General features: G+C 64.7%; 104 protein-coding genes and 2 pseudogenes (2 of these 106 running past the window's edge). 55 read left to right on the top strand and 51 right to left on the bottom strand.

Going from position 1 to position 113,364, the window contains the following annotated elements; translation table 11 throughout:
* Together RAD15_RS26755 and RAD15_RS26750 are read left to right on the top strand one after the other, a co-directional pair.
* A protein-coding gene (locus tag RAD15_RS26755) for a DUF952 domain-containing protein (protein ID WP_458181191.1) crosses the window boundary here: on the top strand, window positions 1-249 show its 3' portion. It extends 96 nt beyond the left edge of the window; 249 of the gene's 345 nt are visible here — the last part of the coding sequence; the start codon falls outside the window, past its left edge; its stop codon occupies window positions 247-249.
* Window positions 246-1,343, top strand: coding sequence for a quinone-dependent dihydroorotate dehydrogenase (locus tag RAD15_RS26750; protein WP_458181190.1), 1,098 nt, complete (start codon window positions 246-248; stop codon window positions 1,341-1,343). Before RAD15_RS26755 ends, RAD15_RS26750 begins: the two co-directional genes overlap by 4 nt.
* 74 nt (window positions 1,344-1,417) lie before the next feature.
* On the opposite strand, the gene RAD15_RS26745 is transcribed toward RAD15_RS26750, so the two are convergent.
* The 5 genes from RAD15_RS26745 to RAD15_RS26725 all read right to left on the bottom strand — a co-directional run bounded on the left by RAD15_RS26745 (window position 1,418) and on the right by RAD15_RS26725 (window position 7,028).
* Complete coding sequence (locus RAD15_RS26745; protein WP_458181189.1) at window positions 1,418-2,743, bottom strand: MATE family efflux transporter; 1,326 nt, start codon at window positions 2,741-2,743, stop codon at window positions 1,418-1,420.
* A 1-nt stretch (window position 2,744) separates the two neighbouring features.
* A complete protein-coding gene (locus tag RAD15_RS26740) occupies window positions 2,745-3,479 on the bottom strand; it encodes an MBL fold metallo-hydrolase (protein WP_458181188.1) in 735 nt (244 codons plus the stop codon).
* Between the two features lie 22 nt (window positions 3,480-3,501).
* Window positions 3,502-3,807 carry a DUF6460 domain-containing protein gene (locus RAD15_RS26735; protein ID WP_211402625.1) on the bottom strand — a complete coding sequence of 102 codons (306 nt, stop codon included), beginning with the start codon at window positions 3,805-3,807 and terminating at the stop codon, window positions 3,502-3,504.
* A 309-nt stretch (window positions 3,808-4,116) separates the two neighbouring features.
* On the bottom strand, window positions 4,117-5,994 hold the full coding sequence (locus tag RAD15_RS26730; protein WP_458181187.1) for a cisplatin damage response ATP-dependent DNA ligase: 1,878 nt from the start codon (window positions 5,992-5,994) through the stop codon (window positions 4,117-4,119).
* Window positions 5,991-7,028 carry a ligase-associated DNA damage response exonuclease gene (locus RAD15_RS26725; RefSeq protein ID WP_458181236.1) on the bottom strand — a complete coding sequence of 346 codons (1,038 nt, stop codon included), beginning with the start codon at window positions 7,026-7,028 and terminating at the stop codon, window positions 5,991-5,993. Before RAD15_RS26725 ends, RAD15_RS26730 begins: the two co-directional genes overlap by 4 nt.
* A gap of 131 nt (window positions 7,029-7,159) precedes the next feature.
* Here RAD15_RS26725 and RAD15_RS26720 point away from each other — a divergent pair, with 131 nt between their 5' ends.
* The 4 genes from RAD15_RS26720 to pdeM all read left to right on the top strand — a co-directional run bounded on the left by RAD15_RS26720 (window position 7,160) and on the right by pdeM (window position 12,902).
* Window positions 7,160-8,086: a methyltransferase domain-containing protein gene (locus RAD15_RS26720; RefSeq protein ID WP_458181186.1), complete on the top strand. Its 927-nt coding sequence runs from the start codon at window positions 7,160-7,162 to the stop codon at window positions 8,084-8,086.
* A gap of 114 nt (window positions 8,087-8,200) precedes the next feature.
* Window positions 8,201-9,430, top strand: coding sequence for an ABC transporter substrate-binding protein (locus tag RAD15_RS26715; RefSeq protein WP_458181185.1), 1,230 nt, complete (start codon window positions 8,201-8,203; stop codon window positions 9,428-9,430).
* A gap of 170 nt (window positions 9,431-9,600) precedes the next feature.
* Window positions 9,601-12,177, top strand: coding sequence for a ligase-associated DNA damage response DEXH box helicase (locus tag RAD15_RS26710; protein WP_458181184.1), 2,577 nt, complete (start codon window positions 9,601-9,603; stop codon window positions 12,175-12,177).
* A gap of 53 nt (window positions 12,178-12,230) precedes the next feature.
* Complete coding sequence (gene pdeM, locus RAD15_RS26705; RefSeq protein WP_458181183.1) at window positions 12,231-12,902, top strand: ligase-associated DNA damage response endonuclease PdeM; 672 nt, start codon at window positions 12,231-12,233, stop codon at window positions 12,900-12,902.
* Between the two features lie 214 nt (window positions 12,903-13,116).
* Here the strand turns inward: pdeM and RAD15_RS26700 are convergent, their stop codons facing one another.
* Complete coding sequence (locus RAD15_RS26700) at window positions 13,117-13,980, bottom strand: LysR family transcriptional regulator (RefSeq protein ID WP_458181182.1); 864 nt, start codon at window positions 13,978-13,980, stop codon at window positions 13,117-13,119.
* A gap of 111 nt (window positions 13,981-14,091) precedes the next feature.
* On the opposite strand from RAD15_RS26700, the gene RAD15_RS26695 reads away from it, so the two are divergent.
* Entirely contained in the window at window positions 14,092-15,000 is a 909-nt protein-coding gene (locus RAD15_RS26695) for a DMT family transporter (RefSeq protein WP_458181181.1), read from the top strand.
* Window positions 15,001-15,049: 49 nt separating this feature from the next.
* On the opposite strand, the gene RAD15_RS26690 is transcribed toward RAD15_RS26695, so the two are convergent.
* The 4 genes from RAD15_RS26690 to RAD15_RS26675 all read right to left on the bottom strand — a co-directional run bounded on the left by RAD15_RS26690 (window position 15,050) and on the right by RAD15_RS26675 (window position 21,486).
* Entirely contained in the window at window positions 15,050-15,820 is a 771-nt protein-coding gene (locus RAD15_RS26690) for a TIGR02186 family protein (protein ID WP_458181180.1), read from the bottom strand.
* Complete coding sequence (locus tag RAD15_RS26685) at window positions 15,817-16,734, bottom strand: sulfite exporter TauE/SafE family protein (protein ID WP_458181179.1); 918 nt, start codon at window positions 16,732-16,734, stop codon at window positions 15,817-15,819. Before RAD15_RS26685 ends, RAD15_RS26690 begins: the two co-directional genes overlap by 4 nt.
* A 320-nt stretch (window positions 16,735-17,054) precedes the next feature.
* Window positions 17,055-20,531 carry a hypothetical protein gene (locus RAD15_RS26680; protein WP_458181178.1) on the bottom strand — a complete coding sequence of 1,159 codons (3,477 nt, stop codon included), beginning with the start codon at window positions 20,529-20,531 and terminating at the stop codon, window positions 17,055-17,057.
* Window positions 20,532-20,898: 367 nt separating this feature from the next.
* Complete coding sequence (locus RAD15_RS26675; protein ID WP_458181177.1) at window positions 20,899-21,486, bottom strand: PadR family transcriptional regulator; 588 nt, start codon at window positions 21,484-21,486, stop codon at window positions 20,899-20,901.
* 197 nt (window positions 21,487-21,683) lie between these two features.
* Here RAD15_RS26675 and RAD15_RS26670 point away from each other — a divergent pair, with 197 nt between their 5' ends.
* Genes RAD15_RS26670 through RAD15_RS26655 form a run of 4 tightly spaced genes read left to right on the top strand, consistent with a single transcriptional unit; the run spans window position 21,684 to window position 27,400 of the window.
* Window positions 21,684-22,070 (top strand): nuclear transport factor 2 family protein, encoded by a 387-nt coding sequence (locus RAD15_RS26670; RefSeq protein ID WP_458181176.1) that lies wholly within the window; start codon window positions 21,684-21,686, stop codon window positions 22,068-22,070.
* A gap of 41 nt (window positions 22,071-22,111) precedes the next feature.
* A complete protein-coding gene (locus RAD15_RS26665; protein WP_458181175.1) occupies window positions 22,112-23,902 on the top strand; it encodes an acyl-CoA dehydrogenase C-terminal domain-containing protein in 1,791 nt (596 codons plus the stop codon).
* A gap of 56 nt (window positions 23,903-23,958) precedes the next feature.
* On the top strand, window positions 23,959-25,167 hold the full coding sequence (locus tag RAD15_RS26660) for an acetyl-CoA C-acetyltransferase (protein ID WP_458181174.1): 1,209 nt from the start codon (window positions 23,959-23,961) through the stop codon (window positions 25,165-25,167).
* Window positions 25,168-25,186: 19 nt separating this feature from the next.
* Window positions 25,187-27,400, top strand: coding sequence for an FAD-dependent oxidoreductase (locus RAD15_RS26655; protein ID WP_458181173.1), 2,214 nt, complete (start codon window positions 25,187-25,189; stop codon window positions 27,398-27,400).
* Between the two features lie 487 nt (window positions 27,401-27,887).
* On the opposite strand, the gene RAD15_RS26650 is transcribed toward RAD15_RS26655, so the two are convergent.
* Together RAD15_RS26650 and gstA are read right to left on the bottom strand one after the other, a co-directional pair.
* Window positions 27,888-28,196: a hypothetical protein gene (locus RAD15_RS26650; RefSeq protein WP_458181172.1), complete on the bottom strand. Its 309-nt coding sequence runs from the start codon at window positions 28,194-28,196 to the stop codon at window positions 27,888-27,890.
* Window positions 28,197-28,437: 241 nt separating this feature from the next.
* Window positions 28,438-29,052, bottom strand: coding sequence for a glutathione transferase GstA (gene gstA / locus RAD15_RS26645; RefSeq protein ID WP_458181170.1), 615 nt, complete (start codon window positions 29,050-29,052; stop codon window positions 28,438-28,440).
* A 125-nt stretch (window positions 29,053-29,177) separates the two neighbouring features.
* Here gstA and RAD15_RS26640 point away from each other — a divergent pair, with 125 nt between their 5' ends.
* The 3 genes from RAD15_RS26640 to RAD15_RS26630 all read left to right on the top strand — a co-directional run bounded on the left by RAD15_RS26640 (window position 29,178) and on the right by RAD15_RS26630 (window position 31,896).
* Window positions 29,178-29,672 (top strand): MarR family winged helix-turn-helix transcriptional regulator, encoded by a 495-nt coding sequence (locus RAD15_RS26640; RefSeq protein WP_458181169.1) that lies wholly within the window; start codon window positions 29,178-29,180, stop codon window positions 29,670-29,672.
* Between the two features lie 100 nt (window positions 29,673-29,772).
* Window positions 29,773-31,143 carry a glutamate--cysteine ligase gene (locus tag RAD15_RS26635; RefSeq protein ID WP_458181168.1) on the top strand — a complete coding sequence of 457 codons (1,371 nt, stop codon included), beginning with the start codon at window positions 29,773-29,775 and terminating at the stop codon, window positions 31,141-31,143.
* Between the two features lie 186 nt (window positions 31,144-31,329).
* Window positions 31,330-31,896 (top strand): PAN domain-containing protein, encoded by a 567-nt coding sequence (locus RAD15_RS26630; protein WP_458181167.1) that lies wholly within the window; start codon window positions 31,330-31,332, stop codon window positions 31,894-31,896.
* 115 nt (window positions 31,897-32,011) lie between these two features.
* Here the strand turns inward: RAD15_RS26630 and RAD15_RS26625 are convergent, their stop codons facing one another.
* From RAD15_RS26625 to RAD15_RS26610, 4 genes are all read right to left on the bottom strand, one after another.
* Window positions 32,012-32,578, bottom strand: coding sequence for a nucleotidyltransferase family protein (locus RAD15_RS26625; RefSeq protein ID WP_458181166.1), 567 nt, complete (start codon window positions 32,576-32,578; stop codon window positions 32,012-32,014).
* A gap of 12 nt (window positions 32,579-32,590) precedes the next feature.
* On the bottom strand, window positions 32,591-33,367 hold the full coding sequence (lepB, locus tag RAD15_RS26620; protein WP_458181165.1) for a signal peptidase I: 777 nt from the start codon (window positions 33,365-33,367) through the stop codon (window positions 32,591-32,593).
* A complete protein-coding gene (gene tldD, locus RAD15_RS26615) occupies window positions 33,364-34,791 on the bottom strand; it encodes a metalloprotease TldD (protein WP_458181164.1) in 1,428 nt (475 codons plus the stop codon). Before tldD ends, lepB begins: the two co-directional genes overlap by 4 nt.
* A 234-nt stretch (window positions 34,792-35,025) precedes the next feature.
* Complete coding sequence (locus RAD15_RS26610; protein WP_458181163.1) at window positions 35,026-35,574, bottom strand: invasion associated locus B family protein; 549 nt, start codon at window positions 35,572-35,574, stop codon at window positions 35,026-35,028.
* Between the two features lie 460 nt (window positions 35,575-36,034).
* Between RAD15_RS26610 and coxB the strand changes: the two genes are divergently transcribed.
* The 9 genes from coxB to RAD15_RS26565 all read left to right on the top strand — a co-directional run bounded on the left by coxB (window position 36,035) and on the right by RAD15_RS26565 (window position 43,131).
* Window positions 36,035-36,877, top strand: coding sequence for a cytochrome c oxidase subunit II (gene coxB / locus RAD15_RS26605; RefSeq protein WP_458181162.1), 843 nt, complete (start codon window positions 36,035-36,037; stop codon window positions 36,875-36,877).
* A gap of 88 nt (window positions 36,878-36,965) precedes the next feature.
* Complete coding sequence (gene ctaD / locus RAD15_RS26600) at window positions 36,966-38,594, top strand: cytochrome c oxidase subunit I (RefSeq protein ID WP_458181161.1); 1,629 nt, start codon at window positions 36,966-36,968, stop codon at window positions 38,592-38,594.
* 61 nt (window positions 38,595-38,655) lie between these two features.
* The gene (locus RAD15_RS26595; RefSeq protein ID WP_458181160.1) at window positions 38,656-39,600 is read left to right on the top strand and encodes a heme o synthase; all 945 of its coding nucleotides are present in this window, start codon (window positions 38,656-38,658) and stop codon (window positions 39,598-39,600) included.
* Window positions 39,597-39,773 (top strand): CoxF protein, encoded by a 177-nt coding sequence (locus RAD15_RS26590; protein ID WP_458181159.1) that lies wholly within the window; start codon window positions 39,597-39,599, stop codon window positions 39,771-39,773. The genes RAD15_RS26595 and RAD15_RS26590 overlap by 4 nt, the downstream gene beginning before the upstream one ends.
* A gap of 5 nt (window positions 39,774-39,778) precedes the next feature.
* Window positions 39,779-40,423 (top strand): cytochrome c oxidase assembly protein, encoded by a 645-nt coding sequence (locus tag RAD15_RS26585; protein WP_458181158.1) that lies wholly within the window; start codon window positions 39,779-39,781, stop codon window positions 40,421-40,423.
* 78 nt (window positions 40,424-40,501) lie between these two features.
* Window positions 40,502-41,398: a cytochrome c oxidase subunit 3 gene (locus RAD15_RS26580; protein WP_458181157.1), complete on the top strand. Its 897-nt coding sequence runs from the start codon at window positions 40,502-40,504 to the stop codon at window positions 41,396-41,398.
* A 99-nt stretch (window positions 41,399-41,497) separates the two neighbouring features.
* Window positions 41,498-41,899, top strand: a complete 402-nt coding sequence (locus RAD15_RS26575; protein ID WP_458181156.1) for a DUF983 domain-containing protein — start codon at window positions 41,498-41,500, stop codon at window positions 41,897-41,899.
* Window positions 41,896-42,648 carry an SURF1 family protein gene (locus RAD15_RS26570; protein ID WP_458181155.1) on the top strand — a complete coding sequence of 251 codons (753 nt, stop codon included), beginning with the start codon at window positions 41,896-41,898 and terminating at the stop codon, window positions 42,646-42,648. The genes RAD15_RS26575 and RAD15_RS26570 overlap by 4 nt, the downstream gene beginning before the upstream one ends.
* A 117-nt stretch (window positions 42,649-42,765) precedes the next feature.
* Entirely contained in the window at window positions 42,766-43,131 is a 366-nt protein-coding gene (locus tag RAD15_RS26565; RefSeq protein ID WP_458181154.1) for a nuclear transport factor 2 family protein, read from the top strand.
* A 2-nt stretch (window positions 43,132-43,133) separates the two neighbouring features.
* Here the strand turns inward: RAD15_RS26565 and RAD15_RS26560 are convergent, their stop codons facing one another.
* Window positions 43,134-44,468, bottom strand: a complete 1,335-nt coding sequence (locus tag RAD15_RS26560; RefSeq protein WP_458181153.1) for an ATP-binding protein — start codon at window positions 44,466-44,468, stop codon at window positions 43,134-43,136.
* 87 nt (window positions 44,469-44,555) lie between these two features.
* Here RAD15_RS26560 and RAD15_RS26555 point away from each other — a divergent pair, with 87 nt between their 5' ends.
* From RAD15_RS26555 to RAD15_RS26535, 5 genes are all read left to right on the top strand, one after another.
* Window positions 44,556-45,200, top strand: a complete 645-nt coding sequence (locus tag RAD15_RS26555; protein ID WP_458181152.1) for a response regulator transcription factor — start codon at window positions 44,556-44,558, stop codon at window positions 45,198-45,200.
* A gap of 576 nt (window positions 45,201-45,776) precedes the next feature.
* On the top strand, window positions 45,777-47,195 hold the full coding sequence (gene thrC, locus RAD15_RS26550; protein WP_458181151.1) for a threonine synthase: 1,419 nt from the start codon (window positions 45,777-45,779) through the stop codon (window positions 47,193-47,195).
* The gene (locus RAD15_RS26545) at window positions 47,192-48,481 is read left to right on the top strand and encodes a M16 family metallopeptidase (protein ID WP_458181150.1); all 1,290 of its coding nucleotides are present in this window, start codon (window positions 47,192-47,194) and stop codon (window positions 48,479-48,481) included. Before thrC ends, RAD15_RS26545 begins: the two co-directional genes overlap by 4 nt.
* A 32-nt stretch (window positions 48,482-48,513) precedes the next feature.
* On the top strand, window positions 48,514-49,101 hold the full coding sequence (locus RAD15_RS26540) for a GNAT family N-acetyltransferase (RefSeq protein WP_018316343.1): 588 nt from the start codon (window positions 48,514-48,516) through the stop codon (window positions 49,099-49,101).
* A 121-nt stretch (window positions 49,102-49,222) separates the two neighbouring features.
* Window positions 49,223-49,876 carry a hypothetical protein gene (locus RAD15_RS26535; protein ID WP_458181149.1) on the top strand — a complete coding sequence of 218 codons (654 nt, stop codon included), beginning with the start codon at window positions 49,223-49,225 and terminating at the stop codon, window positions 49,874-49,876.
* Between the two features lie 202 nt (window positions 49,877-50,078).
* Here the strand turns inward: RAD15_RS26535 and RAD15_RS26530 are convergent, their stop codons facing one another.
* From RAD15_RS26530 to RAD15_RS26510, 5 genes are all read right to left on the bottom strand, one after another.
* Entirely contained in the window at window positions 50,079-50,564 is a 486-nt protein-coding gene (locus RAD15_RS26530) for a F0F1 ATP synthase subunit B family protein (RefSeq protein WP_458181148.1), read from the bottom strand.
* A 5-nt stretch (window positions 50,565-50,569) separates the two neighbouring features.
* Window positions 50,570-51,136: a F0F1 ATP synthase subunit B gene (locus RAD15_RS26525; RefSeq protein ID WP_458181147.1), complete on the bottom strand. Its 567-nt coding sequence runs from the start codon at window positions 51,134-51,136 to the stop codon at window positions 50,570-50,572.
* Between the two features lie 65 nt (window positions 51,137-51,201).
* Complete coding sequence (locus tag RAD15_RS26520; RefSeq protein WP_007599451.1) at window positions 51,202-51,432, bottom strand: F0F1 ATP synthase subunit C; 231 nt, start codon at window positions 51,430-51,432, stop codon at window positions 51,202-51,204.
* Between the two features lie 53 nt (window positions 51,433-51,485).
* The gene (locus tag RAD15_RS26515) at window positions 51,486-52,235 is read right to left on the bottom strand and encodes a F0F1 ATP synthase subunit A (RefSeq protein WP_458181235.1); all 750 of its coding nucleotides are present in this window, start codon (window positions 52,233-52,235) and stop codon (window positions 51,486-51,488) included.
* A 110-nt stretch (window positions 52,236-52,345) separates the two neighbouring features.
* Window positions 52,346-52,720, bottom strand: a complete 375-nt coding sequence (locus RAD15_RS26510; RefSeq protein WP_211395574.1) for an AtpZ/AtpI family protein — start codon at window positions 52,718-52,720, stop codon at window positions 52,346-52,348.
* Window positions 52,721-52,795: 75 nt separating this feature from the next.
* On the opposite strand from RAD15_RS26510, the gene RAD15_RS26505 reads away from it, so the two are divergent.
* From RAD15_RS26505 to RAD15_RS26495, 3 genes are all read left to right on the top strand, one after another.
* Window positions 52,796-53,038, top strand: coding sequence for a hypothetical protein (locus tag RAD15_RS26505; protein ID WP_458181146.1), 243 nt, complete (start codon window positions 52,796-52,798; stop codon window positions 53,036-53,038).
* Window positions 53,039-53,079: 41 nt separating this feature from the next.
* Window positions 53,080-53,601, top strand: coding sequence for a hypothetical protein (locus RAD15_RS26500; protein ID WP_458181145.1), 522 nt, complete (start codon window positions 53,080-53,082; stop codon window positions 53,599-53,601).
* 159 nt (window positions 53,602-53,760) lie between these two features.
* Window positions 53,761-54,234 carry a secondary thiamine-phosphate synthase enzyme YjbQ gene (locus tag RAD15_RS26495; RefSeq protein WP_458181144.1) on the top strand — a complete coding sequence of 158 codons (474 nt, stop codon included), beginning with the start codon at window positions 53,761-53,763 and terminating at the stop codon, window positions 54,232-54,234.
* Window positions 54,235-54,323: 89 nt separating this feature from the next.
* Here RAD15_RS26495 and RAD15_RS26490 read toward each other — a convergent pair whose 3' ends face one another.
* Window positions 54,324-55,949, bottom strand: a complete 1,626-nt coding sequence (locus RAD15_RS26490) for an MFS transporter (RefSeq protein ID WP_458181143.1) — start codon at window positions 55,947-55,949, stop codon at window positions 54,324-54,326.
* A 342-nt stretch (window positions 55,950-56,291) separates the two neighbouring features.
* Here RAD15_RS26490 and RAD15_RS26485 point away from each other — a divergent pair, with 342 nt between their 5' ends.
* Window positions 56,292-56,963, top strand: a complete 672-nt coding sequence (locus RAD15_RS26485; protein WP_018316334.1) for a response regulator — start codon at window positions 56,292-56,294, stop codon at window positions 56,961-56,963.
* 380 nt (window positions 56,964-57,343) lie between these two features.
* Here RAD15_RS26485 and RAD15_RS26480 read toward each other — a convergent pair whose 3' ends face one another.
* From RAD15_RS26480 to RAD15_RS26455, 6 genes are all read right to left on the bottom strand, one after another.
* Window positions 57,344-57,625, bottom strand: a complete 282-nt coding sequence (locus RAD15_RS26480; protein ID WP_458181142.1) for a hypothetical protein — start codon at window positions 57,623-57,625, stop codon at window positions 57,344-57,346.
* Between the two features lie 289 nt (window positions 57,626-57,914).
* A complete protein-coding gene (locus tag RAD15_RS26475) occupies window positions 57,915-59,369 on the bottom strand; it encodes an IS1182 family transposase (RefSeq protein WP_458181141.1) in 1,455 nt (484 codons plus the stop codon).
* Window positions 59,370-60,156: 787 nt separating this feature from the next.
* Window positions 60,157-61,146 (bottom strand): MBL fold metallo-hydrolase, encoded by a 990-nt coding sequence (locus RAD15_RS26470; protein WP_458181140.1) that lies wholly within the window; start codon window positions 61,144-61,146, stop codon window positions 60,157-60,159.
* Between the two features lie 1,140 nt (window positions 61,147-62,286).
* Window positions 62,287-65,796, bottom strand: a complete 3,510-nt coding sequence (locus RAD15_RS26465; RefSeq protein WP_458181234.1) for a PAS domain-containing hybrid sensor histidine kinase/response regulator — start codon at window positions 65,794-65,796, stop codon at window positions 62,287-62,289.
* Between the two features lie 287 nt (window positions 65,797-66,083).
* Window positions 66,084-67,313, bottom strand: coding sequence for a 5-aminolevulinate synthase (hemA, locus tag RAD15_RS26460; RefSeq protein ID WP_458181139.1), 1,230 nt, complete (start codon window positions 67,311-67,313; stop codon window positions 66,084-66,086).
* Between the two features lie 197 nt (window positions 67,314-67,510).
* A complete protein-coding gene (locus RAD15_RS26455) occupies window positions 67,511-68,242 on the bottom strand; it encodes a GntR family transcriptional regulator (protein WP_458181137.1) in 732 nt (243 codons plus the stop codon).
* A gap of 217 nt (window positions 68,243-68,459) precedes the next feature.
* On the opposite strand from RAD15_RS26455, the gene RAD15_RS26450 reads away from it, so the two are divergent.
* The 4 genes and pseudogenes from RAD15_RS26450 (at window position 68,460) to aroQ (ending at window position 71,721) form a co-directional block, all read left to right on the top strand.
* A complete protein-coding gene (locus RAD15_RS26450; RefSeq protein WP_458181136.1) occupies window positions 68,460-69,425 on the top strand; it encodes a TRAP transporter substrate-binding protein in 966 nt (321 codons plus the stop codon).
* Between the two features lie 27 nt (window positions 69,426-69,452).
* Window positions 69,453-70,000: pseudogene (locus RAD15_RS26445) on the top strand (TRAP transporter small permease).
* A pseudogene (locus RAD15_RS26440) lies at window positions 69,997-71,270 on the top strand (TRAP transporter large permease). The pseudogenes RAD15_RS26445 and RAD15_RS26440 overlap by 4 nt, the downstream one beginning before the upstream one ends.
* Before the next feature lie 19 nt (window positions 71,271-71,289).
* A complete protein-coding gene (gene aroQ, locus RAD15_RS26435) occupies window positions 71,290-71,721 on the top strand; it encodes a type II 3-dehydroquinate dehydratase (protein ID WP_458181135.1) in 432 nt (143 codons plus the stop codon).
* Between the two features lie 185 nt (window positions 71,722-71,906).
* Here the strand turns inward: aroQ and RAD15_RS26430 are convergent, their stop codons facing one another.
* The 4 genes from RAD15_RS26430 to RAD15_RS26415 all read right to left on the bottom strand — a co-directional run bounded on the left by RAD15_RS26430 (window position 71,907) and on the right by RAD15_RS26415 (window position 76,776).
* On the bottom strand, window positions 71,907-72,968 hold the full coding sequence (locus tag RAD15_RS26430) for an MBL fold metallo-hydrolase (RefSeq protein WP_458181134.1): 1,062 nt from the start codon (window positions 72,966-72,968) through the stop codon (window positions 71,907-71,909).
* A 218-nt stretch (window positions 72,969-73,186) separates the two neighbouring features.
* Complete coding sequence (locus RAD15_RS26425; protein ID WP_458181133.1) at window positions 73,187-75,340, bottom strand: methyl-accepting chemotaxis protein; 2,154 nt, start codon at window positions 75,338-75,340, stop codon at window positions 73,187-73,189.
* A gap of 165 nt (window positions 75,341-75,505) precedes the next feature.
* Window positions 75,506-76,231 (bottom strand): outer membrane protein, encoded by a 726-nt coding sequence (locus RAD15_RS26420; RefSeq protein ID WP_458181131.1) that lies wholly within the window; start codon window positions 76,229-76,231, stop codon window positions 75,506-75,508.
* 224 nt (window positions 76,232-76,455) lie between these two features.
* Complete coding sequence (locus RAD15_RS26415) at window positions 76,456-76,776, bottom strand: hypothetical protein (RefSeq protein WP_458181130.1); 321 nt, start codon at window positions 76,774-76,776, stop codon at window positions 76,456-76,458.
* 121 nt (window positions 76,777-76,897) lie between these two features.
* Between RAD15_RS26415 and RAD15_RS26410 the strand changes: the two genes are divergently transcribed.
* The gene (locus RAD15_RS26410) at window positions 76,898-77,239 is read left to right on the top strand and encodes a hypothetical protein (protein ID WP_458181129.1); all 342 of its coding nucleotides are present in this window, start codon (window positions 76,898-76,900) and stop codon (window positions 77,237-77,239) included.
* Window positions 77,240-77,362: 123 nt separating this feature from the next.
* A complete protein-coding gene (locus RAD15_RS26405; RefSeq protein ID WP_458181128.1) occupies window positions 77,363-77,647 on the top strand; it encodes a hypothetical protein in 285 nt (94 codons plus the stop codon).
* Between the two features lie 31 nt (window positions 77,648-77,678).
* Here the strand turns inward: RAD15_RS26405 and RAD15_RS26400 are convergent, their stop codons facing one another.
* From RAD15_RS26400 to RAD15_RS26370, 7 genes are all read right to left on the bottom strand, one after another.
* Window positions 77,679-78,614, bottom strand: a complete 936-nt coding sequence (locus RAD15_RS26400; RefSeq protein WP_458181127.1) for an AEC family transporter — start codon at window positions 78,612-78,614, stop codon at window positions 77,679-77,681.
* 97 nt (window positions 78,615-78,711) lie between these two features.
* Window positions 78,712-78,921, bottom strand: coding sequence for a hypothetical protein (locus RAD15_RS26395; protein WP_458181125.1), 210 nt, complete (start codon window positions 78,919-78,921; stop codon window positions 78,712-78,714).
* Entirely contained in the window at window positions 78,918-79,091 is a 174-nt protein-coding gene (locus tag RAD15_RS26390; protein ID WP_458181124.1) for a hypothetical protein, read from the bottom strand. The genes RAD15_RS26395 and RAD15_RS26390 overlap by 4 nt, the downstream gene beginning before the upstream one ends.
* Window positions 79,092-79,258: 167 nt before the next feature.
* Window positions 79,259-80,878, bottom strand: a complete 1,620-nt coding sequence (locus tag RAD15_RS26385; protein WP_458181233.1) for an ABC transporter ATP-binding protein — start codon at window positions 80,876-80,878, stop codon at window positions 79,259-79,261.
* Between the two features lie 3 nt (window positions 80,879-80,881).
* Entirely contained in the window at window positions 80,882-81,721 is an 840-nt protein-coding gene (locus RAD15_RS26380) for an ABC transporter permease (protein WP_458181122.1), read from the bottom strand.
* Window positions 81,718-82,689 carry an ABC transporter permease gene (locus tag RAD15_RS26375; RefSeq protein WP_458181120.1) on the bottom strand — a complete coding sequence of 324 codons (972 nt, stop codon included), beginning with the start codon at window positions 82,687-82,689 and terminating at the stop codon, window positions 81,718-81,720. Before RAD15_RS26375 ends, RAD15_RS26380 begins: the two co-directional genes overlap by 4 nt.
* A gap of 189 nt (window positions 82,690-82,878) precedes the next feature.
* Window positions 82,879-84,429: an ABC transporter substrate-binding protein gene (locus RAD15_RS26370; protein WP_458181119.1), complete on the bottom strand. Its 1,551-nt coding sequence runs from the start codon at window positions 84,427-84,429 to the stop codon at window positions 82,879-82,881.
* A gap of 214 nt (window positions 84,430-84,643) precedes the next feature.
* Here RAD15_RS26370 and RAD15_RS26365 point away from each other — a divergent pair, with 214 nt between their 5' ends.
* The 3 genes from RAD15_RS26365 (at window position 84,644) to RAD15_RS26355 (ending at window position 86,825) form a co-directional block, all read left to right on the top strand.
* Entirely contained in the window at window positions 84,644-85,276 is a 633-nt protein-coding gene (locus RAD15_RS26365; RefSeq protein WP_458181118.1) for a TetR/AcrR family transcriptional regulator, read from the top strand.
* A 285-nt stretch (window positions 85,277-85,561) separates the two neighbouring features.
* Window positions 85,562-86,224: a DUF3313 domain-containing protein gene (locus RAD15_RS26360; protein ID WP_458181117.1), complete on the top strand. Its 663-nt coding sequence runs from the start codon at window positions 85,562-85,564 to the stop codon at window positions 86,222-86,224.
* A 31-nt stretch (window positions 86,225-86,255) separates the two neighbouring features.
* Complete coding sequence (locus RAD15_RS26355) at window positions 86,256-86,825, top strand: DUF2147 domain-containing protein (protein WP_458181116.1); 570 nt, start codon at window positions 86,256-86,258, stop codon at window positions 86,823-86,825.
* Window positions 86,826-86,835: 10 nt separating this feature from the next.
* Here RAD15_RS26355 and RAD15_RS26350 read toward each other — a convergent pair whose 3' ends face one another.
* Complete coding sequence (locus RAD15_RS26350; RefSeq protein ID WP_458181115.1) at window positions 86,836-87,147, bottom strand: hypothetical protein; 312 nt, start codon at window positions 87,145-87,147, stop codon at window positions 86,836-86,838.
* A 182-nt stretch (window positions 87,148-87,329) separates the two neighbouring features.
* Between RAD15_RS26350 and irr the strand changes: the two genes are divergently transcribed.
* Both irr and RAD15_RS26340 read left to right on the top strand, forming a co-directional pair.
* The gene (irr, locus tag RAD15_RS26345; RefSeq protein WP_458181114.1) at window positions 87,330-87,818 is read left to right on the top strand and encodes a Fur family transcriptional regulator Irr; all 489 of its coding nucleotides are present in this window, start codon (window positions 87,330-87,332) and stop codon (window positions 87,816-87,818) included.
* A gap of 56 nt (window positions 87,819-87,874) precedes the next feature.
* Window positions 87,875-88,714: an alpha/beta fold hydrolase gene (locus RAD15_RS26340; protein ID WP_458181113.1), complete on the top strand. Its 840-nt coding sequence runs from the start codon at window positions 87,875-87,877 to the stop codon at window positions 88,712-88,714.
* Between the two features lie 10 nt (window positions 88,715-88,724).
* Here RAD15_RS26340 and RAD15_RS26335 read toward each other — a convergent pair whose 3' ends face one another.
* Entirely contained in the window at window positions 88,725-90,275 is a 1,551-nt protein-coding gene (locus RAD15_RS26335) for a winged helix-turn-helix domain-containing protein (RefSeq protein WP_458181112.1), read from the bottom strand.
* Window positions 90,276-90,408: 133 nt separating this feature from the next.
* Between RAD15_RS26335 and mddA the strand changes: the two genes are divergently transcribed.
* Complete coding sequence (gene mddA / locus RAD15_RS26330; RefSeq protein ID WP_458181111.1) at window positions 90,409-91,197, top strand: methanethiol S-methyltransferase; 789 nt, start codon at window positions 90,409-90,411, stop codon at window positions 91,195-91,197.
* A 205-nt stretch (window positions 91,198-91,402) separates the two neighbouring features.
* Window positions 91,403-91,825 carry a GFA family protein gene (locus RAD15_RS26325; RefSeq protein WP_458181110.1) on the top strand — a complete coding sequence of 141 codons (423 nt, stop codon included), beginning with the start codon at window positions 91,403-91,405 and terminating at the stop codon, window positions 91,823-91,825.
* Window positions 91,826-91,875: 50 nt separating this feature from the next.
* Here RAD15_RS26325 and RAD15_RS26320 read toward each other — a convergent pair whose 3' ends face one another.
* On the bottom strand, window positions 91,876-93,435 hold the full coding sequence (locus RAD15_RS26320) for a winged helix-turn-helix domain-containing tetratricopeptide repeat protein (protein ID WP_458181109.1): 1,560 nt from the start codon (window positions 93,433-93,435) through the stop codon (window positions 91,876-91,878).
* Between the two features lie 502 nt (window positions 93,436-93,937).
* Between RAD15_RS26320 and pcaB the strand changes: the two genes are divergently transcribed.
* On the top strand, window positions 93,938-95,299 hold the full coding sequence (gene pcaB / locus RAD15_RS26315) for a 3-carboxy-cis,cis-muconate cycloisomerase (RefSeq protein ID WP_458181108.1): 1,362 nt from the start codon (window positions 93,938-93,940) through the stop codon (window positions 95,297-95,299).
* 113 nt (window positions 95,300-95,412) lie between these two features.
* Entirely contained in the window at window positions 95,413-96,669 is a 1,257-nt protein-coding gene (locus RAD15_RS26310) for an aminopeptidase (RefSeq protein WP_458181107.1), read from the top strand.
* Between the two features lie 132 nt (window positions 96,670-96,801).
* Here RAD15_RS26310 and RAD15_RS26305 read toward each other — a convergent pair whose 3' ends face one another.
* Window positions 96,802-97,365, bottom strand: a complete 564-nt coding sequence (locus RAD15_RS26305; protein WP_458181106.1) for a hypothetical protein — start codon at window positions 97,363-97,365, stop codon at window positions 96,802-96,804.
* A 236-nt stretch (window positions 97,366-97,601) separates the two neighbouring features.
* Here RAD15_RS26305 and RAD15_RS26300 point away from each other — a divergent pair, with 236 nt between their 5' ends.
* A complete protein-coding gene (locus RAD15_RS26300) occupies window positions 97,602-98,057 on the top strand; it encodes a cupin domain-containing protein (protein ID WP_458181105.1) in 456 nt (151 codons plus the stop codon).
* Between the two features lie 71 nt (window positions 98,058-98,128).
* Here RAD15_RS26300 and RAD15_RS26295 read toward each other — a convergent pair whose 3' ends face one another.
* From RAD15_RS26295 to RAD15_RS26275, 5 genes are all read right to left on the bottom strand, one after another.
* The gene (locus RAD15_RS26295; RefSeq protein WP_458181104.1) at window positions 98,129-99,181 is read right to left on the bottom strand and encodes an amidohydrolase family protein; all 1,053 of its coding nucleotides are present in this window, start codon (window positions 99,179-99,181) and stop codon (window positions 98,129-98,131) included.
* A gap of 182 nt (window positions 99,182-99,363) precedes the next feature.
* Window positions 99,364-99,885 carry a hypothetical protein gene (locus RAD15_RS26290; protein WP_458181103.1) on the bottom strand — a complete coding sequence of 174 codons (522 nt, stop codon included), beginning with the start codon at window positions 99,883-99,885 and terminating at the stop codon, window positions 99,364-99,366.
* Window positions 99,886-99,950: 65 nt separating this feature from the next.
* Complete coding sequence (locus tag RAD15_RS26285; protein WP_458181102.1) at window positions 99,951-100,766, bottom strand: MBL fold metallo-hydrolase; 816 nt, start codon at window positions 100,764-100,766, stop codon at window positions 99,951-99,953.
* Between the two features lie 94 nt (window positions 100,767-100,860).
* Entirely contained in the window at window positions 100,861-102,387 is a 1,527-nt protein-coding gene (locus RAD15_RS26280) for a permease (protein ID WP_458181101.1), read from the bottom strand.
* The gene (locus tag RAD15_RS26275) at window positions 102,384-103,133 is read right to left on the bottom strand and encodes an ABC transporter ATP-binding protein (protein ID WP_458181100.1); all 750 of its coding nucleotides are present in this window, start codon (window positions 103,131-103,133) and stop codon (window positions 102,384-102,386) included. The genes RAD15_RS26280 and RAD15_RS26275 overlap by 4 nt, the downstream gene beginning before the upstream one ends.
* Window positions 103,134-103,396: 263 nt before the next feature.
* Here RAD15_RS26275 and RAD15_RS26270 point away from each other — a divergent pair, with 263 nt between their 5' ends.
* The 6 genes from RAD15_RS26270 to RAD15_RS26245 all read left to right on the top strand — a co-directional run bounded on the left by RAD15_RS26270 (window position 103,397) and on the right by RAD15_RS26245 (window position 110,170).
* Window positions 103,397-104,272 carry a branched-chain amino acid ABC transporter permease gene (locus RAD15_RS26270; RefSeq protein ID WP_458181099.1) on the top strand — a complete coding sequence of 292 codons (876 nt, stop codon included), beginning with the start codon at window positions 103,397-103,399 and terminating at the stop codon, window positions 104,270-104,272.
* Window positions 104,273-104,277: 5 nt separating this feature from the next.
* Entirely contained in the window at window positions 104,278-105,429 is a 1,152-nt protein-coding gene (locus RAD15_RS26265) for a branched-chain amino acid ABC transporter permease (RefSeq protein ID WP_458181098.1), read from the top strand.
* Entirely contained in the window at window positions 105,426-106,184 is a 759-nt protein-coding gene (locus RAD15_RS26260) for an ABC transporter ATP-binding protein (protein ID WP_197953824.1), read from the top strand. The genes RAD15_RS26265 and RAD15_RS26260 overlap by 4 nt, the downstream gene beginning before the upstream one ends.
* A gap of 4 nt (window positions 106,185-106,188) precedes the next feature.
* A complete protein-coding gene (locus RAD15_RS26255; protein ID WP_458181097.1) occupies window positions 106,189-106,977 on the top strand; it encodes an ABC transporter ATP-binding protein in 789 nt (262 codons plus the stop codon).
* A 76-nt stretch (window positions 106,978-107,053) separates the two neighbouring features.
* Window positions 107,054-108,892 (top strand): AMP-dependent synthetase/ligase, encoded by a 1,839-nt coding sequence (locus tag RAD15_RS26250; protein WP_458181096.1) that lies wholly within the window; start codon window positions 107,054-107,056, stop codon window positions 108,890-108,892.
* 78 nt (window positions 108,893-108,970) lie between these two features.
* A complete protein-coding gene (locus tag RAD15_RS26245; RefSeq protein WP_458181095.1) occupies window positions 108,971-110,170 on the top strand; it encodes an ABC transporter substrate-binding protein in 1,200 nt (399 codons plus the stop codon).
* Window positions 110,171-110,211: 41 nt separating this feature from the next.
* Here RAD15_RS26245 and RAD15_RS26240 read toward each other — a convergent pair whose 3' ends face one another.
* Together RAD15_RS26240 and RAD15_RS26235 are read right to left on the bottom strand one after the other, a co-directional pair.
* Window positions 110,212-111,336 carry a lysozyme inhibitor LprI family protein gene (locus RAD15_RS26240; RefSeq protein WP_458181094.1) on the bottom strand — a complete coding sequence of 375 codons (1,125 nt, stop codon included), beginning with the start codon at window positions 111,334-111,336 and terminating at the stop codon, window positions 110,212-110,214.
* Between the two features lie 175 nt (window positions 111,337-111,511).
* Window positions 111,512-112,243, bottom strand: a complete 732-nt coding sequence (locus RAD15_RS26235; RefSeq protein ID WP_458181093.1) for a transglutaminase-like cysteine peptidase — start codon at window positions 112,241-112,243, stop codon at window positions 111,512-111,514.
* A gap of 674 nt (window positions 112,244-112,917) precedes the next feature.
* Here RAD15_RS26235 and RAD15_RS26230 point away from each other — a divergent pair.
* Window positions 112,918-113,364 carry the 5' end (the start) of a FecR domain-containing protein gene (locus tag RAD15_RS26230; protein WP_458181092.1) on the top strand. Its footprint extends 7,218 nt past the window's final position, so the window shows 447 of its 7,665 coding nt (coding positions 1-447); the start codon lies at window positions 112,918-112,920; its stop codon lies off the right edge, out of view.

Raw genomic sequence — 113,364 nt, 5'->3', positions numbered from 1 at the left:
TTCATCCATTTCTCGACCGCGACCCAGGTTCCCGAGACCTTGCGCAAGCACTATGTCGGGCAACGCGCGCTGTTCCTGGTCGAGGTCGACGGCGACGCGCTCGGCACCGAGCTGCGCTGGGAGCGCTCGCGCAATGACGAGCTGTTTCCGCATCTCTATGGCGAGCTCGATCTCGGTGCTGTGATCGCGGTGATGAACCTCAACATTCGCGCCGACGGCAGTCACGACGTTCCGGAGCTGTTGCCGTGATCCGCGCTTTCGACGCCTTCTCGCTGCCGGTGCTGCGCTGGCTCGACCCGGAGGACGCGCATCGCCTGGCGATCCAGGGCTTGCGCTTCCTGCCGCCGATCAAGCCGCGCGCCGACGATCCCAAGCTTGCGGTACGCGCCTTCGGTCTCAACTTTCCCAATCCGGTCGGCATGGCCGCGGGTTTCGACAAGAGCGCGGAGGTGCCGGATGCGCTGCTGCGGCTCGGCTTCGGATTCGTCGAGATTGGTTCGGTGACGCCCAAGCCGCAGGCCGGCAATCCGCGGCCGCGGCTGTTTCGTCTGGAACGCGACGAGGCCGTCATCAACCGCATGGGTTTCAACAATGACGGCGCGGACGTCGCGCTGCGCCGGCTTGCCGCGCGCGCGCAGCATGGCGGCATCGTCGGCGTCAATGTCGGCGCCAACAAGGACTCGCCGGACCGCGTCGCCGACTACGTCAAGCTGATCGAGACCTTTGCGCCGGTTGCGAGCTATTTCACCGTCAACGTCTCCTCGCCGAACACGCCGGGCTTGCGCAATTTGCAGGAAGGCGCGCTGCTCGACGACCTCCTCGCGCACGTGATCGACGCGCGCGAGCGGGTGCGGCAGAAGGCCGGCGACACGCCGGTGCTGCTCAAGATCGCGCCGGATCTGAGCCTCGCCCAGCTCGACGACGTCGTGCAGGTCGCGCGCTCGCGCCGGGTCGACGGCATGATCGTGTCGAACACGACCATCGCGCGGCCGAGCACGCTACGCGAGGAGATGCGCGCCAAGGAGCAGGGCGGGCTGTCCGGCCGGCCGCTGTTCCGCCTGTCGACGCGCATGGTCGCGGAGACCTATGTGCGCGTCGAGGGCGCATTCCCCCTGATCGGCGTCGGAGGCGTGGATTCCGGCGGTGCCGCGCTGACGAAGATCCGTGCCGGCGCGAGCCTGATCCAGCTCTATTCGTCGCTGATCTACAAGGGCCTCGGCCTCGTCGACGAGATCAAGCGCGACCTCACCTCGACGCTGCTGCGCACGGGTCGGGACTCGCTCGCCGACATCGTCGGCGCGGATGCCGCGACGCTGACCGCGGAAGACTGGCCGGGGATGTAAGGCGGTCTCGTGCCTCGGACGCAACGCAGCGCGCCGAATTCGGCGTGGTGCGCTGCAGAGCCGGGACACGAGAGCTACGGCTTGGCGAACGTCGCCCGATACAGCGCCGGATAGCGCGCGCCCTGCAAGCCGCCGCGGGCGACGTAGAACGCGATCAGCGCGCACCACAACCCGGCATTGCCGAACGATTGCAGCGCCCACCAGATGCCGAGGAAGATCGCGAGCGAGGCCAGCATCAGATTGCGCATCTCGCGCGCCCAGGTGGCGCCGACATAGATGCCGTCGAAGCCGAAGGCGAACACGCCGGGCATCGGTGCGAGCACGATGAACGGCAGGAAGTCGCGCGCGGCGCGGCGGACGTCCTCACTCGCCGTCATGACATTGATCAGCGACGTCCCGAACAATGCGAACAGCACCGCGACGACCATCGCGAAACCGAGTCCCCACGCGAGCACCAGCCGCGTCGAATCGGCGAAACCCTTTGCATCGCGCGCGCCAAAAGTGCGGCCGCAGAGTTGCTGGGCCGCATTGGCGAGACCGTCGAGGAAGAAGGCGCTGACCAGGAGGAAGTTGTTCAGCACGGAATTCGCCGCCAGCGTGACGTCGCCGGCGCGCGCGCCCTTGGCGGTGAAGAACATGAACACGGCGATCAGCGCCGCGGTGCGGATCATGATGTCGGAGTTCACCGCGAGCAGCCGCATCAGTTTTGTGCGATCGAACAGCTGCGCGCGGGGAACGGCGAAGCCGCCATCCGCATAGCGGCGGCAGACGATCACGCCGAGCACGAAACCTGTTGTCTCCGACAACAGCGCGGCGATCGCTGCGCCCGCGATCCCGGTATCGTAGACCAGTACCAGCAGGATCGTCGCGATCATGTTGATGAGGTTGATGACGACCTGGAGCAGCAGTGCCGGATTGGCGCGGGCCTGACCGACCAGCCAGCCGAGAATCACATAGTTGGCGAAGGCGAACGGCGAGGACCAGATCCGGATCATGAAATAGGTCTTGGCGGCGCGCGTCACGCCCTCGCTGCCGCCCATCAGGTCGAACACCACCGTGGTCAGCGGCAATTGCAGCGCAATCAGCGCGACCCCGATCAGGCCTGCGAGGATGAAGCCGCGCATCAGGATCGCAGTCGACTCGCGCCCCTCGCCCGCACCCATCGCCTGGGCGGTGAAGGCGAGAGTGCTCATGCGCAGGAAGCCGAACAGCCAGAACAGGCAATCGAAGATCACGGAGGCCATCGCGACGCCGCCGAGCAGCGCGGCATCGTCGAGCCGTCCGATCGCTGTGGTCGAGACCACGCCGATCAGCGGTGTGGTGAGGTTCGCGACCATCGCGGGACCCGCGATGGCGAACACCTGTCGGGAGCCGATCTTGAGGGGGACGGGCGCGTGCATGTCAGAACACGAGCACCATGCCGTCTTCGGCGGCGAGGTGCGCGATGTCTTCCAAACGCGACAGCACGTCCTCGCTCATATGGGTGAGGACGAGCCGTTTTGCGCCGATGGCTGCCAAGTGCGGTTCCAAGGTCTTCAGGCTGAGGTGGTTCTTGACCACCTTCTCGTACATATAGGCTTCCGCAATGAAAAGGTCCGCGCCATGCGCCAGCGGAATGAGCGCCTCCGTCCATTCGGTATCGGCGCTGTAGGCGAGCGTGCGGCCCTCGGTCTCGACGCGGTAGGCGAGGAAAGGACCGCCGGATTCGCCGTGCACGACCGGGTAGGGCGTCACATTTACCGAACCGAACGTTTGGCTTTGCCCGGGTGCGAGTTCGATAACGTTCAGCTCGAAGCGCTGCCTGGTTTTGGAGGAGTGCTCGAACAGAGCCTCCATCACCTCACGCAGCCGCGTCTCGATGCCTTGCGGGCCGGCGATCGTCAGCGGCCGCGTTCGCCGCGAGAACTGGGCGTCGAGCAGGAGGAACGGCAGTCCGGCAAAATGGTCGCCGTGGAAATGCGTGATCAGGATCAGATCGATGTCGTCGCACGCGATCTCGAGCCGCTTCAGCGCCGGCAGGGCCGACGCGCCGCAATCGATCAGGAAGTTTGCCGTGCGTCCCGAGATATGGAAGCAGGTGTTGAGCCTGCCGCCCGAGCCGAAGGCGTCGCCGCAGCCGACAAAGCGTAATTGCATCGGCTGCGCAACTCCTTGGCGTTCAGCGGCCGCGCGGCGCGCCGAACACGCGCGAGAGCAGCCAGATCGGGATCACGATGACCGCGCCGAGCAGGAAGTAGCGCCACAGCCAGTTCACGGCATCGAAGCCGAGATCCCACAGACGCTGGAACAAGAGGCGAATGCTGTGGATGATGTTCCAGGGATCGAAGCCGATTGCGGCCAGCACCACGCCGACCAGGATCGAGAGCAGGACCAGGCGAAACGCGACCGCCAGCGGCGAGCCGCCGAGAAAGCGGTTCAGCCCGTCGCTGCGGCCGGCCGGCAAATCTCTGACGTCTTGGACCATCTCAAACTCCTTGGCGGATTCGACCCCATTATAGGGCACGGCGTGGCACATGGGGAACCCGCAACCGGGCGTCAATCGGGTTACGGGAGTTTAATTCGGGCAAAGCGGGCAGAGCTTCGATTGTGGCGCGCTGCTGACCGCGGGCTTCCAACCTCTCCCGCTTGCGGGGAGGTCGGCGCGTAGCACCGGGTGGGGCTCTCTCCTCGGGGGAATCCCAATGCGGAGGCACCCTCTCCCCAACCCTCTCCCGCAAGCGGGAGAGGGGGCGCACCTCCGCTCAGGCGTCATCGCGGCTCATTGCAGCACACTTCACGCCTCAATCTCCGCCGCCTCCACCTTCAGCATCTTCTCCAGCGTTTCCAGCCGGTCGGCCTCCCGCGGCGGCTTGTCCCAGCGCAGGCGGCTGATGCGGGGGAAGCGCATGGCGACGCCTGATTTGTGCCGCGGCGAGCGCTGCAGGCCTTCGAAGGCGACCTCCAGCACCAGGCCCTTGTCGCCCTCGTGCACGACATGGCGGACCGGGCCAAATTTTTCGGTCGTATTGCGGCGAACGAAGCGGTCGATCTGCAGCAGCTCCTCGTCGGTGAAGCCGAAATAGGCTTTCCCGACCGGCACCAGTTCCTCGCCGGCCTCGCCTTCGGTCCAGACGCCAAAGGTGTAGTCGGAATAATAGGACGAGCGCTTGCCGTGACCGCGCTGCGCATACATCAGCACGGCGTCGATGATGTGCGGATCGCGCTTCCACTTCCACCACTGGCCCTTCGGCCGCCCCGGCAGATAGGGCGCATCGCGCCGCTTCAACATCACGCCTTCGACGGCGTCGGCATCGTCGCCCGCGCCGGCACTCGCGGGATCGGCGCGTGCGGCCGTCAGCGCCTCCCAAGTTGCGAAGGGAATGGTGGGCGACAGATCGATACGGGAATCGTCGAGCTTCCCGATGAATGTCTCCAGCCGCTCGCGCCGTTCGGCGAACGGCAATTCGCGCAGATCATTCTCGTCGTCGCCGAGCAGATCGTAGGCGCGCAGGTGAATCGGAAATTCCTTGATCAGCTTCGGCGAGACGACCTTGCGATTGAGCCGCTGTTGCAGGACGTTGAAGCTCTGCACGCGGCTCTCGCGCAGGATCAGAAGCTCGCCGTCGATCGCGCCGGGCAGCCGCAGCGACGGCACGAGGTCCGGAAAGCTCCCCGTGATGTCCTCGCCGGTGCGCGAATAGAGCCGCGCGGTGATGTGGCCACGGTCGTCGCGGCCGGCGACCGCCTGCACGCGGATGCCGTCCCATTTCCACTCGGCGACGTAGTCGGCGGGGTCGAGCGCGGCGAAATCGGTGTCGTCGATCGCGTGCGCCAGCATCACCGGGCGAAACGGCGCGGGATCGCGGTTGACCGGCTTTTCGCCGCGACCTTCCAGCCAGGCGAACAGGTCGAGGTAGGGTGGCGCAAGACCCGGCCAGATCAGCTCGACCTCGTGCGGGTCCTTGTCCCCGAGCGCGGCAGCGGCGGTCTTCGCCAGCCGCGCGGAGATGCCGATCCGCAGTGCACCGGTGACGAGTTTCAGCAGCGCCCAGCGGCCGGTCTCATCTAACTCGTCGAGCCAGCGCTCAAGCTGTTTCGGTAGCTCGGTCTTGCCGAGCGTGCGCAGGGTTGTGACGACCTCGGTGAGGGACGGTGGAGGTGGGTTGTTGTGGTTGCGGGGGTGGAGCGCATCATTGGCATCTCGCCCGGAGTACCCCTCTCCCTGTCCCTCCCCCACAAGGGGGGAGGGAACGGTGAGAGCTGTGCGTCCATCACGCGCTGAATCAGCCTCAATCGTCGAGCCCGTCTGTCGCGCCGCATGCAACTGCGCTCCCTCCCCCCTTGTGGGGGAGGGCGGGGGAGAGGGGTGGCTCGGAAAAGACTCGCTATTGTTGACGATTCTCCGCGGCCACATCAGCGCGACCGTCTCCGAGAGGTCGCCGACGTAATCGTAACTCAACCCGAACAGCACCGGATCGGTGCGCGATGCGATGAGATCGCGGATCAGTGCGGGCTTGGCGTGTTTGAAGCTCAGCGCGCCCGTGAGTGCGGCCAGCGCATAACCGCGGTCGGGGTCGCCGACCTCGCGGAAATAGCCGGTGATCAGCCGCAGCTTGTTGTTGCGGCCGGGCTCGTAGGCGAGACGGTCCAGGAGTTCGGCGAAGCGATTCATGCTTCGGCCTCATCCGCGAGCGGCGTCTCGGTCTCCTCCTCGTCGCCATAGCCGACGAGATCGAGCGGCTGCGCGCGCAGGCCATGCGACTTGCACCAATGCACCAGCGCATCTTCCTGGCCGTGGGTGACCCAGATCTCGCCGGCGCCGGTCGCCGCGATGGTCGCGGTGAGACCGTCCCAGTCAGCATGGTCGGAGATCACGAGCGGCAATTCGACGCCGCGCTGCCGTGCCCGGGCGCGCACCCGCATCCATCCTGACGCGAACGCGGTGACGGGATCGGGAAAGCGGCGCGTCCAGAGATCGGAGGTGGCCGAGGGCGGTGCCAGCGTGATGGTGCCGGCAAGCGCCGCCTTCTTCACGCCCTTCACCGGCCGGAGCTCGCCGAGCGCGATGCCGCGGCTCTGATAGTACGCGGTGATCGTCTCCATCGCGCCGTGGAGATAGATCGGCGCGTCGTAGCCGGCCTGCCGTAGTAGCGCGATCACGCGCTGGGCCTTGCCGAGCGAATAGGCGCCGACGAGATGCGCGCGCTCGGGAAACAGCGCGACCGAGGCCAGCAGCTTCTTCACCTCGTCGCTCGCATCGCCATGCCGGAACACCGGCAGGCCGAACGTCGCTTCGGTGATGAAGACGTCGCAGGGCACCAGCTCGAACGGGGTGCAGGTCGGGTCGGGCGCGTCCTTGTAGTCGCCGGAGGCGACGATGCAGGTGTCCTTGCAGGTCACGGCGATCTGCGCCGAGCCCAGGACATGACCGGCCGGATGGAATTTGACGCTGACGTCGCCGAGCTTGATCTCCTCGCCGTAGCGGATCACTTGCGTCGAACCGGCGAAATTCTCGCCGTAGCGCAGCCGCATCATGTCCAGCGTTTCCTGCGTCGCCAGCACGGCGCCGTGGCCGGCGCGGGCGTGGTCGGAATGGCCGTGGGTGATCACGGCCCGCTCGACGGGGCGGACGGGGTCGATATGGAAGCCGCCGGGCTTGCAGCACAGGCCGGCAGCAGCTGGCAGCAGGATGTCTTGCGGGCGCATGGTGGTGATATAGGCAGCGGTGCCCCGATATTCACCCGTCATGCGCGGGCTTGACCCGCGCATCCATCCCCTTAAACAGTCGCTTTTTTGATGGGTTGCCGGATGCCCGGCAGTGACGAGCCAAGTTCCCGATGCCCCTGCGCCTGTTCCTGACCTCCGGCGATCTCATGGCCGACCGCCGTTTCGAGTTTGCGCGCGACCTCCAGCTCAAGGGCGATCTGCCCGCCGCCGCCGACCTGATCGAGCAGGCGCTCGAGCTCGCGCCGAACTTCACCTCGGCCTGGTTCACGCTCGGCGAGATCCGCCAGCAGCTCGGCGAGCGCGACAAGGCGATCGCGGCCTTCCGGGAAGCGCGGCGATCCGACCCCGGGGATCAGCACGGCGCCGGCCTGCATCTGATGCGGCTGGGCGACGCCGAGATGGCGGAGATGCCAAAAGCCTATGTGCAGGCGCTGTTCGACCAATACGCGCCGCGCTTCGAGCACACGCTGATCAACGATCTCGACTATCGCGCCCCGGCACTGATCTTCAAGGCGGTGGTGGCCGCGCGCGTCGCCGCGAAGAAGCCGGCCTTCTTCAAGCGCACCATCGATCTCGGCTGCGGCACCGGGCTTGCGGCCGCCGCCTTCGCCAAGCAGGTTGATCATTTCATCGGCATTGATCTCTCACCCGGCATGATCAAGGAGGCGCGCGCCACCAACCTCTATGCCGAGCTCGAGGTCGCCGACATGATCGAGGGCCTGCGCACCAAGGCCGATGGATGCGCGAATCTTGTCGTTGCCGCAGATGCCTTCGTCTATCTTTCCGACCTCGCGCCGGTGCTGACCGAAGCCAGGCGCGTGCTCGTATCAGGCGGCACGCTCGCCTTCACGCTGGAGACGCATGACGGCAGCGGTATCGTGCTCGGCGACGGCCTGCGCTATGCCCATTCGGCGGAATATGTGCGGGGCGCGATCGCTAAGGCGGGGCTCAAGCTGCTGACACTGGAGCCGGCCTCGCCGCGCATCGAGAACAACGAGCCGGTGCGCGGCCTCGTCGTCGTCGCCGAGAAAAGTTGAGTCTAGGCGCTAGGCGCCCGGCAATTTGAGCGTCATTGCGTCGCAAAGCTGCGACTTCCCACTTGCGACCTGCTGCGATGCCAGCACAATGCGCGCATTAGGGAGAAACAACCAATGACCAAGAATCCATCGCGGCGCGATGTCACCGCCGCCGCGCTTGCCACCATCGCCGCATCCGCTCTGCCTGCGCCGTATGTCTGGGCCGCGGAGAAGAAATACGACGCCGGCGCCAGCGATACCGAGATCAAGATCGGGCAGACCGTGCCGCATTCCGGCCCCGGCTCGCTCTATGGCGTGCTCGGCCGCATCGGCGAGGCCTATTTCCAGATGCTGAACGAGAAGGGCGGCATCAACGGACGCAAGGTCAAGTTCCTGACCATGGACGACGCCTACAGCGCGCCGAAATGCGTCGAGGCCACGCGGCGCCTCGTGGAGCAGGAGGAGGTGCTGGCGCTCTACGGCTCGCTCGGCACCGCGCCGCAGACCGCCGTGCACAAATACCTGAACTCCAAGGGCGTGCCGCAGCTGCTGCTCAACACCGGCGCATCGAAGTGGAATAACCCGAAAGAGTTCAAATGGACGATGGCGGGCCTGCCGCTCTATCCGACCGAAGCGCGCATCCTGGCCCGCCACGTCGTCGCGGTGAAGCCGAATGCGAAGATCGGCATCCTCTACCAGAACGACGATTTCGGCCGCGACTTCCTCGGTCCCTTCAAGAAGGTGCTGGCTGACGCCGGCGGCACCGCGCAGGTGATCATGGAGCAGACCTACGATCTGACCGAGCCGACCGTCGATTCCCAGCTCATCAATCTCTCCAAGTCGGGCGCGGACGTCTTCTACAACATCTCGACCGGCAAGGCATCGTCGCAGTCGATCCGCAAAGTGGCCGAGCTCGGCTGGAAGCCGCTGCAGCTGTTGTCGGCGGGCTCCACCGGCCGCTCGATTCTCAATGCCGCGGGCCTCGAGAACGCCACCGGCATCGTCGCCATCCGCTACAACAAGGAGGTCGGCCTGCCGAAATGGGAGAAGGACCCCGACGTGATGGCGTTCGAGGAGCTGCGCAAGAAGTACACGCCCGCGATCGATCAAGACAACACCATCGCCTTTGCCGGCTACGGCCAGGCGGTGACCATGGGCGAGATCCTGCGCCGCTGCGGCGACGACCTCACCCGCGCCAACGTGCTGAAGCAGGCCTCGACGCTCGCGGGTTTCCACTCGCCCTATTTCCTCGACGGCGTCACCTACAGCTACACGCCCGAGGACTACACGCCGATGAAGACGCTGTTCATCTCGACCTTCACCGGCAAGGACTGGGACATCTCCGACAAGCCGATGTCGGAGTAAGTCTCTCCGCAATCGAGGTGCCGTAGGGTGGGCAGAGCGAAGCGTGCCCACCTCTTTCTCCGTTTTGGAGAGATGGTGGGCACGGCGCTTTGCGCCTTTGCCACCCTACCGGAGCTCGTCGTGGCGCCCACCCCTCGACGAACCCGCCGTCACGGCTTACCTGTGATGCCGTGCCGCCCCGCAACCTCAAAATCCCGGCCGAGCCGGCCGCGCTGCTGCCCGACCGCTTCAACGCGTGGTTCGCGGCCCGCGGCTGGTCGCCGCGTGAGCATCAGCTCGCGCTGCTGGAGAAGGCGCGCGAGGACGCCAGCGCGCTGCTGATCGCGCCGACCGGTGCCGGCAAGACGCTGGCGGGATTTCTGCCGACGCTGGTGGAGCTGTCGACGCCGGCGGTCGAACGCAACCCCGGTGCGAAGCAAAACCTCGTCTCCACCGGCCGCAGCCTGCAGCGCACCGGCGGCCTCCACACCCTCTACATCTCGCCGCTGAAAGCACTTGCCGTCGACATCGCTCGCAATCTGGAGCGGCCGGTCGCCGAGATGGCGCTGCCGATCAAGGTCGAGACCCGCACCGGCGACACGCCGGTGTCGCGGCGTCAGCGGCAGCGGCGCTATCCGCCGGATATTCTGCTGACGACGCCGGAGCAGCTCGCATTGCTGCTGTCCTCCGACGACGCGCCGTTCCTGTTCTCCTCGCTCAAGCGCATCGTGCTCGACGAGCTGCATGCGCTGGTGACATCCAAGCGCGGCGATCTGCTGTCGCTGGGCCTTGCGCGACTGTGGCGTCTCGCGCCGCAGATGCGCGCGATCGGATTGTCTGCGACCGTGGCCGAACCGGAGCAACTCGCGCGCTTCCTGGTGCCGCAGCCCGGCGGCAAGGAAGCTGCCGCCGACATCGTCATCGCCGGCGGCGCGGCGCCACCGCTGGTCGAGATGCTCGACACAAGCGAGCGGTTGCCCTGGGCCGGCCACAGCGCGCGCCACGCGCTTGCCGAAGTCTATGAGCTCATCAAGCAAAACAAGACCACGCTCGTCTTCGTCAACACCCGCAGTCAGGCCGAGATGCTGTTCCAGGATCTCTGGCGCATGAACGACGACAACCTCGCCATCGCGCTGCATCACGGGTCGCTCGACGTCGCGCAGCGCCGCAAGGTCGAGGACGCCATGTCGGCCGGTAAACTGCGCGGCGTGGTCTGCACCTCCTCGCTCGACCTCGGCGTCGACTGGGGTGACGTCGATCTCGTCGTCAATATCGGCGCGCCCAAGGGCTCCTCGCGCCTGATGCAGCGCATCGGCCGCGCCAACCACCGTCTCGACGAAGCCTCGCGCGCGGTGTTGGTGCCCGCCAATCGCTTCGAGGTGCTGGAGTGCCGCGTCGCGATCGACGCCATCGCCGAGAACGCGCAGGACACGCCGCCGCTTCGCAACGGCGCGCTCGACGTACTGGCCCAGCACGTGCTCGGCTGCGCCTGCGGCGAGCCGTTCTTCAGCGACGAGCTGTACAACGAGGTTCGCACCGCTGCGCCCTACGCAGGTCTCGCCCGCAACGATTTCGACGATGTCGTCGATTTCGTCGCCACCGGCGGCTACGCGCTGAAAACCTATGAACGCTTTGCCCGCATCAAGCAGGACAAGCAGGGCCGCTGGCGCGTCACCAACCCCAAAGTGCGGCAAAGCTATCGGCTCAATGTCGGCACCATCGTCGAGGAGCCGATGCTGAAGGTGCGGCTGGTGCGTTCGCGCTCCACCGGCAGCGGTTCGACCGGCGCGATCGCGCGCGGCGGCCGCGTGCTCGGCGAGATCGAGGAATACTTTATCGAGGGCCTGAGCCCCGGCGATACCTTTGTGTTCGGCGGCGAGGTGGTGCGTTACGAGGCGCTGGCCGAAGACCAGGTCTATGTCTCCCGCGCCGCGGACAAGGACCCGAAAGTGCCGTCCTATATGGGTGGCAAGTTTCCGCTCTCCACTTATCTTGCCGAGCGCGTGCGCCGCCTGCTCGACGACAAGCGCGCATGGAGTGGCCTGCCCGAGCAGGTGCGCGACTGGCTGTCGTTGCAGAAGGACGTCTCGCGCGTGCCCGGCGTGCGTGAGCTCCTGGTCGAGACCTTTCCACGCGGCAGCAAGCATTACCTGATCTGCTATCCCTTCGAGGGCCGGCTCGCGCACCAGACGCTGGGGATGCTGCTGACGCGGCGGCTGGAGCGGGCCCGCGCCCGTCCGCTCGGCTTCGTCGCCAATGAATATGCGGTGGCGATCTGGGGGCTTGGCGATGCCTCCTTCATGATCCGCAACGGTGAGCTCAATCTCGACGCTCTGTTCAATCCCGACATGCTGGGGGACGATCTCGAAGCCTGGCTCGCCGAATCCGCGCTGATGAAGCGTACCTTCCGCAACTGCGCGCTGATCTCCGGCCTGATCGCGCGCCGTTTCACCGACGAGGATAAGAGCCGCCGCCAGGTGCTGTTCTCGACCGATCTCGTCTACGACGTGCTGCGCAAGCATCAGGCCGATCACGTGCTCCTTCGTGCTGCCCGCGCCGATGCCGCCACCGGCCTGCTCGATCTGCGCCGCCTCGGCGGCATGCTCGCCCGCATCCAGGGCCGCATCACCCACCGGGAACTCGATCACGTCTCCCCGCTCGCGGTGCCCGTGATGCTGGAAATCGGCCGCGAGTCAGTCTATGGCGAAGCGGGAGACGAGCTGCTGGCGGAGGCCGCCGACGAGCTTGTCAAAGAGGCGATGGGATAAGAGCAGGTTTTGACGTGACGACAAGCGCGCTGGTTTCAGGAGATGTCGAGGACATGCGCGTTTCCACAGTCACCATCAGCGATGTGACGTTCGCGGCCGATCTCTCCGGCGCGCTGTTCTGGGAAGAGCAACGCCTGCTCGTCGTCTCCGACCTGCATCTGGAAAAAGGGTCCAGCTTCGCCACGCGCGGCGTGCTGCTGCCGCCTTACGACACGGTGGCAACGCTGAGCCGACTCGCTGCTGTCATCTCCCGCCATAACCCGCGAATGGTCATCGCGCTCGGCGACAGCTTTCACGACCGCACCGCGCATGAGCGCCTGTCGGCCGAGGACCGCGATGCCGTCGCCGCGCTTCAAAATGGCCGCGACTGGATCTGGATCTCCGGCAATCACGATCCCATGCTGCCGCGCGATCTCGGCGGCACCGTCGCCGATGAAGTGGCGATCGGCCCGATCACCTTCCGTCACGAGCCGACCGGCGCGCAGGGCGAGATCGCCGGCCATCTGCACCCCAAGGCGCGCGTCTCCGCACGTGGCCGCTCGATGGAGCGGCGCTGCTTCGCGTCCGACGGGATGCGCGCCGTGATGCCCGCCTTCGGCGCCTATGCCGGTGGCCTCAGCATCCGCGATGCAGCGTTCGCAAAGATCTTCCCGAAGGACGGTTTCGTCGCCCATCTCCTCGGCGACCGCCGCGTCCACGCCATCGCCGCGTCACGCTGCTACTGAAGCCGGCGCTGCGGGCCACGTGCACAACTGCGCTCCCTCCCCGTTGTGGGGGAGGGCGGGGGAGAGGGGTAGCCCAGGAAAAGGTCCATCTGTGAGTCGTCGCGCGCAAATCGCGATAGTCCCCGTGTGGTACCCCTCTCCCTAGCCCTCCCCCACAAGGGGGGAGGGAACACACCGGTGTCGCAGGGATACATCGCGATCACATCCCGCAAGATCACGCCGCCTTCGCTTGCACATTATCGCAGAACTCGGCGAGCCGATCCGCGAGCCGCAGCGTCGCGGGGCTGGCGCCGGGCGAGGCCATCAGCGCCACTTCCGTCTTGTTGATCGGGGCGAAGCCGTCCTTCGCGGTCAGCACGCGGTGGTCGGACTGGATCGACATCTCGGACAGGATGCTCAGCCCCATGCCGGCGGCGACCGCGGCCTGGATGCCGGAGAGACTAGATGATGTGTAGGCGGTGTGCCAGGCGCGGCCCGTGCTTTCCAGCGCGTGGATGGCGCCGGCGCGATAGACGCAGCCGAGCGGAAAGCCGATCAGCGGCACTGATGGCACGTCGACGTCGACCGGATGGCTCTTGCTGGTGACCCAGTGCACCCGCTCCGGCCACACCGCGATCGCGTCCTTCGCGCCGGCCTCGCGCTTGTAGAGCGCAAGGTCGAGCTCGCCGCGTTCGAGATCGCGGGCGAGGTGCTTGCTCTGGTCGGCGCGCACGTCGAGGCGTAGCCGCGGATGCGAGCGCGAGAACGCGCCCAGCAGCTTCGTCAGCCGGTAGGCCGCGAAATCCTCGGGGATGCCGAGCCGGATGGCGCCTTCGCCGTCGGGCTGGCGCAGCACGTCGCGCGCCTCCTCGGCGAGCGAGAGCAGCCGCCGCGCATAGGACAACAGCCGCTCGCCGGCCTCGGTCGGGCGCACGTCCTTGCCGTCGCGATGAAGCAACTGCTGGCCGACATCCTCCTCCAGCCGCTTGATCTGCTGGCTGACGGTCGACTGCGTGCGGTGGACGCGCGCGCCGGCGCGGGTGAAGCCGCCGGCCTCGACCACCGAGACGAAGCTGCGCAGGAGCTCCAGATCGAGCACGGCCGCCTCCATTCATAAATCAACTGATGGCAAGTTAATCATTTAATTTCCAAATGACAAGCGGCGTCCCTAGATCGAGGGCCAGAAGAAAAAACATCCGAGAATGCCCTCATGTCGCTCGCCACCTCGCTTCCCGTTCCCCGCACCCGCTTCAACACGCTGCCGCTCGCCATCGGCCTGTTCTGCCTGCTCTGGAGCTATGCCTTCGTCGCCGGCAAGATCGGCGTCACCCATTGCCCGCCGCTGATCCTGCTCGCCGCCCGTTTCTCGCTCGCCGGCATCCTGATCCTCGGCGCGACGCTCGCCCGCGGCGACGGCTGGTCGTTGTCCTGGCGTGACGTGGCGATCTTTGCCGTGCTCGGCCTCGCCAACAACGCGCTCTATCTCGGGCTCGGCTATACCGGGCTGCAATCGGTCTCCGCCGGCCTCGGTGGCCTGATCGTGTCGGCCAATCCGGTATTCACCGCCGCGCTTGCGGCGCTGCTGCTCGGCGAAGGCATGACCTGGCGCAAGGCAGGCGGCCTGTTGCTCGGCATCATCGGCGTGACGTTGATCGTCTGGCATCGCCTGTCGGTCGGCACAGACTCTGCGCACGGCATCATCTTCACGCTGGCTTCGCTCGCCTCGATCGTCGCCGGCACCATCATGTTCAAGCTGCTCGCGCCGAAGGGAAGCTTGTGGATCGGCAACGGCGTGCAGAATCTCGCTGCCGGCATCGTGCTGACGCCGGTCGCGCTCACCTTCGCCGATGTCCACGCGATCGACTTCACCCCGAGCCTGATCGGCGCCTTCGCCTTCCTCGTGCTCGGCGGCTCGATTCTCGCCTCCTGGCTCTGGTTCCATCTGCTGAAAGTGTGCGGCGCCACCGCCGCCAGCGCCTATCACTTCCTGATGCCGCCGCTCGGCATGCTGTTCGCCTACATCGTGCTCGGCGAGCACGTCGAGGCGCGCGACCTGCTCGGGATTATTCCGGTCGCGCTCGGGATCTATCTGGTGACGCGGCGGGCGAAGGCGGTGTAGTCGCGCCTGTTTCCCCAATGTCGTCCCGGCCTTCGCCGGGACGACATGCTCAATCCTTCCGAAACACGATCGACGCCATCCACCCCGTCATCAGCGCCATCGCGGCGGTGACGAGGCCGTAGATCAGCCCGTTCTGCCGCGCGGTGGTGGCGACGAACTGCTCGAAGCCGACCTTGACGATCTCGAACGCCGTCTCGGTCTTGGTGACCAGCGCGCCGTTCGCGAACAGCTTGATCTCGACCTCATAGGTCCCGATCGGCACTTCCGCCGGCAGTGGAATGCCGGTGCGGAACAGCGTCGGCGTCAGGAACGTCACGGCGCTCGGGTCTTCGCGATAGAGGCCGCGCTGGGTGCGCAGGCGGATGAAGGCCGTGCGGAACGCGTCGTTCGGCACCACGTCGGCATAGTCGCCGCTGACGCGTTGGGTCAGCAGCACGTTGTTCAGCCCGATCTGCTGCCGCCGCGCGATCTCGGGCGAGGTGATCGCCTCGAACGGGCGGTTGGCGAACAGCGCGAGATAGCTCGGCACCTGCAGGAACTGCCGGTAGTCGGTGTTGATCCAGATCCCGAAGGTGCGCTCCTTGCGCCGCGTCACCATGTCGGCGCGCGGGCCCATCACGGTGACCACGAGATCATAGGAAGTGCGGTCGGCCGGCGTCGTGGCGTCCTTCTCGACCGAGCCGAACAGCACCAGCTCCTCGCCGGAATAGTTCGGCGTCACCGTGACGCGATGGTTGGAGACCGACACGATCAGCCGTTCGGCGCGGGCGGCCGAGCCGAGCAGCACAACGAGAAGAACTGCGAGAAGCGCGCGCATCATCCGCTCACCCCCAGTTCGCGGATGGTGAAGAGATCCTCGGGCCGGATCACCAGCTCGATCGCGAAGCGGACGCCGACCGAGAGGATCAGAAGGCCGAGCAACAGCCGCAGCTGCTCGCCGCGGATCTTCTGGCCGGCACGCGCGCCGAACTGCGCGCCGGTGACGCCGCCGACCATCAGGATCAGCGCCAGCACGGCGTCGACGAGGTGGTTGGTCACCGCGTGCAGCAGGGTCGCGAACAGCATGGTAACCAGCGTGAGCACCATCGAGGTCCCGATCACCGTGGAGGTCGGCACCCGCAAGAGATAGATCATGATCGGCACCAGGATGAAGCCGCCGCCGATGCCCATGATGGCGCCGATGAAGCCGATCACGATGCCGACGACCACCACGGGGATCACCGAGAGGTAGATCTTGGAGCGCTTGAACCGCATCTTCAGCGGCAGGCCGTGGATCCAGTTGTGCGCGCGTCGTGGCGGCACCGCGCCGCGCCGGGTCCGCATCAGCGCGCGCAGGCCTTCCGAGAACATCAGACTGCCGACGGTGCCGAGCAGCACGACGTAGGACAGCGCGATCATCAGATCGAGCTGGCCGAGCGCGCGGAGCTGCGTGAAGGTCCACACGCCGAACGCCGTCCCGGTCACGCCGCCGCAAAGCAGGACGCTCGCCAGCGCCGGATCGATCGCACGCCGTCGCCAATAGGTCAGCGCGCCGGAAAAGGAAGAGGCCGCGATGTGGCTCGCGACGGAGGCGACCGCGACCGCCGGCGTGATGCCGATGAAGATCAGGAGCGGCGTCATCAGGAAGCCGCCGCCGATGCCGAACATGCCGGAGACGAAGCCGACCGCGGCGCCCATGGCGAGCACCAGGAAGACGTTGACGGGAAGATCGGCGATCGGAAGGTAGAGCTGCATTGAAGGACCGCGCTCCGGCGAGACGGATCGATTGCGCGGGAATGCTCGCCGGATGGTCGGAACGATTGCCGCGTCCCTCAATAGCGGAATTCGCTGGAGGACGGGTTAGGAATTTTGGGCGTGGCGGATGGGTGAGGCGAGGGTCCGTATCTCTCCACGTCGTCCTGGCGAAAGCCAGGACCCATTACCCCGACTGGTTGCTATCGCGGCAAGCTGTGGCCGCAGCGTCCTTCAACAACGGCTGCTTGTGGTAATGGGTCCTGGCTTTCGCCATGACGACTCGGAGAGATTTGTCGTCAGAGGCGGCTAAGTCGCCGCCTTTAATGCGCGGCCGACGCCGACTTCTTGGCTGCGACCGGCTTCGGCGCCGGCTTCGCGTTCGCCTGCGGCGCGCTGTCCCAGCCGCCGTTCGGCGTCGCGACGTTGACGGCATCGTCGGGCTGCGGCTCGGCGCTGAAGGTCTGGATCGCGAGCTTGGCGGCGGCGAGCGATTGCGGGTCGAGGCGCTTGGCGACGTCGTCGCGCTTGCCGGACGCATCCGCATCGCCCTGCGCCGCAGCCAGGCTGAACCATTTGTAGGATTCGGCGAGGTTCTGCTCCACGCCGATGCCGCGGGCATAGAGAATGCCGAGGTTGAACTGGCTGTCGGCGACGCCGCGATCGGCGGCTTTGCGGAACCACTGCGCCGCGCTCTTGTAGTTGGCGCCGCGTCCGCCGCCGTCGGCATCGAGCACCGCGAGATTGTGCATCGCCTTGGCGTTGCCGCGCTCGGCGGCCTGGGTGTAGTAGCGGCGGGCGATGTCGGCGTCCTTCTTCACGCCAAGGCCCTTCTCATAGAGCGTGCCGAGGCGGAAGGTCGCGGGCACCACGCCGGCCTGCGCCGCGCGGTCGTACCATTTGGCGGCTTCGTCGTAATTGGTCGCCACGCCCTTGCCTTCGGCAAAGCGCAGGCCGATCTCGTAGGCCGCGGTGGCATCGCCCTTCATCGCAGCGCTGCGCAAGCCGGGGCCGCCGATGCCGTCAGGCAGCTTTTCGCTCGGCGGCACCTGGATGAGACCGAGCTTCGCGCGACTCGTGCCCGACAATGCGCCGGTGATGTCGCTGCTCGCAGCAGGCGGAGCCGGCGTTGCCGGGGCGGGCGGGATTTCGACCGAAGCCGAGCTGCCCGAATTGGCCACCGGCGCCGGCGCGGCGTTGTTCTGCGATTGCCGTCCGATTGGCGTCGGCGACGTCATCGACGGCGTCACCTGCTCGGGCGTGGCGGGCTTGGTCTCGACCGGCGGCGGCGGGGCCTGCGGTGTGGGCTGGCTGGACGTATTCTCCATGGCCTGCGGCGCCGGCGGCGCGCTGCCGCCGTCGAGCAGGTTCATCGCCATCTTGAAGGTGCCGAGCACGATGACGACCACGCTCGCGCCGACCAGCAGCGAGCGGATCTTCGAGGTGATGGTCGAGCCACCTTCTTGGGTCTGGCCCTTGTCCTTGGTGCGGGCTGCGATCGCGGCCTTGACGCCGCGGGCGGGCTTTTCGGGTGGTTGCGCGGCGGCAGCTTGCGCTGCGCGGCGCGCGGCCGCGATGAAGCTCGACGACGACACCGGCTCTTTCGGCGCGGCAGGAATTTCGCTGATCGCGCTCTCGGACGCGGCAATGCGCTCCGACGGCGTGGCGACGCGGCCGCCCGGCCGTGTGCCCGGCTCGAGCGGATGATCCGGTGGCAATTCCGGCGCGAGCGCGGCGCGCGCGGGCGCCGTGTGCGGCTCCAGGATTTCGCTGATGGCGCGCGGCGGCAGGGGTGGTGCGGCTTGCGGCGCCACCGGCATCGGCGGCGGCGCTGCGGGCGCGGCGGCATGGAATTCGCGCGGCGCGGCGACGAAGGCGGGCTGCGCCGCTTGCGCGGCGGCCGGGTTCGGCAACTCGGGTTTCGGATCGTATTTCGGCTGCTGTGCTTGCTGCCGCGGCTCGCGCGGCATCGGCGCCGGCTCCATGGCAGCGGCCATCGGCATCGGCATGGGCTGCGGCCCGGGGACCGGCGGCGCGGTGCGCACCGCGCGCAGATCGCCCTCGATCATCGACAGGCGGTCGACGACATGACCGAGCGCGCTGTGGACCGCGTCGAGCGAGTCCTGGGTGCTGCGGTTGGTCTCGGCCTGGCTGAAGCGGATGTCGGAGAGCTCGCGCTTGACGAGATCGACCACGCCGGAATCGGCCGGGGCTGCGGAGCTGCGGCTCTCGGCCAGCGCGGAATAGGTTGCCTGCTGCCGTTCCAGGTGTCGCAGGATGTCGTGCAGCCCGTCCTCGACGCGGCTCAAATTGCCGTTGCGCGGATCGGCGGCGGTCTCGATCCGCTCCAGCAGATACGAGACCCGCTGCTCGAGATGTGCAAACGTCGACGCGGAATCGTTGCCGACCTGCATGCGGTCGAAACGGTCGGACAGCGCGCGGATCGCGGATTCGAGATGCTCGGTGCTCTCGGACGGCTGAGGCCGCTCGCGCGTTTCCAGGGCGGCCGTGAGCGCCGCGATGCGCTGCTCCAGCACCGCAAAGCCGTCGCCTTGGCCGGACGAGCGGGTGATCTGGTCGACCTTGGACGACAACAGCTGCACGTCTTCGGACAGCCGTGCCAGGGCTTCGTTGGACGCGACGTTGGAGACGATGCCGCGCAGCGCCGAGATCGCGCCTTCGAGCTGACGCACCGTCGAGGGATCGTCATTGGCGCGCAGGATCAGGTCGAGCTTGGCGCCGAGGTTGCGAATCGCCTCGTCGTAGCCGGTGAGCTGCTCGGCCGGCGTCAGCGTGCGCAGCACCTGCTTGATGTCGGACAGCGCGTGCTCGATGCCCGACAGGACCTGGCCATCGGTGCCGTTGGAGCGGGTCTCGTCGATGCGACGGTGCAGCGAGCGAATCTCGTTCTCGATCGATTCGATCGCGCGCCGCGGCATCGCCTCGGTGATGGCATTGCGGATCTCGGCAAGCTCGCTGCGGAAGGTGTTGATCGCCTGCTCGGTATTGTCAGGACGCTGGAGCGCCTCGATCTGGCTCGTGATCTTGAGCAGATGGCGCTCGAGCGAGGAGAAATCCGGCCCCGGCTGCGGTGGCGGCGGAGCATAGGCAGGCGCGGGCGGCGCCATCGGGGGCGCGTAATGCGCGGTGGGCGCGATCGACGGCGCGGCGCGCGGCGGCATCTGCCTGGGCGCAAAGCCGTCGAGCTCGCTCTGCCGCGCGGTGATCTCGGCGACCGCGACGTCGAACGAAGCCGGACTCAGGGGAGGTGAGTTGCGATAGACCTGCGCGGCGGCGCGCTCGACCGCCTCGGCCTGGCGCTGACGTGTCTCGACCGGAGCGGGGCGCGGAGCCTGGGGCTGCTGCGGCTGGGCCTGCTGCGGCCGCGAGATCTGCGACAGCCGCGCATCGAGCCGCGAGATCGCATCGTTCAGCTGGCGCGCGACGCCCTGCTCGCGCGAGACGTCCTGACGCGCAGCGTCGAGGCGCTGCGCGGGCTTCGAAATCCGTTCGATCTGCTGGGTGATCGCGTCGAGCCGCTGGTGGATGTCGGCGACTTCGCGGCTTTCCGCGCTCGGCATTTGCTGCGGACGCTGATCAACACGTTGATCCTGACGTTGATCCTGACGTTGATCTTGGCGCTGTTCGTAAGGTCCGCGAAAGTTTGGCGGGGCAGTTTCGCCGAGCGTGGAGTTCAGCCAATCGTTGAGTGACATGCCGGCGCGGCGCGCAGCAGCTTCGGCCCGCTCCCGCACGGATGGATCGATGCCGTCAACACTCCACGATACGCGCGAATTCATGACTCTGTCCGGTTCCGACTTCGGCGCCCCACCCGGCACCTCCAGCCTCCCCACGCGTGCCGGTTGTAAAGACAATCGAATTTGGCGCGGGTCGTCTGCCTCGTAAACCGACTTTTGTCTGTTACGGTAAATAACGGGTTAAGGAACGCGTCGCCGGTGTCTTAAAGTTGGGCGGCGGGAACCGGGGACGTGTGTGTGGTGCAGGCCCGGTCGCCAAACAACCGGTGTCATGCCCCGCGCAGGCGGGGCATCCAGTACACCGCGGCGTCTCGATTCTATCGCTGCTGTCCCGGAGTACTGGATCGTCCGCTTTCGCGGACGATGACAACGGAGCAAGACGCGGCGTCGCGCCTAGAGCCTCAGACCCTCAGCCCTTCTCCCGCTTGCCATCCTCCAGCGGCACCACCGTGGCCTTGCCGCTCATCGCCGACAGTGCCTCGAGCGTCTCCTCGCAGAAGTCGGCCACCATCTGCTCGTGCCGGGCGCCGAGGCGGAGCAGCAGCAGATTGCCGAGATCGAGCCGGCCTTCCGCGGTGCCGTCCGGAAAACGCTTCTTCAGGATGCGCTCGTAATTGGCATGGCGGTCGCGGTGGTGCTCCAGGCGGGCCATCAGGTCGGTGCGCAGCGGCTCGATGTCGATGCTGTCGAGCGCGTGGAGGCGGACCAGCAGGTCGTCCTTGGTCGAGGCTGGCGTGCTTGGCCGCGCGGCCCAGTGCCGCAGCGCTGTTCGACCCTCCGGGGTGAGCGTATAAACCAGCTTGTTGGGCTTGCCTGACTGGACGACCTCGCGGCCCTGGATGTGGCCGCGGTCGCGCAGCTTGGAGAGTTCGCGGTAGATTTGCTGGTGGTCGGCCTTCCAGAAGAAGCCGATCGAGGAATCGAACGTCTTGGCGAGCTCGTAGCCCGTCATCGGACGTTCCGTCAGGCATGCGAGGATTGCGTCGCCCAGTGCCATGGCCGCCTCCTTCTTTGACCTTAACCAATCGGCTTGACTTTATGCGCATCGGCGCATATGCGTCAATGTGCATATGAGGCGGCTCAAGGTCGGGCCTAAAGACCCGATCCGAAAACCCAGCAGAATCAACCTTCGCGCTACTGTGCATGGGGTTGTTTTCGCGTCTTTTTGCCAAGGCCTTTAGGGAGGCAACCGAAATGACCGGCCTCGACTCCTGGTACGCCTACATGAAGTCTCATGACCGCGCAGCGCTCTGGGACCTGCTGCATCCCGACGCCGTGTTCGAAAGCCCCGTGGTGCATTCGCCCCAGCGCGGCCGCGACATCACCTTCCAATATCTCTCCAGCGCCGAGAAGGTGCTTGGCGGTCCCGGCTTCACCTATGTCGGTGAGTGGAAGAGCGCCGACGGCGCAGTCCTCGAGTTCAAAAACGTGATCGACGGCATCGAGATCAACGGCGTCGACATCATCACCTTCGACAGCGAGGGGCGCATCACGCATTTCAAGGTGATGGTGCGTCCGCTCAAGGCGATCAACATGCTGCACCGCCTGATGGCGGAGCAGCTTGCCGCCGCCCAATCATAAGCCCAACATCATCCCTTCAAGGCCCATGCCGGGAGAACGCCATGCCGATCTATAAAGCCCCCGTCGAAGACGTGAACTTCCTGCTCAACGACGTCTTCCAGATCGATCGCTACGACAATCTGGCCGGCTTCTCCGATGCCTCGAGCGACGTGCGCGAAGCCATTCTTGGCGAAGCTGCCAAGCTCGCCGAAGAGGTGCTCCAGCCGCTGAATCGTGTGGGCGATCTCGAAGGCTGCAAGCGCACTGAGGACGGCAGCGTCACCACGCCGAAGGGTTTCAAGGACGCGTTCAAGCAGGTCGCAGAGGGCGGCTGGCTCGGTCTGTCGGCGCCGACCGAGTTCGGCGGCCAGGGCCTGCCGGTGACGCTCTCCCAGGCGGTCAACGAGTTCCAGATCTCCGCCAACATGGCGTTCTCGATGTATGGCGGCCTCACCATGGGCGCGACTGCCGCGCTGATCGTTCATGGCTCGCCCGAGCAGAAGCAGACCTACGTGCCGAAGATGGTGGCGGGCGAGTGGACCGGCACCATGAACCTGACCGAGCCGCATTGCGGCACCGATCTCGGCATGCTCCGCACCAAGGCGGTGCGCCAGCCCGACGGCAGCTTCAAGATCACGGGCACCAAGATCTTCATCTCGGCCGGCGAGCATGACCTCGCCCCCAACATCATCCACCTCGTGCTCGCCCGCATCGAGGGCGCACCGGCGGGCATCAAGGGCGTGTCGCTGTTCGTGGTACCGAAATTCCTGGTGAACGCCGATGGTTCGGTGGGCGCCCGCAACGGTGTCGTGTGCGGCTCGATCGAGCACAAGATGGGCATCCACGGCAATTCCACCTGCGTGATGAACTACGACAGCGCCACCGGCTGGCTGATCGGCGAAGAGAACAAGGGCATGCAGGGCATGTTCGTGATGATGAACGAGGCCCGCCTCGGCGTCGCCGTGCAGGGCCTCGCGCAGTCCGAGGTCGCCTATCAGAACGCCGTCGCCTATGCCCGCGAGCGCATCCAGGGCCGCGCGCTCACCGGCGCCAAGGCGCCGGACAAGCAGGCCGACCCGATCATCGTGCATCCCGACGTGCGCCGCACGCTGCTCTCGATCCGCGCCTTCAACGAGGCCGCGCGCGCCTTCGTGATGTGGACCGCACTGAAGAGCGACGTCGCCCACCGCTCCGAGGACCCGAAGGACCGCCAGGCCGCCGACGATCACATGGGCCTGATGACGCCGGTGCTGAAGGGCTTCCTCACCGATTACGGCTTCGCCAATGCGGTGCAGGCGCAGCAGATGTATGGCGGCCACGGCTACATCGCCGAGCAGGGCATGGAGCAGTTCGTGCGCGATGCACGCATCGCCATGATCTATGAAGGCGCCAACGGCATCCAGGCGCTCGACCTCGTCGGCCGCAAGCTGCCGCGCGACGGCGGCCGCGCCATCATGGGCTTCTTCGGCGAGGTCATGGCCTTCGCCAAGGAGAACGGCGGCGACGAGGCGATGAAGCCGTTCATCACCCCGCTCTCGGCCTCGCTCGGCCATCTCCAGCAGGCCACGACATGGCTGATGCAGAACGCGATGGCCAAGCCGGACAATGCCGGCGCTGCCGCAACCGATTACCTGCATCTCTTCGGCTTCGTTGCGCTCGGCTACATGTGGGCGAAGATGGCCAAGGTGACGAATGCCAAGATTGCCGAGAGCGGGGCGACGCCCTATCTCTCGACCAAGCTCGTCACCGGCCGCTTCTTCATGGAGCGGATGCTGCCGGAGACCGCCGCCAATCTCGCGCGCATCCAGGCCGGCTGCGCCACCATCATGGAATTGCCGGCGGAAGCGTTCTGAGCCTGCTTCCGCTGCCTGCTCCCAATCGCGTTTGAACATCACATCAGGAGGGCGTCATGCCTGAGGCATTCATCTACGACCACGTTCGCACCCCGCGCGGCCGCGGCAAGGCTGACGGCGCACTGCACGAAGTGACCGCGCTCGCGCTCGCCACCGTGCCGCTGAAGGCGCTCAAGGATCGCAACAATCTGCCGGAAGATTCCGTCGACGACGTCGTGCTCGGCGTGGTCGATCCGGTCGGTGAAGCCGGCAGCGACATCGCGCGCTTCGCGGCGCTGAAGGCGGGCCTCGGCGAAGCCGTCCCTGGCGTGCAGATCAGCCGTTTCTGCGCCTCGGGCCTCGATGCCGTGAACTTCGCCGCTGCGCAGGTGATGAGCGGGCAGCATGAGCTGGTGATCGGCGGCGGCGCCGAATCGATGAGCCGTGTCGGCATCGGCGCTTCAGGCGGTGCCTGGCCGATGGATCCCTCGATGGCGGTGCCGGCCTATTTCATGCCGCAGGGCGTCTCGGCCGACCTGATCGCGACCAAGTACGGCTTCTCGCGTGACGACGTCGACGCCTATGCGGTGCAGAGCCAGCAGCGTGCGGCGAAGTCCTGGGATGAAGGCCGCTTCAACAGATCGATCGTTCCGGTGAAGGACATCAACGGCCTCACCATCCTCGCCAAGGACGAGCATATGCGTCCCTCGACGACGATGCAGTCGCTGGCGCAGCTGCAGCCGTCGTTCACGATGATGGCGCAGATGGGCGGTTTCGACGGCGTCGCGCTGCAGTCGCATCCGGAGATCGAGCGCGTCAATTACGTGCACCACGCCGGCAACTCGTCGGGCATCGTCGACGGCGCCGGCGCCGTGCTGCTCGGCAGCAAGGAGGCGGGTGCGAAGTACGGCCTGAAGCCGCGTGCCAAGATCCGCGCGTTCGCCAATGTCGGCTCGGAGCCGGCGATGATGCTGACCGGTCCGGTCGACGTCACTGAAAAGCTGTTCGCGCGTTCGGGCATGAAGAAGTCGGACATCGATCTGTTCGAGCTCAACGAGGCCTTCGCCTCCGTCGTGTTGCGCTACATCCAGGCCTTCGACATCGACAACGCCAGGATCAACGTCAATGGCGGCGCGATCGCGCTCGGCCATCCGCTCGGCGCGACCGGTGCGATGATCCTCGGCACCGTGCTCGACGAACTCGAGCGCACCAACAAGTCGACCGCCCTGGTGACGCTGTGCATCGGCGGCGGCATGGGCACCGCGACCATCATCGAGCGCGTGTAAGGGTAGGGGAGCAACCAACATGACTTACAAGAATTTCAAGGTTGAGACCGATTCCGACGGCATCGCGCTCGTCACCTGGGACATCCCGGGCCGTTCGATGAACGTGCTCGACGAGACCTCGACCAGCGAGCTCGACGCGATCGTCAAGGCGACCACGGCGGATGCCGCGGTGAAGGGCGTGGTCATCACGTCGGCCAAGGAAGCGTTCTGCGCCGGCGCCGACCTGTCGATGCTCGAGGGCATGAACCAGGCCTACGCGAAGGTGTTCAAGGACCAGGGCGAGACCGCCGCGAACCAGATGCTGTTCGACCAGAGCCGCCGCTTCTCGCTGGTGCTGCGCTCGATCGAAACATCAGGCAAGCCGTGGGCGGCCGCGATCAACGGCCTCGCGCTCGGCGGTGGCTTCGAGATCACGCTGTGCTGCCACTATCGCGTCGCCGCGGAGAATCCCAAGACCCGCCTCGGCCTGCCCGAGGTCAAGGTCGGCCTGTTCCCGGGCGCCGGCGGCACGCAGCGCGTGCCGCGTCTGGTTCCACCGCAGGATGCGATGACGATCCTGCTCAAGGGCGATCCTGTCACGATCGAGAAGGCGAAGGCTCTGAACCTGATCCACGCCATCGTTCCGGCCGCCGATCTCGTCAAGGCCGCGAAGGACTGGATCAAGGGCGGCGGCAAGGCGGTTGCGCCCTGGGACGAGAAGGGCTTCAAGCTGCCCGGCGGCCCGGTGTTCTCCAAGGCCGGCATGATGATGTTCCCGGCCGGCAACGCGATCTATCGCCGCGAGACCTACGACAACTACCCGGCCGCACGCGCGATCATGAGCTGCGTCTATGAAGGCCTGCAGTTGCCGATCGACGCGGCGCTTCGTGTCGAGTCGCGCTACTTCACCTCGGTGCTGCGCTCGAAGGAAGCGGCGGCGATGATCCGCAGCCTGTTCCTGTCGATGCAGGAGCTCAACAAGGGCGCACGTCGTCCGAAGGACGTGCCCGCAACCAAGGTGAAGAAGATCGCCGTGATCGGCGCCGGCTTCATGGGCGCGAGCGTCGGCTACGTCTCGGCCCGCGCCGGCCTCGACGTCGTCCTGATCGACCGCGACCAGGAGAGCGCCGACAAGGGCAAGGCGCATGCGCAGAAGGTGATCGAGGAGCAGATCAAGAAGGGCCGCGCCAAGCCCACCGATGCCGAAGCGCTGCTCGCGCGCATCACGCCGACCGCGGACTACGCCGCGCTGAAGGACGTCGATCTCGTCATCGAGGCCGTGTTCGAGGACCGCAAGGTCAAGGCTGATACCTTCGCCAAGGCGCAGGAGCATATGAAGCCGGGCGTGATTTTCGCGTCGAACACCTCGACGCTGCCGATCACCTCGCTGGCGGAGAGCTTCAAGGACCAGGGCAAGTTCGTCGGCATCCACTTCTTCTCGCCGGTCGAGAAGATGATGCTGGTCGAGATCATCAAGGGCAAGAACACCGGCGACGTCGCGCTCGCGACCGCGCTCGACTACGTCCGGCAGATCGGCAAGACGCCGATCGTCGTCAACGACAGCCGCGGCTTCTTTGCCAATCGCTGCGTCGGCCGCTACGTCGCCGAGGGCAACGAGATGTTCCTCGAAGGCGTGCCGCCGGCGATGATCGAGAACTGCGCCAAGATGGCCGGCATGCCGGTCGGCCCGCTCTCGCTCTCCGACGAAGTCGCGCTCGATCTCGGTCTCAAGATCATGAAGGCGACGGAAGCCGATCTCGGCCCCAACGCCATCAATCCCGACCAGAAGAAGCTGATGGTGGAGATGGTCGAGAAGCAGGGCCGGCTCGGCCGCAAGAACAGCAAGGGCTTCTACGACTACCCTGAAAAGGGCAAGGGCCAGAAGAGCCTGTGGCCTGGGCTGTCGGCGCTGCAGCCGAAGCAGCTCGATCCTGACACGCTCGACATCGAAGAGCTGAAGCAGCGCTTCCTGGTGGTGCAGGCGGTGGAAGCCGCGCGCACGGTCGAGGATCACGTCATCACCGATCCGCGCGAAGCGGATGTCGGTTCGATCCTCGGCTTCGGCTTCGCGCCGTTCACCGGCGGCACGCTGTCCTATATCGACTTCATGGGCACGAAGAAGTTCGTCGAGCTCTGCCACAAGCTCGAGGCGAAGTACGGCTCGCGCTTCACCCCGCCGAAGCTGCTCGAGGAGATGGCCGCGAAGGGAGAAACCTTCTACGGCCGCTTCGCGCCGAAGAAGGCGGCGGCCTGAGTCGCGCTCGTAGCCCGGGCGCAATCCGGAGATATTGAAACGAAGAAAGGCCGGATCATCGATCCGGCCTTTCTTGTTTTCCACACGGTCTCATCACGGTTACGTCAGGATCTTTTCCCGGTTGTGGAACCAACCGCAGAATCCGAGTAGGAACCGTGCGAGAATCCCGGTGTTGCTGTGTCGCGCAATTGTCATAGGCGCGTCAAAGCGGCGCCGTTCTTTTGCTCGGTCCTGATACTAGCGTTGTCTTCGGGTCAGGGTCACGAATCCAATTGGCGCAATCCAACTGGGACACTTGCCGATCCATCGGCAAGTTGAAGACGAAATAAGAAAGTGTCCTTGAATGAACTCTTTGGTGCTGCGGAAGACCGCGCTCGGTCGCGATCTCGCCGCGAATCATGCTGTCGCGTCCGCGACTGGCCTCTCGTCCCAACAGCAGCCGGCACGCCTGCGCCGCAAGGGGCCGGTGCTTTGGACCGCTTTGGCGTTACTTGTGCTGGCGGGGGATTTTCTGCTCGCCTATCTCGCCTGGCTCGCCGTCGACTTCGTCATGGGATGAAACGCCGCGCGCGTGCAGCACATAGGCTGCCGCGAAGTAGGCGAGCTGACAGACGGCGAGACAGATCGCAATGACGGTGACGCCCGCCATCATTCCGAAGTCATAAGCACGAAGAATTATCGCGGCGAAAATCGCGATCAATGGCGAAATCACGACCAGCGCCCAGATCCTGAAAACGTAACCTGTCGCTATTCCCACCAACGCGCTTACAACGGTCAGGACGAAGGCAATCGCCAAGTTCAACTCCGATGAGAGCCCAAATATTCTTCGATCAATTCCGCCAAGCTCGCTCGCTTTGCGAGCAGTGACAAGACAGCACTACTTACGTTTGGCGAACAGTAGTTCATAAGTCTAATGTCCGGTACGATGATCCGGCGGACGCAGTTCCGCGCCGAGTCGTTCTGCGGCAGCAAAAACGGGCCGGATCGTCGACCCGGCCCTTTTGCGATTGTTCTGTGCGATTGTTCGCTGTCGCTTCTCAGGCGGCCTGGATCAGTCCTTCCTTCTTCAGCGCTTCCTGCACCTGCGGCCGGGCCGCGACGCGGGCCTTGTAGGCGGCGAGATGAGGCATCGCCGACAGGTCGAACTTCATGCGATCGCCCCAGGTGAGCATCGTGAAGAGATAGCCGTCGGCCACCGTGAACTGCTTGCCCATGAGGTAGTCGCGGTCGGCGAGCTGGCTGTCGATGTACTTCAGCTTGCCCATGACGCGATCCCTGAAGAAGGCCTTGGCTTCGTCGTTCAGCGCCGGCGCGAACAGCGGGCCAAAGCTCTTGTGCACCTCCGAGGTCAGGAAGTTCAGCCACTCGAGCAGCTTGTAGCGTTCGGAACTGTCGCGGGCCGGCGCCAGCGCCTTGGCCGAGGCCTGATCGGCGATCATCTGGACAATGACCGGGCCTTCGGTCACGATCTCACCGCTGTCGAGGCCCAGCGCAGGGACCTGGCCCTTGGGGTTCAGCTTCAGATAATCCTCACCATTTTCGAGCTTCTTGGCCCGGATATCGACCTTGACCAGCTCGTAGGGCAGGCCGGCTTCCAGGAGCGCGATGTGGGGGGACAGCGAGCAGGCGCCGGGCGTGTAATAGAGTTTCATGGAATTTCATCCTCTTGACGCTTGGTTAGTGCGAAAGAACGACTACATGCGCTTGCATGAAATAGCAAGATTGATGCACCTGCATCGAATGAGGTAAGAGACGGGCGACGAGTTTGAGCGGGACCATGAAACGCAAACCTTCGACCGAGGCGACCTCCGCCTGGATCCGCCTGATGCGGGTCCAGAGCCGCGTGCTCGACTGCGTCGAGCAGGAGCTGAAGAAGGCGGGCTTTCCGCCGCTGGCATGGTACGACGCGCTGCTCGAATTGTCGCGGGCGCCCTCGGGCGAGCTGCGGCCGGTGGAACTCGAACGGCAGATGCTGATCCCGCAATACTCCACCTCGCGGCTGATCGACCGCCTGGTCGACGAGGGCCTCGCCTCGCGGCGCGAATGCAAGATCGACAAGCGCGGCCAGTTCGTGGAGATCACGGAGGCCGGCCGCGAGCTGCAGAAGCGGATGTGGGGCGCCTATTCGGCTGCGATCGAGAAATATGTCGGTTCGAAACTGTCCGATGCGGATGCCGTCAAGCTCAGCGGTCTGCTCGACCGCCTGGGCTGCTCGTGCGGCGAGATGAAGCTGCCGCCCGTCAACGTCAACGAAGCCACGCCGTCGCGATGATTGCGCGGCAAACCAGCTCGTCCGTGCACCCGGTGGGTTCGCGGACCATCCCTGTCACCCGCGCGCGTTCGGTCGAAGCGCCTTTTGATTAGAGTTTGATATGGCGCGAGACCAGATCGATATGACGCCGCTGCAATCGCGCGACGAGCTCGTCGCGTGGTTCGAGGCCGGCTGCAAGCCGCCGTCCGAATGGCGGATGGGCACCGAGCACGAGAAGACGCCGTTCACGCTCGAAGGCCATCGCCCTGTGCCTTACGAAGGCGCGCGCGGCATCGGTGCGCTGCTCGAAGGCATGAAGCTCCTGCTCGGCTGGGAGCCGATCATGGAGAAGGGCAACATCATCGGCCTCTACGACGTCACCGGCGGCGGTGCCATCTCGCTCGAGCCCGGCGGACAGTTCGAGCTCTCCGGCGCGCCGGTCGAGAACGTGCACCAGACCCAGAGTGAGCTGATGGCGCATCTGGCACAGGTGCGCGAGATCGCAACGCCGCTCGGCATCGGCTTCCTTGGTCTCGGCATGACGCCGTCCTGGTCGCGCGCCGACATCCCGGTGATGCCCAAGGGCCGCTACAAGATCATGACCAACTACATGCCGAAGGTCGGCCAGTACGGCCTCGACATGATGTACCGGACCTGCACGGTGCAGACCAATCTCGACTTCTCCTCCGAAGCCGACATGGTCAAGAAGCTGCGCGTCTCGCTGGCGCTGCAGCCGGTCGCGACCGCCCTGTTCGCCAATTCGCCGTTCACCGAAGGCAAGCCGAACGGCTTCCTGTCGTTCCGCTCCGAGATCTGGCGCGACACCGACAACGCCCGCGCAGGCATGATGCCGTGGGCGTTCGAGGACGGCATGGGCTTTGAGCGTTATGTCGACTACGCGCTCGACGTGCCCATGTATTTCGTCAAGCGCGACGAGGATTACATCGACGTGTCGGGCTCCTCGTTCCGCGCGTTCTTCGACGGCCGCAACAACAACCTTCCCGGTGAGCGTCCGACTCTGTCGGATTGGGCCAACCATCTCTCGACGATCTTCCCGGAAGTGCGGCTGAAGCGTTATCTGGAGATGCGCGGCTCCGATGGTGGCCCGTGGGGCCGTCTGCCGGCGCTGTCGGCGTTCTGGGTCGGGCTGCTCTATGACGACGTCTCGCTCGATGCCGCCTGGGAGATCGTTAAGCACTGGAGCGCGCATGAGCGCCAGGCTCTCCGCGACGACGTGCCGCGCTTCGGCTTCAAGTCGCGGATCAAGGACCGCTATCTGTTCGAGATCGCCAAGGAATGCCTCGTTCTGGCACATGCCGGCCTGCGCCGGCGCGGCCGGATCGACCAGCTCGGCCGCGACGAGACCCGGCATCTGGAGCCGCTCGATCGCATCATCGATTCCGGGCGGACGCCGGCCGAGGAGATGCTGGACAAGTTCAACGGTCCCTGGAAGGGCTCGGTGGAACCGGCCTACGCGGAATACGCGTTCTAGGCTTGTTTGAGCATGATCTTCTCGGAAAACCGCGTCACACTTTGCGCTGACGCGGCCCTTCGGGTCCGGATCATGCTTTAGGCCAACGACCAGGATTTGAGCCGTTCATCGCCCATACAGGTTTGCGGCGATCAAATGTCCGGCTGAAAAACCTGAACGTCGTCAATAACTCGAAAGCTGTTTCCGATGGGGAAGGGCCGCCTGTCCGGGGCCGTCAGGACAAGCGTCGTGGCCTGCGCCACGCTGCTCTCGCTCGTGTTCGCGAGCATGCCCGCGCGCGCCCAGACGGCGTTCGACCGGCCCGGCGGCGACTATTTCAGCTCGCCCGTCACGTCAGGTGATCCCGAGGATTGCGCGCTGCTCTGCGAGCGTGATCGCCGCTGCCGCTCCTGGAGCTTCAGCTATCCCGACGTCGAAGGCGGTTCGGCGGTGTGCTGGCTCAAGAACACCGTGCCGCCGCGCGTGCCGGGAAGTTGTTGTATCTCCGGCGTGCGCGGCGCCGGCGTGATCGAGCCGCGCGTCGAAGGCGTGGAAACGTCGATCGACCGTCCCGGTGGCGATCTGCGCAATTTCGAGCTCAAGGAAGGCGAAGGCGAAGAGGCCTGCAAGGCCGCCTGCACCGCCGACAATAAATGCCGTGCCTTCACTTACGCCCGCCCCGGCTACACCGGGCGCGAAGCGCGCTGCTTCCTGAAAAAGGAAATCAAGCCGCCGCGAAGGAAGGCCGGATTCACGTCGGGCGTGGTGCGATAGCGCGTCGCTCCCACCGTCGTCATTGCGAGCGTAGCGAAGCAATCCAGACTTGTTGCGGAGGGATTCTGGATTGCTTCGCTTCGCTCGCAATGACAAGGAGGATGAAGCGGGCATCTCACTCCGCCGCAATCACGGTCAACTCCGGCCACAGTGCCTTCCATCGCGCGGCTTTCACCGCGTAGCTCGTCGCTGAAAAATTCGGGCCTGGATTTGGCCGCGCGATCAGTCCTGCGACATCGTCAAACCCGTGCGGCACGTAGACGTCGTAGCCATCGCCCGCGCGTCTCACTCCGATTTGCGTGTTCTGCGTCAGGAAGCGGTCGATGCCGTCAGCCGAGCAGCTCAGCGGCGGATAGGGCAGGCCATGCTTGCCAGGGTACCACAGGTGCACGCGCGCCTGATTGCGGATCTCGATCTTGACGCCGAGATGCCCGAGCCGCGCGTGCAGCGTGCGGATCACCGTATCCTCCGCCTCCCACGAGGTATCAGGGTCGAAATAGAACACGTCGTAATCGGCGATGCCGTGATCGACCGGGCGGCCCGTGAGCACGTTCCACACCGTCTGCACCAGGCAGCCTGCGACCAGCCACGCATCGGGCAGCGCGAGGCGATGGAGTTCATCGACGATTGCGGCGTTGACGGGATTTTGCAGGGCGAGGGTAAGAAACTCGTCTTTGCCCACCCTGCGATCAGCTCAATGCACGGCGGTGAAGAACCGCGCGAGCCTGAAGCCGGAGAGCCAGGTCCACACCGGCTGGCCGCGCATGCCGAGATCCCAGGAGCCGAGCACGGCATCGGCGCGGCCGACCAGATTGTCGATCGGCAGCAGGCCGACACCGCCGGAGCGCAGCGGCACGCGGCTGTCAGAAGAATTGTCGCGGTTGTCGCCGAGCACGAACAGATGGCCGGCCGGCACTTTCACCTCGGGCGTGTTGTCGAGCGGGCCGTTGTCGCGCATCTTGAAGATCAGATGGGAGACGCCGTTCGGCAGCGTCTCGACGTAACGGTAGGCGGGCTCGCTGCCGCCATTGTCGTCCTCGGCAGCTCCGACGCCATCCGGCTTCAACTCGGCGGGACGGTCGTTGATGAAGAGCTGGCCCTGCCGCATCTGGATGCGGTCGCCGGGCAGACCGACGACGCGCTTGACCCAGGCCTGCGAGCGATCGCCGGGCCAGCGGAACACCACGACGTCGCCCTGCTTCGGGGTCTCCGCGAACACGCGGCCGCTCTCGGGCAGGTTGATCTGGATCGGCAGCGAGGAGGTGCCGTAGCCGTAGGGGAATTTCGAGGCGAGCAGCGCATCGCCAATCAGCAGCGTCGGCTCCATCGAGCCCGACGGCACGTAGAACGGCTCGGCGAGCGCGCCCTTGGCGATGAACACGGCGGCGACGATGCCGGCGAGCTGCACCAGCTGGCCGCCCCAGCCGCTGCTCTTCCGTTTGGCGGGGACAGTGACTTTCTCAACGCTCATGCGCCCGTTCCACCCACCGTAATGCGTTCCATCAGAAGCGACGGCTGGCCGACGCCGACCGGTACGCCCTGGCCGTTCTTGCCGCAGGTGCCGATGCCGGTATCGAGCGCGAGATCGTTGCCGATCATGCGGATGCGATGCAGGTCGGTCGGCCCGTTGCCGATTAACATGGCGCCCTTCAGCGGCGCGCCGATCTTGCCGTTCTCGATCTTGTAGGCCTCGGTGCACTGGAACACGTATTTGCCCGAGGTGATGTCGACCTGACCGCCGCCGAAATTCGCGGCGAAGACGCCGTTCTTCACCGAGGCGAGAATCTCGGCCGGATCGCGGTCGCCGGCGAGCATGTAGGTGTTGGTCATGCGCGGCATCGGCACGTGGGCATAGCCCTGGCGGCGGCCGTTGCCGGTCGGCTTCATGTTCATCAGCCGCGCGTTCTGGCGGTCCTGCATGTAGCCGACCAGGATGCCGTCCTCGATCAGCACGGTGCGGTTGGTCGGTGTGCCCTCGTCGTCGATCGACAGCGAGCCGCGGCGCGAGGCCATGGTGCCGTCGTCGACGACCGTGACGCCCTTGGCCGCGACCTGCTGGCCCATCAGGCCGGCGAACGCCGAGGTCTTCTTGCGGTTGAAGTCGCCCTCGAGGCCGTGGCCGACCGCTTCATGCAACATCACGCCGGGCCAGCCGGCACCAAGCACGACGTCCATTTCGCCGGCGGGGGCGGGAATCGATTCCAGATTGACGAGGGCCTCGCGCAGCGCACCGTCGGCGGCGTCGCGCCAGTTCTTGCTCTCGATGAATTCGGCATAGCCGGCGCGGCCGCCATAGCCCTTGCTGCCGCTCTCCTGGCGGTCGCCCTGGCCGGCCACGACGGAAATGTTGACGCGCACGAGCGGGCGGATGTCGCGATAGCTCTCGCCATCGGGCCGCAGGATCTCGACGACCTGCCAGGTCGCGCCGAGGCTGACGCTGACCTGCCGCACCCGTGGATCCTTGTCGCGCAGGTAAGCGTCGATCTCGGCGAGCAGTTTTACTTTTGTCTCGAAGCCGGGGGCGTCGAGCGGATTGTCGTCGCCATAGAGCCGGACATTGGTATGCGCTGGCGGGGCGGCAAAGCTGCCGGAGTAGCCGCCGCGCACGGCGGCAACCGCGTCGGCGGCGCGAATCAGCGCCGGCAGCGACACGTCGGAGGAATGGGCGTAGCCGACCGCGTCATCCTTGACGGCGCGCAGGCCGAAGCCTTGCGAGGTGTCGTAGGTCGCCTGCTTCAGCCGCCCATTGTCGAACATCAGCGCTTCGGTCTGGCTGTATTCTAGGAACAGCTCACCGTCATCGGCGCCGGAAAGCCCGCGCGCGAGCTCGTTGCGAACCTGGTCGCGATCGAGATTGGCACGGTCGAGCAGGGAGGTCGTGGCAGGGTTGGTCATGCGTCCGTCCATTATCGGGGGATGTGAGGCAAGATAATGGTTTCGGAACGGTTCCGCGAGGGCTGGGCCGTCACATTACGGAAACGATAGGTGCGGGTCGGACGCCGTCGAACACGTGGCCGCAAGTGTCAATCCGTCACCCCCGCGCAACGGCGAAGCCGTTGTCGCTGGAGGCGGCCGCTTCTTTGGCCCTCGAAGGATGACGGGATTGAGAACCTGCGACCGGATACCGCCCTACGGCAGCTTGTCATAGCCCTCGCCGAGCCCGTTCAGGCTGAGCGGGAAGCCGATGCCCTCTTCCGGGGTCTCGAAGATGATGAAGGTGGCGGTCTTGGCGGTGCGGAGCTGGCCGAGCAGCTTGTCGTCCATGACGACCTCGGCGACGCAGCCATTGGGCAGGCAGCGGACGAAGCCGGCGCGGCCGACGTCCTGGTTGTCGAGCTTCAGCCCGAGGCCGGAGGGCAAGAGGACGCCGAGCGGGGCGACCACGCGCATCAGGCGGCTCTTTTGGTCGGCGGTCTTCAGCACGATCACGGTCAGGCCGGCATTGGAGCGGTCTTCGGCGACCACGCTCTGGATCAGGGCGCATTGCTCGGTCTGGGCGCCCGGCGGGGTGTCGCATCGGATCTGCCAGTCGCCATGGACGGAGCGCACCGCGCCCTGCGCATGGGCAAGGCCAGGGAGCGCCAGGAGGACGGAAGCAGCCAGCAGCAAGGCCACCAGCGCCGGGAGGCCGTCAGCCCGCCTTGTCGCCTGCCTTGCCATCCATCTCGAAAGCCCCATCGGGTCGGTCCCTCTGCTCGCCTGGGTCGCTCGCACCTGGCGGACTAATCTGGCGGACTGATACGGGAATGACGGCGTCTTGAAGGCGATTCCCAAGCAAATTCCGCGCCGCCTCGCGTCGCCATCGCCCGCACGAATCAGGTTCCTGCGCGGCTGCCCGCCAGTGCGTACCGCGGGCAATTCCGCTGTCAAGCCGCAGCATCCCGGGAAACGGTATTTTTGGCTGATGTTACTAGGAAATATCTTGCGGGTGATCGCTGACAGACCGGCCTCAAGACTGCATTGCGATAGATCAAGAATTATGGTTTGAGAGGCTTGATTTCGGCGTTCTCACGATCTGGCCCCAATCCCTCTTAGAGGTATTCTTGCGCGGCGGCTTGTCAGACGGGCGGATCGAATAAGCGTTTCCCAAAAATAGGGGAACGCACTTGGGGTGATTTCGTAAGGGGAGCGCGACGGCATGAGGATGTCGATGGGCCGGGTCGGCCGAGACTTGCTGGGATTGGCCGTGGCGGGTCTGACGCTGGCGACGGGCGGTGCGGCATTCGCCGCCGAGCTCGGGCAACCGGCGCCGTGGGAGTGGACGCTTCAGCAATCCGCCTCCCCGGTGATGGATAACATCGTCTGGTTCCACAACTTCCTGTTCGTGCTGATCACGCTGATTACGCTGTTCGTGCTGGCGTTGCTGGTGATCGTGGTCATCAAGTTCAACGCGAAGGCCAATCCGGTGCCGTCGCGGACCACGCACAACACGCTGATCGAGGTGGCCTGGACACTGGTTCCGGTGCTGATCCTGGTCGGCATCTCAGTGCCGTCGTTCCGCCTGCTGTTCCTGGAACTCGACGTGCCGAAGGCGGATATCACCATCAAGGCGACCGGCAAGCAGTGGTACTGGTCCTACGCTTACCCCGACAACGGCAAGTTCGAGTTCGACTCGCTGATGGCCCAGGACAAGCAGCCCCGGCTGCTCGGCGTCGACAACGAGATGGTGGTGCCCGTCAACAAGGTGATTCGGGTCCAGGTCACCGGCGCCGACGTCATCCACGCCTTCGCGCTGCCGGCTTTCGGCGTCAAGATCGACGCCATTCCGGGCCGGCTGAACGAAACCTGGTTCAAGGCGACCAAGACCGGCATGTTCTACGGCCAGTGCTCGGAGCTCTGCGGCAAGGACCACGCCTTCATGCCGATCGCGATTCGCGTCGTGAATGACCAGGAGTTCGCCTCCTGGGTCGAGACGGCAAAGAAGAAATTTGCGAGCGGCGGCACCAGCACCTACGCCTCCGCGGCCGGCCCGACGCAGTAAGCGCCGGGCGAAGGCTCGAGGGGACTGAAAGCGACATGAAGGGCGGGACCGCACAAGGTCCAAACGGGACGCAAGGCAGGATTTGAAAATGGCAACGAGCGCAGCGGCACACGGCGATCACGCGCAAGACCACGGACATGACCACGAGCACGCCCATCCGACCGGGTGGCGGCGCTACGTCTATTCGACCAACCACAAGGACATCGGCACGATGTACCTGATCTTCGCGGTCATCGCCGGCGTGATCGGTGCCGCGATGTCGATCGCGATCCGGGCCGAGCTGATGTATCCGGGCGTGCAGATTTTCCACGAGACGCACACCTACAACGTCTTCGTGACCTCGCACGGCCTGATCATGATCTTCTTCATGGTCATGCCCGCGATGATCGGCGGCTTCGGCAACTGGTTCGTGCCGCTGATGATCGGTGCGCCCGACATGGCGTTCCCGCGCATGAACAACATCTCGTTCTGGCTGCTGCCGGCTTCCTTCGGCCTGCTGCTGATGTCGACCTTCGTCGAGGGCGAGCCGGGTGCCAACGGCGTCGGCGCCGGCTGGACCATGTATGTGCCGCTGTCGAGCTCGGGACATCCGGGCCCGGCCGTCGACTTCGCGATCCTGTCGCTGCATCTGGCGGGCGCCTCGTCGATCCTCGGCGCCATCAATTTCATCACCACCATCTTCAACATGCGCGCGCCGGGCATGACCCTGCACAAGATGCCGCTGTTCGTGTGGTCGATCCTGGTGACGGTGTTCCTGCTGCTGCTGTCGCTGCCGGTGCTCGCCGGTGCGATCACCATGCTGCTCACCGACCGCAATTTCCACACGACGTTCTTCGCGCCCGACGGCGGCGGCGACCCCGTGCTGTTCCAGCACCTGTTCTGGTTCTTCGGCCACCCCGAAGTGTACATCCTGATCCTGCCCGCATTCGGCATGATCAGCCAGATCGTCTCCACCTTCTCGCGCAAGCCCGTGTTCGGCTATCTCGGTATGGCCTACGCCATGGTCGCGATCGGCGGCATCGGCTTCGTGGTGTGGGCGCACCACATGTACACGGTCGGCATGTCCTCTGCGACGCAGGCCTATTTCGTCGCCGCCACGATGGTCATCGCCGTTCCGACCGGCGTGAAGATCTTCTCGTGGATCGCCACGATGTGGGGCGGCTCGATCGAATTCCGCGCTCCCATGATCTGGGCGGTGGGCTTCATCTTCCTGTTCACGGTCGGCGGCGTCACCGGCGTCGTGCTGGCGAACGCGGGCGTCGACCGCGTGCTGCAGGAGACCTACTACGTCGTCGCGCACTTCCACTACGTGCTCTCGCTCGGCGCGGTGTTCGGGATCTTTGCCGGCTGGTACTACTGGTTCCCGAAGATGTCGGGCTACATGTACAATGAGACGCTGGCGAAGGCGCACTTCTGGGTCACCTTCATCGGCGTCAACCTGGTGTTCTTCCCGCAGCACTTCCTCGGCCTGTCGGGCATGCCGCGCCGCTACGTCGACTATCCCGACGCGTTCGCGGGCTGGAACCTGGTGTCGTCGGTCGGCTCCTACATCTCCGGCTTCGGCGTCCTGATCTTCCTCTATTGCGTGCTCGACGCCTTCATGAAGAAGGTGCCGGCAGGCGACAATCCGTGGGGTGCGGGCGCGACCACGCTCGAGTGGACGCTGCCCTCGCCGCCGCCCTTCCACCAGTTCGAAGTGCTGCCCCGCGTGCAGTGATCGATCTCCCGCGGCGCCCGTCATGGGCGCCGCGGCTCTATAACGAAGCGAGTAAACTTAAGTGTCCGTCCTCGACCACAACGCCATCGACATCAATCCCCACATCTCCGAAGCTGAGGTTGGCGATTACATCGCGCTGCTCAAGCCGCGCGTGATGTCGCTGGTGATCTTCACCGCGCTGGTCGGGATGGCGATGGCCCCCGGGCACTTCCACTGGGTTCTCGCGATCACCTCGCTGCTCTGCATCGCGGTCGGCGCCGGTGCCTCCGGCGCGCTCAACATGGCGCTCGAAGGCGATATCGACGCCAAGATGTCGCGCACCGCAAACCGGCCGATCCCGCGCGGCCGCATCACCCGCCCTGAAGCCATGGCGTTCGGCATGACGCTCGCCTTCTTCTCGGTGATGACGCTCGGCATCCTCGTCAACTGGATCGCGGGCGCGCTGCTCGCCTTCACCATCTTCTTCTACGTCGTGATCTACACGATGTGGCTGAAGCGCTGGACCGCGCAGAACATCGTGATCGGCGGCGCCGCCGGCGCGCTGCCGCCGGTGGTGGCCTGGGCCGCGGTCACAGGTACGGTCGACGTCGAGCCGCTGCTGCTGTTCGCCATCATCTTCTTCTGGACGCCGCCGCACTTCTGGGCGCTGGCGCTGTTCCGCTCCGACGATTACGCCCGTGCCGGCATTCCGATGCTGCCCAATGTCGCCGGTCCCGACGCGACGCGGCTTCAGATCCTGCTCTACACCGTCGTCCTGATCGCGGTCGCCGCCGCGCCCTGGGCGCTCGGCTATTTCGACGCCGTCTACGGCATCGTCTCGCTGATCCTCGGCGCCGGCATGCTGGTGCTCGCGATCAACGTCTATATGCGCCGGACGCGAGCTGCGTCGCTGCGTGCGACCCGGAAGCTGTTCGCCTTCTCGATCCTGTATCTGTTCGCGCTGTTCGCGACCCTGCTGGCCGAGGTCGTGTACCGGGCGCTTGCTCCGATGGTTGGGGGCGCATGATCGCTGACATGGCCGACAAACCTGAGACAGACGGAATCGTCCTCACCGAGGCGCAGAAGAAGAGCCGTCGTCAGCGCTCCATCGCCATTGCCTTGGCGCTCGGCGTGCTCGTGGTGCTGTTCTTCGCCGTCACCATGGTCAAGGGACCGGCAGTTCTCGTGCGACCGATGTAGGTAAGATGGATCACGAGCCGACCATATCGCAGGATCAGAGCCGGGCAGCCACCAAGCGCCGTTCCAGCGGCCTCGGCCGCGACGCGCTGGTCGCCTCGATCTGCGGCGGCGTGGTCGCGCTGATGGTCGGCGCCTCCTACGCGGCGGTGCCGTTCTACAACTGGTTCTGCCGCGCCACCGGCTTCAATGGCACCACCCAGGTCGCGATCTCCGCGCCGGCCACCGGCCCGATCGCGCGCAAGATCGCGGTGCGCTTCGATTCCAACGTCGCGCCCGGCCTGCCCTGGAAATTCGAGCCGGAGCAGAGCGAGATCGAGGTCAATATCGGCCAGGTCGTGACCGTCTTCTACACCGTGACCAACCAGGCCGCGCGTACCACCGCAGGTCAGGCCGCCTACAACGTCGCGCCGCTGACGGTCGGCTCCTACTTCCAGAAGATCAACTGCTTCTGCTTCACCGAGCAGACCATGGCGCCCGGCGAGAAGCGCGAGATGCCGGTCGTGTTCTATGTCGATCCGTCGATTGCCGACGACCACGAGAACGACGGGCTGAACACGATCACGCTGTCCTACACGTTCTATCCGGTGAAGGATCCCGTGGTGAAGCCGCTGGCATCGGGCGAAGACGACAAACGCAAGGGAAATCTCTGATCGCCGGGCTCACGCTCGGGGGGTTGGAAAAAGGGGATAAGTGCCTGATAGGCACGGGATTGAGGAGAGAGACCGCAAATGGCTACCGCGCAAGGCAAGCATCACGACTATCACCTGGTCGATCCCTCTCCCTGGCCGGCCGTCGGTTCGCTCTCGGCCTTCATCATGGCGGTCGGCGCGATCGCCTGGATGCATCACATGTTCTCGGCCGCGCCGATCGTGTTCGGTGTCGGCACCGTCGGCGTGCTCTACACGATGGCGAGCTGGTGGGGCGACGTGATCAAGGAAGCCCAGTACAAGGGCGACCACACCCGCGTGGTGCAGCTGCATCACCGTTACGGCATGATCCTGTTCATCGCCTCCGAGGTGATGTTCTTCGTGGCCTGGTTCTGGGCCTATTTCAACGCCGCGCTGTTTCCGGCCGACGCCGTTCACGCCACCCGCGATGCGGTGTTCGGCTGCGGCCTCGGCACCCAGGCCGGCGCCTGCGCCGTGCCGGGCACCTGGCCGCCCCACGGCATCGAGACCTTCGACCCCTGGCATCTGCCGCTCCTGAACACGCTGATCCTGCTCACCTCGGGCACCACGGCGACCTGGGCCCACCATGCGCTGCTCGAGAACGATCGCCAGGGCCTCAAATACGGCCTGATCCTGACCGTCGTGCTGGGTGCGCTCTTCACCTGCGTGCAGGCCTATGAGTACAGCCACGCGGCGTTCTCGTTCGGCGGCAACGTCTATGGCGCGACCTTCTTCATGGCGACCGGCTTCCACGGCTTCCACGTGCTGGTCGGCACCATCTTCCTGCTCGTATGCCTGTTCCGCGCCTATGCCGGCCATTTCACGCCGAAGCAGCATCTGGGCTTCGAATTCGCCGCCTGGTACTGGCACTTCGTCGACGTCGTCTGGCTGTTCCTGTTCCTCTGCATCTATGTGTGGGGACACGGTGCCGAGACCATGGCCCACGCCGCGCACTGAGCCGCGAGGCAGATGATCACGAAGGGCGGCCCGCAAGGCCGCCCTTTCGCTTTCAGGCCGCCGCAAGGTTCGGCGGAAACTATGATAGAGTCCGCCATCATGAATGACGTCACCGGCCCATCCGCGTCCGAAACCACCGTCCTGCGAAGCGCGATGCGCGGGCTTGCCTGCAAATGCCCCCGCTGCGGCCAGGGCAAGCTCTATGCGGGCTTCCTGACGCTGGCGCCTTCCTGCGACCGCTGTGGCCTCGACTATGCCTTCATCGACACCGGCGACGGTCCTGCGATCTTCATCATCATGCTGGCCGGCGGAATCGTTGTTGCGTGCGCGCTCATCGTCGAGGTCAAATACCAGCCGCCGTACTGGCTGCATGCGGTGCTCTGGCTGCCGCTGATCCTCGCGACCACGCTGCTGCCGTTGCGCGCCATGAAGTCGCTGCTGATCGCGCTGCAATTCCACCACAAGGCGGCGCCGGGCCGGCTGGTCGACCGCGCGAAATGAACGCGACTGCGCGCAAGCCCCGCGTGGCCGGCTTCGCGCTGTTCACGCTTTTCCTGACGGCGGTGTTCGTCGCCCTCGGCGCCTGGCAATTGCAGCGCCGTGCCGCCAAGCACGAGCTGATTGCGGCCCTCACCGAGCGTTTGGCGGCCGCCCCCATCGCGTTGCCGCCGCCCGCGCAATGGACCGCGCTCACCCCCGCACGCGATGAATTCCGCCGCGTCAGCTTCACCGCGACCTACGCGCCCTTGCCCGATGCGATGGTCTATTCCCCCGGCTCGGCGGTGCGCAAGGACGCTTCGGGTCCCGGCACCTGGGCCTTTCAACCGGGGCGGCTCCCGACCGGCGAGATGGTCGTGATCGATGCGGGCTTCATCGAGAACACGATGCAGGACCGCGGCGTCGAGGACCGCGCGGTGAAGAAGCTCGTCACGGGGCAGCCCGTCGCGCTCACCGGCTATCTGCGCTTTCCCGAGGCACCTGGCTGGATGACGCCGGCGGAGAATCGCGACAAGCGGCTCTGGTTCGTGCGCGATCATCTCGCGATCGCAAGTGCGCTCGGCTGGGGCGCGGTGGCGCCGTTCTATGTCGACCTGGAGCAGCCGGCGCCTGAAAACGGAATTCCGCGCCCCGGTCCGCTGGACGTGCATCTGAAGGACGATCACCTGCAATACGCCATCACCTGGTTCGCGCTCGCTGGCGCGGTGTTGATCGCATTCGGCGTCTGGGTGCGAGGACGGCGCGCAGCGTGAATGGTCCGTAGGTTCCCGGACGGAACCCGGTATCGCCCGGGGTTTATTATTCGGCGCACATTCACGAGTGTAGTCCTAAAGCCGCAACCGAATATCCGCGGCAGACAGGAATGCAGCGTGAGAGATTTTGACCAGATGGGAATCGTCGTCGATTGGGTCGACGCCTGCCGGCAGGGCGACTTGGCGACGCTGCTCGACCTCTATGCGGATGACGCCCAGGTCGAATGCACATGCAACGGCACGGAGCGCTATCGCGGCCGGGGCGAACTCGAGACCTATTGGGCGCCGTGGCTCAGCGCGTTCTCGTTGGCAGGTTTCGGGTTGGAGGAGATCCATCCGGCGCCCCACGGTGTGAATCTCGAATATTCCGTCGCCGGCGCGCTGCGCATCCACGCCTCGTTTCGCTTCAGTCCGGAAGGCAAGATCTACAGCACCCTGTGCGAGCCGGCGCTACAGAACGCGCACGATGGCTGCGCCTGCTAGCTCTACTTCGGTTCGTCTCCGGTTGTCTCCCAGGGCAGGCAGCAGCGCACATAGGTTCGGTCGTCCGCCCGCAGCAGTGAGAACGATCCGCTGAGCGCGCGCACGCGCTCATGCATGCCGGTCAGGCCCCGGCCGAAGACGTTGTCCTCGGGAAAGCCGCCGCCGTCGTCGGAGATCTCGATGGTGACCGTCTCACCGGCCACGGTCGCCTCAACGTTGGCGTTGCTGGCCTCGGCATGGCGCAGCACGTTGGTCAGCGCCTCCTGGATCACGCGATAGACGGTCTGGGCCAGCGACCCGCCGATCCCGTTCAGATCTGGATCGATCGTTGCCGTCAGGTCGATATGCGGCGCCTGCTTGCGAAAGTTCCGGAGCAGCGTCTGTACGCTGGTCGCAAGGCCCAGCTCTTCGATGTAGAGCGGTCGCAGCCGGTCGAGGATACGGCGGTTGGTCTGCTGCAGCGCTTCCACCGATTGCAGCACCTCCTGCGCCGAACTGCCAAGATTTACCACCTGCGACGGGGCCTCGATCAGCGCGATCGTGCCTGCGCGGATGCTGAACAGCAGCGGCCCCAGTTCGTCGTGCAGCTCGCGGGCGAGATCGCGCCGCTCGTCGTCCTGGAGCGACACCAGGCGGTGCAACAGGTCGCGATTGTCCTGGCTCAATTGCGCGAGCGTTGCGGCGAGCGCGTTGGCTTCCTCGCAGCTCCGGCGGATTTCCGGCGGTCCCGCGACCGGGATCGGCGTTGCGTAGTCGCCGCGCCGCATTCGCGTGAGCCCTTCGCCGAGATGTCGTAGCGGGCGCAGGGCCGATCCCGCGAAGACGTAGGCAATGGTGCCGGTGAGCACCATCAGCACGGCGACGAGGCCGATCAGTGCGAGGAAGCCGATCCATTTCTCGAACAGCTCGGCAGACATGTCCGGCAGGAACACGATATCGCCGACCCGGCTGCCATCGATGAGCACCGGGGACGCAGCGTCCATGTCAGGTATGGTGATGAGGTTGATGAACCATTGCGGAGCCACCTTGAGGTTGCGCAAATCGTCTTTGGGCGAGAGCGCGTGACCCGCCTGCACAGGACGGAATTGGATATCGGAGGAGGTGTCCAGGGACTGGGCAAATGCGTCAAGGGTCTTTCGCGGATTGTCCGAGGCGCGTAGCGTGTTGTTCAGCGCCGCGGCGATCGCCCTGGTCGAACGTCGCGCGGGCTCGTTCTCGTCGGCCAGCTGACCGGTTGCAAATATCCGCAGCAATATGCCGCCCAGGATCAGGGCCGCGAGAAAGCCCGCGCCGAGCGGAAGAAACAGTTGCGTTCTGAACGGAAGTCGTTGCCACATTAGGCCAATTCTAACGCGCATCGGGGGGATTTTCTCTTTCCATTTGTTCCCGCCGGTCTATGAGTCGAGAAACAAGAGAGCGCGCGAATGCAAGATACCGCCAAGCCGGCCACCAGGGTCCTGATCATCGACGACCATCCCGTGGTCCTGTCCGGTTGCCGCACCCTGTTCGCCTCCGACCATTCGATCCGGGTCGACGAGGCGACCGACGCCAAATCCGGTCACCGTGCCTATGTCAGCAAGCGGCCCGACGTCGCCGTGATCGACATCAGCCTGCCCGATGTCTCCGGCTTCGAGCTGATGCGACGCATTCGCAAGGACGACCCGGACGCCAGGATCATCATGTTCAGCATGAACGACGATCCGGCCTTCGTCGTGCGGGCGGTCGAGCTTGGCGCGCAAGGCTATGTCTCCAAGGGGGATGACCCCAGGATCCTGCTCAAGGCAGTGCGCAGGGTGGTCGCGGGCGACAATTTCATATCGCCGCAGCTCGCGGAAGCCGTGACCTTTTCCGGTGCCGCGATCAAGGCCAATCCCGCCTCGCAGATGACGCCGCGAGAGCTCGAGATTCTCCGCCTGCTCGGGCGCGGCGACAAGATCGTCGAGGTCGCCGAGGCGCTGGGCATCTCCTACAAGACCGTCGCCAACACCACGTCCCTGCTCAAGCAGAAGCTGGGCGCCAAGAACCATTCCGACCTGATCAGGATCGCAGTGGAAATCGGGATGGGCTGACGTCCCGCCAGCGACCGAACCGGCTGCATCCAGGATGCTGCGGTTCGGTCGGCGGATCGGCGCCGCCGTCGCCCGGGCAATGCATGGGACGACCGATGGACACCATCCGCCGGCACAATGGAGTGCCGCGGCATTCGTTCCGGAATTGATCAGCAGTATCCGGGAAAAAGCCGCAGTGCGGACGAGAGCCTCAGCCTAAGAGGCAGGAAGGACCGTCCGGACTGATTCGGGAAGAATAGGAACGTTTTCTCGCCCCTATCGTTTTGGCCCTTGACGATTTCGTGACAGGCGACGAAATGTTGCGCGAACAGTTTTAGCGGGTCAGCGACCCGGACAAGGCAAACCGGTCTGCACATATCAACGACAGACCTTCCAAGAGAAGGGCTGCGGCAATCGCCGCAGCCCTTTTTCGTTGGACAGGCCTTGTTTTCGTTGGCGCGGCCTTGGCGGGAAGCGGTTTCCCGATGCCGCAAAACACTTTATGGTGGGCCAAAGCCTCTGGCTGTTGATAAGTATTTTCGTAAAATCAAAGGCTTACGGATCGGGCTCAGGCCCGGCCGGCCTTTGGAGGGCAGTTTGACTCGTTATATCTCGACCCGGGGCGAGGCCCCTGAGCTCGGCTTCTGCGACGTGATGCTGACCGGGCTCGCCCGCGACGGCGGCCTGTATGTACCGGCAACCTGGCCGCAACTCTCGGCCGAGACCATCGCCGGCTTCTTCGGCCGCCCCTATTGGGAAGTGGCCGTCGACGTGATCCGCCCCTTCGCCGGCGGTGAGATTTCGGATGCCGAGCTCGGCCGGATGGCCAACGAGGCCTATGCCACCTTCCGCCATCCGGCGGTGGTGCCGCTGCGCCAGATCTCGCCGCACCAGTTCGTGCTGGAGCTGTTTCACGGTCCGACGCTCGCCTTCAAGGACGTGGCGATGCAGCTGATCTCGCGGCTGATGGACCATGTGCTCGCCAAGCGGGGCCAGCGCACCACCATCGTGGTCGCGACCTCCGGCGACACCGGCGGCGCCGCGGTCGAAGCCTTCGCGGGCCTCGAAAATGTGGACCTCATCGTGCTGTTCCCGCACGGCCGCATCTCCGAGGTGCAGCGGCGGATGATGACGTCGACGGGCGCGGCCAACGTCCATGCGCTCGCCATTGAAGGCAATTTCGACGACTGCCAGGCGCTCGTGAAGGGGATGTTCAACAACCACCGCTTCCGCGATGCGACCTCGCTCTCCGGCGTCAACTCCATCAACTGGGCGCGCATCGTTGCCCAGGTGGTCTATTATTTCACCTCGGCCGTCTCGGTCGGCGCGCCGGCGCGCGCGGTCGACTTCATCGTGCCGACCGGCAATTTCGGCGACATCTTTGCCGGCTACGTCGCCAAGCGCATGGGGCTTCCGGTGCGGACCCTGCGCATCGCCGCCAACGTCAACGACATCCTGGCGCGGACGCTGAAGACCGGCATCTACGAGGTGCGCGAGGTGCACGCCACTGCGTCGCCGTCGATGGACATCCAGATCTCCTCGAATTTCGAGCGACTGCTGTTCGAGGCCGGCCGGCGCGATGCGGCCGGCGTGCGCCGTCTCATGGACTCGCTGAAGCAGTCCGGGCGCTTCGTGCTGCCCGATGCGACGCTGGCCGCGATCCGCGAGGAGTTCGACGCCGGGCGCGCCGACGAGACCGAAACCGCAGCTGCGATCCGGGCCGCCTGGCGCGAGGCGGGTGAGCTGGTCGATCCCCACACCGCGGTGGCCCTGGCTGTCGCCGACCGCGATACCACCGATACAACCGTTCCCAACATCGTGCTCTCCACCGCCCATCCGGCCAAATTCCCCGACGCCGTCGAAGCGGCCTGCGGCCAGCGGCCGCAACTGCCGGCCTGGCTCGACGGATTGATGACCAAATCCGAACACATGAAGGTGATGAAGAACGATCAGGCCGAGGTCGAGCGGTTCGTGCTGTCGGTCAGCCGCGCCGCAAAACAGGGAGTTGCCGGATGAGCGTCGAAATATCCAAGCTTGCCTCCGGCCTGACCGTCGTGACCGACAAGATGTCCCATCTCGAGACCGCGGCGCTCGGTGTCTGGGCCGGCGTCGGCGGACGCGACGAGAAGCCGAACGAGCACGGCATCTCGCATCTCCTGGAGCATATGGCGTTCAAGGGCACGACCAAGCGCTCCTCGCGCGAGATCGTCGAGGAGATCGAGGCGGTCGGCGGCGACCTCAATGCCGGCACCTCGACCGAGACCACGTCCTACTACGCGCGGGTGCTGAAGGCCGACGTGCCGCTCGCGCTCGACGTTCTTGCCGACATCCTCGCCAATCCCGCCTTCGAGCCGGACGAGCTGGAGCGCGAGAAGAACGTCATCGTGCAGGAAATCGGTGCCGCGCAGGACACGCCCGACGACGTCGTGTTCGAGCATCTCAACGAGCTCTGCTATCCCGACCAGCCGATGGGGCGCTCCTTGCTCGGAACGGCCAAGACGCTGCGGAGCTTCAACCGCGACATGCTGCGCGGCTACCTGTCGACGCATTACCGCGGCCCCGACATGGTGGTGGCAGCGGCCGGCGCGGTCGATCACAAGCAGGTCGTCGCCGAGGTCGAGAAGCGCTTTGCGAGCTTCGAGGGGACGCCGGGGCCGAAGCCGCAATCGGCACAGTTTGGCAAGGGCGGCGCCAAGGTGGTGCACCGCGAGCTCGAGCAGGCGCATCTGACGCTGGCGCTGGAAGGCGTGCCGCAGAACGATCTGTCGCTGTTCTCGCTCCAGGTCTTCACCAACATCCTCGGCGGCGGGATGTCGTCGCGGCTGTTCCAGGAGGTGCGCGAGAAACGCGGCCTCTGTTACTCGATCTATTCGTTCCACGCGCCCTATACCGACACCGGCTTCTTCGGCCTCTACACCGGCACTGATCCGGCCGATGCGCCGGAGATGATGGAAGTCGTGGTCGACATCATGAATGATTCGGTGGAAACCCTGACCGAGGCCGAGATCGCGCGCGCCAAGGCGCAGATGAAGGCGGGCCTCCTGATGGCGCTGGAGAGCTGCTCTTCCCGCGCCGAGCAGCTCGCCCGGCACGTGCTGGCCTATGGGCGGCCGCAGACGGTGGAGGAGCTGGTGGCCCGGATCGACGCCGTCAGTGTCGAGTCGACCCGGGACGCGGCGCGTGCGCTGTTGTCGCGAAGCCGGCCCGCTGTTGTCGCATTAGGCAGTGGCAGGGGTCTGGACACGGCGGTGTCTTTTGCGGAAGGATTGACCCGGGCGCGCGCCAAGGCGCGGCTGCATTAGGAGCCGGCTGCCCCGCCCGTGGAAGCATCACCATGGCCCTCTTTCGCCTGCCATCCAGTGGACCCGCCGCCCTCGCACCGCGCGGCAACGGGCTGTTGTTGCGCGCGCCGCAGATGTCGGATTTCCTGCAATGGGCTCATTTGCGCGAGACCAGCCGCGACTACCTCACGCCCTGGGAGCCGATCTGGCCATCGGACGATCTCACCCGGTCCGGGTTCCGCCGCCGCCTGCGCCGCTATTCCGAGGACATCGCCGCGGACCGCTCCTATCCCTTCCTGATCTTCCGTGAGCTCGACGGCGCCATGGTCGGCGGCATCACGCTCGCCAACGTCCGGCGCGGCATCGTGCAGGCCGGCACCATTGGCTATTGGGTCGGGCAACCCCATGCCCATCGCGGCTACATGACGGCTGCGCTGCGGGTGCTGCTGCCGACCCTGTTCGGCGAACTCAATCTGCACCGGGTGGAGGCCGCCTGCATCCCCACCAATGCACCCTCGATCCGGGTGCTGGAGAAGTGCGGCTTCTCCCGCGAGGGCCTGGCGCGCCGCTATCTCTGCATCAACGGGGTCTGGCAGGACCACCTGCTGTTCGGCCTCCTGCACGAGGATTTCCGCGGCTGAGCGGCCGTCTGGTGCGGCCAAAGTCTCTATAGAGCTGCCTTGGGTTCGCCGATTTTGACGATATAACGCGCATGCCCCGGCTGGCGATCGGTCGGACAATTGTCATGGAGTAGAGGCGTTGATGGTGCAGGAGCTTCGGTCATCGCGGAATGCGGTGCGACGGGGAACGGCGGTCGCGCTGGCGTTGTCGGTTGCGCTCGCCTCCGTCTCGCCGGTGGCGGCCCAGTCGCTAACCGACCGCTTCAAGAACCTGTTCGGCGGCAAGTCCGACGAGCCGGCCCAGCCCAAGCCTCCGCCTGCGCCCGGCCAGCCGGCCGAAGACGACCTCGATTGCCCGCAGGTCACCGTGCGCGCCGGCGCCTCGACCTTCGCGGTTGGCGCCACCGGCAAGCCGGCCGTCGGTAATGAGATCCGCTACCAGGCCACGATCACCAAGATGGCACGAGAATGTTCCCGCAGCAGTGGCGGCATCACGGCCCGGATCGGCATCCAGGGCCGCGTCATTGCCGGTCCCGCCGGTGCGCCTGCCACCGTCGAGGTACCCCTGCGTGTCGCGGTGGTGCAGGGCGGCGTCGGCGAGAAGGTCATCTCCTCGAAGGCCTACCGGACCACGGTCGAGATGTCGGAAGGGGGCAGCATGCCCTTCACCTTCGTCGCCGAGGATCTGACCTATCCGGTGCCGTCGGCCGCGGTCGCTGATTCCTACATTTTCTATGTCGGCTTCGACCCGCAGGCGCTGTCGCCCGAGCCGAAGGCGCGGGGGAAGAAGAAGTAGGGAAAGGCTCGTGCCCCGGACGCTGCGCAGCGCTTCTTTAGCGGTGCGCTGCAGAGTCGGGGGCCCACGCTGCGGCACACCGGGTCCCGGCTCAGCGTCGCGTCATTTCATGCCGCGCCGCGTCCGGGACACGAGAGTCTTTCACCCATCAAAAAGCCGGCGCTTATCGCGCCGGCTTTTTGATGGGTGAAGGCGAAATCCCTCAGTTCAGCTTCTGCCGAACCTCGTTGATGCCCTTGGCAAGCAGGTCGTCGGCGACCTGGCCCTTGACCGACTGCGACAGGATCGTCGAGGCGGCCTGGACGGCGGCTTCCGCGGCTGCGGCGCGGACGTCTGCCACGGCCTGGGCCTCGGCGAGTGCGATCTTGCTCTCCGCGGTCTTGGTACGGCGGGCGACGAAGTCTTCCATCTTGGCCTTGGCCTCGGTCGCGATGCGCTCGGCTTCGGCCTTGGCGTTGGCGATGATGTCGGCAGCCTCGCGCTCGGCCGTGGCACTGCGCGCCTTGTAGTCGGCAAGCACCTTGGCCGCTTCCTGCTTGAGGCGCGTCGCGTCGTCGAGCTCGGCCTTGATGCGGGCGGCACGATGATCCAGCGCCGTCATCGCCGACTTGAAGACCCCGAGATAGCCGAACACCACCATCAGGATCACGAAGGCGATGGCGACCCAGGTTTCAGGATCGAAGAACATCTCGATTAACCTTTCAGGGACGCATCGACCGCGGCATTGACCGACGCAGCGTCGGGAACGACGCCGGTAAGCTGCTGCACGATCTGACCTGCCGCATCGGCCGCGATGCCGCGGACGTTGCTCATGGCGGTGGCGCGGGTCGAGGCGATGGTCTTTTCCGCCCCGGCGAGCTTGGCCGCCAACTGTTCTTCCAGCGTCTTGCGCTCGGCTTCCGCCTGCGCATTCGCCTTGTCGCGAGATTCGTTGCCGATCGCCTGCGCCCGCGTGCGCGCCGAAGCGAGCTCGGTTTCATAGGCCTTCAGCGCCGCGTCGGACTGGTCCTTCAGCTTCTGCGCTTCGGCGAGGTCACCCTCGATCTTGTTCTGACGCGCCTCGATCGCACCGCCGACCTTCGGCAGAGCGAGCTTGGACACGATCACGTAAAGCAGGACGAAGAAGATCGCGAGCGAAACCAGCTGTGAAGCGTAGTTGCTGCTCTCGAACGGCGGAAAACCGCCACCGTGGTGACCACCGTCAGCCTCGGTGTGAGCGCCCGCCGCCGGACCTTTTGCGCCGCCATGACTTTCAGCCACGGAGTTCTCCTGTTGCTGTCACACGCGCCGTCCCAGGGAATGGAACGGCGCGAAAAACGTCGTCCTCAGAGCGGAACGAACAGCAGCAGCAGCGCGATCAGCAGCGAGAAGATGCCGAGCGCTTCGGTCACGGCGAAGCCGAAGATCAGGTTGCCGAACTGGCCCTGAGCTGCCGACGGGTTGCGAACGGCTGCGGCGAGGTAGTTGCCGAAGATCACGCCCACGCCGACGCCCGCGCCGCCCATGCCGATGCATGCGATGCCCGCGCCGATAAGTTTTGCTGCTGCCGGATCCATTTTAGACTCCTTGGAAGAAAGATTGGGTTGTGGGTGGAAATTCCCCGGACCGCTCAGTGTCCCGGATGAATGGCGTCGTTGAGGTAGATGCAGGTCAGGATCGCAAACACATAGGCTTGCAGGAACGCGACCAGAATCTCGAGCGCGTACAGCGCGACCGTAAGTGCCAGTGGCAGCACGCCGCCGACCCAGCCGAGAGCGCCGAGCGAGAAGCCGAGCATGGCCACGAAGCCCGCGAACACTTTCAGCGCGATGTGGCCGGCCAGCATGTTGGCGAACAGACGGACGCTGTGGGAGACCGGCCGCAGGAAGAACGACAGGATCTCGATGAACATCACCAGCGGCAGGATGTAGCCGGGGACGCCGTGGGGCACGAAGATCGAGAAGAACTTCAGGCCGTTCTTGGCGACGCCGTAGATCAGAACGGTAAAGAAGACCAGAAGCGCAAGCGCTGCCGTCACGATCAGATGGCTCGAGATCGTGAAGGTGTAAGGGATGATGCCCACCAAGTTCGAGACGCAGATGAACATGAACAGCGAGAAGATCAGCGGGAAGAACTTCATGCCTTCCGAGCCGGCCGTCGAACGGATGGTCGAGGCCACGAACTCGTAGGAGATCTCGGCGACCGACTGAAGGCGCCCGGGAACCAGCTGCGTGCCGCTGGCAAGCATCAGGATCGAGATGATCGCCACCGCCACCAGCATGAAGAGCGACGAATTGGTGAAGGCGATCGTGTGATTGCCGATATGGCCCAGGGTGAAGAGAGGCTCGATGTTGAACTGGTGGATCGGGTCGATTTTCATCAGCGCGGCATCTCTTGTCTGCCGGGCGATGCCGGCGGGTCTCGGTCTGCCGGCCGGGCCGGCCCGTACCGGCGAGGCCGGTACGATCATTCCTCTCCTGGGCGGATCGCTTAAGAACCACCGCGCCTGTTTTGACCCGCGCCCGCCGTCCTCACCACGTTCACTACGCCGGCGACGAAGCCCAGCAGCAGGAACACGATAAACCCGAAGGGCGACGTCGACAGCAAGCGGTCGAACCCCCAGCCAATCCCCGCTCCGACAACGACACCGGCGACCAACTCGGAGGATAACCGGAAACCAAGCGCCATCGCCGAGGCTCTGGCCGCTCTGTCTTCACCGTCACCTGCGGGTTGCTCGGTCTTGATGTGGCGGCCGCGAAATTCGGACAACCGCTGATCAAGATTTCCGAGCCGTTCGGAAAGCGCAGCTTCCTCGGGCGATCTATCGCGATCTCCATTCTCGCCGTGTCCCGTGCCCTGTGTCATGCAACGAAGACCCGAAACGCCGCGGCTGAATGGAAATTACGCCCGCCACCCTCAAAAGCCGCGCGGACCATACTGATGGCCCATATTCAAGTCAAGCCAAGTCACGATTGCGTCGCTTTCTGTTATGTACCTGATTTATTTGACGATATTGACGCGCGCGGCAGCGCTGCACACAGCGTGACGCCGCACCGCAGCAGCTCTCTGCATGATCGGTGGACACAGCCGCCCTTTTGCCGCGCTGCCGGGATCAAAGAGACCCTCGCGTTCGTTGATTTCAGCTGCGCGTTTTTGGCGGCGGATTGCCTGGCCGGGGTGTAGAATTGCAGGGAAGCCGCAGCAGCGCCGTGGCGGAGAGCGCGATGAGACCAGTGACGTCATCCACAACATCATGGCTTGCAGCAGCAGCGTTCGCCGCGGCGATGGCCGTCGGTGGTGGCCTCGTCGCCGCACAATCCGCGCCCGATGGCGAAAACGGCCGCTACAGCATGACGCCGATCCCGGAGGGCGTGCTGCGGCTCGACACCCGCACCGGCACGGTGTCGACCTGCACCAAGAACGGCGCCGGCTGGGCCTGCTACGCGGTGCCCGATGAACGGACCGCGCTCGACGCCGAGATCGGCAGGCTGCAGGTCGAAGTCGAGAAGCTGAAGGGGCAGATCGCGGCCGGCCCGACCGTGTCGGGTAAGATCGACGAGGTGTTGCCGAAATCGGATCCGCTCAAGAAGGCGGAGCCGAAGGTCGGCGAGGGGGATCGCAAGATCGAAATCCCGCTGCCGAGCGACCAGGACGTCGATCGCGTGATGTCGTTCCTGGAGAAGGCGTGGCGTCGGCTCATCGACATGGCCAATCGCGTGCAGAAGGACGTGTCGGGGAGGATTTGAGGGCCCCTTCACGCCATCCATGCGTTGAGGAGCCGTAGGGTGGGCAAGGCGTTCTTACGCCGTGCCCACCACGTTTCTACAACGATGAAAGAAGACGTGGGCACGGCGCTCTGCGCCTTTGCCCGCCCTACGGCAGTGTTCGATCAATCGAGACCTTTGATGACATCAGGCAAATCCATCACGCGCTCGGCGCCATCGTCGGTGCAGGCCACCACCATCGCATCGTCGCTACTCAGCGTGCAGACCCCCGGCCGCGGCTTCACCGATCTCACCAGCGAAGCTGCGAAGTTCATCGCCGAGGCGCACGCGCGCGAGGGCGCGTTGACGCTGTTCGTGCGACACACCTCGGCGTCGCTGACGATCCAGGAGAACGCCGATCCTTCCGTACTGGTCGATCTCACCACAGCACTGTCACGGCTCGCGCCGGAAAACGCCGGCTGGACCCACGACTCCGAGGGGCCCGACGACATGCCGGGACACGTCAAGACCATGCTGACGCAGACCTCGCTCCAGGTCCCGGTCCTGAACGGCAGGCTCGCGCTCGGCACCTGGCAGGCGATCTATCTGATCGAGCACCGCAAGCGCCCGCATCGGCGCGAGGTGGTGCTGCAATTCGTCGGCAGCAATCAGTAGAGCGTTTTCGAAAACAGAAAGCTCCGGCCCAAAACAAAACCGGCCGCGGAAGACCGCGGCCGGTTCGTGTTCAGGATCGATGCTTTCGATCAGGTCGCCTTGATATCGACGTCCTTGGTCTCGGGCAGGAACAGGAAGCCGATCACGACGGTGATTGCCGCGAAGACGACCGGATACCAGAGACCCGCATAGATATCGCCCGTCGAGGCCACGATGGCGAAGGCGGTTGCGGGCAGCAGGCCGCCGAACCAGCCGTTGCCGATGTGGTAGGGCAGCGACATCGAGGTGTAACGGATGCGGGTCGGGAACAATTCGACCAGCATCGCGGCGATCGGGCCGTACACCATGGTGACGAAGATCACCAGGATGAACAGCAGCCCGATGGTCGCGGCCACCTGCGGACGGAAGATGTCGAGCGGATGCGCCATCTTCACGATACCGGCGTCGCCGGCCTTCGGATAGCCAGCCGCCTGCACGGCGGCAAGGACGGCCGGGTTGCTGTCCTTGGCATTGGCGTAGGGAACTTCCTTGCCGTTGACCGTCACCTTCACGCCGGAGCCGGCCGCACCCGGGGTCGTCGAGTACTTGACCGACGACTGCGACAGGAAGGCGCGTGCGGTGTCGCAAGGCGCGGTGAAGACGCGGGTGCCGACCGGGTTGAACAGGTCGCCGCAGCTTGCGGGATCCGCCACCACCTCGACCTTGGTCTGCTCGATGGCCTTCTCCAGCGCCGGATTGGCGTTGGTGGTGATCATCTTGAAGATCGGGAAGAAGGTCAGGGCCGCGATCAGGCAGCCGCCGAGGATGATCGGCTTGCGGCCGATACGATCGGACAGAACGCCGAACACGATGAAGAAGCCGGTGCCGAGCAGCAGCGACCAGGCGATCAGGAGGTTGGCGGTGTAGCCGTCGACCTTCAGGATCGATTGCAGGAAGAACAGCGCATAGAACTGGCCGGTGTACCAGACCACGCCCTGGCCCATCACGCCGCCGAGCAGCGCCAGCAGCACGAGCTTGCCGTTCTGCCAGTTGCCGAAGGCTTCGGTCAGCGGCGCCTTCGAGCTCTTGCCCTCGTCCTTCATCTTCTGGAAGATCGGGGATTCGTTGAGGCGAAGCCGGATCCAGACCGAGATACCGAGCAGCAGCACCGAGACCAGGAACGGAATGCGCCAGCCCCACGCCGCGAAGTCGGCCTCGCCGATCGCGGACCGGGTGAACAGGATCACCAGCAGCGACAGGAACAGGCCGAGCGTCGCCGTGGTCTGGATGAAGGAGGTGTAGTAGCCGCGCTTGCCGTTCGGGGCATGCTCAGCGACATAGGTCGCCGCACCGCCATATTCACCACCGAGCGCCAGGCCCTGGGCGAGGCGCAGCGCGATCAGGATGATCGGAGCCGCGATGCCAATGGTGGCCGCGTTGGGCAGCAGGCCGACGATGAAGGTCGACAGACCCATGATCAGGATGGTGACGAGGAAGGTGTATTTGCGGCCGACGATGTCGCCGATGCGGCCGAACACGATCGCGCCGAACGGACGGACCAGGAAGCCCGCGGCGAAGGCCAGCAGCGCGAAGATGTCGCGGGTTGCCGGCGGGTAGGCCGAGAAGAACTGGGCGCCGATGATGCTGGCGAGCGAACCGTAGAGGTAAAAGTCGTACCACTCGAAGACGGTACCGAGCGAGGAGGCGAGAATGACGAAACGTTCGTCCTTCGTCATCCCTCCCGCGCCTGCTTGAGACACAGCCATTGTCGACATATTGAGTCGCTCCCCGAAATGCGTTTTCTCGCGCCCCGGGTGTCCGGATGTGCCGGATCGACCCAGGTCTTGCCCGCAAGGTAACATCGGCGTGAAACCCGCCCCAATACGACTTTCGGCCTTGCGCACTGACGCGCACCTGACTGCCCGGTATCGGGCGCCGGTGCGCGCCGTGAAGGCTTGCGGATTAACCCCTTTGCAGCAAAGGGATAATGTGCACTTGCATGCCACGGCCGGGCAGGGAAGAATTGACCTGCCGCGGCAACGACTCGCCGGGCGGTCGCGAACGACAGCAAGAGAACGATGAACGCTCCCTCGACCCATCTCGTCATTGCCGATGATCATCCCCTGTTCCGCGATGCGCTGCGGCAGGCGGTGGCGGGTGTCCTGACCTCGGCCAGGATCGACGAGGCCGGATCGTTCGAGGATCTGACCAAGCTCCTGGAACAGACCTCGGATGTCGATCTGATCCTGCTCGACCTCTCGATGCCGGGGATCTCCGGCTTTTCCGGCCTGATCTATCTGCGCGCGCAATATCCGGCGATCCCGGTGGTGATCGTCTCGGCGTCCGACGACAGCGCCACGATTCGCCGTTCGCTGGATTTCGGCGCTTCCGGTTTCATCCCGAAGCGTTTCGGCGTCGAAACGCTGCGCGATGCCATCCTCAAGGTGATGGAAGGCGACGTCTGGGTTCCCGCCGACACCGATTTGTCGGCCGCCGCCGACCCCGACATGACGCGCCTGCGCGACCGACTGGTGACGCTGACGCCGCAGCAGGTCCGGGTCCTGATGATGCTGTCGGAGGGGCTGCTCAACAAGCAGATCGCCTATGAGCTCGGCGTCTCCGAAGCCACCATCAAGGCGCATGTCTCGGCGATCCTGCAAAAGCTCGGCGTCGAGAGCCGTACCCAGGCGGTGATCGCGGCCGCCAAGATCGCCGGCGGCCAGTGGAAGCAGGGCACCCCGACGGGGTGAGTTTCACGGTACTGCCAAATCCGCCTTCCTGAGATGCTCGCCTCTTCGTGAATCAGCAATCCGACTGGCAGACGCTCGAGCTGTGTGGAAGCGGTCAAGTGACCATTTGATGTGCGCTTATGGCGCCAAGGTCACCTCGGCCCTCTTTCGGCGCAGGAGCAGACCGAGGCCGAAATCGATCCGACTTCCGATTGTGACCCGAAGCCGTCAGACATGGTTGCCAATGTTCTAAGCGAAGGCGCCAGTTGTTGGCTCACGGAGGAAGGTCGCGTTGATGCAAATCGAGTAGGTTCCTGTTCGTGCGCCTCAGACCCGGAAACCTCGTAATACACAGGAGCGGCGGCCCGATCATGATGATCGAGCGCGTCTGGCCCGAACATTTATGGCTTCCCGACCGCAGCAACTATCCGTGCGATTGCATATGGGTCGAGGATCGCGTCAAAAAATCCACCACGTTCTTCGCTTGCTGTTTGCAAGCGGTCTTTGCCGATGGCTCTCCGCGAAACTATGACGAGGAGCCTCATGACTGACGGCGAAATCTGATGCGGCGCGCCACAATGGGCGTAGGCTTGGCCCTCGCCATGCTTGTAGGTCTCTATTTCTACGGATCGCCCCAATCCAGAGCCCTCAAGAACGAGTGCATCGAAACCGGCATGGATCATTCGGATGCTCCATCGGACGATGATTTGCACCGCTCGTGGATGACTTGCCGCAAGATGGGCTTTGGCCCTGCGTTGTGAAACGAGGCAGGAGACTCAGGTCCGCTTTTGGCCCTTAGCCGAAGGTCAATTGAGCGCGTGTTCATGTCGGCTGTCGGGGGCAAACCGGACGCCGATCCAACTTGGCGTCCACCGCTGCTTTTGACCCAGGCTGTGTGAAAACACGGCTCTGCATCACCTCCATGCAGCGTAGGGCGACCATCGGCGTCGCCCTTGAGTCTGCTGCCGCGCCTCACGCTCGCATGGCTGCCAGCAATGGCTCGACGCCAAGGATATTCAGTACACGCGTGAGATTGTAGCTGAGTACGTTCAGCGCCATTTCGGTCGCGACATTGGGCAACCGCTTCATCAGAAAGTGCGCCGCCCCCATCCGCATCTTCAGTGTGGCAAACGGATCCTCGACGGTTTCGCGGCGGACACGCATGGCTTGCGGGTTCCGATCGAGCCGCGTCTGCGCGGCTTCGACGACGTGTTCGTGTTCCCAGCGTCTGATGCGGCGCTCGTTGGATGTTGTGCACTGATCTTTGAACGGGCATGTGCGACACGCCTTCGTCAAGTAGATCCGCATTTTCTGGCCATCTTCGTCAGCGGTGAAGTGGTGCGCCAGCTTCTCGCCCGCCGGGCAGCGATAGACATCGTCCTTGGCCAAATAGACAAAATCAGGTTTCCCAAAGCGGCCTGCCGATTTGGCACCCGAGGTTTGCGGCTTGGGCAGTGTGACCGCAACGCCGGCCTGTTCGCAGGCCAGGATTTCCTCACCTTTAAAGTAACCCCGATCCGCAACGACGTCCAAAGTATCGCTGCGCAGCGCGGCTTTCGCCGCCTGCGCCATCGTCGCCAGTTGCGTTCTATCGGAACCGATGTTGGTAACGTCATGGGCGACAATCAGATGGTTCGTGGTTTCGACCGCACATTGTACGTTGTAGGCGACCATGCCGGAGCCTCGCCCGCTCGTTGCCATCGAGCGGCAATCAGGATCGGTCAGCGATATCTGCTTGTCGGGTGAGGCGAGCAATGTCTCTTCAATCGCAGCCAGCCGCTTCACTTCTTCTTCAAGCTTCACCAGCTTTTCCCTGAGCCGCGTCTTGGTCAGAAGCACCGTTTCCGAAGGCGCTTCGCCTGCGGCAGTCTGGCGGTCGACGGTATCGAGCTGGCTCATGTAGCGTGCCACGCTCTCTTCGATCTGCTTCTGGCGGCGCTGGATCTTGCCTTGCGTGAAGTTGTTGTCGCGACTGTTGACGGCTTTGAACTTGCTGCCGTCAATGGCAACGCTGGTACTCGCCAACAGGCCGATCTTGCGGCACAACTCGACGAATTGCGCGCAGACCTTCTTGATCGCGGGACCGTTGTCCTTGCGGAAATCGGCGATGGTTTTGTGATCCGGCGCGAGCCGTCCGGTCAGCCACATCACCTCAAGATTACGACCTGCCTCCCGCTCCAGCCGCCGGCTCGATTGGACCCGGTTGAGATAGCCGTAAATGTAGAGCTTGAGCATCGGGGAAGGATGGTACGATGGCCGACCAGTCACTGCAGGATCAACGCCATCGAACCCGAGATCGCGGAGTTCCAACGCATCGACGAACACATCGACCGCACGAACAGGATTGTTCTCGCCGACCCAATCATCGAGGCATTCTGGCAGCAACGTCGTCTGGTGGCGATCGCCCCCTTGAACGAAACCCCGCATCACTTTCCCCAGCCGATTCAGCAGGAGAATCGTAGCATCGACGGCGTTTTCACACAGCCTGGACCCAAAGCAGCCATCACGCGAATTTTGGACAACGCCGCTGTTCCCCAGAATGACCGAAACATCCCGGAGGGTTAACCCTCGGGTTGTCGAACCCATGTATACGCGGCTACGAACGGAGCACCCGCATAAAGCGCCCCCTCCCAAGAGGTCAGAGCCTGCCGGGACGTCAAAAGCAAAGCGCCGTGCGCCAACGAGACGGAATATCTAAGCTCTGTGTGCCGCCATTCGTGCCTAGACGACATGTCCGACACTGTGATGATTTCTGAACCTTCGAGAGTGAAGCGCCCAGAATGGACCGCACAGCCTAGAGCCGCTTGTTCGGCCCCGATAATCGCCAGCATCATCCGTTGGTCACTTGTGAAGACGAGCGATCCGGTCGCGCTTGTGCCGAAGGGCCACCGCGTAGGGACTTCGGGAAATTCGTGCCAAGCTCTGACGAGTTTCCACCAGCCCATTAATTCATTTAGCGAGATCATCATCGATACCGGCTCGATTGCCTTGGGAAGATGCGCCGAAGTTCGCGGCACGAACCTCCGATGTCAACTTCCGCTTGTGGCCGATCTGCGAACTTGCGCCGTGTTCGACGGAGGTCCGCTCATCAAGCCAGAGCGGACCTGATTTGCTCAACCTGAGTTCTTCGCAGTTAGACCCGAAGCGATCATGGCGGTGCTCCTATTCATGAGGGACATCCGCCCCGACCGCGCCCTCCTTGGTGGCGCGAGAGTCAGTCTTCGCGACTGGCCAGCCTGCGATAAACCGCGAGATCGTCAAAGGTGGGTGCTTCGCCGCGCCGGACCTTGGAATCGATGTCGGGCCCGAGGACCAGCGAGGTGCCGAGCCCGGCGTAGATGTATCGCATGCCGAATGCCTTCTTGAGTGCAGCAAAGGTCGGTTCGCCCGTGCAGTGCCCGGGGGCAATGTTCTCGATCTTGAATTTGTCCTTGAGCGCGGTCACGATCTTCTCAATGGCATCGTCCGCGGCAACAACAAGGTGGAAGCCCCCGGCTATGAGATGAATTCTGGGGTTGATCGCAGTTGCGGCCTCTACGATGCGTTCGATTCCCGGATGCGAACAGCCGACGACAAGAACAAGGCCATCAGGAGTATTCACTGCGAGGGAGAGTTCCTTGAGTTCCTTTGTGCCGGGAAGATCGGAAACCAGAGCGATCAACGTGATGCCCGGTGCGATCTCCGTCGTCTGATCGATCAGTTCGAAGTTGGCATTGGGCCATGCGGCGCCGAACTCCATGATGTTCGGCGGTTTGCCGCCATAATATCGCATCTCTTCAGGTAGGGAATCATCCTTGCGATAGAACGTCGATGGAAGCGACGAGCCGTAGATGCCGAATCCTTCCTTGGGTGCGTAGATTTTGACCTTCGGGTTCACGCTCAGCACATAGCTCAATCCAGCCATGTGATCGGAATGCCGATGGGAGAGAACCACAAAGTCAAGGGTTGTAAGATCGACCCCTTTTGCCCTGACATTCTTCCCAAAGATCTCCGCGTTGTCTCCGGTATCAAACAGAATGCGCTTTCCTGCGACCTCCACCAGCGCGGAGAAGCCCCAGTCCTTTGTCATTTCGGGATCGGCGCCAAAGGCGTCATAGAGGATCGTAATCTTGCCGCTCGGCTCGGCTGCAATGCTCGCGCAAGAGCTCGCCGCTATAGCGCAGGTGATGGCGGCGGCGATGAAACTCCATCTTCCGAATGTCATGATGTGTCTCCTGTTCGGTTGGACTTCCGCTGAAGACTGAGTTGGCGCAGTCCGAGTTCGACCGGCAAGGTGCTGTGACGCCGGTCGCAAGTTGCGGACTGTCGCTCATTTTCGGATGCTGTCGAGCGATTGGCAACGAGCCATTTTTGACCTTGCGCTTGAATCTTCGGGCGCCTCGATAGACATTCGCCGGATTGTTTCTCGCAATCGAGTTCGGGCAGGCCGGCTGGTCCGCTACTGGCCCAACCCGGGAGTCCGACGATGCCCGCTTTCCGATGCTGTCGTGAGATGAGTGGACGCGAGACGCGGACGCTTTGAGCGTCGATTCGAGGGGCGCGCCTTGGTTGCCTACAATCCTTAGGATTGGTTGCCGGGCAAAACAGCAACGGCTGGGTCAATCAGTTCGCGTCAAAATATTCCGCTTTACAGAAATTCGGAAATGACGTATGTGTCGCTCATCCTGGCTCATCCTTGAGGGGCGATCATGTCGTCGTCTTGTTCGTGAGCCGGAGTGCGGTGGACGCGGCAGCGTCGGCACGAATGGTCGCGGGCAGGGCGGGTAGTCCCTGTGAGCTCGCAGGCCGCGTGCGGACGAACGGCGCTGCAAGGTTCGTCTCGTCTGTAAGTTTCCGGCTTCGTCGACGGGGTCGGGAATACTGCGGCGAAATGGCGGGCCGTGCGTACGGCAAAACCGTGTGGTCCTGGCCGTCGTTGCTACGGTCAAGCCTTTCGCGGAGATGCGCGCGAGCCCAACCGGGCAGACGGCATCGTCAATCCGCGGGGTGAGGGAGGCCAGAAGGAAAGTTCGGCTCCCGGGAGAGCGCGGCATAAGCCGTCCGACCATCGCGCAGGGAAGGCCGAGTGATTGGCTACACCTGTATGCTGCTGTGCGGTTCTTTTGCGCTACCTTTTCGCGCAGCGGACCGCGGGTGCCAGTCGGCACCCGGCCTTCCCTGCGCCCTCTTGGCAAAGAGGGTGAAGAGATCAAGCAAAGCTCGGGCGGAAAACGCCGCGGGAGCGAGAATCTGTGTCTGCTGTGCGAGAAGCGAATTGAAAGGCGTTGGCTTTGCACCTTGCTCCGCCATTGGCGGGCGGCAAGTCAGGCCGGGACGGGCGCCACGGGATATCGGCCCGGCGCCATTACTCTGCCGCCACCATCTGCTGTGTCCGCCATTGCCCGAGCAGGGCGCGGAGCGAGGCCGGCTTGACCGGCTTGTTGAGCACCGCGACCTTTTCATCTCGCGCGGCCACCTGCACGGCGGGGCTGCGGTCGGCGGTGATCAGGATTGCGGGGATGCCGTCGCCGAAGCGGCGGCGGATCTCGCGGATCGCGGCGATGCCGTTGCCGCGGTCGAGATGATAGTCGACGAGAAGGCCGGTGACGCGTCTGCCGGCGGTTTCGATCGCGGCGATCGCGCCCTCGGGATCGGCGACCGCGATGACCTCGGCGTTCCAGGCCTTCAGCAGTGTGCGCATGCCGTCGAGGATCGCTGCGTCGTTCTCGATGCACACGATGAGAGCGCCCGAGATCGGCGTGCGCGCCAGCGGCGTCGCGCTGGTCACGGCAGCGGTGTGGGTGATCGCTTTCGCCGTCGGCACCGTCACCGAGAACACCGAGCCGCCGCTGACATTGGCGTCGATGGCGATGCCGTGATTGAGCACGCGCGCCAGGCGTTCGACGATCGAGAGGCCGAGGCCGAGGCCGCGCGCGATCCGCGCGCCCTGCTCCAGGCGATGGAATTCCTTGAAGATCTCGCCGCGCTTGACCGGCGGAATGCCGACGCCGGTGTCGTAGACGCAGATCCTGAGCGAGGCGCCGCGGCGGCGGCAGCCGACCAGCACGCGGCCGCGTGGAGTGTATTTGATCGCGTTCGAAATCAGGTTCTGGAGCAGCCGCCGCAGCAGCAAGCGGTCCGACTCGACCGGCAGCGAGCAGGGCACGAAGGCGAGCTCCAGGCCCTTGGCACGCGCGATCGGCGCGAACTCGATTTCCAGAGAGCGCATCAGATCGGCCATCTTGAAGCTCGAGATCGAGGTCGTCATCGCGCCGGCGTCGAGCCGGGAGATGTCGAGCAGCGCGCCGAGGATCTCCTCGATGGCTTGCAGGGACTCGTCGATGTTCTCGACCAGCCGCGTCTCCTCGCCGCTGTGCTGGCGCTCGACCAGGCTCGTGACATAGAGCCGCGCCGCGTTGAGCGGCTGGAGAATGTCGTGGCTGGCCGCTGCGAGGAAGCGCGTCTTGGAGATGCTGGCGTCTTCGGCCGTGCTCTTGGCGAGCGCGAGTTCCGAATTCAGCCGCGTCAGTTCCTCGGTGCGGTCGCGCACGCGCTTTTCCAGCGTCGCGTTGGCGCGCTCCAGCGCTTCCGCCGCCTCGAAGGTCGGTGTGACGTCGGTGAAGGTGATGACGAAGCCGCCGCCGGGCATGCGGTTGGTGAGCACCTCGATCACCATATGGCGTTCCGGCAGGCGCTCGAGATAGGGCTCGCTGTCGGTGGTATAGGCGACAAGTCGCTGTTCGATCATCGCCTCGCGGCCGGCCTGATCGGCCGGATCGCTCACCCCCATGAATTCCAGGATTTCGCGCAAGGGCGTGCCGAACTGGATGAAATGCGGGGGGACGTTGAGGAGTTCGCCGAACTGCCGGTTGGAGCAGATCAGCTGCAGATCGGCGTCGAACACGGCGATGCCCTGGCGCACATGGTTGAGCGCGGTCTGGAGGATCTCGCGGTTGAAATGCAGCGCCGCATGGGAATCGTCGAGCAGCTTTAGCGCGGCCTTTGCCGACACCGTTCGCTTGCGCAGCAGCAGCGACATCACGAGTCGCGAGGAGGCCGCGCCGATCGAGGAGGCGATCAGGTGCTCGGCGTGCTGCAACAGCTCGAAATCGGCGGGTGCCCCGGGCTCAAGCCGCACATTGCGGCGGGCGGAGAAAGCCTCGAACGAATGCCGCGCGCGGTCGGGCCCGAGATATTGCGCCACCGTGGTCTGGATGTCCTGCACCGTGACGGTGGTGCGCCAGCGGCGGAAGCTCGGAGAGATCGGCGCGAGCGTGTTGGGCACGAACAGATCGGCCTGCACCAGCTCGATGGAAGATGGCCGGCGCGCCAGCGACAGCAGCACATAGGTGAGGATGTTGAGCGACAGCGACCAGACGACGCCGTGCATCAGCGGCGGCAGGTCGGCGCCGAACAGCGCCTGCGGCCGCAGTGCCTCGATCCCGAACGGTCCGTGCTGGAGCAGTAGAATGCCTGCGGTCGAAGAGTCCATGAAGCTCGGGATGAACAGTGTGTAGAGCCACACCGCGAAGCCGACCAGCATGCCACCGATCGCGCCGCGTGCGGTCGCCCGCCGCCACAAGAGGCCGCCGAAGAAGCTGGGCGCAAGCTGGGCGATCGCGGCAAAGGAGAGCAGGCCGATCGCCGCGAGCTGGGTGTTGCCGAGCGCGCGGTAGTAGAAATAGGCCATCACCATGATGGCGAAGATCGCGAGCCGCCGCGAGCGCAGCAGGAAGTCGCTGAAATCGGCGCCCCCGGTGCGTCCTTCCGGCCGCCGTTGCAGCACCAGCGGCACCACGAGGTCGTTCGAAACCATGATGGAGAGCGCGACGCATTCGACGATCACCATGGCCGTTGCCGCCGACAGGCCGCCGACGAAGACGGCGACGCTGAGCAGATCCGCGCCGCCCTCCATCGGCAGCGCCAGCACGTACATATCAGGGTCGGCGGCGCCGAACGGGAAGCTGACGAGGCCGGCAAGCGCGATCGGAATCACGAACAGATTGATGGCGACGAGATAGAGCGGAAACAGCCAGCGCGCGCGGCCGACCTCGGCATCCGAGGAATTCTCCACCACGCTGACGTGGAACTGGCGCGGCAGCAGCATGATCGCGCACAGCGACAGCAGCGTCATGGTGAGGAAGTTGCCGATCGACGGCGAATAGTTGATGGTGCGCACCGCCTCCGGCGTCTTCATCGCGCGCTCGATCAATTCATGCGGCGAGAACATCCAGAAGGTGACGAAGATGCCGGCCGCGAGGAAGGCGACCAGCTTGATGATGGATTCGGTCGCGACCGCCAGCATCAGGCCGTGCTGATGCTCGGTCGCGTCGGTCTGCCGCGTGCCGAACAGCACCGCGAAGGCCGCCATCGCCAGCGTCACCATCAGCGCCATGTCGCCGAGGATCGGGATATGGGAGAACGCCTGGTCCTCGCTCAGAATGACCTCGAGCGAGGAGGCGACCGCCTTGAGCTGGAGCGCGATGTAGGGCACCGAGCCGATGATCGCGATCAGCGCCACGGTTGCCGCCACCGCCTGGCTCTTGCCATAGCGCGCGCCGATGAAGTCGGCGGTCGAGGTGATGTTGTGGGCCTTAGCGAGCTGGATCACGCGGCGCAGCACACCGGCGCCGAGCCCGATCATCAGGATCGGGCCGACATAGATCGCGAGGAAGTCGGTCGAGGTGCGGGTGGCGAAGCCGACCGAGCCGAAGAAGGTCCAGGACGTGCAGTAGATCGCGAGCGACAGCGGATAGATCAGCCCGGAGGCACGACCGCGCCCGGCCCGCGAGCGGCGGTCGCCATGGCTCGCCACCAGGAACAGGAAGCCGATATAGCCGAAGGCGGCGATGATCACGCCCCAGTCGTGCAGCATGGCGAGCGTGCTTCTCCCAGGGCGCGCGACGGCGCCCGCTCTCATTTTCTCTGCAAATCTAGCGCGTTGGGCGGTCGCAAGCGACAGCGAAATGCCGTGCTGGGGTGGGAACTGGGGTTGTCGTTAAGGTGCCAACCCCAACGTCGCCCTGGCCTAGTGCGCAATTGCGCACGGAGGCCAGGACCGATAGCCACAGGACGTGGTTATGGGCACGCTAGAGGCCACAGCGAGCTGCAACAATTCGCAATCGGGGTAACGGGTCCTGGCTTTCGCCAGGACGACGGCGATTACTCGGCCGCCAGCGACTTCTGCCGCAACGGTAGGCCCAGGCGGTCCCACACTTGCAGCAGGGCTTCGGCGAGCTGATCGATCAGGCCGTCGTCATGATAGGGCGACGGCGTGATGCGCAGGCGCTCGGTGCCCTTGGCAACCGTCGGATAGTTGATCGGCTGGATGTAGATGCCGTGCTCTTCGAGCAGCAGATCCGAGGCCTGCTTGCACTTCTCGGCATCGCCGATGAACAGCGGCACGATATGGGTGTCGCTCGACATCACCGGGAGACCGGCGGCATTGAGGATCGCCTTGACGCGGGCGGCGCGGTCCTGATGGCGCTCGCGCTCCCAGTTCGAGGTCTTCAAATGCTTGATCGCGGCGGTCGCGGCCGAGCAGATCGCCGGCGGCAGCGCGGTGGTGAAGATGAAGCCCGGCGCGTAGGAGCGCACGGCGTCGATGATCTGGCCGTTGGCGGCGATGTAGCCGCCGAGGCAGCCGAATGCTTTCGCCAGCGTGCCTTCGAGGATGTCGATGCGGTGCATGACGCCGTCACGCTCGGCAATGCCGCCGCCGCGCGGGCCGTACATGCCGACGGCGTGGACTTCGTCGACATAGGTCATCGCGCCGTACTTCTCGGCGAGATCGCAGATCTTGGCGAGCGGCGCGACGTCGCCGTCCATGGAATAGAGGCTCTCGCAGGCGATCAGCTTCGGCCGGTTCGGGCCCGCGGCCTTCAACAGCGCCTCGAGGTCGGCGAGGTCATTGTGCCGGAACACAACCCGCTCGCAGCCGGACTGGCGGATGCCCTCGATCATCGAATTGTGGTTGAGCTCGTCCGACAGGATCAGGCAGTTCGGAATCAGCTTTGCGATGGTCGCGATGCCGGTCTGGTTCGAGACATAGCCCGAGGTGAACAGCAGCGCGGCTTCCTTGCCATGGAGGTCGGCAAGCTCTGCCTCGAGCTGCACCAGCGGATGATGCGTGCCGGCGATGTTGCGGGTGCCGCCTGCGCCGGTGCCGGCACGGGTCGCGGTCTCGACCATGGCGCCGACCACTTTCGGGTGCTGGCCCATGCCGAGATAGTCGTTGGAGCACCAGATCACGACGTCGCGCTTGCCCTTGGGCGAGTGCCAGAGCGCATGCGGGAACCGGCCGGCGATGCGTTCGAGGTCCGCGAACACGCGGTAGCGCCGCTCGGTGTGGAGACGATCGAGGGCGGAATTGAAGAACTGGGCGTAATCCATCGGCAAAACCTGCAACGGAACCTGACCAAGGGGCGCATCTTCTTAGAGCTTTTCCAGCTCCAATGTCTATGCGCTATGCCACATTTGGCCGTGAGGGGCATTTGGGCAAAATGCCCTATCGCGCGTGCTGCAATTTGATCCCGATCAAGTTCGCGCGAGATATAATGCTGCTCTGCACCATGGGCTGATATGCGGGTCTAGCCGGCGCGCGCCTTCTTGCGTGGCTCGGCGCGCGCCTGCTTGACGACGGCCGGTTTCAACCAATCCGAATTGCGCAAGGCGTGCGCGACGCAATCATGGATGTGGGTGTGCAGCACCTTGTTCGCACCTTTGGCATCGCGCTTCAGTGCGAGCTCCTTCAACTCGCGATGTTCGGACGCCGCCATCTCGCCGCGGAACACCACCGCGATCATCTGGTAGCGCAGATAGCGATCATAGACCGCGGCATGCGCATCGAGCAGCACCTTCGAGCCGCAGGCCGCGACGAGCGCGCGGTGAAACTGGAAATCGCACTGTTTCCAGCTTTCGGCGTCGGACCTTTCGCCTGACAGCAGCATCCGCTCCATCGCCGCGAGCTTGTGATGCGCCGAGACGATGTGCGCTTCCCAATCGAGATCGCCGGCTGAGAACGACTTCTCGATCATGTGGCCTTCGAGCAGCTCGCGCAGCTCGGCGATCTCCTGGAATTCGGTCGCCGAAATGGGTGCGACCTCGAAGCCGCGCTGGCCTTCGGCGACGACGAAGCCCTCCGAGCACAGCCGGTTCAGCGTCTCGCGCAGCGTCGAGATGCTGGTGCCGTAGGCGCTGCTCATCCGCTCAAGCTTCAGCTTCTGCCCCGGCGTCAGCTTGCCGAAAATCAGGTCGGTGCGGATGCGGCGGTAGGCGCTGTCGCCCACCGTCTCGGCGGTCGTGTCGGGAAGGGTGTCCATGCCTCATCCTGGCGTCTCGGACGTGCCTTTTGACAAATTTAGCAACTTTATCAAGCGTTTCTTATAATATCATATAATATATAAAATATCGGTTGATTTATAATTCATCATATAAAATTTCCCGCCCCTAAGAACGAGATCATCAGGGGGGCGCGATGCGTGTTCGGTTCAAGGTCTGGCTAGGTTTGCGGCGATCGGCGCGGTCGCGTTGGGTGCTATGGGGCCGGCCTCGGCCCAGGCCATCCAGGAGCGCACCATCCGTTGGGGGCGCCTCAACAACACCGACCATCCCGTCAGCAAAGGCGTGCAGAAATTCGTCGAGATCGTCGCGGCCAAGAGCGGCGGCAAGATCAGGGTGCGCGAATATCCAGCCAATCAGCTTGACAGCGAGATGCAGCAGCAGTCGGCGCTGCGCGCAGGCACCCAGGAGATGCAGTCGCCGGCGACGACGTCGCTGGTCGGCATCGTCAAGGATTTCGGCCTGATCGATTTCCCGTTCATCGTCTCGACGCCGCAGCAGGCGGACGCGCTGCTCGACGGTCCGCTCGGTGCGGCGCTGCTGGCCAAGCTGCCTGAGAAAGGTCTCGTCGGCCTCGCCTATTGGGATCTCGGCTTCCGCAACGTCACCAACAGTCGGCGTCCCATCACCAGGGGTGAGGACCTCGATGGCATCAAGATCCGCGTGATCCCCAACCCGGTGTATCTGGAGACCTTCAAGGCCTTCAACGCCAATCCGGTGCCGATGAGCTTCTCCGAGCTCTACAGCGCGCTGGAGACCCGCACCGTCGACGGCCAGGAGAATCCGTTCTCGGTGATCCTGTCGAACAAGTTCTACGAGGTGCAGAAATATCTCAGCGTTACCAACCACACCTATTCGACCAACATCATCCTGATCTCCAGGAAATTCTGGGACGGGCTCTCGCCCGATGAGCAGAAGATTTTGCAGGATGCCGCGATCGAGGCGCGTGACTATCAGCGCAAGGTCAGCCGCGAGCAAGCCACGGCGGCGATCGACGAGCTCAAGGTCAAGGGCATGGAGATCAACGCGATCGTGCTGGCCGAACTCGATCGCATGCGCGCGAAGACGAAGCCGATCGCGGAAAAGTTCTCCGCCGATTACGACCCTGCGATCGTCAAGCTGTTCAACAGCGAGCTCGGTCGCGTTCACGCGCTGAAGCCCTGAGCCAGCGCGCCGGAGCGGCCAGAGATCATGAAAACGATCGTCGATGCCTATTTCCGGCTGCTGCGCGCAGTCATCGCGGTGCTGCTCGCCGCCATGGTGGTGCTGGTGTTCGGCAATGTCGTGCTGCGCTACGGCTTCAACTCCGGCGTCGCCCTCTCGGAAGAGCTGTCGCGCTGGCTGTTCGTCTGGATGGTATTTTTGGGTGCGATCATCGGCATGAAGGAGCACGCCCATCTCGGCGTCGACAGTCTCGTCAAGGTCTGCCGCCGCTCGGTCGCAAGGTCTGCTACGGCCTCAGCCACGCGCTGATGCTGTACGCTTCAGTGCTGCTGACGGAAGGATCGTGGAAGCAGACGGTGCTGAACTGGGACACGGTGGCGCCGGCCTCGGGGCTCTCGGTCGGCCTGTTCTATGCCGCCGGCATCGTGTTCGGCGCCTCCTCCTGCGTGATCATCGTGTACGAGCTTTACCGGCTCGTGACTGGGCAGATCGCCGATGCCGACCTCATCGCCATCAGCGAATCTGAGGAGCTCTTGCATTCTCCTGACGCCGCGAGCGGAAAGCAGCAAGCATGACCGTCGCCGTCTTCACCTTCTCGCTGCTCGGCGCCATGGCGATCGGCATGCCGATCGCATTCGCGTTGATCATCTGCGGCATCGCGCTGATGACGTATCTGGCGATGTTCGATTCCCAGATCATCGCGCAGAACGTCATCAACGGCGTCGATTCCTTTCCGTTGATGGCGGTGCCGTTCTTCATCCTCGCCGGTGAAGTCATGAACACCGGCGGTCTTGCCCGGCGCATCCTCAACTTCGCCATCGCGCTGGTCGGTCATTTCCGCGGCGAGCTCGGCTATGTCGCGATCCTCACCTCCTGCATCCTGGCCTCGTTGTCGGGATCGGCGGTCGCGGACGCTGCGGCGCTCGGTGCGCTGCTGGTGCCGATGATGGCTGCGGCCGGTCACAACCGCGCCAGTGCCGCCGGCCTCGTCGCGGCCGGCGGGATCATCGCTCCCGTGATCCCGCCGTCGATCGGCTTCGTCATCTTCGGCGTCGCCGCGAATGTCTCGATCTCAAAGCTGTTCCTGGCCGGCATCGTGCCTGGCCGGCTGCTCGGCGTCGGCCTGTGCTTTGCCTGGTGGTGGGTGGTGCGCAAGGAGAACCCGGCGCGCCTGCCGCGCAAGAGCATCGCCGAGATCTGGCGCGCGCTGATCGACGGCTTCTGGGGCCTGATGCTGCCGATGATCATCATCTTCGGCCTGCGCTTCGGCATCTTCACGCCGACGGAAGCGGCCGTCGTCGTCGCGGTCTATTCGCTGGTCGTGGCGATGGGCGTCTATCGCGAGCTCAGGCCGGCGCAACTGCCGGCGCTGCTGGTCTCGACCGCGCAGACCACGGCGGTCGTGATGTTCCTGGTCGCCGCCGCGCTGGTGTCGTCCTGGCTGATCACGGTCGCCGAGATCTCCGACCAGATCGTGGCGCTGGTCGAGCCGTTCGCCGGCAACCAGACGCTTCTCACCATCGTCCTGATGTGGTGATCGTCGGCACCGCGCTCGACATGACGCCGACGATCTTGATCCTGACGCCGATCCTGATGCCGATCGTGAAGCAGGCCGGCATCGACCCCGTCTATTTCGGCGTGCTCTTCATCATCAACAATGCGATCGGTCTGATCACGCCGCCGGTCGGCGTCGTGCTCAACGTCGTCGCCGGCGTCTCGCGCGTCTCGATGGATGATCTGATCCGCGGCGTCTGGCCCTTCATGATCGCGCAGCTTGTCGTGCTAGCCTTGCTGACGCTGTTTCCCGTTCTCGTCACCGGCCCGGCAAGGTGGTTCGGCGGCTAACTCTTAAAAGGACCTGTCCATGAAGCGCGTGATGATCCTCAACGGTCCCAACCTCAATATGCTCGGCATCCGCGAGCCGCACATCTACGGCACGACCACGCTCGCACAGATCAATGCGAGCTGCGAGGAGGTGGCCGCGAAGCTCGGGCTCAAGCTGGCCTTCCACCAGTCCAACCATGAAGGCGTGCTGGTCGATCTGATCCAGTCGGCGCGGCAGGATGCCGATGCCATCATCATCAATCCAGCCGGCTTCTCCTTCACCTCGGTCGCGATCATGGATGCGATCAAGACGTTCGAGGGCCCGGTGCTGGAAGTCCACATCTCCAACATCCACGCCCGCGACGAATATCACCGGCACTCCAAGATCTCGTTCGTGGCAACGGGCGTGATCTGCGGGTTGGGGCCGTTCGGCTATATCGCGGCCCTGCACGCGATCGCGAATATGAAGTGAGGCGTCTCCACAAACTCGTCATGCCCGGGCTTGTCCCGCCTGCGCGGCCGAAGCCGCTTCGGCGAGGCGAAGGCCCGGGCGTCCACGAATTTGCTTCCATGTGAAAGAACGTGGATGGCCGGGACATAGGCGAGCGAAAGCGACGCCGTCCTTCGGACGGCTATGCCCGGCCATGACGGCACCGCTCACGTCGTCCTGAACTGCAGCACGCCGTCCTTCGTCTCGGCCGTCAGCCGGCCCTCGACGATCATGTAGTTGACGTGGGCGACGAGTTCACCGGCGGCGAAACCCATCTGGTGCTCGTCCAGCACGTGCTTGTTGAACACCACGGGCACCAGCGCGCGCGAGGTCTGCGGCTCTTCGCGGCACGCCTCCGCGATCAGGCGGCAGCGTTCCTCGTGGTGATCGGCGAGCTGCTTGATGCGGGTCTTGAGCCCGTAGAACGGCACGCCGTGGCCGGGCAGCACCAGCAGATCATAGGGCAGGGTGGTGGTGAGGCTTGCGAGCGAGGCGAGATATTCGCCGAGCGAATTCTGGTCGGGCTCGACCGCCCACACGCTGACGTTCGGCGAGATCCTGCTCAGCACCTGGTCGGCGGAGAGGAACAGCTTGTCGTCGGCGCAATACAGCATCACCTGGTCGAGCGCGTGCCCGCCGCCGGTGATCACCTTGAAGCGGCGCGGGCCGATCACGATCTCGTCGCCATGGGAGATGCGGCGGTAGGAGGGCGGCAGCACCGACACCTGCTTGAGATAATCCTGGCCGCGGCCGAGCAGCTTTTCAGTCAGCGACTCGTCCATGCCGTGGCGGCGGAAGAACAGCCGCTGCGCGTTGCGACGCTCCTCGGTGCCGCGGTTCTGGTGATAGACCGATTGCAGATACTCGACCTGCGACATCACCAGCGGGCAATTGAACCGCTCGACGATCCATCCCGCGAGGCCGACATGATCGGGGTGGGAGTGCGTGACGATCAGGCGCGTGATGTTGACGCCCTTCAGCGGTCCGTCGAACAGTTTCGTCCAGGCCTCGATCGTCTCCTCGTCGCCGAAGCCGGCATCGACCATGGCATAGCCGTCGCCGTCGGCGAGCAGATAGATGTTCACGTGGTTGAGGCGGAACGGCAGTTTCAGCCGCGCCCACAACACGCCGGGCCTGATCTCCACGACCTCTTCGGGGCCGGGATGTTGTTCCCAGGGGTAGCGCAGGGCCTCGGCCGAGGACTGCACGGTGTCGGTTTTTGCGTTCATGGATTATCGGTACCCGCACATAGGGCGGGACGCCAGCCGAAAAAGGACCGTCCGTGGTCTCCGCATGGCGGTCATACCGGGCGGTGTTTTTCCGTGCGCCGGTTGAAAGCCTGAAAAAAGCGCCGTCATTCCGGGGCGCGCGTGAGCGCGAACCCGGAATCCAGAGATCGTTGCGGGAGATTCCGGGTCCGCCTCTTCGAGGCGCCCCGGAATGACAGTCAGGCCGCCCGCATGTTGTTGAGGAACGCGTCGATCTCCCCGCGCAGCATGTCGGCTTCGCGGCGGAGCGCGTCGGAGGCGCCCAGCACTTCGTTCGCCGCCGCACCGGCTTCGGCCGAGGCGGTGGAGACGCCGACGATGTTGCTGGAGACCTCGCTGGTGCCGCCGGCCGCATGCTGGATGTTGCGGGCGATTTCGCGGGTGGCCGCGCCCTGTTCCTCGACCGCGGCTGCGATCGTGGTGGTGACGTCGTTGATCTCGCCGATGATCCGGCCGATGCCCTGGATGGCGCCGACCGCGGAGGTCGTGACTTGCTGCATGCTGGCGATCTGGGTGCGGATCTCCTCCGTCGCCTTGGCGGTCTGGCTCGCCAGGCTCTTCACCTCGGACGCGACCACCGCGAAGCCGCGGCCGGCCTCGCCCGCGCGCGCCGCCTCGATGGTGGCGTTGAGCGCCAGCAGATTGGTCTGCGAGGCGATGGTCTGGATCAGATCGACCACGACGCTGATGCGGCTCGCGCTGTCGGCGAGGCTCTGCACCGTGGTGTCGGTGGCGCCGGCTTCATCCACCGCCTTTCTGGCGATCGCGGCCGAGGTGACCACCTGCTTGCTGATCTCCTCGATCGAGGACGAGAGCTGCTCGGTGCCGGACGACACGGTCTGCACGTTGACCGACGTTTCCTCCGCGGCTGAGGCGACCGCGTTCACCAGCGCGTTGGACTGGTCGGCGGTGGTCGACATGCTCTGTGCGGTCGATTGCATCGAATTGGCCGATTGCGCCAGATTGTCCAGCGCGGAGCGCACCGTGCCTTCGAATTCGGCGATCTTCGCCTCCATGCGCGCGGCACGCTCGGCCTTGGCGATACGGTCCTTGTCCTGTTCGCCGGCGAGCGCCCGGGCTTCGATCATGCTGTCGCGAAACACGGTCAGCGTGTCGGTCATCGCGCCGATCTCGTCATTGTGCTTTGCGCGTGCGATATCGGTGTCGAGATCGCCGGCCGAGAGCAGCTGCATGGCGCGCTGGAGCCCGGTGATCCGGCGCAGGATGTTGCGGCCGACAGAGAGCCAGACGAACAGCGCCGAGCCGAACAGCATCAGTGCGCCGAGCGCCAGCATCACAGTCGTCGCCAGCGAAATCTCCTGCCGCGCCTGCAAGGTCGATCCGTTGGTCTCCTTCTGCACGCCGTCGACGAGCTGCTGCACGCTGATGCCGAGACCGACATTGAGCTTGCGGGTCTCGTCCAGGATGGTCTGGCCGTAGTCGACGGCGTCGAGCTCCTTCTCACGCAGATTGAACACGCCGGTCTTGCCGGTGCCGAGCGCAAGCAGCTTTTCCGCCGTCTCGCGCAGCATCTTGTTGCCCTGAGTGTCCGGCAACAGATCGAGGTTGGATCGCAGGCGGCCCTGTGCCGTCTTGAATTCCTTCTGGATGTCGTCGAGCTTGTCGCTCGTGTTCGCCGACAGCGCCGCACTCATGTCGGCGGCTGCGAGATTGCCGCTCGCGACGACGTTGCCGAGCTGACCGACGGTCTGCGCGGCATCGGTGGCATCTGCGGCGGACAGGTCGGCCGAGCCGAGAATGGCGTTGACCCGGGTCTGCGCGTCCAGCATCGCCGGGCTGGCCGCGCCGACGAAGGCGCCCTGCGCGTTGCGAAGCGCGTCATATTGCTTGTCATGGAGGGCGGCGATATCCAGCCGTTCGCGGGCGGCCTTGGCCAGGCTCTGGGCCGCCTCGTTGATGCTCTTCATCGTCTCGCTGAGTCCGGACACGACGGCCTTGTCGCCGCCGAGCTCGATGATCTCGTTGAGTTTCTGCTGTGTCTGCTCCTGCAATTCCCTGAGCTTCTTGGTGCGCTCGTTCAGGGCGTCCTCGCTTTGAGCCGCAAGCAGGGCCGGTCCCTGCGCCGCGAGGCTCGCGCTCAGGGCCGACAATTGCAGGCTTGCGGCAAGGCGCGGAATGTCCCGTCCGCTCAGCTCGGTCATGCGTCCGCCGAGATTCTGCAGCGCCAGGCCGGCGCCGGCCGAGATCACGAGGCCCATGCCCGCGATCACTCCGAAGGCCGCAAACAGGCTGCCGCGCACGCCCCATGTCGGCATTTTGAAGCGAGGCTTGAATCGACCAAGCAAACGGCCAACGCCCAGACGGATCGCCATCGAAAATTCCCCCACACTCTTGCTTATCTTTTGTGGCCGGCAGTATCGGCGGCGCCGGTTAAAAAATCGCAATTGGCGCAAATGGTTGGCGACGTTCCGCACAGCGAAAAAAGAAGGGCCGGCAACAAGGCCGGCCCTTCATCGCGATAAGGTTTTGATAACCGCTTAGTAGCGCGCCACCGCCGGGCTTGCCCAGTTGAAGCGGTAGTTGACGCCCGCCTTGACGGTGTGGTCGTCGGTGGTGAAGTTTCCGGTGCCCGCCAGCGGGCCCGCGGTGAAGTGCGCGTCGCCGAAATTGTAGTACTGGTACTCGGCCTTGGCCGACCAGTTCGGGGCAAACATGTATTCGAGGCCGGCGCCGATCGTGTAGCCGTTGCGGTGATCGCCATCGATGATGAAGCCGGTCGGCACGCCGGCGACCGTCACCCTCTCGTTGTTGTCCGAATAGGCGTAGCCGCCCTTCACGTAGACGAGGCCCGGACCCCAGGTGTAGCCGACGCGGCCGGTGATCGAGCCGAGGCCACGCTGGTCGTTGGTGTAGGCGACGTTGCCTGGGAACACCGCGCCGACGCTGCCGGAGAGCCAGGAATACTGGCCTTCGAGGCCGACCACGAAGTTCGGGTTGAGCTGCCAGTCCGCGCCGACCTGCACGCCGCCGAGGAAACGGCCATTGCCGTTGTTGCCGGTGGAGAGGCCGTTGAAATTGTTGTCGCTGGAGAAGGCGCCGCCGACATGGCCGCCGATATAGAAACCGGTCCAGTTGTAGATCGGCGCGGCATAGGCCGGCGCGGGCGACTTGTAATAGTTGCGGTTGCCGAGATCGGCGCCGACGGCCGGCGCAGCCGCGCCCGCCACGAGCAGCGCCACGGTCGCAAACAGAATCTTCTTCATAGTCCAAACTCCAACACTAAAGGTCCCCGGCAGGCGCGCTTTCCGCGCCGTCGTTGGTTTTGCAGATAGCTCGCTTTTGACGAAAATGCTGTCACATCCGTGGCACAGCGGCAGCCGACCTAACTTATTGGCTTGCAAATGATTTTCGTGCTTAATGTCGGCTTAAGAAATGCTGAAGGAAGGCTTAATTTCGTGCGCCCCGGGTAACGCGCGCGCGTCTTTCGTTAACCAAGACGTCGCCGTGCCTCGTCCCGCATCTGTTCACGGAATGCGGCGCGCTTTGCCGGCCGGTCTTCCTCGCGCACGTCGTGACGATCGAAGATGTCGAACTTCTCCAGGATCGGATAGCGCTCGCTCGCCATCGCGAGCACGCGCAGCACCTTGGTCGCGGGCGGCGTCGGGCCGCTCACCTCCCAGCGCCGGATGGTGTCGGCGCCGCCCTTCTCCGGCAATCCGCAGAGCTTTGCCATGTCGGCCGCAGTGAGCTTGCGCCCGAGGGCATCGGAGAGGTCGGTTCGGAGCTGCTTCAGTTCGGGGCCGGTCATGTCGCCTCAATGCGCGAAGTCGATGAGGTCAATGCACTAGCGCTGATTCGGGTCCATCCGAAGGAGGGCATGATCGTGATAGTGTTTCCACGCCGGTCGAACGTCAGCGAGGGGAAATCGCATGCCCGTGTTCAAGCTGCCCTTGTCGGGGGACGTCGTCCAGTCCATCTATCCGTCGTTCTTCAGCCCAACCGGCGGCCAGTTCGGCCTCGTCAACATCACGGTCGGCCAATCCTCGGCACCTGACGTCGAGAAGGACGTGCTGTCGGATGTCGGCAGCTACGGCAAGCAGATCGGGCAGCTCGCCGATGCGCTGCTGGTCGTGATCGAGCATCTCGAAAGCCGTCCCGATTGCGCGCTCGGTGAAGACAAGGCGATCACCGCCTTCAAGGAACTGACGCATTCGGTCGCGACCGTGAAGGAGCGGCATGCCCGCCATGCCCGCCGGCCGAAGCGGTGGTAATTTGCGGCGTTGCCGTGCTCCGGCACATTCGCCTGCGCACGGAGTTATGATCGGGTGCCTATGGACATCGCCCGATGAATGAACAGATGGCACGAGGGGCCCCTAGCGACGGAGGGATCAGCCATGACAAGCATCAAACTCGCCATTGCCACACTCATCACAGCCGGGCTGCTTGCCGCACCCTTCGCGGCCGAAGCGAAGAAGGTGCGCTCGAGCAGACATTACAGCACGGGTGTGGTGGCCCCGACCTATGGGGGCGCCGGATCGGCGGCGGTGCAGCCGAGGGCGTCTTACGGCTCGTCCGGGCAGACGGTCGGCACGGTCACTGCGCCGTCGATCGGAACTTACAATTGGCCGTCGGTCGGCGTGACCAACTCGGTCCCGACCTGGAGCAACACCACAAGATAGAACAGGTCTGCAAGGCGCCGACCGAGGCCGGTCAGCGCGTGCCCGTCGCGAGGCCGGAGAGCAGATAGAGCGCGACCAGCAAGGTCGCGACCGAGAGCATCGTCGTGATCGACACCGTGGCCGCGACCAGCTTCTCCTCGACCTTGTGTTCGTGCGCGAGGACATACACGGTTTTTGCCGTCGGCACGGCCGCGCAGATGACGGCGGCTACCGTGTAGAGCGGGGTGAGGCCGAGAACCGCGCAGAGGCCGTAGACGATCAGCGGCATGACCACCAGCTTCACCGCCGCGAGCGCAAACGATGCCCTGAGGTTCGATCGCAGGCCTTCGACCGACAGCCCGAGCCCGATGGCAAACAGCGCGCACGGCGTGAGCGCGGCGGCGATCATGTTCAGATAGGCGGCGACCGGCGCCGGGATCGGCAAGCCCGTGATCGCCCAGACGAGACCGACGAGGGTCGACAGCACCATCGGATTGAGCAGGATCTGCTTCGCCAGTGCCGCGGAAGACACAGTTCCTCGCGCGTCCTTTTCCAGCAGGATGACGGTGATCGGAAACATCACGGCGGCGACGAACACCGTCGCCACCGCGGCGGGCAGCACGGCCGGCTGGCCATAGATCGCGTGCAGGATCGGCAGCGCCACGAACCCGGTATTGGTCATCGCCGCCGCCATGCCGTGAATCGTGCTGCTGGCGAGATCGTGCTTGCCGCTCGCGCGGAGCGGCAGGAACACCAGCACGAAACAGATCAGGGATCCGCCGCCGAATGCGAGCAGAAAACGCCACTCCAGCAGATTGCGCGCCGATTCCTGCGCGATGGTGACGATCAGCAGCGCCGGCATCGCGACGTTGTAGGCGAAATGTACCAGGGCATCGGCAAGCGAGCGGGAGAGATAGCCGAGCTCCCCGGCCAACCAGCCGGTGACGATGATCGCGAACACGGGAAGAACGAGGCTGGCGACCTCCATCCGGCTTCCCCCTTTGCCAGGCAGCGACATGCCATCCTAGCCCGGAGATGCACCGTCGTCACGGCTCAACCGATTGCGCCGATCCGTCAGGCCGACCTCAAGCGCCCCTGCCGCCCGGCTGGCCGACCACGCAGCGCCATCCCGCCAGGCGCTCGGCCGGATGCTGGCTCATCCATGCGGCGAGCTGCGGCGCGCCCATCAGGCAGGACTGCATCGACACGTCGGCGAAGTCCGACGTGGTGACGGTCTGCTCATGGCAATTCCCTGGAGAAGACAGGCTGCAGAGCACGGCAATGATCTTGATCACGAAAGGTTGCCTCCGTCGCCGATGACGGCGCGACCGATCGTTGCGTTGTCCTGCCGCGCCCCGGCCGGATCTGCCGGCGGGAAGATGCTGTCGTAGATCGCGCGCGCCTCCTCGATGAGACGAATGCGCTCGCGCTCGGATTTCGAGACAAACTGAATAACCTGGCCCATGTCGGCTCCAATGGATCGCAACATCCATCATCAGATGATGGAAATCATTCAATGGCGATGTGGGGAGCAGCCTTGAGCTTTGCAGTGGTGCAGGCGGTCACGAGGGATAAAAAGCCCGTGACTGCTGTGTTCCCAAAGCGGAACGGGATACCGAAGCGAAGCCCGCCTCACGCCGCGGGCGCGCGTTCCTTCCGCCCCGGCACTGCCGCAAGCAGCTCGCGCGTATAGGCGTGCTCGGGCGCGGCGAACAGTTGCGCGGTCGGCTTCAGCTCGACGATGGCGCCGCGTTGCATCACCGCGATGCGGTCGCAGATTTGCGCGGCGACGCGCAGGTCGTGAGTGATGAACAACATCGACAGGCCGAGCCGCGTCTTGAGGTCTTCGAGCAGTCGCAACACCTGCGCCTGCACGGAGACATCGAGCGCGGAGACCGCCTCGTCCGCGACGATGATTTCCGGTTCGAGCGCCAGCGCACGCGCAATGCCGATGCGTTGGCGCTGGCCGCCCGAGAATTCATGCGGGTAGCGGTCGAGCGCGCCGGCGTCTAAGCCCACCATCTTGAGGAGATCGCGGGCGCGGTCGAATGCCACGTTCGGCTCAGTGCCGGCCGCGATGGGGCCGTCGGCGATGATGTGACCGACCTTGCGACGCGGATTCAGCGAGGCGAACGGATCCTGAAAGATCATCTGGATGCGATGGCGCTCCGCGCGCAGCGCCTTGCCCGAGAGCGAGGTCAGATCGGTCTCACCGATCCGCACCGTGCCGCGGTCGGCTTCGATCAGCCGCATCACGAGCCGCGCCACTGATGATTTGCCGGAGCCGGACTCGCCGACGAGACCCAGCGTCTCGCCCTTGAGGATGCTGAAATTGACCTCGCGCGCGGCATCGACGCGGCGGTCCTCGCGAAACCAGCCGCCTGATGTGACGTAGGTCTTGTCCAGCCCGATCACTTCGACGGCCCTCGCCTGATCATCGAGGGGGTTGCGTGCCGGCGGGTCCATCGACGGCACGGCGGCCAGCAGCGCCTTGGTGTAGTCGTGATGTGGGTCGCTGAAGACGGTTGCGGCGGGGCCTTCCTCGGCGACCTTGCCGTGGCGGAGCACCACGACCTGGTCGGCGATATCTGCGACGACGCCAAAGTCGTGGGTGATGAACATCACCGCCATGTTGCGGTTGCGCTGGAGATTGCGGATCAGCTTGAGGATCTGCGCCTGCGTGGTGACGTCGAGCGCGGTGGTCGGCTCGTCCGCGACCAGCACGGCCGGTTCGAGTGCGAGCGCCATTGCGATCATGGCGCGCTGGCGCTGGCCGCCGGAGAGCTGGTGCGGATAGGCGCGCACGATGCGCTCGGGGTCGGGCAGGCCGACCTCGCGCGCCAGCGCCAGCGCCCTTGCGCGCCGTTCCTTCGGTGAGAGCAGGCCGTGGGCCTCGAACATCTCCGCCATCTGGTCGCCGATCCGCATCAACGGATTGAGCGCGGTCATCGGCTCCTGGAAGATCATCGCGAACCGGCGGCCGCGCAGGTCGCGCCAGCCGTCGTCGTCGAGCTTGAGCAGGTCGCGGCCTTCGAACTGGATCTCGCCGGAGGTGACGGAGACCGTATCAGGCAACAGGCCCATCAGCGCATGCGCGCACATCGACTTGCCGGAGCCGGATTCGCCGACGACGCAGACGATCTTGCCGGGTCGCAGGTCCAGCGAGACACCGTCGACGGCGAAGGGCCGTTCGGCGCCCTTGGGCAGCGCGATCCGAAGATTCTTGATGGAGACGGCGGGCGGTGCGGTCATCATCTAGCGTCCCTCCCGCGACAAGCGCGGATTGAGCGCGTCGTTGAGGCCTTCGCCGATCAGGTTGAGGCCGAGCACCGAGATCAGGATGGCGACGCCGGGAAACACGGTGATCCACCAGGCCTGGCGGATCACGGTGCGGCCGGCGCCGACCATGTAGCCCCAGGAAATCAGATTGGGATCGCCGAGGCCGAGGAACGACAGCGAGGATTCCAGCAGGATCGCGGTCGCCACCATCAGCGAGGCCAGCACGATCACCGGCGACAGCGCATTGGGCAGGATCTCGCGCAGGATGATCCAGCTGTTGCTCTGGCCCGTGACGACGGCGGCCTGGACATATTCGCGCGTGCGCAGCGACAGCACCTCGCCACGGACGAGGCGCGCGACTGGCGGCCAGCTCACCAGTGCGATCGAGGCCACGATCGAATAGATCGACGGCTGGAGGATCGCGACCAGTACGATCGCGAGGGCGAAGCTCGGAATGGTCTGGAAGAACTCGGTGAAGCGCATCAGCGCGTCGTCGACCTTGCCGCCGAAATAGCCGGCCATGGCGCCAATGGGAACGCCGACGACCAGTGCGACCAGCGTGGAGACAAGGCCGACCAGCAGCGACACGCGTGCGCCAAAGATCATGCCGGCGAACACGTCGCGGCCGAGCGCGTCGGTGCCGAGCGGCACGGTCGAGAGCGTGAAGGGCGGCAGGAACGGCCGCTGCACCATGCGCCAGGGCGAGTTCGGGAACAGCATGGGGCCGAACACCGCAACCGAGATCGCGAGCAGCAGGATGATGAGCCCGATGACGCCGCTCGGGCTCTTCAGCATCGACTTCCAGAACTGTTTCATGAGGCGAATTCGATGCGTGGGTCGACCAGGCGGTAGACGAGGTCGGTGATGAGGTTGAAGATCAGGACCATGATCGAGCAGGTCACGAAGACGCCGAGCAGCAGATTGTAGTCGCGCTGGAGCAGCGCGTCGTACATCAAGCGCCCGATGCCGGGCCACGCGAACACGGTCTCGGTGATGACGGCGCCGCCGATCAGCGTGCCGGCATGCACGCCGGCGAGCGTGACGACGGGCAGCAGCGCGTTGCGCAGCACATGGCGGCGCTGGATCACGGCGTTGCTGAGACCCTTGGCCCGCGCGGTCTTGACGAAGTCGAGTCGCTTCACCTCCAGCATCGAGGCGCGCGTCATGCGGGTGTAGGTCGCCATGAAGAACAGTCCGAGCGTCATCGCCGGCATGATCAGGTGTTTTGCGACGTCGATCGCGTGGGCAAAGCCGGTGAGGTTGGCGCCGACTGTCTCGTAGCCGAAGCTCGGCAGCCAATCGACCGTGACCGAGAACAACAGGATGCCCATCAAGGCCACCCAGAAGATCGGCATGGCGTAGAAGATCAGCGCGAAGACGGTGATGGCCGTGTCGAGGAAGGTTCCGGCAAAGCGCGCGGCAAACGTGCCGAAGAGAACGCCGAGCATGAGCGAGATCGCAAATGCGGTGAGCGTGAGCAGCAATGTCGCCGGCAGCCGTTCAAGGATCAGCTTCGACACCGGCGCCTGCTGACGGAAGGAGAAGCCGAGATCCAGCGTCACGACGCCCTTGACGTAGATGAAGAGCTGCTCGGGCAACGGCTTGTCGAGGCCGAACTTCTCCCTGAGCTGCTGGACGAAGATCTGGTCACTGGCGCCGGCCTCGCCCGCCATCACGACAGCGGGGTCGCCAGGCGCAAGCCGGATCAGGAAGAAATTGAGGACGACAATCGCGAGCAGGACGATCACGCCCTTCACGACACGCTGAGCGACGAAGGAGAGCATTTTAGAGATAGGTTAGAGGGGCGCCACAGCGGCGGTTCGCCCCCTCTCCCGCTTGCGGGGGAGGGCTGGGGTTGGGGTATCTCCGCAGAGAAAGTCCCGAGTGGAGAGAGCCCTCACCCGCTACGCGCTTCGCGCGTAACGACCTCTCCCGCAAGCGGGAGAGGTAAGGGGAGTTCGGAGCGGGCATCATCACTTGTCGAGCCATGCGTCCTTGAAGCCGTCATTGACGCCGATCCCCGTGGTGATCAGGTTCTTGACCTTGCAGCGCATGATGGTCGGGAATTGCAGCTCGAGCATCCAGGCCACCGGCACGTCCTCGACCAGGATCTTCTGCGCCTTCTCGTAGATCTCCTTGCGCTTGGAGTCCGGCGTTGCGACCGCGCCGTCGGCGAACAGCTTGTCGATCTCCGGGTTGGAGTAGCCCTCGACGTTGTTGAAGACCTGGCCCTTGGCAATGGCGCTGGAGACGTAGTTGCGCCCCACCCCGAGCGCGGGATCGCCGTACTGGTAGAGATAGGTGAAGGCGATGTCGTAATCCCAGTCGCCGATCTTCTGGTTGCCGCCGGCGACGTCGGTGGCGATCGTCTCGATGGTCATGCCGACGTCCTGGAGGTTCTGCTTCACCGCTTCACCCCAGCGCTGCCAGGTCTCGCCATAGGCGAGCGGCAGCAGGCGGATCTTCTCGCCCTTGTAGCCGGCTTCCTTCAGCAGCGCCTTGGCCTTGGCCGGATCGTAAGGGTATTTCGGCACGTCGTCGGTGTAATATTTGATGGTCGAGGCCGACGGGCCGGTCGCGACCTTGCCGAGCCCGTTCCAGATCACGTCCTTGGCGAAGTCGCGGTCGATCGCATACATCACCGCCTGCCGCACCCGCTTGTCGGCGAGCGGGCCCTGGCGGTTGTTCAGCCACAGCCAGGCCAGCGGCGAGAAGAACTCCCAGCCGGTGCCGGTGACGCAGGTGTCCTTCAGCTTGGACAGCCGCGGCACGTCGAAATTCTCGACCGAGCCGCCGGGCAGCACGTCGACCTTGCCGGTCTCATAGGCCACCGAGCGCGCGGCGGCGTCGGGAATGATCTGCCAGTAGATCTCGTCGAGATAGGGTTTGCCCTTCTCGTAATAATTGGGGTTCTTGACCAGGCGGATAAAGGAACCCTTCTGCCATTCCTTGAACATGAAGGGGCCTGTGCCGACCGGCGCGTTGTTGTAGGGATTGGTCTTCCAGTCGGTGCCTTCGTAGAGATGCTTCGGCACCATCGGCATCGAGCCGACCTCGAAGATGCCGAGGAACGGGCCGAACGGCTGCTTCAGCGTGAAGACGACGGTGTAATCGTCGGGCGCCTCGACCTTGTCGACCTGCGCGAGGTTGTTACGGGCGCGCGCATGCGTCTGCTTCAGCATATCGATCGAAAACAGCACGTCGGCGGCAGTGAAGGGCTTGCCGTCATGCCATGTCACGCCCTTCCTGAGCTTGAAGGTGTAGGTCTTGGCGTCCTCGCTGACGCTCCAGCTCTCGGCGAGCTCCGGCTGCGGCTCAAGCTTGGGGCTGTAGCGCAGCAGACCTTCGAAAATGTTGCCCGACACCATCTGCACCGGGCCGTTCTGGACCATCGCCAGCATCAGGCCGGGCGGCTCGGGCTGGATCACGGCATTGATCGCGCCCCCCATCTTCGGCTCTTGCGCCAGCGCCGGGGCGGTGAGGCCGCAAGCCAGGAGGAGACCAAGCAACACTCGTTTTGGCATGTCGTATCTTTCTCAAGCGAGACCAGCCGTCAACGCTTCGCACGTCATGGCGCGCAAAGCTACGGCCGGCCCATCCCAGTCCCCATCCGATATCGAGGCTCACATAGTCTCATTCGGCGCCGCAAGATGAAAGTCTCGACAGTGTCAGCACAAAAAATGTACAGCGCGTCCTGTTTTCACTTGATTCATGATCTTGTCACGGAGACAAGTCGGCATGGACAACGCCACACGCTCCGAACGGTCCCGCAACGCTGCGCTCGAGGCGGCCATCGCGATCATTGCGCGCGATGGACCGGGACGGTTGACGCTGGATGCGATCGCGCGCGAGAGCGGCCTCAGCAAGGGCGGCGTGATGCATCAGTTCCGCACCAAGGAAGCGGTGCTGAAGGCGCTGCTCGAGCGGCAGATGACGCATTTCGAGGAGTTCTCCACCCGCACCATGGCGAAGGTGCGCGAGACCTCCGCCAATCCCAATCTGGCGACCCAGCTCGCCACCGTGCGTGAAGCGGCGCTCTCGCCGAATTCCGCCGCGCTGGCACTGGTTGCGGCCATGGTCGAGAATCCTCGCCTGATGGCGCTGCCGCGTGAGCGCGAGATGGAGCGGATGGCCGCGATCAGGGAAGAATCCGCCGATCCGGATCTGGCGATGCTGCGCTGGGCCGGCGCGATGGGGCTGCTGCTGAGCTCGTTGTTCGGCATGTCGCCACTCAGCAAGGACGAGCACCAGCGGCTGTTCGCTCGCCTGCTCGATGACGCGCAATGGACCGGTCTCGCCCGGCCCGCCACAACGCGTGTCACCAAATCCGGAGCGGCAAAGCCGGCGAGCCCGCGCAAGAAGCGCGCCTGATTCATCGTTAACAAAATCCATCCGTTAACTGCACAATGCCGCGCCTGCGGCCAAATGTGTCAGGGTACCGTTTTGCGACTTTACAAACCAACTAGTCGGTTTTATAAATGGAAACACTGAGACGGCCCGAGGCTTCCGAATTGGCCCCGGACGAAGCCTTGGGACGGCAATGGTGAGTGTCGCAGCCGCGTGTGGTCCCGTACGCGGCTGCGGTTCCCATCGCCTTTTCCCCAACAGGCCTTTGCTGAAAACGGCCTTTCCTAGGAATCGCTAGAGGAGTCTGGAATGGATCGCTCGATCGCCCTGCGCGGTCTGGGAACGCTGGTGCTTTGCGTCGCCGCGGCCGGCTGCGCCTCGGTCGCCCCCGTGCCCTATTCGGAGATGGCGTCCTCGGCCTACATGGCCCCGGACAAGTCGGACGCCTCCGGCCGCGTGCCTTACCGCTATTCCACGCAGGTCGACTGGCGCGCCTATAACAAGGTGATCCTCGATCCCGTCGTGGTCTATCGCGGGAGGGATCACCAGTTCGGCGACATGTCCGACAAGGACAAGGCGACGCTCGCCGCCTACATGCAGAATCGTTTCGCCGACCGGCTGCGCGGCCGCTTCGCGCTGGTGCGCGAGCGCGGGCCGAACACGCTGCGGATCAGGCTGACGCTGACCGGCGCCGTCACCAACACGCCGGTGCTCGGCACGCTCTCGCGTTTCGACATGGCTGGCGCGGTCTACAACGGCGTGCAGGCGGCACGCGACGGCGAGGGCATGTTGACGGGCTCGGTCATCTACGGCGTCGAGATCTTCGACGCCGGGACCGCGCGGCTGCTCTCCGCCTACGTCACCAAGCAATACCCAGGGGCCTACGACATCAAGGCCAGCGTCGGCGCGCTCGCGGCCGCCACTGCCGGCCTCGACAAGGGCGCCGACGCGCTGATGGCGCAACTTAACTGACGCCGCGACCATCCAACGAAAGGTGTTGCCGATGAACTTCTTCCTTCGCTTCGTGCTGCGTATCGCGATCACGATCGTGATGATGGCATTTGGCGGCCGCGCGGGGGCCGCCACGTCCGCCGATCCCACCGGCACCTGGTTGGTCGAGGACGGCCGTGCCCGCATCCGGCTCGAGCGCTGCGGGCCGTCGCGTGACCGCATCTGCGGTTTCATCGTCTGGATGAAGGAGCCCGCTGACAAGCGCGGCCAGCCCTATCGCGACAGCCAGAATCCGGACCCCGACAAGCGCGCCCGTGTGCTGCTCGGCCACCAGCTCATCATGGGCCTGCAGGCGACGCCGGAGGGACGGTTCGCGGGCGAGATCTACAATGCCGAGGACGGCAAGTCCTACTCGGTCTCGCTCTGGCGCGACTCCTCCGACCGCCTCAAGCTGAAGGGATGCCTGCTCAAGTTCCTGTGCCAGACCCAGAACTGGCAGCAGACCCTCGACGTCCAGCCCGGCCAGCTCGTCGGCCTCACCGGCGATCTCAACGGCCCTCGCGCCGACAAGGAATGGGCGCAAGTGCCGGCCCCGAAGCCGATCCCCGCGAAAGCAAAGTAGCGGTTCGCGTTCACGAGGTCCCGAGTGCCCGTTGCAGCTCGGCAAGCGCGTCTGCGAGTTGCTCGCGATGAGCAATATCGTCCTTCGGGAAGGCCGCGACGCTCGCTGCGAGCTCACGCAGGATACCGGCGAGCAGGCCGAAGTTGATGTGCAGATGCACCGATTTGCGTTCGTCGGCAGCGCCCGGATGTTGCAGCACCAGCGCCAGGCCGCTGCCGTCGAGGCGCGCCTCGAACCGGGATGAATGCTCGAAGGTGCCGACATAGAACTTGTCGGGATATTCGAGCGCGATCTCTGCTTTGTCGGGAACCGGCCTGGACATGTGAGCCTCATCGATACCGGGACATTCTGGCCGGGAATAAAGCTGGCCGTCTTGCGATAGGTCAGAGGCGGGCCCGGCTCAAATTTGATCCGGATCAAAGCCAAGTCGCCGCTTCTGCGATCGAATAGCAACTGGCGGGACACGTCATTGCGCGTCCTGGTCCTCGAGCCGTGGGACGATCGATGGACATCCAGGCCGCGAATATCCATGCAGGCGACGACAGCGGCCCTGACGTCGCCGGCTTCGATCCGCTCGCGGATGAGGGCGTGCAGCGCTGCCTTCAATTGCTGAACGACGCCGGCCTCCGCCCGACGCGCCAGCGCCTGGCGCTCGGCCAATTGCTGTTCCTGAGCGGCCATCGTCACGTCACCGCCGAGAGTCTCCATGGCGAGGCGATGGCGGCGAATGCGTACCTATCGCTCGCGACCGTCTACAACACGCTGAACCAGTTCACCGAGGCCGGCCTGTTGCGCCGGATCGCCGCCGACGGCATCAAGTCGTTCTTCGACACCGACACATCCGTGCATCCGCACTTCTACCTCGAAGGCGAGGATGTGCTGGTCGACGTCGCCGACGGCCTCGCCTTCACCAAGGTGCCCGAGGCGCTTCCCGGTCACGAGATCGCGCGGCTCGACGTCATCGTCCATCTGCGCCGGAAGCGAGCGACGTAGCGCTGCCGCGCAAGGCGTGCCAGACTGGCTTCCGATCGATTGCGAGATCGGTATTCATGACGGACCAGCCCTTTCCAGACCTGAACTTGCGCCCTTTGCACATGCAGCTCGGCGCGCAGACTATTGCGGGGTTCGAAAGCACGGGCGAGGGGAGACCAATTCTCCTCGTCCACGGCAATTCCGCCTCCTCGCGCATCTGGCAGAAGCAGTTGCAGGGGCCGCTCGGCGGCAAGTATCGCATCGTCGCGATCGACCTGCCCGGGCACGGCGCCTCCTCGCCCCCGCCGAATCCGGCAAGCGATTATTCCGGCCGCGGCTATGCTGCGGCCATCGCGGCGGTGGCGCGCGAACTCAATCTCAGGAATGCCGTCGTCGTCGGCTGGAGCCTCGGCGGCCACGCCGTGCTCAATGCCGCGGCATTATTGCCCATGGCCGCCGGACTGATGATCTTCGGCACGCCGCCGGTCGGCAGCGGCCCTGCGGGCTTTGCCGGTTTCAAGAATTTGTCACCCACGGCCTTCACGGCCTCGCCGACCGAGGCGCAGATCGAGGAATGGGTGCACACGGCTTTCGCGCCCGGCTATACGCCGGTCCCCGATTTCGTGGTTGAGGATTTTCACAGGACCGACGGCAATGCCCGCGCCTGTCTCGGCGTCGTCGCGCAGGCAGGCGGGCTCGCCGACGAAGTCGAGATCGTGCGCAATCTGAAGATTCCGCTCGCGATCGTGCAGGGCGGCGAGGAGCAGATCGTCGATCTCGGCTATCTCCAGCGCCTGGCCGCCCCGACCCTGTGGCGCGGTGCGGTTCAGGTCGTCGCCGGTGCCGGCCATTCCACGCAATGGGAGAAGGCGGATGCCTTCAACGAGCTGCTCGACGCGTTTGCGTCGCATATCTGATCGCACCCGCTCACCTCAGTCCCGCCCGCCGGAATCCCTCCAGATAGTGCTCGCGATCGGCCTCGTTGGCCCACGGCAATTGCGTCGCGATCCAGCGCAACGAGATGTTGGGCTGGGTGCGGCGGAGCTCGCCCAGCGCCCTCTCCGCAAGCATCCCGTCGCCGGTCATGCCGGCGGCGACGGCGAGAACGCGGTAGGCGCCGGTCAGGTCGCCGCGGTGCCGGATCGCCTCGCGTGCGAGCGCGATGGCCTCGTCGTAGTGCCGTGTGGTGAAGCGCGCGTAGCCGGCGATGCCGTGATAGATCGCCAATGACGGATCGCGCGGCGAGAGCCGGATCGCCCTCTGCGCTGCCTCGAACGAATCCCTGGAACGTCCGGCATAGGACAGCGCCAGCGCGTAATAACCCTGCGCCAGCGAGAAATTCGGATTGAGCGCGAGCGCCTGCTCGAACTCCGACAGCGCGTCCGCAAGCCTGCGTGTCGAGAAGCAGACGCTGCCGAGCGCGGCATGTGCCCAGGCATCCTCATGGTCGCAGCGTACCGCCGCCAGCGCGGCGGCTTCCGCCGCCGGCGCCACCAGGGCGAGCTCGGCCCAGCCGAGATGCACGCCGAACATGTGGTTCGCCGCGAGCACCGACAGCGCCTGGCCGTAGTTCGGGTCGATCCCGATCGCGCGTTCGAGCAGCGCCCGTGCGGCTTCGTGATCCCGCTGCGTCACCCGCCAATAGTGCGACAGCGCCCGCATCAGGAGATCCCAGGCATCCAGGCTCGCAGGCGGCTTGCGATGAGCGCGAAAACTTTCCGCCGCGTGAATCTGCGGCTCGATCGCCGCGGCGATCGCGTTGGTGATCTCGTCCTGCACGGCGAAGACGTCGACCAGCTCGCGGTCATAGCGCTCGGCCCAGATATGGCTGCCCGACGTGGCGTCGTTGAGCTGCGCGGTGATGCGCACCCGGTTGTCCGCCTTGCGCACGCTGCCTTCGACGACGTAGCGGACGCCGAGTTCCTCCGCGATGTGCCTGATGTGGACCGCGCGTCCCTTGTAGGTGAAGGACGAGTTGCGGGCGATCACCATGAACCAGCGCTGCCGCGACAGCGCGGTGAGGATGTCCTCGCTGATCCCGTCGCCGAAATAGTCGTGGGCGGGATCGCCGCTCATGTTCTCGAAGGCGAGCACCGCGATCGCCGGGCGGTCCGCCGCCGCGCGCGGGGGCGCCGGCCTGGCTTCGGCCGGCACCGGGGATGCTGCCACTTCTTCCCGGGCTTCGCCGATGAAACGAAAGCCCTTGCGTGGAATGGTCTTGATCAGCCGCTGCGTCGCGCCGTCGTCGCCCAGCGCCTTGCGCGCGGCGTTGATCCGGCTGTTCAGGGCCGAATCAGAGACGATCCGGTCGCTCCAGATCTGGCTGATCAGGTCATCCTTGCTGACCACTCGGGCGCGTTGTGTGACCAGATAGAGCAAGAGATCGAACACCTGCGGCTGCAACGGCACGGCTGTCCCGCCGCAGGTCAGCTCCCGCAGGTCGCCGTCGAGTACGTTGTTTTCAAAGCGAAATCGCACGTTTCTGTCGTCTCAAGCAAAAATCAAAGTCGTCTCAGGCTAAAATCAACCGTCCGCCAAAGTCTGGGGACGTCCGATCCGGCATGGTGCGAAGACCAAACAGTGCCGATGCCTCGGCACAACGGAGCGTTCTATGACCCAAATTGATCACCAGGTTCATTCCATCAGCCCGGAGGTTGCGGGCTCACGCGTTTTCAAGTTCATCGCCTTTCTGTACGGAATTGCGGCATATCTCGTGTTTTTCGTCACCATTCTCTACGCCATCGGCTTCGTCATGGGGGTGATGGTGCCGAAGACCATCGACACCGGAGCCGAAGCGCCGGTCGTTCGCGCGGTCATCATCAATCTGCTGCTGATGTCGCTGTTCGCGGTTCAACACAGCGTGATGGCGCGCCAACAATTCAAGGCGTGGTGGACGCAGTTCGTCCCCAAGCCGGTCGAGCGCTCGACCTACGTGTTGTTCGCGAGCCTGTCATTGCTCCTCCTGTTCTGGCAGTGGCGTCCGCTGCCCGCGGTCATATGGGAGGTCGAGAACCCGGATCTTGCCGTGACGGTGGTCACGCTGTCCTTTGCGGGCTGGGTGCTGGTGTTCACCTCGACCTTCATCATCAACCATTTCGAGTTGTTCGGCCTGCATCAAGTGACCAATCATCTCGTCGGCAAGGAGGCCGCGCCACCGCGCTTCAAGACGCCGCTGCTCTACAAGTTCGTCCGTCATCCGATCTATCTCGGTTTCATCATCGCGTTCTGGGCGGCCCCGACCATGACGGCGGGACATCTGCTGTTCGCGGCCGTGACCACGCTCTATATCTTCGTCGGCATCGCGCTGGAGGAGCATGACCTCATCGCTCTCTTCGGCGACGAGTACCGGCAGTACAAACAACGGGTGTCGATGCTTATTCCCTGGCGCAGATCGGTATAGTCTCCGCGTCGTTCCGTCGCGTCCCTCGAAAGGAGGACGCAGGACGGCGCCGGGCCGGGTAACGCAAGAGCCTCGCACGCGCGCGTCCCCTCAACGTCCCCGGGGTGATTCCCCTCACCCCGACGTCTCTCCCCGCATCCGTCTTCACGGGATTTCGTGAACAGGAGCGGGGAGAGGATTTCCCCTTCATCAACGGAGACGATCTATGAAACATGTCGGAAACTGCTTTTGCGGCGCCGTCACGGTCGAAGTCACGGGCGCGCCGGAGGCGATGGGCTATTGCCATTGCCGTTCCTGTCGTTCGTGGTCGGGCGGTCCGGTGAACGCCTTCAGCCTGTGGAAGCCCGAAGCCGTGCGCATCACCGAAGGCGCCCAGAACGTCGAGACGTTTGCCAAGACACCGCTCAGCCAGCGCAAATATTGCAGGAAGTGCGGCGGCCATCTCATGACGAACCACCCGCCGCTCGGCCTGGTCGACGTCTTCACGGCCACCATCCCGACGCTCGCATTCGCGCCGGGCGTCCACGTCAACTATTCCGAGACGGTGCTGCCGATGCGCGACGGTCTGCCGAAGCTGAAGGATTTTCCGGCCGAGTTCGGCGGCAGCGGCGAGATGATGCAGGAGTAGCTTGTCTTCCCTTCCCCTTGTGGGGGTGGGGGCATGGCCGCTGTGACTCGCTACCTCATCCCCGCGCGCCGCAAGCCTTCGAGGTAATGCGCGCGGTCCTCCTCGCGCAGCATCGGCAACTCGCTTGTGATCCAGGCGAGCGAGATGCCGGGCTGGGCGCGGCGCAGGGCTTCCAGCGCCGACGTCGAGAGCGCGAGATCCCCTGACATGCCGGCGGCGGCCGTCAGCACGCGGTGCGCGCCGACGAAGTCCGCGCGCTGTCGCATCGATTCCCGCGCCATCTGCACGGCGCCCTGGTAGTCGCGGCCGATGAAGCGGGCATAGGCGGCAACACCGCAATAGATCGCGGCGAGCGGATCGCGCGGACTCAGCCGCAGCGCCCGGCGCGCAGCGGCGTCGCCGTCCTGCCATCGTCCCGCGTAGCACAGCGTGACGCCGTAGAAGGCGTGCGCCATCGCAAAATTCGGATTGAGACTCAGCGCCAGCTCGAACTCCGCCAGCGCGTCGTCGAAGCGACGGCGGAACAGATAGGTATAAGCGAGGCCGTGATGAGCCCAGGCGTCGTCGCGATCGGCCTCGACCGCCGCGAGCGCCGCGCGTTCGGCGATCGGCACGGTCATGGCCATGTCGGCCCAGCCCATATGCGCACCGAAGATGTGGCTGGTCGCGAGCAGGCCCAGCGCCTTGCCATAGGCAGGATCGATCGTGACGGCCTTTCCGAGCAGTCCTTGCGCGGCGGCATTGTCCTCGCGGGTGATACGCCAGTAATGCGACAATGCGCGCATCACGAGGTCCCAGGCGTCCAGGCTGCCTGGCGGCTTCTGCTGGGCGCGGAAACTCTCCGCGGTATAGAGCTGCGGCTCGATCGCGGCGACGATCGCCTCGGTGATCTCGTCCTGCACGGCGAAGATGTCGGCAAGCTCCCGGTCGTATCGCTCGGCCCAGAGATGGCTGCCGGTCGAGACGTCGTTGAGCTGGGCCGAGATGCGCAGGCGCTCGCCGCTCCGCCGCACGCTGCCTTCGACCACATAGCGCACGCCGAGCTCGCGCGCGACCTCGTGGATGTGCACGGCGCGGCCCTTGTAGACAAAGGAGGAGTTGCGGGCGACGACGAAGAACCAGCGCAGCTTCGACAGCGCGGTGATGATGTCCTCGCTGATGCCGTCGGAGAAATAATCCTGCTCGCGGTCTCCGCTCATGTTGGTGAAGGGGAGCACGGCGATCGCGGGCCGGTCGGGCAGCGCGAGTTCGACCCGCAGGGCCCTCGCGCCGAGGCGCGGTTCCGGCTCGGTTGTGCCGAGCTTTGTCTCGACGTCGCCGACGAAGCGGAAGCCCTTGCGCGCGACGGTGCGGATCAGCGCCTGGCTCGCGCCGCTGTCGCCGATCGCCTTGCGCGCCGCATTGATCCGGCTGGTCAGGGTGGATTCGGAGACGCTGCGTCCATGCCAGATCTTGTCGATCAGCTCGTCCTTGCTGACCACCCGGTCGCGGTTTTGCATGAGGTGGACGACGAGATCGAAAACCTGCGGTTCCACGGAAACGGGAACCTGCTCGCGGCTCAGCTCGCGCCGGTCGGTATCGAGTAGGTGGTCCCGGAACATGAATTGCACGTCGAAAACTCAGGCCTCACGACGACATCAGGCAATGATGAAATCAAAATGGATTCCGACTTGAAGTCTGTGAGTCCGCCGAACGGTCAGCCCGGTTCACCACGATCGCGTGATGGCAGCCATGCGGATTTCGGTGAGGAATACAATTTGAGTGAGAATGCGGCCGTTTCGGTCAGATTGTCGCGAGCCAGGTTCTGAATCTGACGTCGCCGAGTGCCGCATCCATCACCGTCATCCCTGCGCAGCCGCGAAGCGGTTGTCGCTGGAGGTGCCGGAGCGTAGCGGAGGCCTCGAAAGATGGACGGCCCGGCTGCACCCTCGGCCGCTCATCCTTCGAGGCTCCGCGCCCGCTGCGTCGCATCGTGCGCCTCGCACCTCACTGTGACGGTGCGACGCGGTGGCGAAGCCGTCGAACGTGTGACGAACGATGAATGCTGATTGCTCCGTCAAGGAAGCTGCGTAAGCTGCCACCCATACAAGACACCAGCCACGAAGAAACGCCATGCCCGCCATTTCCGCCTCCACCACCGTGCTCGACTCCATGCTGTTTCGCGATGCCTTCGGCACGCCCGAGATGCGCGGGGTATTTTCCGACGTCGCGACGGTCGGCCGCTATGCCGAGGTCGAGGTGGCGCTGGCGAAGGCGGAGGCGACATGCGGCGTGATCCCGCGGGAAGCCGCCGACCAGATCACGGCGCGGACCGACGTCGCCGCGCTCGATTTCGATTTGCTGCGGCAGGAGACCGACATCGTCGGCTATCCGATCCTCCCTCTGGTGCACCAGATGGTGAAGCAATGCGGCGAGGCCGGCCGTTATGTGCATTGGGGCGCGACCACGCAGGACATCATGGACACCGCCGTGGTCCTGCAACTGCGCGCCGCGCTCGAGATCGTCGAGCGGGACATCGCCGAGCTGCGCAAGATCCTCGCCGTCCTGTCGAAGCGCCATCGCGACACGCCAATGGCGGGCCGCACCCACCTCCAGCAGGCGCTGCCGGTGACCTTCGGCTACAAGACCGCGATCTGGCTCGCGATGTTCGACCGCCACGCCGAGCGTCTCGAGCAATTGAAGCCGCGCGTCCTGGTCGGACAGTTCGCCGGCGCCGCCGGCACGCTGGCCTCGCTCGGCGACAAGGGTTTTGAGGTGCAGGAGGCGCTCTGCGCCGAGCTGAAGCTCGGCGTTCCCGCCTCGACCTGGCATGTCGCGCGCGACGGCTTTGCCGAGGCCGTGAACTTCCTCGCGCTCGTCACCGGCTCGCTCGGCAAGATCGCGCTCGACATCATGATCATGGCCTCGACCGAGTTCGCCGAGGTCTACGAGCCCTTCGTCAAGGGCCGCGGCGCCTCCTCGACCATGCCGCAGAAGCGCAACCCGATCTCGTCGGAACTGATGCTTGCGGCGTCCAAGGCGGTGCGCCAGCACGCCGGGCTGATGCTGGATGCCATGGTGCAGGATTTCGAGCGCGCCACCGGTCCCTGGCACGCCGAATGGATGGCGATCCCCGAAAGCTTCGTGCTCACCGCCGGCGCGCTGCACCAGGCGAAGTTCGCGCTCGCCGGCCTCATCGTGGACGAGGCGAAGATGAACGACAATCTCGCCATCAGCCGCGGCCTGATTGTGGCCGAAGCGGTCATGATGGGGCTCGCGCCGCAGATCGGGCGCCAGGAGGCGCATGACGTGGTCTATGACGCCTGCCGCCAGGCCAACGAGAAGGGAACGAGCCTTGCCGATGCGCTGTCCGCCGATCCCAGGATCGCGAGCCGGATCGACCGCACCACGATCGAGGCGCTCACCTCACCGAAAAATTACCTCGGCCTTGCTCCCGCCATGGTCGACCGGGTGCTGAAATCGGCAACGCGTTGAAAACCAAAATGCGTGAAACTGCGTATCTTTCATGTGTCGCAAGGCGCTCGCACACTTGTGTCTCGCGATGCTAGACTTAGATTGAACGATAGACTTTCGGCAGAGGGCCCGGCATGACCGATCAACGCATCACCTCCACTCCCATCGATCCCACGAAACTCGACCGGCTGGCCGAGGTGGCGGTGAAGGTGGGCCTGGGCTTGCGGCCGGGACAGGATCTGCTCTTGACGGCGCCTGCGATTGCGCTGCCGCTGGTGCGGCGGATCGCCGTGCATGCCTACAAGGCCGGCGCCGGCATCGTGACGCCGATCCTGTCGGACGAGGAGATGACGCTGGCGCGCTACCGCCACGGCCATGACGACAGTTTCGATCGTGCCGCCGGCTGGCTCTACGAGGGCATGGCCAAGGCGTTCTCGGACAACACCGCGCGGCTCGCCATCGTGGGCGACAATCCGATGCTGCTGTCGGGCGAAGATCCGTCCAAGGTCGCGCGCGCCAGCAAGGCCAATTCGATGGCCTATCAGCCGGCGCTGGAAAAGATCGTCAATTTCGACACCAACTGGAACATCATCGCCTATCCGAGCCCGTCCTGGGCGAAGCAGGTGTTTCCGAACGATCCGGAAGACGTCGCGATCGGCAAGCTCGCCGATGCGATCTTCGCGGCGTCGCGTGTCGACCGCGAGGATGCGATGGGCAACTGGGCGAGCCACAATGCGGTGCTGCGCGAGCGCACCAACTGGCTCAACGGCCAGCGCTTCCGCGCGCTGCAATATTCGGGGCCGGGCATCGACCTCACCATCGGGCTCGCCGACGGCCATGAATGGGAGGGCGGCGCCTCGCTGTCGAAAAACGGCATCAGCTGCAACGCCAACATCCCGACCGAAGAGGTCTTCACCACGCCGCATTGCCGGCGCGTCTACGGCCACGTCGTGAGCTCGAAGCCGCTGTCCTATCAGGGCACGCTGATCGACAACATCGCGGTGCGCTTCGAGGACGGCAAGATCGTGGACGCAAAGGCCTCGCGCGGCGCGGAAGTGCTGAACAAGGTGCTCGACACCGACGAAGGCGCGCGCCGGCTCGGCGAAGTCGCGCTGGTGCCGCATTCCTCGCCGATCTCGCAAAGCGGGCTGCTGTTCTACAACACGCTGTTCGACGAGAACGCGGCCTCGCACATCGCGCTCGGCCAGTGCTATTCGAAGTGCTTCGTCAACGGCGCCCAGCTCACGCCGCAGCAGATCGCCGCGCAAGGCGGCAACCAGAGCCTGATCCATATCGACTGGATGATCGGCTCGGCCGAAACCGACATCGACGGCATTTTGGCCGACGGCAGCAAGGTGCCGGTGTTCCGCAAGGGCGAGTGGGCGAAGTAGGCTCCCTCTATCCGTCATGCCCGGGCTTGTCCCGGGCATGGCCGGGACATAGGCGAGCGGAAGCGACGCCGTCCTTCGGACGGCTATGCCCGGCCATGAGGATCATGGAAGGCTCGAGTCAAAGCGCTGGTATCACGCGCGACTACGCCGCCGCGTTGCGCAGCATCGGGTTGTTGTCGACGCTGAAGCGGTTGAACAGCGTCGTGAATGGGCTGCCTCGGTGGCCCGCACGATGGCGTCGGAAGCCGCGACCGCTTCGTAGAGCGCGACGAGAGGATCACCTGCCTCCGGCAAGTCGAGCGCGCTGCGGATTTCCTCCCTGGCCTCGTTGACGTCGTCCTCGTCGTCGAGTGTCGCTTCAAGCGCATCCGCCGCGCGCCGCATCTCCGTGAGGTCACCGCCGGCGGAAAATTTGAGGATGTCGAGCCAGTAGGGGCGGGCGACGACGAGCTGGACGAATGCCTGGAAACTCTGCGCGATGATTCCGGCCCGGCCCTCGCATGACACGTAGAGCACATTCCGTGACGGCAGCAGCACGAACGCGCCGCCGGAGCTGTCGCTGCCGACCTGCCTGGGGCTTTCGACGCCGTCGATGGTGAACCAGGGTTCCTCGTCCGGGCCGAAGGAGACATCGAGGCTGCCGAGCCAGGCCACGACCTCGCTGTTGGCTGTCAGGACCTCGGGCGTGACGGGCATCGGCATGGCTCCTTTCAGGTAGCTTCGCGCATTTTGTCGCACCCCGGAAAAGTTGGGTTCATGTGCACGAATTTGCAGGAAAATCCCCGCGTTAGCCGCTTCGCAGCTGCAACTTACGGCTGATTGTCGAGGCCTGCGTAAGGAAGAATTAAAAGCCGGTCACTAGCGTTACGACATCATTGGAAACAATCCGGGCCCAACCCGGCCAAACCTATTTTATCCCCTTGAGGAAACAGATGTCGCGCGCATTGATTGAAGTCGGTAGTTGCAATGTGGATCTCGAACTGCGGCCGATCGAGCCGTCCTGGATCATCGAGGGCAATCCGGTATCGCGCTCGCACATCCTGTCCACCAGTGCCGACGGCACCGCCTCGACCATCATCTGGGCCTGCACCGAAGGGCGCTTCAACTGGTACTACGATATCGACGAGACGATCATGATCATGGAAGGGTCGATCGTGCTCGAAAGCGACGGCATGCCGCCGAAGCGCTACGGCCCCGGCGACGTCATTTTCTTCCGCGACGGCGCGCATGCCAAATGGCACGTCGAAGGCCACGTCAAGAAGATCGCGTTCTGCCGCAAGACCAATCCCGTGATGATCGGTTTCCTGATCCGCGTCGTCAACAAGCTCAAGAAGATATTCGCCTCCACCGGCGAGCGCCGTCCGGCCTCGCTGATGGGCGCCGGTTAACCTTTCAAGGACGCTTCCCAGCGACCACGACGGAAGAGGGGCCGGGGCCAACATCCCGGCCCCTCTTCGCGTCATGACGGCAAATCGAGCCGGTAGAATTCGGTCGCGGTCTGCGAGAACAGCGCCGTCTTCTCGGCTTCGCTCAGAGATGCGGCGATACGCTTGAAGGCGTTGAAGATCACCTGGTAGCTGCACTGGCCCTTGTCCGGCGGGAAATTGCTCTCGAACATCGCGCGCCTCACGCCGAACGCCTCGATGCAGGTCTCGACATAAGGCCGCCAGGCCGCGGCAAGCTCCTCGGACGAGGGCGGCCTCTGCCGCAAGTGAAAGTCGTAGCCGAGCAGGCACATTGCGAGCCCGCCGAGCTTCACCACCACGTTCTCGCATTTCGCGATCTCCTGGATCGAGGCGCGCCACTGCGGCAACACCTCTTCGCGCCGCCCGGCAAAGCGGCCGATTCCGGCCGGGCCGCCGCAATGGTCGAGCACGATCCTGGTGTCGGGGAAGGCGCGCGCCAGCTCGGTCAGCTCGCCGATCTGCGGATGGAACAGCCAGGCATCGAAGCTGAGGTTCAGCGGTGCCAGGCAGGCAAAGCCCTTGCGGAATGTCGGGTCCTGCAAAAGGCCCCTCGGCCTGTTCGCATACATGCCGGCGACGGCAGGATCTTCGTCCCAGGCCGAGGAATGCCTGATGCCGCGGAAGCGGCCATTGCCGGCCGAGATCTCGGCTTCCAGCACCGGCTTGGCCGCGTCGCCGAGCAGCAGATTGGCGTGGCTGACGATGCCGGCGCAGATCGCGGCCTTGCCGTAAGCACCGCTCGCGCTCATCGCGGCGACGCCGTTGGCGAACTCGACTTCGCCAACGGGCCGGAAGGCCTCGGGCCCGTGCGCGCGATACATCGAGCGGCAGTCGACATAGACCGTGGCGATGATGTTGTGGCCGGAGGCGATGTCGGCCGCCATCTCCTCGATCAGGTAGCGGTGTCCGCGATTCCAGAGATGGTGATGGGGATCGACGATCGGCCGCGAGGGATCGATGATCTCCTCCTGATGCAGCGCGAGCCAGTCCTCGCGCGGCTCGACGAATAGCCCGCTCGTGTTGGCGGGCAGACCGCTTGCAGCCATCGGCGTTCGCTCCCTCTCTGTCCTTCGTTATCGTGGGAGCCTAACACCTCACTCTCACGCACAGCAGCGCGCGTTGTTCAGAGCACCATAGCAGCGGCGGAAGAGGTGCGCTCCCTCTCCCGCTTGCGGGGGAGGTTGCAGCGAGTTTGCCGCCCGATCGATTCAATCAAGATCCATTTGACCTAAGCCTTGCGACGTCTCGCTTTCACATCGACCACCAGCCGCCAGTCAGGCGCCACGGCCGGCTTGACCTCGCCGAGCCAATGGAAGGAATCGTCGGTAATCTCCGTAAAGCTCCAGCGCGTCAGGTCGCCGGCGTCGGTCGCGCCTTCCTGCACGATGTCCTCGCCGCGCGGACAGCCGATCTGCTGGCGGAACACACAGCGCGCGGGATCGAACCAGGAAATCCGCCACGCACCGATGGTCGGATCGTAGACGCGCAGCGTCGTGCCATACCAGTTGCCGGCGACCGGGAAGGCAGGCCGGCCCGCCGGGCGAGGGATGATCCAGACGTCCTGGACGGCGCGTCCCTCCAGAATCCAGCCGAAGTGGATTTCGCCGGTCGCGTCATGTTTCGTTCCATCGGCTCCATGGGCGGTGATCTCGGCATCCCAGTCGCCGACGAAGCGACCGTAAAGCTGCAGCGCCGCGGCGTGCTCGGGGTTCGGCCCATCCGCGTGCAAAAGTCTGACAAGGTCTGTCATGTCGATCTCCCGTTGCGAAGAGACGAGCACGACCGGCCGATAGGCGGCTTGGAGAAAATTGCGGGTCAGACCCCGTCGAGGATGATCACCGTCGGCTTCGATGGCAGCGCGTCCCGCGACATCCGGAATGAGCGCTCGATGCGGTGGTCGATCTCGAACTGCTGGCCGATGCGCCGCATGAAATCGTCGAGCGGGGTGGCGAAGCGGTGCATCGGCAGCACCACCGAGGCGCGCAGGCGCTTGGTGATCTCGGAGACGCCGTCCAGCGACATGGTGTAGGTGCCGTCGATCGGCACCATCACGATGTCGAGCCGCCCGATCTGGGCGAAATGGCTGTCGTCGAGCTTGTGGTGGAGATGGCCGAGATGGCCGATGCAGAGGCCGGCGACCTCGAAGATGAAGATCGAGTTGCCGTCGCGGATCATGTCGGTGCCGGCATCTTCGCCGAAATAGCGGCGGATGTCGGTCGTGACGTTGCGGATGAACGCGTCGCCAATTCGCTCCGATACAATGGCGGGCTTGCCGTCCTCGCCCCAGCCATGCAGCACATGGGGAATGCGCTTGTCGGGATACAAAGAATAGTGCGTGCTGTGCGCCCGGTTCATTGTGACGACGTCGGGCAGCCGTCCGACCTGATAGGCGCCGCTATAGTCGGTGGCGATGCGCAAGCCACCGGGCGTGTCGATGAAGTAGGTGGAATGGCCGGCATAGGTGATCTGGACTTCGGCCGAGCCGGCGACCTGCCGGAACGCGACCGGCATCGCGCGGGGCGCCGCGTTCGCCATCGCCAGGCACTCGCTGCGCTGAGGTGGCTGCTGGGCGAGGGCGGGTGAGAGGACTGCGCCGAACAGCGCCAGAGCCGCCGAAACTATTCGCCACATGAATCCGTCCCCGATGACGCCCACGGGAAGTCTAGCGTGCAATGCAGCGGGTGGCCAATAGGCCGAGATCAACAGCGCGTCAGTGTCGCCCCCGTTACTCCCGCCGCGGGCTGAACTTCCAGGTGACGGCAATGATGCTCGCTGTGATCAGGCCGCTGATAAGGCCGGCGACGGGCAGAGCAAGCAGCAGCGCGGCGGTCGCGGCCCAGCCGATCGAGGAGAAGGCCTCGGCGAAGGTCGCAAGCCGCGAGGAGGTCTGGCGTCGGCGGAATTGGCTGCGCCGGGCCTGCACGCGGAACCAGAATTGGATCGCGGTCGCGGAGGCCGCGCTGATGATGACCGCTCCGCCGCTGACCGCGGCCTGGAATGGCGAGTTAAAGGCGAGTGCGGCGACCAGCGGGCAGAAGATGGCGGCGATCGCGATCAGCACCACCTCGATCTTGGCGCGGATGACGCTGGATGGCGTCAGCGGCGCGGTCGTGACCAGGTCGGGTGCATCCTCGCCCGAAATCGTCAGCCAGGCGAGCCCGCCGGCGAGCTGTCCCGCCGCCATGACGATGACGGGCGTGATCAATGTCAGCGCCGCGGAGCTGTCGGCAAAATTGCGCCAGAGCAGCAGCGCCGGCGGCACCAGATAGAGCAGCTGCATCAGCGTCTGCGAGATCAGCCAGGGATCGCGCCAGAGCAGCACGAATTCCTTGCGGCGCAGGGCCTGCTGGCGCGATCCGCCGCGGAACGGACGCTCCTTGGCGCTTCCGCGTCCGGACTGGCCATGGGCGGCGGCATCGATCGCGGTGTCGGCAAACCGCCCCGAGAAGATCGCCATGACGCTTCCAAGCAGCACCAGCGCCAACGCCAGAAGCAGCAACAGCGCCTCGCTGTCGCCCATGGTTGCCCGCGCCGGCCACCACCAGATGCTGTCGACATCGGGAGCGTAGGCGGCCACCGTACCTGACGTCAGGATGGTGAAGCGCGACAGCGTGCCGTAGGACATGATCGCGGCGACCTGGAGCGCGATCACGAAGCCCGCGCCGATGATCGCAGCCAGGATCTGGGCGACGAAGCGCGTCCGCGCCGGGCCGATCAGGCGGAACAGGAGGATGGTGACGGCGATCGCGATCGCCGCGGCCGACAGGCCCATGGCGACGACCACGCCGAAAGCGGTGAGCCATCGCGCACCGCCGCTGAACACCAGCACGTCGATGAAGGGCGTCGAGAACAGCAGCGCCATCACCGTGATCGCCAGCGCGATCGCGGCGATGCGGACCGAGAACAGATTGGCCAGCGTTGCCGGCGAGGACATGATCAGGTCGAGATCGGCGCGGGCGTAGAACACCCGCGTCACCGATTCGATCGCCTGCGACAGCATCAGCGTCCAGGCCAGGAAGATCGTCGCCGTGATGACGATCAGCGAGGATTTGTCGAGCGGAAGCTGCAGATCGGCGAAGCGACCGATCACCGCCCAGGCCGGCAGGTGCAGGAGGGCTGCAAAGAGGATCAGGCCGATTACGGCAACGCGCTGTCGCTTGCGCCGTCCGCCGGTCATCATGGCGAGCCATTCGCGCCAGGCGAGCCGAAGCTCGTGGCGTGCGAACCAGGAGAGCGCGGTCGCCGAACTCATGCGGCGGCCTGGAGCGTCACCAGCGCGATGAAGAGATCTTCCAGGCTGGTGTCGGCATGTCCGTTCTGCTGGCGCAACTCGGTGAGCGTGCCTTCGGCCACCAGCCGGCCCGAGGCGATCACGCCGATGCGGTCGGCCATGCGCTCGGCCACCTCGAGGATATGCGTGGTCATGATGACGGTGCAGCCGGCGCGGACGCGCTCGCCGAGCAGTCCCTTCACATGGCGGGCGGAGACGGCGTCCAGTCCCGTGAGCGGTTCGTCGAGGATGATGAGACGGGGATCGTGCACCAGCGCGCCGGCGAGAGCGACCTTCTGGCGCATGCCCTTGGAAAAGCCTTCGCAGCGCTCGTGCCGGTGCGGCCCGAGCCCGAGCGAGCCGAGCAGGTCCTGCGCGACCGGTTCCGAGACGGAGGGGGCGATTCCCCAGAGCCCGGCGACGAATTCGAGATATTCGAGCGGGGTCAGCTTGTCGTAGATCATGGGCTCGTCGGAGACCCACGCCATCACCTGCTTGGCGGCGACGGGGTTGGCCAGCGCATCGATGCCGAAGATCGAGACCGCGCCGGCATCGGGCCGCAACAGGCCCGCAACCATGCGCAAAGTGGTGGTCTTGCCGGCGCCGTTGGGGCCGACCAGGGCATAGAATTCGCCGGCGTGAATGGTGAGATCGAGGCTGTCGACCGCCAGACGGTCAAAACGCTTCGTTAACCCTCGGACTTCCAGCGCCGAGTTGTCCGGCTTCATGACGGCCATACCATCCGGTTTTGCATCGCCCGCGACCATGACTTGAAGATGTTTCGGCACCGTGAATCTACGGCCGACAAATTCCGTCATCCGGATTGGACTAAAGGCAAGTCACCGTTTGTTGACAGGGCTTGGCGGTTCAGGCTGAATTGGCGAAGGGACGAATGGCGCTAACGCAGCGAAACAGCTGCGTAGCGACTGGACACAAGATGCGGCAAGGCGGTCAGGACGAACCGCCGGTTGCGTCGGGAGGATGCGCGGCGATGCTGGATTTCGTTCAGCAGCTGGTCAGCGGTGTTGCGCTCGGCTGCGTCTACGGCCTGATCGCGCTCGGCTTCGTGCTCGTCTACAAGGCCACCGAGGTCGTCAATTTCGCCCAGGGCGATCTGATGATGCTGGGCGGCTTCTTCGCCTTCACCTTTATCGGCATGATGGGCCTGAACTACTGGATCGGCTTTGCCGGTGCGGTGGCGGCGATGGCGCTGTTCGGCATGCTGGCCGAGCGCGTGGTGGTGCGGCCGATCCTCGGCTATCCGCAATTCTCCATCATCATGGCCACCATCGGCCTCGGCTATTTCCTGCGCTCGATCGCCGGGATGATCTGGGGGACCGACGACCTGAAGATCGAGACGCCGTTCAGCCAGGGCGTGCTCCGCATCGGCTCGCTGGTGCTGGCCTACGACAAGCTCTCGGTGATCGCGGCGACGATGATCCTGTGCACGCTGCTCTATCTCTTTTTCAACAAGACCACGCTCGGCACTGCGATGCGCGCCAGCTCCGAGAACATGCTCGCGGCCTACTACATGGGCATTCCGGTCAAGCGCGTGGTGTCGGTCGTCTGGGCGATCAGCGCGGCGGTCGCGACCTGCGCCGGCGTGCTGCTGGCGCCGATCACCTTCATCCATTCCAATGTCGGCCTCGTGCTTGGCCTGAAGGCGTTTCCGGCCGCCGTGCTCGGCGGCTTCGGCTCGATCCCCGGCGCCGTCGTCGGCGGCGTCCTGATCGGCGTGATCGAGAGCATGGCCGGCTTCTACCTGCCCGAGGGCTGGAAGGACGTCGCACCCTACCTCGTGCTGCTCACGGTCTTGCTCTTGAAGCCTGAAGGCCTGTTCGGCCTCCACGTTCGCAAGAAGGTCTGAACGCCATGCGCTTCCTGTTCAAGACCGATTATGAGGACGACATCAAGCTGTTCCCACATTCGGGCTATTTCGTCTCCTACGGAATCCTGCTCGCGCTGCTGCTGATCGCGCCTTATGTGCTCTCCAGCTATCTGATGAGCCAGCTGGTCTTCGTCTGCATCTATGCGACCGTCGGCGTGGCGCTGCTGATCCTGACTGGCTTTACGGGACAGGCCTCGCTCGGCCACGCCGCGTTTCTCGCGATCGGCGCCTACACGGCGGCGTATTTGCAGAAGTACAACGTGCCGTTCCCGGTGTACTTCCTCGCCGCCGGAGCTTTGACCGGCATCATTGGCGCGATGGTCGGCTTTCCCGCCCTGCGCCTGACTGGCATCTACCTCGTCATCGCCACCATCTCCTTCGCCCTGATCGTCGAGGAGATCCTGGCGCGCTGGGAGAGCGTCACCAACGGCAATGAGGGCATGCGGGTCAAGACGCTGTCGCTGCTCGGCGTCACGGTGCCGCGCGACAGCCCGACCTTCTATTTCCTCTGCCTTGCCGTGCTGGTGCTGACCATCGTCGGCACGCTCAATCTGCTGCGCTCGCCGACCGGGCGCGCCTTCGTCGCGATCCGCGACAGCGAGACCGCGGCGCGCAGCATGGGCGTCAACGTCGCGCTGTACAAGGTCAAGTCCTTTGCGATCTCGGCGGCGATCACCGGCTTTGCCGGGGTGCTGTTTGCCCACAAGCTCTCCTTCATCTCGCCGGAGATGTTCACGCTGCAGCTCTCGATCGAGTTCATCATCGTGATCCTGATCGGCGGCACCTTCAGCCTGCACGGCGCGGTGCTCGGTGCGATCTTCATCGTGATGATCGATCCGTTCCTGACCTATCTGAAGGACGACATGCCCGGCATCATCGCCGGCGTTGCCGCGACGTTCGGGGCGGGCCCGGCGACCGCGGGCAATATCCAGTCGAAGGTCGCGGCCTTCGCCTCGCTGAACGGGCTGAAGGGCGCGATCTACGGCATCATCATCGTGCTGTTCGTGCTGTTCGAGCCGCTCGGGCTCTACGGCCGCTGGCTGAAGATCAAGCTCTTCTTCCAGCTGTTCCCGCTCTACAAGCGCGCCACCTTCAAGCGGCAGAAGATCTACGTGAAGTCGGAGCGCAACCGATGAGCTATTTCCGCGCCGAGAACCTGTCTCTGCATTTCGGCGGGCTGAAAGCGGTCGATGCGGTCTCGTTTGCCGTGGAGAAGGGCGAGATCCTCTCGATCATCGGTCCCAACGGCGCGGGCAAGAGCTCGATCTTCAACCTGATCTCGCGGATCTACCGGCCGACCTCGGGCCGCATCTTCTTCGAGGACCAGGACATCACGGAGCAGCCGCCCTACGACATCGCCAAGCTAGGCATTGCCCGCACCTTCCAGAACATCGAGCTGTTCGAGAATGCGACCGTGCTGTCAAACCTGCTGGTCGGCCGTCACCGCCACTCCACCACGCAGCTCTGGCAGGAGCTGCTGTTCCTGCCGAGCGTGCGCGCCAACGAGAAGGTGCATCGCCGCCGTGTCGAGCAGGTCATCGAGTTCCTCGACCTCGAGCCCTATCGCGACAAGCTGATCTCGGGCCTGCCCTACGGCGTGCGCAAGGTGATCGAGCTCGCGCGCGCATTGTGCTCCGAGCCGAAACTGATCCTGCTCGACGAGCCGTCCTCCGGCCTGAACGTGGAGGAGACCGACGACATGTCGTTCTGGATCCGCGACATGAAGAGCGAACTCGGCGTTACCGTGCTGATGGTCGAGCACGACATGTCGCTGGTGAACCGCGTCTCCGACCGCGTCATCGCGCTGAACTACGGAAGGGTGCTCGCAATGGGCTCGCCGGCCGAAGTGCAGCAGCATCCCGACGTCGTCGCCGCTTATCTGGGAGCCTGACGCGATGGATGCCGCAGTGACCCCCGAGATCATCCTGAAGCTCTCCAACATCGAGAGCTATTACGGGCCGATCATGGCGATCCGCGGCATCTCGCTGGAAGTGCCGCGCGGCCGCATCGTCACGCTGCTGGGGGCCAATGGCGCAGGCAAGACCACGGTCCTGAAGACCATCTCCGGCATTCTCGATCCGCAGAAGGGCTCGATCGAATTCTTGGGCAAGCCGATCCAGCGCATGGAGGCCGACCGGATCGTCCGGCTGGGATTAAGTCACGTGCCGGAGGGGCGCGAGGTGTTCCCGTTCCTCTCGGTGCGCGAGAACCTGATGATGGGCGCCTATCCGCGCAAGGACCGCGACGGCGTCGCCGAGGATCTGGAGCGCGTCTACGGCTATTTCCCACGGCTGAAGGAGCGCATCAACCAGCCGGCCGGCCAGCTCTCGGGCGGGGAGCAGCAGATGCTCGCCATCGGCCGTGCGCTGATGAACCGGCCGACGCTGCTGCTGCTCGACGAGCCCTCGCTCGGCCTGTCGCCGCTGCTGGTGAAGGAGATTTTCACGATCATCCGCCGCGTCAACGAGGAGCAGGGCATGTCGATCCTGCTGGTCGAACAGAACGCCAAGGTGGCGCTGGAGACCGCGCATTACGGCTACGTGCTGGAGATCGGCCGTATCGTGATGAACGACAGCTGCGACCGCTTGATGCATTCCCAGGACATCCAGGAGTTTTACCTTGGCGCCAAGGAAGCCGGCGCGCGAGGCGAACGGCGCTGGAAAAAGAAGAAAACGTGGCGTTAGATGGGTAACCCCTCCAGCGCATAGACCGCCGGCAAGGCAGGCAGCGGAGGAGATAGGCGACAAGGAGGAGAGGCGCATGGCCCGACCGGCGGTGCTGACGGTCGCTGATACGATCGCAAGGAGCTTCTTGCGCGCCGCGGAGACGCGGGGCGACAGGCCGGCGATCCGCGAGAAGAAATTCGGGATCTGGCAGCCGACGAGCTGGCGCGAATGGCTCGCGATCTCGAAGGAGATCGCCTACGCGCTTCATGCGACCGGCTTCGTGCCGGGCGACGTTGCCTCCATCATCGCCAACGCCGTGCCCGAATGGGTCCATGCCGACATGGGCATTCTGTGCGCGGGCGGCGTGTCCTCCGGCATCTATCCGACCGACGCCTCGTCCCAGGTCGAGTATCTCGTCAACGACTCCCGCACCAGAGTGATCTTCGCCGAGGACGAAGAGCAGCTCGACAAGATCCTCGCCTGTCGCGCGCGCTGTCCCAGCTTGCAAAGGATCATCGTGTTCGACATGGAGGGCCTTAGCGGCTTCTCCGACGACATGGTGATGTCGCTCGACGAGTTCCGCGCGCTCGGCCGCAACCACATGGTCGGCCGCGAGCCGCTGTGGCAGGAGATGATCGACAGCCGTGGTGCCGGCGATCTCGCCGTTCTCGTCTACACCTCGGGCACGACGGGCCCGCCCAAGGGCGCGATGCATGCCAACCGCAGCGTCACCCACCAGATGCGGCACGCCAACGATTTCATTCCGGCGCGGGAGGACGAAGACCGGCTGATCTTCCTGCCGCTCTGTCATGTCGCCGAGCGCATCGGCGGCTATTACATCTCGGTCGCGCTCGGCTCGGTGATGAACTTTGCCGAAAGTCCAGAGACCGTGCCGGACAATCTGCGGGAGGTGCAGCCGACCGTCTTCCTCGCGGTGCCGCGCATCTGGGAAAAGTTCTATTCCGCGATCACCATCGCGCTGAAGGATGCGACGCCGCTCCAGCAATGGGTCTACCGTCGCGCGATCGACATCGGCAACCGCATGGTCGATTGTCGGATCGAGGGCAGGGCGCCGCCGCTGTCGCTGCGCCTCGCCAACCGTCTCGCCTACCGCCTCGCGTTCCGCAACATCCGCCGCATGATCGGGCTCGACCGCTGCCGCGTCGCCTTCACGGGCGCAGCGCCGATCGCGCCGGATCTGATCCGCTGGTATCTTGCGCTCGGCATCGACATGCACGAGCTCTACGGCCAGACCGAGAATTGCGGCGTCGCCACCATGATGCCGGCGGAGCGGATCAAGCTCGGCTCTGTCGGCAAGGCCGTGTCCTGGGGCGAAGTCGCGCTGTCGCCTGACGGCGAGATCCTGATCAAGGGCGACTTCCTGTTCATGGGCTATCTCAACCAGCCGGAGAAGACCGCCGAAGCGATCGACTCGCGTGGCTGGCTGCACACCGGCGACGTCGGCGCCATCGACAATGAGGGTTTTGTCCGCATCACCGACCGGATGAAGGACATCATCATCACTTCAGGCGGCAAGAACATCACGCCGTCCGAGATCGAGAACCAGCTTAAATTCTCGCCCTACATTTCGGACGCCGTCGTGGTCGGCGACAAGCGGCCGTATTTGACCTGCCTCATCATGATCGATCAGGAAAATGTCGAGAAGTTCGCCCAGGACCACGACATTCCCTTCACCAACTATGCCAGCCTGTGCCGTGCGACGGAGATCCAGGACCTGATCTGGCGCGAGATCGAACAGGTCAACGGCAATTTTGCCCGCGTCGAGACCGTCAAGAGATTTTACCTGATCGAGCGCCAGCTCACCCCGGAGGACGAGGAGCTGACGCCGACCATGAAGCTGAAGCGCAGCTTCGTGAACAAGCGCTACGCCGCCGAGATCGACGCGATGTATCGCGAGCGCGCGGTGGCGTGAATCATCCGTTTGAAAACAGCGAAGGAGCCGTGGCCCCCGCCCTTCGCGCAATACGGGCCCCAAGGAGAGGAGACGTCAATGTCGAGATCGTTGAGAGCGTTCGGCTTTGCTGTGAGTGCCCTCGCGCTCACCTGTCTGCCGGCCGCAGCGCAAACCAAGGTCACCAATGAAGGCATCTCGGCATCCGAGATCGTCATAGGCACCCATCAGGACCTGTCGGGTCCGATCAAGGGTTGGGGCGTCCCGGTCTCCAACGGCATGAAGATGGCGGTCGAGGAAGTCAACGCCGCCGGCGGCGTCAATGGCCGCAAGATCCGGCTGGTCGTCGAGGACAGCGGCTACGATCCGAAGAAGGCCGTGCTGGCTTCGCAGAAGCTGATCGAGCGCGACAAGATCTTCGCGATGGTGGGGCCGATGGGCTCGCCGACCGTGCTCGCCGCGCAGGACATCCTGCTTGACGCCGGCGTGCTCCAGCTCTTCCCGCTGACGGCGGCCGAGTTCACCTTCAGGTTCGATCCGGCCAAGCCGCAGGAGCGGCTCAAGTTCAACAATCTCCTGCCCTATGTCGAGAGCACGCGCGCAGCGCTCAAATACATGATCGAGGCGAAGAATTTCAAGAAGCCCTGCATCATGCACCAGGACGACGAGTACGGAAAAAACGTGCTCGACGGCTTCAACCAGCAGCTCGCGGCCATGAAGGTGCAGCCGGCCTCGGTCACCAGCTACAAGCGCGGCGCCTCCGACTTCTCGGCGCAGGTCGCCAAGATGAAGTCCGACGGCTGCGACCTCGTCGTGCTCGGCGCGGTCCTCCGTGAGCCGATCGGCACGATGAGTGAAGCGAAGAAGCTCGGATGGGACGTCACCTTCCTCGGCGCCACGCCCGTCAACGTGCTCGAAGTGCCGGCGCTCGGCAAGGACGTGGTGGAAGGCTTGTATGCCGCTTCGAACTTCGAAATTCCCTATGAAGACACCGCGAAGGGAAAGGTGAAGGACTGGCTCGTCAATTACAAGAAGATGTTTGGCGCCGACGCCAACACCCAGGCCATCATTGGCTACAACGCAGTGATGACGTTCGCGCATTATGCGAGCAAGGCCGGCAAGGATCTGACTGGCCAGAAGATGCTCGACGCGCTGGAGTCCGGCGACAAGTTCCAGGACATCTTCAATTCGCCGCCGACGGTGTTCTCGAAGGCCAACCATCTCGCCACCACCATCACCCAGGTCCAGCAGGTCAAGAACGGCCGCTGGGTGCTGGTGAAGGACAATCTGATGTTCTGATGCGTCCTCGCCTCTCCCCGTAAGAACGGGGAGAGGACCACCTACGATCCCCCGCCTGCGGTGCCCGAATTCACCGGCGCCAGCGCGTCCTCGCGGCATCGCCAGCCGTCGGCGGCTTTGACGAAGGCGAAAGTACGCTGGATCCTGAGGCGGCGCGTCACGTTGAAGGCATCTGCGGAGCGCTCCTTGTTGCCGGCTCCCGGCTGCGGACGACCCGTGCCGGCGTCCCAGCAGGTGCCGGTGCAGGCGGACGCGACCTTGCTGCAGGTGGTGAAGGGCGCCAGCACGGCCATCTCGATTTCGCCCGTGACCTGCGCCTCCTGCTCGGTCACCTGGCTGTCGATGGCATAGACGCGATTGATGCGAAGGAAATTGCCGCAGGAATTGGCCGCGTGGATCCGCGCGGCGCAGAAGTCGACGGCATCGGTATCGGGCAAGCGGGCCGCGACCTGCCGCCCGAACACCTTCCTCGGATCGCCCTTCGCCGCGCGGATATCGTCGCTCTTGTGCTTCAGATTGTCGGCGAGACAGTCCTCCGCGGACTCGAGCTCCTGGAGCGGTACGTTCTCCTTGCCGACGAGATTGCATTTGCGATCGCGCTCCCGCGTCCACCGGCCATATTCGGCGAAGGCGAAGCGCGCCGCGACCGCGTCGAGCTTGCCGATCAGGCCGAGCACCTGGCCGTTCAACTCGGTCTCGGCGAGCGCCAGCGATGGGTCCGCACAGATCAAGGCGCCTGCCGCGGTGTTGGCCGCCAGACAGTCGAAATCCGGATCGCGCACGATCGCGGCGCGCTCCTCGGCGACCTTGAGAAGACACGCCTTCACCCGGTCGAAATCGTCGGTGCGGATCGCGGTCTGGCCGACGATGCCGCAACTGAGGTTGCGCTGGCGGATCCAGATCGCATTCTCCTCGATCGCGGGCAGGCGATCCGGCAGGCGAGCGAGCCGCGCCTCGACCGCCGTGCTCAGCTTCTCGGCGGCGGCGGCAAGCTCGGCATCGCCGCAGAACAATTGATTGCCTGGGTCGCGAATCTGCTGGCAGTTGTTTTTGGCAAACAGCGGCAGCCTGTCGGCGATGGAGCTGTTGGATGGACCGGTTTGCGCGGAGGCCGGTGCCGCCGGCAACGCCAGCAGCGCGAGCACAGACAGCACGATGAACCGCATCCCAGTCATCCCCCAGCACAGCCGCAGCCATGCTAGCAGTTCCGGACCGCGCGGCGAAATGGGTTTGTGATGGGTGGTCGGTGTGAGCCCAGACAGCGGCCCCGGATTTCGCGGAGTCTGTGATCGGGCGGCGCTTCGCGCCGACCCGTTGGCTCCATCCGGGCTACAAGATGGATCAGTGCGCCTCGGCGGCGACCATCGAGAACCGCACGGGTTCGTCGACATATTTCATCACGGCCGACTGATAGAGCACGAACAGCGGCTGGTAGCTCCGCGCAGCGTCGTCTTCGACCATCGCCATGCGGCGATTGTCGAGCATCAGCCAGTGGCCGTCGAGCTTTGCCGCCGCAACCGCATGCTCTTCGCCAGCGCGGGTGTCGCGCACCACGACGATGCGGAGGTCCTCGGTGGCGACGCCCGCGAGCCGCAGCGCCGCCAGCTTGGCGATGGCATAGTCTTCGCAGTCGCCGGCGCCGCGCTCGAAGGTCGCGAGCGGCGAGCTCCAGATGTCCTCGGTGCCGTCATTGGCGGCGCGGATGGCGAGGTTGATGGCGCGGTTGGTCTCGCCCAGCCGGGCGCGGCCGTCGCGGGTGCGGGCCTGGTCGACGATGGCGAGCAGCTTCAGTGCCGCGGGCGAGGCGCAGCGATCCCGGTCGCCATCGCACAGCGCCAGCTGCACCATGTCGTCGTCGAGCCTGGACCTCAGAGCGAGCCATTTCTGTTGCAGGCCGCCGGCGGAGATGGCGAAGGCGAAGACGCCGAACGGCTCGGCGGATTTGCGAACGAGGACTCCGGCTCCCGGCGATAGCAGCGTGCCGGCGCGAAGCTCGGCGGCCGACCCGAACAGGATCAATCCGCACAGGACAAGGATTGCGCGCCAGGCGCGCGAGCGAGCAGCGGTCTCCATCTGACATCCCCTTCCGACTTCGCCAGGTCCCCCTCGACCTGAACGTGCCGGGCTTTGTTGCTTTCGCGGAGATAGTGCGAGACGGGCCGTTTTGTTCTGCTTAACGCGCCCGGCTGAGGTCCCAAAACCGGGGATCAAGCTGAAACGGGGCTGCCAAAATTGCGTAAAATTTTACGAATCGGGGACTACAGGTGCCCAGTTGCCGCGAAAGGGGACCAATTGCAGGCGTAGGTTGTGGAAGTTCCGATTCCGTCGCCCATGGCTAACAACCCGCTATTTCACGGGTTCTGTTAGTTAGGTCACAGATTTTGTCCCTTAGTTGCCACAGGATGCCGTGGGGAACCACGAACAAAAGATGACACAAGTACTGCTGCCCTATCTCTGCAGCAGATTACTTCGAATGACTTGGAATGCCCGCAGATGAGCCAAATTCGACCTCAAGATACTACAAAAATTACTTTGGCTCCTCTCTGGGGACACTGCTCCCCGGCCGTCCCGACCGCCAAGTGACGCGAAATCACACAAGCAATAGATGGTTTCGCTAAGGACTCGGTAATGCTAAGCAAGCTTAAGCGGCCGATACTTCTATAATTATTAACCCTTTTTACGGTGCCCGATTGAATTACGCTGGCAAATTTGACGCCGCGATTTCCTTGGACGGCCAGGGTTCCCGCTTGCCCGGCGGAGGCCATGTCGATTCGTTTGTTGCCAAGGCGCATGGTCATGTGCCGGACGGCGCGTTCGTTGTTCCCGATGCCAACTTGATCTTCTACGGCGAGTACAAGCGCGCCGGTGTCGACCTCGTGCTGTCCCATGACGGTCACGAGTTCGTCGTTCACGATTATTTCAGGGGCGAGAAGCGGGCGGCGGTCTCATCGCCGGATGGTGCACACCTCACCGGCGACATCGTCAACGCGCTCACGGGGCATGTCCAGGTTGCGCAGGCCGCGCCCGGCGCCGCCGTCGCCCAGGTCATTGGTCACGTCACGAAGCTCTCCGGCAGCGCGACCGCGATTCGCAACGGCGTTTCGGTTACTCTGAACAACGGCGACAATGTCGAGAAGGGCGACGTGGTCTCGACCGGCGCCGACTCCACGCTGGGCATCACCTTCATCGACGGC

This window comes from Bradyrhizobium sp. 14AA (assembly GCF_054185205.1).
The sequence above is the reverse complement of the archived record's forward strand: the minus strand, read 5'-3'. Positions and strand labels throughout refer to the sequence as shown.

Coding starts and splice junctions, on each gene's coding strand:
- RAD15_RS26575 (WP_458181156.1), top strand. CDS start 41,498: ATGAATGACGTCACCGGCCCATCCGCGTCCGAAACCACCGTCCTGCGA.
- RAD15_RS26580 (WP_458181157.1), top strand. CDS start 40,502: ATGGCTACCGCGCAAGGCAAGCATCACGACTATCACCTGGTCGATCCC.
- RAD15_RS26270 (WP_458181099.1), top strand. CDS start 103,397: ATGCTGGATTTCGTTCAGCAGCTGGTCAGCGGTGTTGCGCTCGGCTGC.
- RAD15_RS26385 (WP_458181233.1), bottom strand. CDS start 80,878: ATGACCGCACCGCCCGCCGTCTCCATCAAGAATCTTCGGATCGCGCTG.
- RAD15_RS26690 (WP_458181180.1), bottom strand. CDS start 15,820: ATGATGCGCGCGCTTCTCGCAGTTCTTCTCGTTGTGCTGCTCGGCTCG.
- RAD15_RS26485 (WP_018316334.1), top strand. CDS start 56,292: ATGAACGCTCCCTCGACCCATCTCGTCATTGCCGATGATCATCCCCTG.
- RAD15_RS26535 (WP_458181149.1), top strand. CDS start 49,223: ATGGTGCAGGAGCTTCGGTCATCGCGGAATGCGGTGCGACGGGGAACG.
- RAD15_RS26360 (WP_458181117.1), top strand. CDS start 85,562: ATGGATCGCTCGATCGCCCTGCGCGGTCTGGGAACGCTGGTGCTTTGC.
- RAD15_RS26260 (WP_197953824.1), top strand. CDS start 105,426: ATGAGCTATTTCCGCGCCGAGAACCTGTCTCTGCATTTCGGCGGGCTG.
- RAD15_RS26540 (WP_018316343.1), top strand. CDS start 48,514: ATGGCCCTCTTTCGCCTGCCATCCAGTGGACCCGCCGCCCTCGCACCG.
- gstA (WP_458181170.1), bottom strand. CDS start 29,052: ATGAAACTCTATTACACGCCCGGCGCCTGCTCGCTGTCCCCCCACATC.
- coxB (WP_458181162.1), top strand. CDS start 36,035: ATGAGGATGTCGATGGGCCGGGTCGGCCGAGACTTGCTGGGATTGGCC.
- irr (WP_458181114.1), top strand. CDS start 87,330: ATGGACATCCAGGCCGCGAATATCCATGCAGGCGACGACAGCGGCCCT.
- RAD15_RS26505 (WP_458181146.1), top strand. CDS start 52,796: ATGGCCCATATTCAAGTCAAGCCAAGTCACGATTGCGTCGCTTTCTGT.
- RAD15_RS26510 (WP_211395574.1), bottom strand. CDS start 52,720: ATGACACAGGGCACGGGACACGGCGAGAATGGAGATCGCGATAGATCG.
- RAD15_RS26640 (WP_458181169.1), top strand. CDS start 29,178: ATGAAACGCAAACCTTCGACCGAGGCGACCTCCGCCTGGATCCGCCTG.
- RAD15_RS26570 (WP_458181155.1), top strand. CDS start 41,896: ATGAACGCGACTGCGCGCAAGCCCCGCGTGGCCGGCTTCGCGCTGTTC.
- pdeM (WP_458181183.1), top strand. CDS start 12,231: ATGCGCGTTTCCACAGTCACCATCAGCGATGTGACGTTCGCGGCCGAT.
- RAD15_RS26520 (WP_007599451.1), bottom strand. CDS start 51,432: ATGGATCCGGCAGCAGCAAAACTTATCGGCGCGGGCATCGCATGCATC.
- RAD15_RS26415 (WP_458181130.1), bottom strand. CDS start 76,776: ATGACCGGCCCCGAACTGAAGCAGCTCCGAACCGACCTCTCCGATGCC.
- RAD15_RS26255 (WP_458181097.1), top strand. CDS start 106,189: ATGGATGCCGCAGTGACCCCCGAGATCATCCTGAAGCTCTCCAACATC.
- RAD15_RS26740 (WP_458181188.1), bottom strand. CDS start 3,479: ATGCAATTACGCTTTGTCGGCTGCGGCGACGCCTTCGGCTCGGGCGGC.
- tldD (WP_458181164.1), bottom strand. CDS start 34,791: ATGACCAACCCTGCCACGACCTCCCTGCTCGACCGTGCCAATCTCGAT.
- RAD15_RS26280 (WP_458181101.1), bottom strand. CDS start 102,387: ATGAGTTCGGCGACCGCGCTCTCCTGGTTCGCACGCCACGAGCTTCGG.
- RAD15_RS26530 (WP_458181148.1), bottom strand. CDS start 50,564: ATGTTCTTCGATCCTGAAACCTGGGTCGCCATCGCCTTCGTGATCCTG.
- RAD15_RS26630 (WP_458181167.1), top strand. CDS start 31,330: ATGGGGAAGGGCCGCCTGTCCGGGGCCGTCAGGACAAGCGTCGTGGCC.
- RAD15_RS26470 (WP_458181140.1), bottom strand. CDS start 61,146: ATGACATTCGGAAGATGGAGTTTCATCGCCGCCGCCATCACCTGCGCT.
- RAD15_RS26450 (WP_458181136.1), top strand. CDS start 68,460: ATGGGGCCGGCCTCGGCCCAGGCCATCCAGGAGCGCACCATCCGTTGG.
- RAD15_RS26685 (WP_458181179.1), bottom strand. CDS start 16,734: ATGCAGCTCTACCTTCCGATCGCCGATCTTCCCGTCAACGTCTTCCTG.
- RAD15_RS26720 (WP_458181186.1), top strand. CDS start 7,160: ATGCCCCTGCGCCTGTTCCTGACCTCCGGCGATCTCATGGCCGACCGC.
- RAD15_RS26475 (WP_458181141.1), bottom strand. CDS start 59,369: ATGCGGGGTTTCGTTCAAGGGGGCGATCGCCACCAGACGACGTTGCTG.
- RAD15_RS26380 (WP_458181122.1), bottom strand. CDS start 81,721: ATGAAACAGTTCTGGAAGTCGATGCTGAAGAGCCCGAGCGGCGTCATC.
- RAD15_RS26245 (WP_458181095.1), top strand. CDS start 108,971: ATGTCGAGATCGTTGAGAGCGTTCGGCTTTGCTGTGAGTGCCCTCGCG.
- RAD15_RS26300 (WP_458181105.1), top strand. CDS start 97,602: ATGTCGCGCGCATTGATTGAAGTCGGTAGTTGCAATGTGGATCTCGAA.
- RAD15_RS26310 (WP_458181107.1), top strand. CDS start 95,413: ATGACCGATCAACGCATCACCTCCACTCCCATCGATCCCACGAAACTC.
- RAD15_RS26655 (WP_458181173.1), top strand. CDS start 25,187: ATGACTTACAAGAATTTCAAGGTTGAGACCGATTCCGACGGCATCGCG.
- aroQ (WP_458181135.1), top strand. CDS start 71,290: ATGAAGCGCGTGATGATCCTCAACGGTCCCAACCTCAATATGCTCGGC.
- RAD15_RS26745 (WP_458181189.1), bottom strand. CDS start 2,743: ATGCACGCGCCCGTCCCCCTCAAGATCGGCTCCCGACAGGTGTTCGCC.
- RAD15_RS26590 (WP_458181159.1), top strand. CDS start 39,597: ATGATCGCTGACATGGCCGACAAACCTGAGACAGACGGAATCGTCCTC.
- RAD15_RS26670 (WP_458181176.1), top strand. CDS start 21,684: ATGACCGGCCTCGACTCCTGGTACGCCTACATGAAGTCTCATGACCGC.
- RAD15_RS26490 (WP_458181143.1), bottom strand. CDS start 55,949: ATGACGAAGGACGAACGTTTCGTCATTCTCGCCTCCTCGCTCGGTACC.
- RAD15_RS26455 (WP_458181137.1), bottom strand. CDS start 68,242: ATGGACACCCTTCCCGACACGACCGCCGAGACGGTGGGCGACAGCGCC.
- RAD15_RS26265 (WP_458181098.1), top strand. CDS start 104,278: ATGCGCTTCCTGTTCAAGACCGATTATGAGGACGACATCAAGCTGTTC.
- RAD15_RS26735 (WP_211402625.1), bottom strand. CDS start 3,807: ATGGTCCAAGACGTCAGAGATTTGCCGGCCGGCCGCAGCGACGGGCTG.
- RAD15_RS26420 (WP_458181131.1), bottom strand. CDS start 76,231: ATGAAGAAGATTCTGTTTGCGACCGTGGCGCTGCTCGTGGCGGGCGCG.
- RAD15_RS26275 (WP_458181100.1), bottom strand. CDS start 103,133: ATGAAGCCGGACAACTCGGCGCTGGAAGTCCGAGGGTTAACGAAGCGT.
- RAD15_RS26660 (WP_458181174.1), top strand. CDS start 23,959: ATGCCTGAGGCATTCATCTACGACCACGTTCGCACCCCGCGCGGCCGC.
- RAD15_RS26680 (WP_458181178.1), bottom strand. CDS start 20,531: ATGAATTCGCGCGTATCGTGGAGTGTTGACGGCATCGATCCATCCGTG.
- RAD15_RS26305 (WP_458181106.1), bottom strand. CDS start 97,365: ATGCCCGTCACGCCCGAGGTCCTGACAGCCAACAGCGAGGTCGTGGCC.
- pcaB (WP_458181108.1), top strand. CDS start 93,938: ATGCCCGCCATTTCCGCCTCCACCACCGTGCTCGACTCCATGCTGTTT.
- RAD15_RS26545 (WP_458181150.1), top strand. CDS start 47,192: ATGAGCGTCGAAATATCCAAGCTTGCCTCCGGCCTGACCGTCGTGACC.
- RAD15_RS26365 (WP_458181118.1), top strand. CDS start 84,644: ATGGACAACGCCACACGCTCCGAACGGTCCCGCAACGCTGCGCTCGAG.
- RAD15_RS26515 (WP_458181235.1), bottom strand. CDS start 52,235: ATGAAAATCGACCCGATCCACCAGTTCAACATCGAGCCTCTCTTCACC.
- hemA (WP_458181139.1), bottom strand. CDS start 67,313: ATGGATTACGCCCAGTTCTTCAATTCCGCCCTCGATCGTCTCCACACC.
- RAD15_RS26250 (WP_458181096.1), top strand. CDS start 107,054: ATGGCCCGACCGGCGGTGCTGACGGTCGCTGATACGATCGCAAGGAGC.
- RAD15_RS26635 (WP_458181168.1), top strand. CDS start 29,773: ATGGCGCGAGACCAGATCGATATGACGCCGCTGCAATCGCGCGACGAG.
- RAD15_RS26610 (WP_458181163.1), bottom strand. CDS start 35,574: ATGGGGCTTTCGAGATGGATGGCAAGGCAGGCGACAAGGCGGGCTGAC.
- RAD15_RS26370 (WP_458181119.1), bottom strand. CDS start 84,429: ATGCCAAAACGAGTGTTGCTTGGTCTCCTCCTGGCTTGCGGCCTCACC.
- RAD15_RS26730 (WP_458181187.1), bottom strand. CDS start 5,994: ATGAATCGCTTCGCCGAACTCCTGGACCGTCTCGCCTACGAGCCCGGC.
- mddA (WP_458181111.1), top strand. CDS start 90,409: ATGACCCAAATTGATCACCAGGTTCATTCCATCAGCCCGGAGGTTGCG.
- RAD15_RS26725 (WP_458181236.1), bottom strand. CDS start 7,028: ATGCGCCCGCAAGACATCCTGCTGCCAGCTGCTGCCGGCCTGTGCTGC.
- RAD15_RS26295 (WP_458181104.1), bottom strand. CDS start 99,181: ATGGCTGCAAGCGGTCTGCCCGCCAACACGAGCGGGCTATTCGTCGAG.
- RAD15_RS26695 (WP_458181181.1), top strand. CDS start 14,092: ATGTCGCTCGCCACCTCGCTTCCCGTTCCCCGCACCCGCTTCAACACG.
- ctaD (WP_458181161.1), top strand. CDS start 36,966: ATGGCAACGAGCGCAGCGGCACACGGCGATCACGCGCAAGACCACGGA.
- RAD15_RS26425 (WP_458181133.1), bottom strand. CDS start 75,340: ATGGCGATCCGTCTGGGCGTTGGCCGTTTGCTTGGTCGATTCAAGCCT.
- RAD15_RS26405 (WP_458181128.1), top strand. CDS start 77,363: ATGACAAGCATCAAACTCGCCATTGCCACACTCATCACAGCCGGGCTG.
- RAD15_RS26560 (WP_458181153.1), bottom strand. CDS start 44,468: ATGTGGCAACGACTTCCGTTCAGAACGCAACTGTTTCTTCCGCTCGGC.
- lepB (WP_458181165.1), bottom strand. CDS start 33,367: ATGAGCGTTGAGAAAGTCACTGTCCCCGCCAAACGGAAGAGCAGCGGC.
- RAD15_RS26400 (WP_458181127.1), bottom strand. CDS start 78,614: ATGGAGGTCGCCAGCCTCGTTCTTCCCGTGTTCGCGATCATCGTCACC.
- RAD15_RS26350 (WP_458181115.1), bottom strand. CDS start 87,147: ATGTCCAGGCCGGTTCCCGACAAAGCAGAGATCGCGCTCGAATATCCC.
- RAD15_RS26235 (WP_458181093.1), bottom strand. CDS start 112,243: ATGGAGACCGCTGCTCGCTCGCGCGCCTGGCGCGCAATCCTTGTCCTG.
- RAD15_RS26675 (WP_458181177.1), bottom strand. CDS start 21,486: ATGGCACTGGGCGACGCAATCCTCGCATGCCTGACGGAACGTCCGATG.
- RAD15_RS26375 (WP_458181120.1), bottom strand. CDS start 82,689: ATGCTCTCCTTCGTCGCTCAGCGTGTCGTGAAGGGCGTGATCGTCCTG.
- RAD15_RS26290 (WP_458181103.1), bottom strand. CDS start 99,885: ATGACAGACCTTGTCAGACTTTTGCACGCGGATGGGCCGAACCCCGAG.
- RAD15_RS26355 (WP_458181116.1), top strand. CDS start 86,256: ATGAACTTCTTCCTTCGCTTCGTGCTGCGTATCGCGATCACGATCGTG.
- RAD15_RS26285 (WP_458181102.1), bottom strand. CDS start 100,766: ATGTGGCGAATAGTTTCGGCGGCTCTGGCGCTGTTCGGCGCAGTCCTC.
- RAD15_RS26585 (WP_458181158.1), top strand. CDS start 39,779: ATGGATCACGAGCCGACCATATCGCAGGATCAGAGCCGGGCAGCCACC.
- RAD15_RS26555 (WP_458181152.1), top strand. CDS start 44,556: ATGCAAGATACCGCCAAGCCGGCCACCAGGGTCCTGATCATCGACGAC.
- RAD15_RS26465 (WP_458181234.1), bottom strand. CDS start 65,796: ATGCTGCACGACTGGGGCGTGATCATCGCCGCCTTCGGCTATATCGGC.
- RAD15_RS26480 (WP_458181142.1), bottom strand. CDS start 57,625: ATGATCCATGCCGGTTTCGATGCACTCGTTCTTGAGGGCTCTGGATTG.
- RAD15_RS26240 (WP_458181094.1), bottom strand. CDS start 111,336: ATGCGGTTCATCGTGCTGTCTGTGCTCGCGCTGCTGGCGTTGCCGGCG.
- RAD15_RS26715 (WP_458181185.1), top strand. CDS start 8,201: ATGACCAAGAATCCATCGCGGCGCGATGTCACCGCCGCCGCGCTTGCC.
- RAD15_RS26325 (WP_458181110.1), top strand. CDS start 91,403: ATGAAACATGTCGGAAACTGCTTTTGCGGCGCCGTCACGGTCGAAGTC.
- RAD15_RS26340 (WP_458181113.1), top strand. CDS start 87,875: ATGACGGACCAGCCCTTTCCAGACCTGAACTTGCGCCCTTTGCACATG.
- RAD15_RS26665 (WP_458181175.1), top strand. CDS start 22,112: ATGCCGATCTATAAAGCCCCCGTCGAAGACGTGAACTTCCTGCTCAAC.
- RAD15_RS26410 (WP_458181129.1), top strand. CDS start 76,898: ATGCCCGTGTTCAAGCTGCCCTTGTCGGGGGACGTCGTCCAGTCCATC.
- RAD15_RS26495 (WP_458181144.1), top strand. CDS start 53,761: ATGACATCAGGCAAATCCATCACGCGCTCGGCGCCATCGTCGGTGCAG.
- RAD15_RS26500 (WP_458181145.1), top strand. CDS start 53,080: ATGAGACCAGTGACGTCATCCACAACATCATGGCTTGCAGCAGCAGCG.
- RAD15_RS26390 (WP_458181124.1), bottom strand. CDS start 79,091: ATGGGCCAGGTTATTCAGTTTGTCTCGAAATCCGAGCGCGAGCGCATT.
- RAD15_RS26430 (WP_458181134.1), bottom strand. CDS start 72,968: ATGAACGCAAAAACCGACACCGTGCAGTCCTCGGCCGAGGCCCTGCGC.